The organism is Acidovorax sp. FHTAMBA, from assembly GCF_038958875.1.
GTDB lineage: Bacteria > Pseudomonadota > Gammaproteobacteria > Burkholderiales > Burkholderiaceae_C > Acidovorax.
Map to the genome: position 1 here is coordinate 2,260,368 of NZ_CP152407.1, position 112,804 is coordinate 2,373,171.

Consider the following 112,804-nt stretch of genomic DNA (forward strand, 5'->3'; position numbering starts at 1 on the left):
TGCACCACCTGCAGCTTCATCAGCGCGGCCATGCGCACCGCGTTGCGGCTGTAGTCGCTGAACGCGAGGAAGGTGCCGCCGTAGGGAATGAAACCACCGTGCAGTGCCATGCCGTTCATGATGGCGGCCATGCCGAACTCGCGCACGCCGTAGCTCAGGTGGTTGCCACCACTGAAGCGGCCAGCCTTGTTTGGCCCGGCGGTGACGCAGCCCTTGAAGTTGGTGAGGTTGGAGCTGGTGAGGTCGGCGCTGCCGCCGAAGATTTCAGACAGCTTCGGTGCCATGGCATCGAGCGCGAGCTGGCTGGCCTTGCGGGTGGCCACCGCATCGGTGCACTGGCCGAGCGCCGCCACCAGCGCGGGAATTTCGTTCACGAAGGCCTCGGGCAGGTCGCCGGCCATGCGGCGTTCGAACTCGGCGGCTTCGACCGGGAAGGCCTGGCGGTAGGCGGCGAGACGCGCCAGCCATTGCGTTTCCAGCGCACACCCGCGCTCGGTGGCGTTCCATGCGGCAGCGATGTCGGCCGGAATCTCGAAGGGCGCGGTGCTCCAGCCCAGCGCCTCGCGCGTGGCCTGAACCTCGGCGGCGCCCAGGGCGGCGCCGTGCACGTCGTGGCTGCCCTGCTTGTTGGGCGCGCCCTTGCCGATCACGGTCTTGCAGCAGATCAGCGTGGGCTTTCCCTCGGCCTGCGCGGCCGCGCTGCGTGCGCGCTGCAGCGCGGCGTGGATCAGGCTGGGGTCGTGACCGTCCACTGTGACCACGTGCCAGCCGTAGGCAGCGAAGCGGCGCGGTGTGTCGTCGGTGAACCAGCCCTGCACATGGCCATCGATGGAAATTCCGTTGTCGTCGTACAGCGCGATCAACTTGGACAGGCGGAGCGTTCCTGCGAGCGAACACACCTCGTGGCTAATGCCTTCCATGAGACAGCCGTCACCCAGGAACACGTAGGTGTGGTGGTCCACGATGTCGTGGCCGGGGCGGTTGAACTGGTGCGCGAGCAGCTTCTCGGCCAGCGCCATGCCGACCGCGTTGGCCAGGCCCTGGCCCAGCGGTCCGGTGGTCGTTTCCACACCCGGTGTCACGCCCACTTCAGGGTGGCCGGCGGTCTTGCTGTGCAGGCGGCGGAACTGGCGCAGGTCGTCCATCGACAGGTCGTAGCCCGTGAGGTGCAGCAGCGCGTACAGCAGCATGGAACCGTGGCCGTTGGAGAGCACGAAGCGGTCTCGGTCGTGCCAGGCGGGGTTGGCGGGGTTGTGGCGCAGGTGGCGGTTCCACAGCACCTCGGCGATGTCGGCCATGCCCATGGGTGCGCCCGGGTGGCCCGAGTTCGCGGCCTCTACCGCGTCCACCGCCAGCATGCGGATGGCGTTCGCCATGCGGCGCGCAAGATCGAGATTGGGTTGTTGGCGGGCGGTGCTCATGCGAAGGCCCTCTGCTTGCGCTCCATCATCCGCCAGATGAAGGGCGTAAAAATGAGCTGCATCGCCAGCTCCATCTTGCCGCCGGGCACCACGATGGTGTTGGCGCGCGACATGAACGAGTCGTGCACCATGCTCAGCAGGTACTGGAAATCGATGCCCTTGGGTTTGGCGAAGCGGATCACGACGAAGCTTTCGTCCGGCGCGGGAATCTCGCGCGCAATGAAGGGGTTGGACGTGTCCACGCACGGTACGCGCTGGAAGTTGACGTGCGTGTGCGCGAACTGCGGGCAGATGTAGTTCACGTAGTCGGGCATGCGGCGCAGGATGGTGTCGGTCACCGCCTCGGTGCTGTAGCCGCGCTTGGACTTGTCGCGCCAGAGCTTCTGGATCCACTCCAGGTTGATCACCGGCACGACGCCGATGAGCAGGTCGGGGTGTTGGGCGATGTTCACGTCGGGCGTGATCACTGCGCCGTGCAGACCTTCGTAGAACAGCAGGTCTGTGCCGGTAGGCAGTTCTTCCCATGGGGTGAAGGTGCCCGGCTCCTGCCGGTAGGGGGCGGCCTCGTCGGGATCGTGCAGGTACTTGCGCGACATGCCGGTGCCGCTGCGGCCATAGGCGGCGAACAGCGCTTCGAGTTCGGGGAAGAGGTTGTTCTCCGGGCCGAAGTGGCTGAAGTGGCCGTTGCCGGCGCGCTCGGCCTCTGCCTGGCGCTGCTTCATCTCCTTGCGGTCGTGGCGGTGGAAGCTGTCGCCTTCGATGATGGCGGCGCTGACGCCTTCGCGGCGGAAGATGTTCTCGAAGGTGCGGGTGACCGAAGTGGTTCCCGCGCCCGACGAGCCGGTGATGGCGATGATGGGGTGGCGCTCAGACATGGTGACGTCCCGTGAAGTTGAAGAATCGGTGCGAATGCAAGCGTGGAGGCCGACCGCTCAGACGCGGAACAGGCTGCGTTCGTGGAACAGGGGGTTGTCCAGGTCTTTGCGGACGGGTTCGGCGTGGTAGCGCTCGATGCGCTCCACCTCGTCCTTCGAACCGAACACCAGGCCGATGCGCTGGTGCAGGCCCTCGGGCTGCACACCGAGCATGGGAACGCGCCCGGTGCTGGCGCGCCCGCCGGCCTGTTCCATGATGAAACCGATGGGGTTGGCCTCGTACAACAGGCGCAGGCGGCCGGGCTTCGATGCGTCCTTCGTGTCGCGCGGGTAGAGGAACACGCCGCCGCGCATGAGAATGCGATGCGCCTCGGCCACCATGCTGGCGATCCAGCGCATGTTGAAGTCCTTGGCGCGCGGGCCGGTCTTGCCGGCCAGGCATTCGTCCACGTACCGCTTCACCGGCGCTTCCCAGAAGCGGCTGTTGGACGCGTTGATCGCGAATTCCTGCGTGTCGGCGGGTACGGTGAGATCGGGATGGGTGAGGATGAATTCGCCCAGGTTGGGGTCGAGCGTGAAGCCGGCCACGCCATTGCCCACCGTGATCACCAGCATGGTGGTGGGGCCGTAGAGTGCGTAGCCGGCGGCCACCTGCTGCGTGCCGGGTTGCAGGAAGTCGGACTCGGTCACCTCGCGGTCTTCGGCTGCCGGCGCGCGCAGCACCGAGAAGATGCTGCCCACCGACACATTCACGTCGATGTTGCTGGAGCCGTCGAGCGGGTCGAACACCAGGAGGTACTTGCCGCGCGGGTAGGTCCGGGGAATCTGGTACGGCGCGTCCATCTCTTCCGACGCCATACCCGCTAGGTGGCCGCCCCATTCGGTGATGCGCAAAAAGTACTCGTTGCTCAGCACGTCCAGCTTCTTCTGTGTTTCACCCTGCACGTTGACCGAGCCCCCGGTCTCGGCCGCGTGGTTGCCCAGCACGTCGCCCAGCGCGCCGAATGCCACCGCGCGCGCGATGGCCTTGCAGGCCATGGCCACGTCAAGAATGAGCGCGTTGAAGTCGCCGCTGGCTTGGGGGAAGCGGCGGCGTTCTTCGATCAGGTACTGGGTGAGGGTCTTGCGGCCGGTCAATGGCATGGTGTGCTCCGCGTGGGGTTGCTGGAATGACGATCGGTTGAATCTGCGGCTTTGCGCAGCGCGCCCATGACGCCGTAGTAGCCGCCGCCCGCGTCGGGCGCGCCGAAGACCGCGCTGCCGGCCACGCAGATGTCGGCGCCGGCCTGCACGATCTGGCCGATGTTGTCCAGCTTCACGCCACCGTCCACCTCCAGCCAGATGGGCTGGCCACCGGCGGTGGTGTGCGCGTCGATGCGGCGGCGCGCCTCGCGCAGCTTGTGCAGCGTGGCAGGTATGAACGCCTGGCCGCCGAAGCCCGGGTTCACGCTCATGAGCAGCACCATGTCCAGCTTGTCCATCACGTGGTCCATCCAGGCCAGCGGCGTGGCGGGATTGAACACCAGCCCTGCCTTGCAGCCGTGCGAGCGGATCAGTTGCAGCGTGCGGTCCACGTGGCGCGAGGCATCGGGGTGGAAGGTGATGCAGCTCGCACCCGCCTTGGCGAACAGCGGCACCAGCGCGTCCACGGGCTCCACCATCAGGTGCACGTCGATCGGAATCTGCACATGCGGGCGGATCGCCTCGCACACCAGCGGGCCGATGGTGAGGTTGGGCACGTAGTGGTTGTCCATCACGTCGAAGTGCACGAAGTCCGCGCCCGCCGCTTCGATGGCGCGCACTTCTTCGCCCAGGCGGGCGAAGTCGGCTGACAGGATGGAGGGTGCCAGCCGAACGGGGGAGGGTGGCAGGAGGGGCGGGTTCGCTCGGGACATCGTGGGGCGACTCTGTTGTGTGGGGGAAATGGACGCGACCGATCAGGCCGACTCGAACAGGGTGCTGCCGGCGTGCCAGCGGCGCAGGGCGTCCACCGTGACCCAGCGCTGGTCCATGCCAGCGACACCCTGGGGCAAGGGTTGTGCGAGATCGCCCAGGTGCGGCAACACCAGCAGGGCGTCGTCAAAACGCTGGCCGGTGGTGTGCACGGTGGGTGTGACCAGGGTCTGAATGCTGGCGGCGGTGGCCGCGCGCAGGCCGTTGGCCGAGTCCTCGAAGGCCAGGCAGGCCTGCGCCGGCAGGCCCAGGGTGGACAAGACCTGCTGGTACACCAGCGGGTCGGGCTTCTTGCGTGCGGCGGTGGCCGCATCACCGATGGCCGCGAAGTGGCGCCGCCAATCCGGCCCGAGCGGGGTGCGCAGCAAGGCATCGATGTTGGCTGGTGTGGTGGTGGTGGCGATGGCCAGGCGAAGGCCGGCAGCGAGCGCCTCGCGCATGAGGCGCAACACGCCTGGGCGCAGCGGCAGCTGGCCGCCGCTCACGCGGCTTTCGTAGAGGCGCGTCTTGATGGCATGCACGCGGTCGATGGTGGTTCGCGCCGCGGCGCCGCTGGCGATCTCGGGTTCGACCATGTGCCAGTGGTGTGCGATGCGTTCCTTGCCGCCAGAGACCTGCAACAGGCGGATGTAGGTGGTCTCGTCCCAATGCCAGTCCAGGCGCACTTCGGCAAAGGCGTCGTTGAAGGCGGTGCGGTGGGCTTCTTCGGTGTCGGCCAGGGTGCCGTCGACGTCGAAGATGAGGGCCTCAAGCATGGGTTGCTCCTTCGGCGCCGAAGAGGCGGCTGCCAAGGATGTCGCTCGCCTGCAGCGTGGTGAGTTCTTCCGCGCTGAGCTCGTGGTCAGGCTGCGAAAACAGACGGCTGGCCTGTCTCAGGCGTGCACGGTCGAGCGCGTTGCGCACGCTGCGCGCATTGGCGAAATGGGGTTGCTCCAGCCGCAGGCCGAGGTAACGTCCGAAGGCCTCGGCGGCTTCCGGGCTGAAGCGGTGATTCTGCTCGGCGAGCATCCTGCGCGAGATCTGCATCAGCTCGCCGGCGCTGTAGTCGGGAAAGGTGAGGTGGTGCGCAATGCGCGAGCGCATGCCGGGGTTGGACTGAAAGAAGGTGTTCATCCTGTCCTCGTAGCCGGCCAGGATCACCACGAGGTCGTCGCGGTGGTTCTCCATCACCTGCAGCAGGATCTCGATCGCCTCCTGCCCGTAGTCGCGTTCGTTCTCGGGGCGGTAGAGGTAGTACGCCTCGTCGATGAAGAGCACGCCGCCCATGGCCTTCTTCAAAACCTCGCGCGTCTTCGGCGCGGTGTGGCCGATGTACTGGCCCACCAGATCGTCGCGCGTCACGGCCACCATGTGGCCCTTGCGCACATAGCCCAGCCGGTGAAGGATCTGCGCCATGCGCAGTGCCACCGTGGTTTTGCCGGTGCCGGGGTTGCCCGAGAAGCACATGTGCAGGCTGGGCGGCTGCGAAGGCAGACCCAGGCCGGTGCGGAGTTTGTCAATGACCAGCAGCGCCGCGATGTCGCGCACCCGGGCCTTTACTGGCGCCAGGCCCACAAGCTCATCGTCCAGTTCCTGCAGCACGGCCTCCACCTGCGTGCTGGCCAGCACCGCGCCCACCGAGCGCGGTGCCTTTGCCGGGGTGTGGGCCGGTGCCGGGCCCTCCACCGATGCGGCCGCGGTGGTCACGGCGGCATCGAGTGGTGGCGGCGTGCTGCCAGGAATGAGGTACGACATGGCGGCCCGTGCTTTCAGGTTGCGTCTTGGTAACGCTCGCCTTCAGGGCGCACCGCGCCGTAGCCGCGCGTGGTGTAGCGCAGGCTGCGGCCGTTCACTTCCTGTCGCTCCAGCATGAAGCCGGGTTCGGTGGGGGGTCGGTTGACGATGAAACTCATCACGATGGTCTCGACGTTGCGCGTCGAGTCGAAGGCCATCATGCGGATGTAGTGGCGCGGGAATGCTTTGCGGCAAGCCTGCACTTCCTGCAGCACGCCGGCAGCGTCCTGCAGGTCGAACATCGGGTGGCCGTACATGGCCCAGTAGGTGTTGCGCGGATGCGGGTCGTCGGTGTATTCCACGCTCCAGGCGTAGCCACGCTTGAGGCCGTACTCGATCTGCGCGGTGATCTCCGCGTCGGTGAGCTCGGGCAGGAAACTGAACTGGCCTTGTGTGAGGCGGCCGGTGGGGTTGGTCATCATGGTGTGCGGTCCTCTGTGTTGGAGCGGGTCAGGCCATCGCGGGCGTAGCCACGTAGTCACTGGAATCGGTGCTCTGGTAGTTGAAGCTGATCTCGCCCCAGGTATCGAGCGCGGCCTTGAGCGGGCTGCAGTGCTGCGCGGCCTGCTTCAGGATGGTCGGGCCTTCCTCCAGCAGGTTGCGGCCCTCGTTGCGCGCTTTCACCATGCATTCCAGCGCGACGCGGTTGGCCACCGCGCCGGCCTGGATGCCCATGGGGTGGCCGATGGTGCCGCCGCCAAACTGCAGCACCACGTCGTCGCCGAAGAGGTCGATCAGCTGGTGCATCTGGCCGGCGTGGATGCCGCCCGAAGCCACGGGCATGACCTTCTTCAGGTCGGCCCAGTCCTGGTCGAAATAGAGGCCACGTGGCAGATCGGTCTTGGTGTAGCTGTCGCGACAGACGTTGTAGTAGCCCTGCACCGTGAGCGGGTCGCCTTCGAGCTTGCCGACCGCGGTGCCGGTGTGCAGGTGGTCGCAGCCCGCCAGGCGCAGCCACTTGGCGATCACGCGGAAACTCACGCCGTGGTTCTTCTGCCGCGTGTAGGTGCCATGGCCCGCACGGTGCATGTGCATAATCATGTCGTGCTTGCGGCACCAGTTCGCCATGCTCTGGATGGCGGTGTAGCCAATGACCAGATCCACCATCACGATGACCGAGCCCAGTTCTTTCGCGAACTCGGCGCGCTCGTACATGTCTTCCATCGTGGCGGCGGTTACGTTCAGGTAGCTGCCTTTCACTTCACCGGTCTCGGCGCTGGCCTTGTTCACCGCGTCCATCACGAAGAGGAAGCGGTCGCGCCAATGCATGAAAGGCTGCGAGTTGATGTTCTCGTCGTCCTTCATGAAATCGAGCCCGCCCTTGAGGCCTTCGTACACCACGCGGCCGTAGTTGCGGCCCGAGAGGCCCAGCTTGGGCTTGGTGGTGGCGCCCAGCAGCGGGCGGCCGAACTTGTCCAGCCGTTCGCGCTCGACCACCAGGCCGGTCGGCGGGCCTTTGAAGGTTTTCACGTAAGCCACCGGGATGCGGATGTCTTCCAGGCGGGCGGCCTTCAGCGGCTTGAAGCTGAACACGTTGCCAATCAGGCTCGCCGTCATGTTGGCGATGGAGCCTTCTTCGAACAGGATCAGGTCGTAGGCCACCCAGGCAAAGTACTCGCCCGGGCGGTTGGGCACCGGCTGCACCTTGTAGGCCTTGGCGCGGTAGCTGTCGCAGGCGGTCAGTCGGTCGGTCCACACCACCGTCCAGGTGGCGGTGCTCGATTCGCCGGCCACAGCGGCGGCGGCTTCTTCGGGGTCCACCCCGTCCTGCGGGGTGATGCGGAACAGGCACAACGTGTCCGTGTCCTTGGGCACGTAATCGGGCATCCAGTAGCCCATTTGCTTGTACTTGAGCACGCCTGCGCTGTAGCGCTTTTTGGCGTCCTTGATCTCGGTGGAACCTACGGGGGCGTTGCTCATGTGTTGCTCCAAAAAGTGAGGTTTGTCTGGGGTGGAGCGGACTTTAAATTTGGGTGTAAATAAAGTAAATTCACGATTTCTTGAATTTCGATTAAGGTTTTACTTAATGAAGAACGCCACCTTCCGGCAATTGCGCGTGTTCAGCGAGGTGGCGCGCCACCTCAGCTTTGCGCGGGCGGCGCAGGTGCTGCACCTCACCCCGCCGGCGGTGACGATGCAGATCAAGGAGCTGGAAGGGCACGTGGGCATGCCCCTGTTCGAGCGCAACGGCCGCAAGGTGGCGCTGACCACCGTGGGCGAGTACATGCTGGTTTATGCGCGCAAGATGCTGGCCACGCTCAAGGATGCAGAAGACGCCGCGGCCCGACTACAGAAACTGGAGACCGGCACTCTGGTGATCGGCATGGTGAGCACGGCGAAATACTTTCTGCCGCATCTCTTGGCTGAGTTCCGGCGCGAGCACGGCAACATCGACCTGCGTCTGGCAGTGAGCAACCGCGAACAACTGGTGAAGATGCTGCACGCCAACGAGGTGGACATCGCCATCATGGGCCGCCCGCCCAAGGAACTGGCCACGCGCGCCGAGCCGTTTGCTGCGCACCCGCACGTGTTCGTGGCACCGGTCGATCACCCGCTGGCGCTGGCGGCCCAGATGCCCGCAGCTCTGCTCAAGGAATACGACTTCATCGTGCGTGAGCAGGGTTCCGGCACACGCGCCGCGCTGGAGAAGTTTTTGCTCAGCGAGCACGTCGAGTTGCGCGTGATCATGGAAATGGCCAGCAACGAGACCATCAAACAGGCCGTGATGGCCGGCATGGGTCTGAGCTTCTTGTCGCTGCATACCGTGGGGCTGGAGCTGAACAGCCGGCTGCTGACGGTGCTGGACGTGGAAGGTGCTCCGGTGGTGCGCGCCTGGAACGTAGTGCACACCTTGTCCAAGCTGCTGTCTCCAGCTGCCGAGGCCTTTCGCTACTTCGTGTTGGAGCGGGGTGAGAGCTACCTGGCAGAGAACTTCCCTGCATCGTTCTCTGGGATGAATGCGGGCTGAAACGTCGTCGACCGCACTGCAGAACAGATAGAGCTCCCAAGCCGTGATCAGGTCATCGGTGATTCGCCGAACGCTGCAGTCGCGTCATCACCGAGTTCCAGATCCCGGCCGGCAAGGTGTACCTGTCGCCCATCATCGACTGCTTCGATGGCTTGGTCGTCAGGCGCACAACGTGGTGCTGGTGGGTGGCCCCGGCACGGGCAAGACGCATCTGGCCACGGCCATCGGCGTGGCGGGCATCACGCGCCATGGCTCACGCGTGCGGTTTTACTCCACGGTGGACCTGGTCAACGCACTGGAGCAGGAGAAGGCCCAAGGCAAGGCAGGCCGCATCGCAGCGAGCTTGCAGCGCATGGACCTGGTCATCCTTGATGAGCTGGGCTACCTGCCCTTCAGCCAGGCAGGCGGCGCCTTGCTGTTCCACCTGCTGAGCAAGCTCTACGAGCAGACCAGCGTGATGATCACCACCAACCTGGACTTCAAGGAATGGTCCAGCGTGTTCGGCGATGCCAAGATGACCACGGCACTGCTGGATCGACTCACGCACCACTGCCACATCGTCGAGACGGGCAACGAGTCCCACAGGTTCATGCACAGCACAGCCGTGGCCAAGAAACGCATCAAGGCACGCGAACAGGCCAAGAAGGCTGAGCCGTTCTGAGCGGTTCAAGGGCAAGCCGCTACGGGCTTCGCCCTGCGCGGCTTACCCTCAACGGACGACCACCGAGCTCGATCACCAAGGAGACCAAAACCGACCCAAGGCACTACACTTATCCACAGCCGACCTTCACAGGTTGGCCATTAGCCCTGGCTCAAAATTCAATCGGCACGGTGGCTCAATTTTGAATCGGCGCCAACATGTAAAGTTTCCCAGTGACCAAGCTCGCGTGGAGGCGTCTGCTTGAGCTCAGCGCGCTTCTTCTTCGCCCAACGCTCCTCGGATTCCTGCGCAATGGCGTGCAACTGATTCAGACCTTCTGGGGACTTGGCTACTTCGAACAGTTTCGCAATGGCCTCCTCGTCACCCCGGGCAGCGGCAGCGCGCAACTGAGAGAGCTTTTTCGTATTCATAAGTGCCGCTCAAAAAAGTATCGCTACGCGCGTTTTCCCTCGATTCGAACCACATTGCCCGCGATACATGCGTCGAGGTAGTTGCTCCAAGCCTGCATCATTTTGACGCGAGGCTGAAGATAAAGGGCATGGTTGTACGCTGCCGAGACAGCACTCCGCTCTTGGTGCGCCAGCTGCAATTCGATATGCTGATGTGGCCAACCTTGTTCATGCAAGATCGTCGAGGCTACGCCTCGGAAACCATGGCCTGTCATTCGCCCTTTGTATCCCATGCGATCCAGAGCGCCCAAGATGGTGTTATTGCTCATCGGCTTCTCATGGTCGCGCTCGCCAGGAAAAAGCAAGGCGCTGTGCCCAGTGAGGGTGTGGAGACTCCGGAGCAGCGTCACCGCCTGGCTTGAGAGCGGAACGATGTGTGGAGTCTTCATCTTCATGCGCTCAGCCGGAATGTCCCAGCGAGCGGCGTCCCAATCAATCTCTTGCCAGCGAGCGCCAATCAGCTCAGAGGTACGCACGAAGGTCATCGCCATGAGCTTGATGGCCATTCGAGTGGTGGCTGAGCCTTGGTAGACCTCAATTTTTCGCAACAACTCTGCCAACTCCTTGGGCTCAACCCGGGCATAGTTCTCCTTTTTTCGAGATGCTAGAACGTCCGCAGGTCGAATCTCTGCGGCCGGATTTCGGGTTGCAAGGCCGTGAGCAATGGCGTACCGGAAGATCTGGCCGCAGGTTTGAAGCGCGCGTTTTGCTATGTCTAAGGCGCCCCGCTTCTCGATCTTCTTCATCATGAAAACCAACTCAGGCGTCTCGATCTCCGCCACGGGGCGAGGCCCGATGGCTGGAAACACATCCGCTTCCAGTCTGCGCCATACGTAAGCTGTGTGGCTGTCACTGCGCGCGGCTTTCCATCCCTCGTACCAGAGCTTTGCGATTACAGCAAAAGAGTTGTCAGCGGAGAGTCGGCGAGCGATCTTCTCCGCCTTGCGCTCGGCCATCGGATCGGTGCCTGTCGCGAGAAGCTTTCGGGCTTGATCAGCCCAGTCTCGGGCTTGGGCTAGAGACACGTCCGGGTAACCCCCGAGTGCCATGAGTTTCTGCTTGCCATCAAAGCGATAGGCCCAGCGCCAGAGCTTCGAACCCTGTGGCGTGATATGGAGTTGAAGGCCGCGCCCATCCGACACCTTGTAGAGTGTCTCGCGGGGTTTACTGGTTCGTACGGCGGTATCGGTAAGCACCGGGCTCTCTCCTGCTGGTAGCGGCGATACCAACACGGTTCAGCCTGAATACCCACAACGATACCAACAAGGAAGACCGGCTGTCAACGGACGTATCTGAACGTCAACAAACAAAAAGCCCCGTAAATCATAGACTTACGGGGCTTTTGAAGGGGTTTCTAGGACGTCAGTGAACGTCAAAGAACTGATCCATGGCGGAGAGGGCGGGATTCGAACCCGCGGTGGGGATTAGCCCACACACGCTTTCCAGGCGTGCGACTTAAACCGCTCATCCACCTCTCCGAAGCCCTCGATTATAGCCACAGGATTGGGTGCCTACCGGTCACTGCCGGCCACGGTCTGAAAATATCGTCCGCTGTGCTATCTCAACCCGCTCTCTGCGATGTCTGCACCATTTTCATCGCCGAACCGATCAGTGCCGACACTTCGGTCATGTTGCTCGGGACGATGAGGGTGGTGGTCGCATCCGAGGCGACCTGGCTGTAGGCGTCCACGGCCTTTTCGGCCACCTTGAGCTGCACCGCCTGTTCGCCACCTGGCTGGCGGATGGCTGCGGCGACGCGTTCAATGGCCTGTGCGTTGGCTTCGGCCACGGCCTTGATGGATTCGGCTTCGCCCTGGGCCTTGTTGATCACAGCCTGTTTTTCGCCCTCGGAGCGGGCGATGAAGGCCTCGCGCTCGCCGGTGGCGATGTTGATCTGCTCCTGTCTGCGGCCTTCTGAGGCGGCAATCAGCGCGCGCTTCTCGCGCTCAGCGGTGATCTGCGCCTGCATTGCGTGCAGGATTTCCTTGGGCGGCGTCAGATCCTTGATTTCGTAGCGCAGCACCTTCACGCCCCAGTTCAGCGCGGCTTCGTCAATGGCCTGCACGACCTGGGCATTGATGATGTCGCGCTCTTCAAACGTCTTGTCGAGTTCCAGCTTGCCGATGACCGAACGCAGCGAGGTCTGGGCGAGTTGCGTGACGGCCATGATGTAGTTGCTGGAGCCGTAGCTGGCGCGCATGGGGTCGGTCACCTGGAAGTACAGGATGCCGTCCACCTGCAGCTGCGTGTTGTCGCGTGTGATGCACACCTGGCTCGGCACGTCGAGCGGGATTTCCTTGAGGCTGTGTTTGTAGGCAACCTTGTCAATGAACGGAATCAGGAAGTTCAGGCCGGGTGTCAGGGTGCCTGCGTACTTTCCCAGACGTTCCTTGACCCAGGCGTTTTGCTGGGGCACGACCTTGACCGACCGGATCACGAAGACCAGGAAGATCACGAAGACGACGGCGGCAATGGCGGTTTTTTCCATGGAAGACCTTTTTAGTAAATAAGGAGATTGAAGGGGCCGGCCGAGGCAGGCTTACACGGGGTCTACCAGCAGGCGGTTGCCCACCAGCTCAGCGACGCGGTGCATGCCGGTGGAGGGCGTGACCCCGGGCCGATGGATGGCAGTCCACTGCGCCCCCCGGTATTTCACGGTGGTGGTGCCATCGGGGTTCCAGCTCTCGATCAGAATGGTCTCGCCCACATCCATGTTCACGCTGCGGTCTGCGCGTGCCGAGGGGTCTCCGGGGCGTTTCTTTTTCTGGAAGTACAGGGCCAGCACGGCGCCACCTCCCAGGGCAGCTGCAGCCACCATCTGCAGCGACAAAGGCACGCCGAGATGTGCCGCAAGGGCCCCCGCCACCAGCCCGACCGCCACCATGAGCAAATAGAACGTCCCGGTGACGAGCTCCGCGACGACCACGGCCCCTGCTGCCAGCCACCAGATGGTGGATTCCTCCATAGCCAACTCCTTGTTGTGATTGTGTTTAGTGCACCACATTCTGGGACAAAAGGGTTGCAGTTCAAAGGCGTGACTACGTTATTCCTTACACTTCGCGCCTATTTCGTTTTTTGGCCGGGCAGGGCACGGTTGCACGGAGGCTGCGCATGAAGTTTCGCTTTCCCATCATCATCATCGATGAAGACTATCGTTCCGAGAACACGTCGGGCCTCGGTATCCGCGCGCTGGCGCAGGCCATCGAGTCCGAGGGGTTCGAGGTGGTTGGCGTCACCAGCTATGGAGACCTGTCGCAGTTTGCCCAGCAGCAAAGCCGGGCCAGCGCGTTCATCCTGTCGATTGATGATGAGGAGTTCTCCGGGGGCGACGGGCTCGATCCCATCGTTCTGAGCCTGCGCAATTTCATCGGCGAAGTGCGGCGCAAGAACACCGAGGTGCCCATCTATGTGCACGGCGAGACCAAGACCAGCCGCCATTTGCCCAACGACATCCTGCGCGAGTTGCACGGCTTCATCCACATGTTCGAGGACACGCCCGAGTTCGTGGCGCGCCACATCATCCGAGAGGCCAAGAGCTATCTTGAAAGCGTGCAGCCGCCGTTCTTCAAGGCACTGCTCGACTATGCGGAAGACGGCTCGTACAGCTGGCATTGCCCCGGCCACTCCGGCGGCGTGGCGTTTTTGAAGAGCCCCGTGGGCCAGATGTACCACCAGTTCTACGGGGAGAACATGCTGCGCGCCGATGTGTGCAATGCCGTGGAAGAGCTGGGCCAGCTGCTCGACCACAACGGCGCCATTGGCGAGAGCGAACGCAACGCAGCGCGCATCTTCAATGCTGACCACTGCTTCTTCGTGACCAACGGCACGAGCACCTCGAACAAGATGGTGTGGCACCACACCGTGGCACCCGGCGACGTGGTGGTGGTGGACCGCAACTGCCACAAGTCCATCCTGCACAGCATCATCATGACCGGGGCCATCCCGGTGTTCATGAAGCCCACGCGCAACCACTTCGGCATCATCGGCCCCATCCCGCAAAGCGAGTTCGAGCCCAAGGCCATCGAGGCCAAGATCAAGGCCAACCCGTTGCTCAAGGGAGTCGATGCGAAAAAGGTCAAACCGCGCGTGCTCACGCTCACACAGTCCACCTACGACGGCGTGCTCTACAACACCGAAACCATCAAGAGCATGCTCGATGGCTACGTGGACAACCTGCACTTTGACGAGGCCTGGCTGCCACACGCGGCGTTCCATCCGTTCTACGGCAGTTACCACGCCATGGGCAAGAAGCGTGCGCGCCCCAAGTATTCGGTGACATACGCCACGCAGTCCATCCACAAGCTGCTCGCGGGCATCAGCCAGGCCAGCCATGTGCTGGTGCAGGATTCGCAGACCACCAAGCTCGACAGGCACCTCTTCAACGAGGCCTATCTGATGCACACCAGCACGAGCCCGCAGTACAGCATCATCGCCAGCTGCGACGTGGCCGCCGCCATGATGGAGCCGCCCGGCGGCACTGCGCTGGTGGAAGAGAGCCTGCTCGAAGCACTGGACTTCCGCCGCGCCATGCGCCAGGTGGAGCACGACTTCGGCAAGAGCGACTGGTGGTTCAAGGTCTGGGGGCCTGAAAAGCTCGTGGACGAAGGCCTGGGCCGTGCCGAGGACTGGATCATCCGCAGCGACGGCAAGGGCAAGAAGAATGGCAGCAAGTGGCACGGCTTTGGTCAGCTGGCCGACGGCTTCAACATGCTGGACCCGATCAAGTCCACCATCGTCACGCCCGGCCTGAACCTGGACGGCAAGTTCGACAAGACCGGCATTCCCGCGTCCATCGTCACCAAGTACCTGGCCGAACACGGCGTGGTGGTGGAAAAGACCGGTCTGTACAGCTTCTTCATCATGTTCACCATCGGCATCACCAAGGGCCGGTGGAACACGCTGCTGACTGCGCTGCAGCAGTTCAAGGACGACTACGAGAAGAACCAGCCCATGTGGCGCATCCTTCCGGAGTTCTGCCAGCAGCACAAGCGCTATGAGCGCATGGGTCTCAAGGACCTTTGCCAGCACGTGCATGAGATGTACGCCAAGTACGACATTGCGCGCCTGACGACCGAGATGTACCTGTCGGACCTGACGCCCGCCATGAAGCCCTCGGACGCCTACGCGCACATCGCCCACCGCCAGACCGAGCGCGTGGAGATCGACGACCTGGAAGGCCGTATCACCGTGGGCCTGGTCACGCCCTACCCACCAGGCATTCCACTCTTGATCCCCGGCGAGGTGTTCAACAAGAAGATCGTGGACTACCTCAAGTTCGCGCGTGAGTTTGCCAAGCTGTGCCCCGGCTTCGAGACCGACATCCACGGCTTGGTGGAAGTGGAAGACGAAAACGGGCAGGTGCGCTACTACGCCGACTGCGTGGCCGACGGCAAACCCTCCCGCAAGAACCCCAAGCCCCTGGCCACGGCCGAGAACCTGGTGCAGGTAGGGGATGACGGACCTTACGGCCGCAACGTATAACTACCGTCTTGGTGCGGGTGTCTGCACCTGCACACCAAAAATCGCTCCCCGGCTTGACTGGCGGAGCGATTTTTTCATGGGCTTGAATCCGCTGCAGTGGTGCTGCCGTATTGACTGTCAGCCGCGTGATTGTCATGCGGTGACTGTCTTCACACCACCCTCAGGAGATCTTCATGACCCTTCGATTCAACGCCCGCCTTGCCACCATCGCTCTTGCAGCTGCCCTGGGGGCTGCCGCAATGCCTGCCATGGCCCAGGTCATGGTGGGCGGTGCGCCCATGCTGGCCAGCAAGGACATCATCGACAACGCTGTGAACTCCAAAGACCACACCACCCTGGTGGCGGCGGTCAAGGCGGCCGGCCTGGTCGAGACGCTCAAGGGCGCAGGCCCGTTCACCGTTTTTGCGCCCACCAATGCCGCATTTGCCGCATTGCCTGCAGGCACGGTAGACACGCTGCTCAAGCCCGAGAGCAAGCCCACGCTGACCAAGGTGCTCACCTACCACGTGGTGGCAGGCAAGTATGACGCCTCTGCGCTGTCCAAGATGATTGCCGACGGCAAAGGCATGGCCAGCATCAAGACCGTCGCGGGCGGAACGCTCACGGCCGAGGCCAACGGCAACGCCATCATGGTGACGGATGAAAAGGGTGGTACAGCCACGGTGACGATTGCCGATGTGTACCAGTCCAACGGCGTGATCCACGTGGTGGACAAGGTCCTGTTGCCCAACTGATGAGCGGTGCAGCCTGCCTGCCGCAAAGCCGCCGGGCCACCGCGTTCGGCGTCGGGCAGGCGCCAGCGCTGCAGCCGTCACCGGGCAGGCGGAATGTCCTCGCGCACCCGCACAAAACTCGCAAAGCGCGGCAGGCCGCCGTCGTGCGTGCCGCGAAAGCGGTAGGTCACCCAGCTGCCCACGGGCGGTGGGTCCACCCGCTGCGCATCGCTGAAACCCGCGCCCAGCCTGAATTGCTGGCCCGAAGGCATCTCCACCAGCAGGGCGCCCATGCGCCCCGCGTGCCTGCCTTTGCCGGGCAGGTGCGCCACCACGCGGGCCTCGGTGTCTTGGTGGGTCTTGACCTTGATGAGGTCGTCGCTGCGGCCGGACCGGTAGAGCGATGTGCCACGGTGCAGCATCAGCCCCTCGCCACCTGCGCGCACCGTCTTGTGCAGCAGGGCCTGCAGGGCTGCGTCGTTGGCAATGCGCTGTTGGGGCACGGCCTGCACCCAGGGCTGGCCAATTCGCCGCACCAGCGCCTGCAGCGCGGGCAGTCGTTCGTCAAACACGCCGCCGTGCTGCGGCAAGTCAAACACCATGAACCGGATGCCACGCCACGCTGCGTCATCGGGTTGCTGCTGGCGCGTGGTGGACTGCGCAGCGCTGAAGCGGCCGCGCCCGGCCCACAGTTCGCCATCCATGGGCGTGGTGGGCCAACCCGCGGTAAACCAGGCCGGGGCCTGCACGGTTTCGCCGCCACGGGTGCGCAAGGTGTGGCCGTCCCAGTACCCGCGTACACCGTCGTACTTTTCGCTCACCCAGTAGTCCGCCAGCGGCATGCCGGGCCGGTACACGTTGGCCAGCAACAGGGCGGGCGCGTCTGCGGCGTGCACCCAGGCCGATGCGGGCAACAGGGCGGCGAGGGGCAGGGCCCTTGCCAGAACACTGAGAAAGCGTCGGCGGGCTGGAGATGAAATGCTATTAAATAAATAGCTGTCAGCGCTTGATGGGTAAGCGCTGGAGGCCATTTTGCTTGAACTAAAGGGCGTCAGACCTGGTCGGCCGAGAGGCCGGCCGTCTGGCTGAAGCCGCCATCCACATAGGTGATTTCAGCCGTCATGCCGCTGGCCAGGTCGGACAGCAGGAAGGCCGCCACATTGCCCACGTCTTCAATGGTCACGTTGCGGCGCAGGGGCGATGCGTCGGCCACGCGGCTGAGCAGCTTGCCAAAGTCCTTGATGCCGCTGGCGGCCAGGGTCTTGATGGGGCCGGCGCTGATGCCGTTGGCGCGGATGCTGCGGCCGTCTTCGGTGCGGCCCACGGCTTCGGCCAGGTAGCGCACGCTGGCTTCCAGGCTGGCCTTGGCCAGTCCCATGGTGTTGTAGTTGGGGATGGAGCGCAGCGCGCCCAGGTAAGACAGGGTCAGCAACGACGACTTGTCGTTCAAGTAAGGCAGGGCCGCCTTGGCCATGGCCGGAAAGCTGTAGGCGCTGATGTCGTGCGCAATGCGGAAGTTTTCGCGCGACAGGCCGTCAAGGAAGTTGCCGGCAATCGCCTCGCGCGGGGCAAAGCCGATGCTGTGCACAAAGCCGTCAAACCGGGGCCAGGTGGCGGACAGCTCGGCAAACATGCGCTCGATCTGCTCGTCGCTCGCCACATCGCAGTCAAAGATCAGCTTGGAGTTGAACTCGGCGGCAAAGTCGGTGATGCGGTCCTTGAAGCGGTCGCCCACGTAGCTGAAAGCCAGCTCGGCACCCTGGTCGTGGCAGGCCTTGGCGATGCCGTAGGCGATGGAACGGTTGGACAGAACGCCCGTGATGAGCAGCTTTTTGCCGGTCAGAAAACCCATTGTTGTTCTCCTGTGGAATGCGGGGGATATGGCGTTGGCCGAAGCACCGCAGCCGCTTGCGGGGAAATCCCTTAGCCCCTGCGGTGGTGCCTTTGGCGTAGTGCAGAATTGTCGCATGCGGTTTTGGCTGACTTTTTTGCTGATGGGATGTGCGGCGCCGGCCTGGGCCGCCCACGCGTATGCCCTGTGGGGCGAGCCGCGCTACCCCGCCGGGTTTGCGCATTTCGAATACGTGAACCCCAACGCGCCCAAGGGCGGCGAGCTGCGGCTGGTGAGCAACCTGCGCGTTTCCACCTTCGACAAGTACAACCCGTTCACCATCAAGGGCAACGCACCGGCGTACCTGTCGTCGTTGATGTTCGATTCGCTGCTGGTGGGCTCCATGGACGAAACGGCCACCGGCTACGGCCTGCTGGCCGAAGATGTGGAGGTGGCTGCCGATGGCCTGTCCGCCACGTTCCGCCTGCGGCCCGAGGCTCGGTTTCACAACGGCAAGCCCGTGCTGGCGCAGGACGTGAAGCACAGCTACGACACGCTGGTGGGGCCCTTCACCTCGCCCGCCTACAAGACATTGCTGATCGAGGTGGCAGGTGTCGATGTGATCAACGACCGCACCGTGCGCTACCGCTTCAAGCTGCCCAACCGCGAGCTGCCGCTGACCGTGGGCGGCCTGCCGGTTTTCAGCCGCGACTGGGGCGTCGAGAATGGAAAGGCCAAACCCTTCGACCAGGTGGTGATGGACATTCCCATCGGCAGCGGCCCCTATCGTGTTGGCCCGGTGCGTTTTGGCAAGGACATCACCTATGTGCGCGACCCGCAATACTGGGCACGTGACCTGAACGTGCGCAAGGGCACCGCCAATTTCGACTCCATCCTCGTCAAGATCTACAAGGACAACACCGCGCGGCTGGAGGCCCTCAAGGCGGGCGAGTTCGACCTGATGCGTTTCTTCAGCGCGGGCGACTGGGCACGCCGTGTGACGGGCAAGAAGTTCGATACCGGCGAGCTCGTGAAGGGCGAGTTTGCGCACAAGCTGCCCTCGGGCTTTCAGAGCTATGTGCTCAACACCCGCCGGCCGCTGTTGCAGGACACCCGCGTGCGTGAGGCCCTGGGCCTGGCTATGGACTACGAGTGGATGAACCGCCAGATGTTTTACGGCGCCTACCAGCGGGTGAACGGCCTTTTTGGCAACACCGCGTGCGAGACCAGGGGCTCCCCATCGCCCGAAGAACTGGCCTTGATGGAGCCTTGGCGCAAGCACATTCCGGCTGCCGCCTTCGGCCCCATGACGGTGCCGCCGCGTACCGATGGTGACTCCTCATTGCGCGCCAACCTGCGACGCGCGCAGGCGCTGCTGAAAGAGGCAGGCTGGGAGGTGCAGGGTGGCGCGCTGCGCAACGCCCAGGGGCAGGCCATGGTGCTCGAATACATGGACAGCAACGAAGGCGGCGTGCGTGTGGTCACGCCCTGGATGCGCAGCCTTCAAAAGCTGGGCATCAGCTTGCGCTTCCGTGCGGTGGACTTCGCGCTGTACCAGCAGCGCCTGCAAAAGTTCGACTTCGACATCACCTCCATGGCCTTCCAGGGCACGCACAACCCTGGCCAGGAGTTCGCCGACCTGTTTGGCAGCCAGGCGGCAGACACCGAGGATTCGGGCAACTTCGCTGGCGTGAAGAACCCTGCCGTGGACGCGCTGATCATGGCCATGACCTCCGCCAAGACCGAGGCGCAACTGCTGCCCGCCTGCCACGCGCTGGAGCGCGTCATCGCGCACAGCCACTACCTGATTCCGCAGTGGACGGCGGGCACGCACCGCATGGCGTACAACGCCTGGCGCCTGTCCCGGCCCGCCACGGTGCCGCCGTACTCCAGCGGCGAGGGCTGGGTCATCGATACCTGGTGGTCGAAGCAATGAAGCCCCCACGCTCCACCGTTGCACGGGTCGCTGCCCCCCCAGGGGGCTGGCCTTGTCTGGGGCGGCCCGGCGAGGCGGCCGCTCGCCCTGCAACAAGTTCTTGACAAGCCATGTTCGCCTACATCCTCAAACGCGTGCTGCTCATGCTGCCCACCCTGCTGGGCGTGCTGCTGCTGACCTTCGTGGTGATCCAGTTCGTGCCCGGCGGCCCGGTGGAGCAGTACATGGCCGAGGCCAAGGCCGGCGCGGGCGGGGGGGGCGCGGAGGGCGGCGGGCTCAGCTACCGGGGCGCGCAGGGGGTGGACCCGCAGCGGCTGGAGCAGATCAAGGCGCTTTACGGCTTCGACAAACCCGCGCACGAGCGCTTCCTGCAGATGCTGGGGCAGTTTGCGCGCTTTGACCTGGGCAAGAGCTTCTTCCAGAACAAGGATGTGTGGCAGCTGGTGAAAGAGAAGCTCCCCGTTTCCATCAGCCTTGGGATGTGGACGTTTTTCATCAGCTATCTCGTGGCCGTGCCGCTGGGCGTGGCCAAGGCGGTGCGGGCGGGGTCGCGGTTTGACCTCGTCACCACGCTCATCATCCTGGTGGGCTACGCGATCCCGGGGTTTGTGCTGGGCGTGGCGCTGCTGGTGATTTTTGGCGGGCAACTGCAGTGGTTCCCGCTGCGGGGGCTCACCTCGGCCAACTGGGACGAGCTCAGCTGGGGCGCGCGCATTGTGGACTACCTCTGGCACATCACGCTGCCCGTCACGGCCATGGTGCTGGGCAGCTTTGCGGTGACGGCCATGCTCACCAAGAACGCTTTCCTGGAAGAGATCCGCAAGCAATACGTGCTCACGGCGCGCGCCAAGGGCCTATCGGAGCGCCAGGTGCTCTGGAAGCATGTGTTCCGCAACGCGCTGATTCCCATCATCACCGGCTTTCCGGCGGCGTTCATCGGCGCGTTCTTTGCGGGCTCGCTGCTGATCGAGACGCTGTTCTCGCTCGACGGCCTGGGCCTGCTGAGCTACGAGAGCGTCATCCGGCGCGACTACCCCGTGGTGCTGGGCACGCTGTATCTGTTCACGCTGATCGGGCTGGTGACCAAGCTCGTCAGCGACCTGTGCTACGTGTGGGTGGACCCGCGCGTGAAGTTTGATTGAAGGATACGCATGCGTGTGACCTCCGAAGTAATCGAGCGCACCGTGCGCATGCTGCAGGCGCGACTGCCGGGCCTGCTGGCGGTGTACGGCTTTGGCAGCCGCGTGCAAGGCACGGCGGGGCCGGACAGCGACCTGGACCTGGCCGTGCTGGTGGCTGGCTACGCTGATGTGCTGCTGTTGTGGCAGCTATCCAGTGAACTGGCCGACATCGCGGGCTGCGCCGTGGATCTGCTGGACTTGCGTGCTGCATCCACGGTGATGCAGTACCAGGTCGTCACCCAGGGTGAGCGTTGGTGGACACGGGATGCACAGGCCGCGATGTTCGAGAGCGCCATCCTGAGCGAGAAAACCGCCCTGGACACGGCGCGCGCTGGCCTGCTGGCCGATATTCGAGAGCGAGGGACTGTGTATGGTGGATGACGTGCTGCTGAACAAGGCCGCCACAATAGAGCGCTGCGTATTGCGTGCGCGCGAGGAATATTTCAGCGATCCGACCACTTTCGCCACCAATTTCAGCCGCCAGGATGCCGCCATCCTGAACATCCAGCGCGCCTGCGAGGCCGCGCTGGACATGGGCCAGCACCTGATTCGGCGCGACCGGCTGGGTGTTCCACAAAGTGCGCGCGACGTTTTTGCCCTGCTGGCCCAGGCTGGCCGGATTGAACCACCCCTGGCCGAAGGCTTGCAGCGCATGGTGGGGTTTCGCAACATCGCCGTGCATGACTACCAGAGCCTACAGCTTCCCATTACCATCGCCATCATCGAGAAGCACCTGGATGAGTTTTTGCAGTACAGCAAAGCCCTCCTGCTGCGTGATGCCAGATAAGCAGCAGGCCATGGGCTCCCCTACATCTCGCGGTCCAACGGGTGCTGCTCCCGCTTCGCTGTCCCCCTCCCGCCGCGCATGGCTGCGCTTCAAGCGCAACCGCCTGGGGTACTGGAGTCTGCTCGTCTTCTGCGCGCTGGTGCTCGTCAGCCTGTGCGCCGAGCTGGTCAGCAACGACCGGCCGCTCGTCGTGCGCTACGAGGGTCAAACGTATTTCCCCATGCTCAAGGACTACCCCGAGAAAACCTTTGGCGGAGACTTCGAGACACCCACCGACTACCTCGACCCCTTCATCAAGGAGCGCATCACCGCAGGCAGCAACTGGGCGCTGTACACCCTGAACCCCTACGGCCCCAACACGCTGAACTACTTTGCCAAGGCGCCCAACCCCTCAGCACCAACGGCCGACAACTGGCTGGGTACCGACGACCGGGGGCGCGACCTGCTCGCGCAGCTGCTCTACGGATTTCGCGTGAGCGTGCTGTTTGGCCTGGCGCTCACCGTCACCGGTGTGCTGCTGGGCATGATCACCGGCGCCATCCAGGGCTTCTTCGGCGGCAAGACCGACCTGGCGTTTCAGCGCTTCATCGAAATCTGGGGCTCCATGCCCGAGCTGTACCTGCTCATCATCTTCAGCGCCGTGTTTGCGCCCAGCATTGCACTTCTGCTGGTGCTGCTGAGCCTGTTTGGCTGGATGGGCCTGTCGGACTACGTGCGCGCCGAATTTTTGCGCAACCGCCAGCTTGATTACGTGAAGGCGGCACGCGCGCTCGGGGTGAGCAATACCCAGATCATCTGGCGCCACATCCTGCCCAACAGCCTGACGCCCGTGGTCACCTTTTTGCCGTTCCGCATGAGCGGCGCGATTCTGGCGCTCACCTCGCTCGACTTTCTGGGCCTGGGTGTACCGCCCGGTACGCCCAGCCTGGGCGAGCTTTTGAGCCAGGGCAAGAACAGCATTGATGCGTGGTGGATCTCGCTGTCCACCTTTGCGGTGCTGGTCACCACCTTGTTGCTGCTGACCTTCATGGGCGACGCCCTGCGCGACGCGCTCGATCCGCGAAAGGCCGACCAGTGAACCCTTCATCGGCCATGACGACCCCTTTGTTGCAGGTTCTGGACCTTCACGTTCGCTTTGGCGCCAAAGAGGTGGTGCGGGGCGTGAGCTTTGACATCGCCGCCGGTGAAAAGCTTGCGCTGGTGGGGGAATCCGGCTCGGGCAAGACCATCACGGCCCTGAGCCTGCTGCGCCTGGCGGGCAATGCCGTCATCACCGGGCAGGCCACGCTGCAGGGCCGCGGCGACCTGCTGGCGCTGACCGAGCGCGAGATGCGCGGCGTGCGCGGTGGCGACATTGCCATGGTGTTCCAGGAGCCCATGACCGCGCTCAACCCGCTGATGACCATTGGCATGCAGATCGCCGAGATCCTGCAGCTTAAAAAAGGCCTGACAGGCGCCCAGTGTGCGCAGGCCGCCATCGAGCTGCTGGCGCAGACCGGTATCCCCGAGCCCGCGCGGCGAGCCAACAGCTTTCCGCACCAGCTCAGCGGCGGGCAGCGCCAGCGCGCCATGATTGCCATGGCCCTGGCCAGTGCGCCCCGGCTGCTGCTGGCCGACGAGCCCACCACGGCGCTGGATGTCACCCTGCGCGGGCAGATCCTGGACCTGCTGACCGACCTGCAGCGCCAGAACGGCATGGCCGTGCTGCTCATCACGCACGATCTGAACCTGGTGCGCCGCTTTGCCGACCGCGTGGCCGTGATGGAGCAGGGCGTGCTGGTAGAGCAGGGCCCCGTGGCTGACGTGTTTGGCAACCCGCAGCACGACTACACCCGCCGCCTGATCGCCAGCCTGCCGCGCCGCGACGTGCTGGAGGCCGACCCGCCCGCGGGCGCGGCGCCCGTGGTTCACACCCAGGACCTGCGCGTGGTGTACCCCACGCCGTTGCCGGGCATCAAGGGCTGGTTCAAGAAGGGCGAGTTTGTGGCCGTGCAGGGCGCGGCGCTGCAGCTGCTGCCCGGCCGCACGCTGGGGGTGGTGGGCGAATCGGGCTCGGGCAAGTCCACACTGGCGCAGGCCATTCTGGGCTTGCTGCCGTACGCGGGGCAGTTGCAGGTGGGCGGGCAGGCCTGGCAGCAGCCAGCCACGCGCAACACCCCGGCCAACCAGCAGCTGCGCCGCAGGGTGCAGGTGGTGTTTCAAGACCCGTTTTCGTCGCTGTCCCCGCGCCTCACGGTGGAAGAGATTGTGGGCGAGGGCCTGAAGGTGCACGAGCCCACTTTGGGTATAGCCGAGCGGCGTGTACGGGTGGAAGCCGCCCTGCAGGAGGTGGGACTGGCCGAGGCGCAATACCCGCGCCTGCTGGAGCGCTACCCGCACGAATTCTCGGGTGGCCAGCGCCAGCGCCTGGCCATTGCACGTGCCCTCATCGTGCAGCCCCAGGTGCTGGTGCTGGACGAGCCCACCAGCGCCCTGGACGTGACCATCCAGCAGCAGGTGCTGGGCCTGCTGCAGCGCCTGCAAAAAGAAAAGGGCCTGAGCTACCTGCTCATCACGCATGACGTGGATGTAATCCGCGCCATGGCGCACGACGTACTGGTGATGAAAGACGGCAATGTGCTGGAGGCGGGCAGCGTGCAGCAGGTGCTGGACGCGCCGCAACACCCCTACACCCAGCGCCTGGTGGCTGCGGCCACGGTGCCGTCCGACGACTGAGTTTTGTGTAAAACGGGCTCTTTCGCTTGATGGTAAAGCGCGAACAGCTATTAAAAATGTAGCGAAAGCACAGACGCGTGTGTTGCCCCGGTGCCCACACGGCGGCGGTGGCAGGGTAGCGGCTTTACGTCAACACGGCGCGCCGTGCGTGCTGCTCACCCGCAGCAGGCGCCCAGCGGATCTTGCTCACATCCACGCCCATTGCCTGGGCGCGTTCCATCAGGTGTTCGCGCACATGGTGCGGCACGGTGGGGGTGCGCGACAGAATCCACAGGTAGTCCTTGCTGGAGCCCACCACCATCGCCCACTGGTAGTTCTCGTCCAGCGCCACCACGTTGTAGCCGCCGTAGAACGGGCCGAAGAAAGACACCTTCAGCGCGGCGCGGGTCGGGTCATCCACAAAGCGTGCGGTGCCCTCAGCCTCCTTCCAGGCCTTGCGCACCGGGTCGTAGCCGCGGTTGACCACCTTGATGGTGTCGTCGGCGTTGCGGGTATAGGTGGCGCTGGTCTGCGTCAGGCCACGCTCGAACGAATTCTCGATGCGGGCCACCTCGTGCCAGTAGCCTGCGTAGCGGTCCACGTCAAAGCCGCGCACCGGCTGGATGCCTTCGGGCGTGCGTGGCGTTGAGCAGGCCGACAGCGCCAGCACCGCCATCAGCGCGACCGCGCCCATCAGCAGCGGCCAGGGCGAATGGCGAAGGGGTGGGCTGTAAGTGCGCATGGGGTCTTCTCCAATGGTCTGGCGCGCTCAGTGCGGGGGTAAAAGCGCGGCGTGTTGTGGTTGGGGGGCTGCACGGTGTGCTGCCTTGCTCTCTGCCGGTGACTGTAGGCAGCGCGCCTGCCGCCCGGTGTAGGAGCACGCTGGCAGCGCCTGTCGGCCGCGCAGGTCAGATGCCAAACACCTTCAGCACCGAATCGCCCACGCCCCGCAGCCACCGCGCTGCGCCGCTACCGTGCGGGGCGGCGTGTGGCATTTCGCCATACACATAAAACCCCGCATCGCCCTGAAAGCTGTCGTGCAGCAACGCCTGCTTGCCCCGCACATAGGCCACAAAGGTTTCAGACCGGCGGGTGGAATACGCCAGATTGGCGTTGAACCCGATGGTGGCGGCCTGGCTGATGCTGCGCCCGCTGTGGGCAGGCTCCACCCGTACCCCCCGGCTGCCCTGCACGATGAGCTGCGCGGGCCCATGAAACGCCAGGTAGCGCAGCTGCAGCGTCAGCCATGCGTGCAGCGTGCCCAGCCGCCAGTGCGAGGTGATGCGCACCGGCTGGCCCCGCTGCTGCAGCACGCCCACCAGGTTGTGCGGCTGCATCACCAGCGCGGCGCCCGCAGGCAGCACCAGCAGGCCGATTTCGCTGTGCGCATCCTGCGTGGAAGACACCACAAAACTCGCTGGCGCCGTGGTGCGGATGCGCGTGAGTGCCACCATGCCCGATGCCAGGCTGGTCAGCGGGTACTGCGGGTTCAGCAGCCAGCAGGTGTCGGTATGGCCTGCCACCGATGCGCTTTGCAGGAAGTCGGGGTGCAGCAGCAGCTCATGCCTGGCATCCACCGTCACCTCCAGCGACACGGCCGACTGGTGGGGCTGCAGCGCCAGCGCACCCAGGCTGTCTGGCAGCAGCCGGATGGGTGGGCACCGCGCCGCACGCGGTGCCAGCACAAAGTAGAACAGCGCCTTGATAGCCAGCGGCGCCACCATGGCCCCCAGCAGGATGAGCAGCGCCGTGGGCATCACGGCCATCAGCGGCAGCGACAGCCGGTAAAACCAGTTGCCCTGCCGCAGCGCCTGCAGCGCCGCCTGCCGCTCGCGCAGCGGTGCCAGCAGCGCGCCGGTATCGGCCAGCGGCGGGGCAAATGCCGCCAGCGGCGGCAGCGGCTCATCGGCCTGGGCAATCGCCTGCTGGCGCTCGTAGTCCTGCGCCGCGCGACGGTTCTCGGCCAGCAGCTGATCCTGCAGCGCCCGCAGCTGCGCGCACTGCCGGTATTCGGCCGCACCCACACCGCCGACCCCGCCCACCCCCAAACGGCATGCCACGGGGTGGCGCTGCTCCAGGGCCTCGCGCTCGCGTCTGGCCGCCTGCCACTGCGTGTACAGGCCCTCGTGCACCAGGCGCAGCCGCTCCAGCTCGGCGCGGCGCGCCTGGGCCGATTGCGTGGCTTGCAGCCGCAGCCGCAGATCCTGCAGGTGCTTGCGCTCGGCATTCAGCAGAAAAATCTCGGCATCCAGCCGCATGCCGTCGAACTGGTGCGCCACAATGGGCTGGCCGTGCAGCACCGGGCCCAGGGCGCTGGCCTGCTGGCGCTGCAGCTGCTTGCGCCGCGTTTCCTCGTCCAGTGCGTCGATGCGGTTGGCCAACACATCCAGCGACGCCGAGGCCAGCCCCGCCACGCGGCCCTGACTGGCGGTGGCCAGGCGGGAGAGGTCATTCGCAATGCGCTCGTCGGCCGCCGCCAGCTCCGCCAGCTCGGCCTGCGACGCCCGGTAGCCCTGCCACTGCGCCCACCCCCAATGGCCCGCCAGCAGCACCGCACAGATGACCACAAAGGCCATCAGATGGCGCAGCAGGAAGCGGACTAGCGTGGCAACAAGCGTGATCAAGAGCAAGCCTTTCAGAGCGCGGCGGGATGGCGCCAACCGCCAGCACACCCGCACCGGTGCCCAGCCTATCACCCACCACGCTGCGGGTGCAGAGGCTGAATACGGAGTGGAAATATGTATAAAAAGTGCCGCAAGCGCTTATTGGTAAAGCGCGAGTAGCTATCCAAATAATAGCGTTTCGTGTAACCCGGCGCAGCAGGTGCCACGGCCCGTCAGCCTGCACCATTGCCCCCGGGCTGCGCAGCGTCGCCATGTCACCGCCTGTTCCACGATGCACCCTGGGCTCTCCGCCCGGTTGCCCACCGCCAGCAGCGTGGGCGCGCCCAGCGCCTCGTGGATGTCGCGCAACGTGATGTGTGCCAGAGCAGCGCGTGGAGGACGTGGAAAGGCGCACTGGCATATCCAAGACTAGCTTCGTGGCATCGCCTCGAAATCGCTCAGAGCGGCGGCGCGGAAGGCTGGCAGCGCTTCGCAGTGTTCGGCCAGTGTGATCAGGGCGGCGTGGGCGGACGGTGACAGCACTTCATTCATCCGATCCCGCATGTACCAGACCAGCGTCGTGATCATGACATCAGCGTGGGTGAGTGCCACCCCGCAGGCATAAGGTTTGGCAAGGCGGTTGGTCAGTTCGTCGAGACCGGCGCGTGCCTGGCCAAGGCAGCGATCAACCCAGACGGAGCTGCGGTGTTCGGGGGGATGGAAGTGCCTCTCGTACACCACAGCCGCGACCTTTTCGAGGGTACCTTGAGCCAGTGCCGTCATCTGCAGAACGCGCCGGCGTTGGGTGCCGGAGCCGGGAATCAGCGCCGCGTCGCCCACCTGCTCATCGAGATGATCCAGGATCGATGCGCTGTCGATCAGCACTTCGCCATCGTCGAGGATGAGGGCCGGGATGCGGGTCAGCGGGCTGATCCGCCCGATCGCCTCCGCATCGCCAAAGATGGACCGCGTGTCGCGAGTGAAGGGTATGCCGTAGTGGTGCAGCGCGATGGCGACGCGGCGAGTGACGGGGCTGTCATATTGGCCGACGAGGATCATGGGCAGTCTCAGGTGTGGAAATCTCGAACAACGATCTTCAGGGATCCCGAATGTATACGGGGACAGCCTTCCCATCGGCTGCCGCGGTGGCGATAGCTGTTGGCCGATACCAGCCCTCCCCGTTGACCGCCACAAGCTGGCACTAACGAGGGGATCTCACCGGAAGTCAGTTTTCCGGCGCCGCACCCAACCCACATCACTGGCCAGGAGCTGACATTGTCGAATGTGAACTTCTGGGTGCTGAACCCTGCGCCGGCACGCGCACCTGCGGCAGGCAATCGGGGTACTCGCGTTGAATGAACGTCACCAGCGCTTCACGCACTCGGCAGCGCAGGTCGAACGCGAGGCCCGACGACCGTGCGGAGACCAGCACGCGGATCTGGATGGTGCGCTCGGTCACATCGGTCAGCTGCAGCACGCTCACGCGCTTGTCCCACTCGGGCGCGGTTTCCAGCACACGCTGCAGCTCGGCCCGCAGCGGGTCGAGCGGCAGGCGGTAGTCGGCAAACAGGAACACGGTGCCCAGGATTTCGGAGCTGGTGCGTGTCCAGTTTTGAAACGGGTTCTCAATAAACCACTGCAGCGGGATGATCAGGCGCCGCTCGTCCCAGATGCGCAGCACCACGTAGGTGCTGGTGATTTCTTCAACCCGCCCCCACTCGCCTTCGATGATGAGCACGTCGTCAATGCGGATGGGCTGGGCCAGTGCTATCTGCAGGCCTGCAATCATGTTGCTGAACACGGGGCGCGCAGCAATGCCTGCCACGATCCCCACCACCCCGGCGGATGCGAGCAGGCTGGCACCCACCTGCCGGGCCCCCGGAAACGTCATGAGCATGAGCGCGATGCCGGCCATGACCACGCCCGTCATGGCGGTGCGCGAGAGCACGCGGGCCTGGGTGGCGATGCGCCGGGCGGCAAGGTTGTCTTCCACATCGGCCGGGTGCTGGGCGATGACGCCGTTGGCCAGGCCGCCGATGGCCGCAATCAGCAGCCAGCAGGCGCCCGCAATGACCGCCAGGCCGTTGAGGTGGCGCACGCCGCCAATGGCGGGCAGGTCATCGCTGGCGGCCTGCCACACCAGTTGCAGCGCAATCAGCGGCAGCAAGACCCGCATGACAGGTATGCACGCCAGCACCACCCCATGCACCACGGGCAAGGGCGCCGTGGCGCGGCGCAGGATGATGGCCACAATGCGGTGGGCAATGGCCGCCAACGTGATGGCGAACAATGCCACCACGGCCGTGGCGAGCCAGGGGGAGAGCTGCAGGCTTTCAAGCATGGGTGTGAAACGGGGGCAAACGCACACTATCGCATCGCAAAATGCCTGCATCTGTCAGACATCGCGCCGCGCGGCACGCCCGGCGTGGGCAGGGCGGGGCTGGTTTTGCCCATCAGGGTATTCCTTTGCTGGTGGCGGGCCACCCGTTACCTAGAATGTGCTGCACTGCAATACATGGGCTTCCAGCCCGAGGAGTTCGTCGTGTCTGAACAGAAAAGTGCCGCGCCCAAGTCGGCGCAGCGCGTCATCAAGAAGTATCCCAACCGCCGTCTGTACGACACAGACACCTCCACCTACATCACGCTGGCGGAGGTGCGCCAACTGGTGATGGATCATCAGCATGTGGTGGTGCGGGATGCGAAGACGGGCGAAGACCTCACGCGCAGCATCCTGCTGCAGATCATTCTGGAAGAAGAGGCGGGCGGCGCGCCCATGTTCACTGAGGCGGTGCTGGCCAACATCATCCGTTTCTACGGCCACGCCATGCAGGGCTTCATGGGCGCGTATCTGGAGAAAAACGTGCAGGCGTTCACTGATGTGCAGGCCAAGCTGGCCGAGCAGTCGCAAAGCGTGACGCCCGAAATGTGGGCCCAGTTCATGAACCTGCAGTCGCCCATGCTCAAGGGCATGATGGGCAACTATGTGGAGCAGTCGCAGTCGATGCTCACGCAGATGCAGGAGCAGATGCAAAAGCAGACGGAGCAGATGCTGGGCGCGTTCGGACTCAAGAGGTGACCCCCATGAGCAGACAGCGGCGCCGGTCCCCAGGGGGACGCCGCCAGCGCGGCGGGGCGGCCCTTGCGCGGCGGCCGCTCTCCTTTGCAGTGCCAGATTCTTGCGCCTTGGGAAATCGCTGAGTCGGCCCTGATTACCCCTGCTTTGCCGGAACTGGGACAATACGGGGCTATGAGCGAAGCAATTGCCCCCACAAAAACACCCAAAGTCGGATTCGTCAGCCTGGGCTGCCCCAAGGCGCTGACCGATTCCGAGCTGATCCTCACGCAGCTGAGCGCCGAGGGTTACGAGACCTCCAAGACCTTCCAGGGCGCGGATCTGGTCATCGTCAACACCTGCGGCTTCATTGACGATGCGGTTAAGGAGAGTCTCGACACCATTGGCGAAGCCCTGGCCGAGAACGGCAAGGTCATCGTCACCGGCTGCCTGGGCGCCCGCACGGGCGACGATGGCGGCAACATGGTGCGCCAGATGCACCCCAGCGTGCTGGCCGTGACCGGCCCCCACGCCACACAGGAGGTGATGGACGCCGTCCACCTGAACCTGCCCAAGCCGCACGACCCGTTCATCGACCTTGTGCCGGGCAGCTTTGGCATTGCGGGCATCAAGCTCACGCCCAAGCACTATGCTTACCTCAAGATCAGCGAGGGCTGCAACCACCGCTGCACCTTCTGCATCATCCCCTCGATGCGCGGCGATCTGGTCTCGCGCCCGATTGGCGATGTGCTCAGCGAGGCCAAGGCACTGTTTGAAGGCGGCGTGAAGGAACTGCTGGTGATCAGCCAGGACACCTCGGCCTATGGCGTGGACGTGAAATACCGCACCGGTTTCTGGGATGGCAAGCCCGTCAAGACCCGCATGCTGGAGCTGGTGCAGGCCCTGGGCGAGATTGCCGAGCCTTACGGCGCCTGGGTGCGGCTGCATTACGTGTACCCGTACCCCAGCGTGGATGAAGTCATCCCTCTCATGGCCACCGGCAAGGTGCTGCCATATCTGGACGTGCCCTTCCAGCACAGCCACCCCGATGTCTTGAAGCGCATGAAGCGCCCCGCCAGCGGCGAGCGCAACCTGGAGCGCATCCAGCGCTGGCGCGAGGCCTGCCCCGAGATCGTGATCCGCAGCACCTTTATTGCCGGGTTTCCCGGTGAGACCGAAGAAGAATTCCAGCACCTGCTCGACTTCGTGCGCGAGGCGCAGATCGACCGCGCGGGTTGCTTTGCCTACAGCGATGTGACGGGCGCCGCCGCCAACGAGCTGCCCGGCATGCTGCCGATGGAACTGCGCGAGGAGCGCCGTGCCCGTTTCATGGCCGTGGCCGAAGAGGTGTCCATTGCCCGCCTGCAGCGCCGCGTGGGCGCCACCATGCAGGTGCTGGTGGACCACGCCCCGGCCCTGGGCCGCAAGGGCGGCGTGGGTCGCACCTATGCCGACGCGCCCGAGATCGACGGCACCGTGCAGCTGCTGCCGCCCGAAAAGATCAGCAAGACCCTGAAGGTGGGCGAGTTCACCAAGGCCCGCATCGTGGGCGTGCGCGGGCACGACCTGGTGGCCCAGCCGATCTGATGCGCTGAGGTACGTTCCCGGGAAACCCGGTCGTTGCGACAACGCCGGGGCCGTGCGTTCCGGGGCGGGATAGTGTGGTGCGGGCGAAAAGCCGTGCCCCGCATCGAGGGCGGCGACCGGTTCGGGGCGCTGGGGGACTGGCCTGCCCGGAGGGACTCGAACCCCCGACCTATAGCTTAGAAGGCTATTGCTCTATCCAGTTGAGCTACGGGCAGTAGACAAGGCTTGCGGTGTGTTTCCACTCACCTGGTGTGCGGCGCATTCGCCGTCGCGCTGTAGCGCAGAGCGCGCATCATAACCTGCGCAAGCGGGCCTGCTGTGATGGGTGCACAACGCAGGAGTGGCTGCAGAATGTGGGATGCGGTTATAACGAGGTGACCTGCCCGACACCGCCGTTTTTTCTTCCCCTCACACCATGCCGCACAGCGTCGCGCTCATTCACACCATCGCTGCCGCGCTGGGGCTGGCGTTGGCATTGGGCTTTGTGGCGGCGCGCCTGCGGCTTCCAGCGCTGATCGGCTATCTGCTCGCCGGGGTGGTGCTAGGGCCGTACACGCCGGGGTTTGTGGCAGACGCCGCCATGGCCAGCCAGCTTGCAGAAATCGGGGTGATGCTGCTGATGTTTGGCGTGGGCCTGCACTTTTCATGGGGAGACCTGCTGGCCGTGCGCAAGATTGCGGTGCCGGGGGCGGTGGTGCAGATGATGGTGGCCACCGCCCTCGGGGTGGCGCTGGCCACCTGGTGGGGGTGGGGGTTGGGTGGGGCGCTGGTGTTTGGCCTGTCGCTGTCGGTGGCAAGCACCGTGGTGCTTTTGCGTGCTCTGGAGACACTGGGCATTTTGGACAGCCATACCGGCAGGATTGCGGTGGGCTGGCTGGTGGTGGAAGACCTGGCCATGGTGCTGGTGTTGGTGTTGCTGCCGCCGCTGGCGGGCTGGCTGGAGGGCGGGCAGCAAGATGCGCGCGGGGCGGCTGCAAGCGCCACTGCGTTGTGGCAAACCCTGGGGTGGACGCTGCTGCAGGTGGGCGGCTTCATTACGCTGATGCTGCTGGTGGGGCGCCGACTGTTTCCGTGGGTGCTCTGGCAGGTGGCGCGCACCGGGTCGCGGGAGCTGTTCACGCTGTGCGTGGTGGCTGCGGCGGTGGGCATTGCGTTCGGGTCTGCCGCACTGTTTGGCGTGTCGTTTGCGCTGGGTGCATTTTTTGCGGGCATGGTGATGCGGGAGTCGGAGTTCAGCCACCGGGCGGCCCAGGAGTCCTTGCCGCTGCGCGACGCTTTTGCGGTGCTGTTCTTTGTGTCGGTGGGAATGCTGTTCAACCCCGCGGTGCTGTGGGACCGGCCGCTGCAGGTCCTGGCGGTCGTGGCCATCATCATGGTGGGCAAGACGGTGGCTGCGGCTGCGCTGGTGCTGGCGTTTCGCTATCCGCTGCACACGGCGCTCACGGTGTCAGCCAGCCTGGCGCAGATCGGAGAGTTTTCGTTCATCCTGGTGGCGCTGGGTGCATCGCTGGGCATGCTGCCGCCCGAGGGGGCGAGCCTGGTGCTGGCCGGGGCGCTGATTTCCATGGCCCTCAACCCCATGCTCTTTCACGCCATCGCCCCGCTGCAGGAGTGGCTGCGCAAGCGTTCGGCGCTGGCGCGGCGGCTGGAGCAGCGCGACGACCCGCTGGCCGAGCTGCCCATGAGCACGGATGCACGGTACCTGGCGCGTCAGGTGGTGCTGGTGGGGTATGGCCGGGTGGGGCGGCGTGTGGCCGCTGCGCTGGCGGCCAACGACATCCCGTTTGTGGTAGCCGAGCAGAACCGCGAGCTGGTGGAGGCTCTGCGGGAATCCGGCATTGCGGCGGTGTTCGGGGATGCCGTGGATCCGGTGGTGTTGATCCAGGCGCACATTGCGCGCGCTGCCATGCTGGTCATCGCCACACCCGACACGCTGAACGTGCAGCAGATCATCACCACGGCACGCACGCTCAACCCCAGCATCGAAGCGGTTGTGCGCAGCCACAGCGCCGACGAGGCCCGCCGGATCGCACAGGAGTGCGACAGCACGGTGTTTCTGGCCGACGAGGCGCTGGCACAGTCCATGGCCCGCCACGTACTGGAGCGGACCGAGGCGCGCCACCAAAGGCATACCGGTCCCGCATCCCTGCACAGCAGGGTTTGATTTTGAATGTTTTGGGCTCTGGCGCTTGATGGATAAGCGCCAGTAGCTATAAATTAAATAGCAAATGACGGCTGCGCTTGCTGCCTGTGTTCAACGGTGCAACGGTGCAACGGTGCAACGGTGCATGGGTGCATGGGTGCTGGCACCGCACCCGCTGGCGGGCCAGCGGGGCCTTGCCCATCAATCCTCGAAAACCAGTGCCGGTGGCGCCATGACGCGGGCCGAGTGCGCCAGGTCCGCGATCAGGTGGTTGGCGAAGTAGCTGTTTTGGGTATCGGGCTCCAGTGCCGCCACGGCCAGGTTGGCGCGGGGCTGGTTCAGGGGCACGTAGAAGCTGCCTGCGGGTATGTCAATGGCGCTGCGCGTCGGCGCCACCTGCACGCGCACAATGCCCTGGCCACCCGCAATTGTGCCGATCACGTCCTGGCGGTCGGCTGTCTCCCGGGCGGTTTCGCGGTAGGTGTCGGCCAGGGCCGAGCCGGGCTCGGCCACGCGCAGTACCTGCAGCCCCAGCAGCTTCAGGCGCTCCACGGCTTCACTGGAACTTGCCGACAGCCAGTAGCCGCAGGGGCGGGCCCGCGTCTTGATGGCACGCAAGGTGAGGGAGGAATTCCAGTCCACACGGATGGAGCGGTCTGCACCGGTGTCGGGATCCAGAAAATCGAGCTGGCGCTGCGTGGGGGTTGCAGCAGCTTCCACCACCACCTGGTCGCGGCAAGCCTTCGCGCTCACGTCGCGCTCCACAAACGAGCGCACCTGCTCCAGGTTGGTGGCACGCTCGGCCGTGCTGCGCAGCGCACTGGTGATGGCGGTGACCTGTGAGTGCACCCGGCGCTGGATGTGCATGCGCCCAAGGCCCACGCCGCGCGTTTCCACCAGCAGGCTCACGGTGTTTTTAAGGCCATTCACGTTGCGCCCGGTGTCGGGCTGGGTGCCCCCCATCGAGATGCGCTTGTCATCCGGATTGGTGGAGGTTGTGTAGTACCAGTCGCTCGTGAGGTTCTGGGCCCGGAGCGCCGCCACCATGGGCTGGTGGTACCACTCTTCAGACGCCTTGGTCAGAAACTCGGGGTAGTTGGCCGTGGTGGCGTACTGCAGCAGCGCGTCGTAGCGCTGGATGGCGTTGAACTTCTGCAGATAGCGGCCGACGGCGGTGTATTCATGGGCGTCCAGCACCAGGATCGGCCGGTAGGTGCTGATCGCTTGGGCCAGTGCGCGGGCTTCGGGCGTATTCAGGAGCAGGTGGTCGCGGTTCATGTCCACGCCACTGGCGGTGACACGGGTTCCGGCCGCGGCGCCGTCGGGGTTGGCACGGGGCACGACCACGACGTTGATGCGGTCCAGCAGCGGCTCGAGCAGCCCCTGCACCAGCTCCCGGCTGATGACCAGCAGGGCCTCGCTGCCAGCGGGCTCGTCGCCGTGCTGCTGGCCAATGAGCACCACCGTGGGCCGGCCGCTGGTGTCCAGGTCAGCGGGCTCGGTGCCCGCCGCGCGCGTGGCCAGCAGGCCCAGGATGGGTTCGCCCCGCTGCGACATGCCCAGGTTGAGCAGCCTGGTGCGTGTGCCCCCGCGGGGCGCGGGCTCGGCCAGCGACTGCAGCCACTGGCTGATTTCGGCATTGGTGGTGAAGGCCCTGCGGTCCGGGCCCAGGCCAGGGGTGCTGTAGGCAGTGGGTGGATCAGGGAACCGGGCTGCCACTGCAGCGCCGTAGGGTGGCGCCATGGGGCCCTGGTCTTGCACCACCAGCGGCGCTGGCGGGGGCAGGGGGCTGGTAACTACAGCTGGGCGTGGGGGCGGGGCCAAAGGTGCCTGGCCCAGGGGCGCAGGAACCACCGTGCCGGGCTGGGCGCGGGGCAGGGGGGCGGGTGCGCCTGTTCTCGCGCCAGGTGTGGAGGGCCACGGGGGCAGGGGTGTGGTGCTGCACGCCGTCAACAGCGCTGTGGCCAGCAGTGCAGAGACCTTCCACGGCAGATTCCGCAGGCGGCCGGGTTTCGGCGCGGCCAGGGATGCGGGTGGGGTTTCGCGGTGAAGATTGGAATGCATGTTCATGGTGGTTGCTGCCATTGGCCAAGGCTGGACTTTGTTACGGCGATGTTACCTGCGCATGCGCGGAGGGCTGTGTCAGCGTACATCCCGTTGCAAACACTTTGCCCCGCTTTGCAGCACCTGTACCGAGGACGTGACCGGAAGCCTGCTTGCTCAGGCTAAAGGGGGTTTGCCGAGGGAGGCTGCGGCTGTAGCGGTGCAGGCGGTGGCGGGGGGTCCTGCGGTGGCATCCTGAGGCGTAGAAGCGCGCGTACAAAGCCGTGGTCGGAGCGGGTGCGGTCACGCCCTTCGTGCAGGTGGTCATTGAAATAGTCCACACGCTTCACGTCGCCCACGCTGTTCCTGCCGTTTTGCACGAACTCCTCGCTCACCAGGATCTGGTCGAGCACGCTGGGGGAACCCTGGTGGATGTGTGAGTACGCCACGTCCTTTTTCAGCGCCGCATCGCCTTGCAGGTCGTAGGCATTGAACAGGGCCACATCGCGCGCCGAGCGGTCGTACGCGATCTCGTTGGTGGCGCAGATGAGTTGCGTGGTGACGCTGTCGGGGGTGTCGTTGAGGTCACCCAGGACCACCAGCGGCGTGCTGGTGCGGTGCAGCAGGTCAATCACCAGGCAACGCAGCGCCATGGCCTCCGCACCGCGCATGATCAGCGAGCGCAGCGACGCCAGTGCCATCACTTTGCGGTCATCCCGGTCCTCGGTGGGGTTCCCCTGTGCATCCTGCAGGAACTTGGGCCGCTTGGATTTGAGGTGGGCTGTCAGCACCGTCAGGCTCTGCCCATGTTTCATGCGCAGTGTGACCACCAGCGGGGGGCGTTCGAAATGCGTGTGCAAACCCAGACCGGGCACGTCCACCTGAAAACCCGGCGGGAATTCTGCAAACGACTGCATGGCCTCGACCTTGAGCCTTGTGGCGATGCCCACCCGGGGCGTGCCCTTGGCACCGCCGTGGGTGGCGTCGTTCTCTGCACCAGGTACCGCCACAAAGTCGTAGCGCAGGCCGCTGCGGCCGAGTGCGCCCTTGAGCGCTGCATCGTCCCACACCTCCTGGACCGCCAGCACGTCGGCATTGAGCATGCGAAACCGGTCGCCCAGCCAGGTGAGCTTGCGCTCGAATTCGGTCTGGCTATAGGGATCCTGGTTGTCGTAGAAAACGCGGCCCGGATTAGCCAGGTTGAGCACGTTGCAGGTGGCCACCATCAGGGTGGCCAGGGGCTGGGGTGGATCGATGGGGCGCATGGGCCACAGCATCGCACAAGACCATGGCCCGGAACCGGGCCGGGTCGCCGTGTCAGAAAGGCTGGAGGTCGCTGCCCGTCAGAACATGCAGCCCGTCGGGGCGCGTCTGTACGGCGTGCACCAGCGCACGTGCCACGTCGGCGCCGGGGCGGGCGCGGTAGCTGGCGGGAATCACCGGGTTCAGCCATGTAAAGAGCTTGAGGGACAGCGTTTCCGCTGGGCGCGCAGCCTGGTGCAAGCTGCGCCGCTCGCCCATGAGCAGGGAAGGGCGGGCGATCACGAGTGTGGAAAATCCCAGGCCTGCCAGGTCCCGCTCCACCTCTCCCTTCACGCGGTTGTAGAAGATGCGCGAATTCGGATCGGCCCCCATCGCGGTGACCACACCGCAGCGGGTGGCACCGGCTGCGCGGGCAGCGCGCGCGGTTGCCATCACGGCGTCGTAATCCACTGCACGAAAGGCTGCCTGGCTGCCCGCAACCGCCATGGTGGTGCCAAGCGTGATGTAGACATCGTCTACTGGCGGCAGCAGGGGCAGGGTCGCGAAGTCCACCGCGTGCAGATGCAGCCTGGGGTGGTTCAGCGCAGGCGCCCTTCGCCCCCTGCCATGCAGTACGTGGACGGCCGCGCCCGTTGCCGCAGAAGCGGGCGACTTGCGGGTATCAGCGGTTAAAAGAGCCGCGAGGACCGCCTGGCCCACGAGACCCGTTGCCCCGGCCACCACCGCCACCCGCGCCTGATCCACCACCATAACCGCCACCTCCTGAGTTGCGATAACCACCACCGCCGCCACCACCACCACGGCGGCCGCGTTCAGCCATGCTGTCCACGCTGGTGCGCATCGGGTCTGGTTGCCCGCCAGCGCCGTGGCTGGAGCTGCGGTGGCTCGGGTTGCTGTGGCCCAGGTGTGTACCCAGGTGTGCATTCGCGCGGGGAGGCTGCGCATCGTCGTAGCGATGTCCACCGCCGCCGCCTTCGGGGCGCGGACCCCGGCTGCGTGCAGGGGCCTGGGGCGCGCCATCACGCGCGCCGCCCCGGCCACCGCCTTGGCCACCACGGCCACCGCCGGCAGGGCCTTGCGCGCTGCGTGGTGCACCACCGCCCGAGCGGCCACCGCCACCGCTGCCCGAACGGGGGGCGCGATCACCACCCTGGCCGCCGCCCTGGCCTGCCTTGTTGGTGCGGATGCGGTCCATCATTTCGCTGCGCGCTGCCTTGGCGGCAGCCTGCATCACTTCACGGCTGGGTGGCTTGCCCGCGCCACCCCAGATCGTCTGGCGGCCCATGGCGATGGGCTCGGCCTTCTCGCCAGGTTCTGGGCCAAAACCTTCGATCACCTGGACAGGAATCTGCTGCTTGGTGAAGCGCTCGATGTCCATCATGAAGCCTTCTTCGTCCATGCAGACCAGGCTCACGGCTTCGCCCGTGGCGCCTGCGCGGCCGGTGCGCCCAATGCGGTGCACGTAGTCTTCGGAGACGTTGGGGATTTCGTAGTTGACGACGTGGGGCAGGTCATCGATGTCGATGCCGCGTGCGGCGATGTCGGTGGCCACCAGCGCGCGGATCTCGCCGCTCTTGAATCCTGCCAGTGCCTGCGTGCGGGCGCTCTGGCTCTTGTTGCCGTGCAATGCCATGGCCTGCACGCCGTTCTTGGTCAGGAACTCGGCCACGTTGTTGGCGCCGAACTTGGTGCGCGTGAACACCAGCACCTGGCTCCAGTTGTGCTGCTGGATGATGTGCAGCAGCACCTGTTTTTTCTTGCCGCGGCCCACGGGGTGGATCACCTGCGAGATACGCTGCACGGTGGTGTTGCGCGGGGTGACCTGGATGCTCTGGGGGTTCTTGAGCAGGGTGTTGGCCAGGTCGCGGATTTCGTCGCTGAAAGTGGCCGAGAACAGCAGGCTTTGCTTGTCCTTGGGCACCAGGGCCAGCACCTTTTTCACGTCGTGGATGAAGCCCATGTCCAGCATGCGGTCGGCTTCATCCAGCACCAGCACCTGCACGGTGGACAGGTCCAGAAAGCCCTGTTGCTGCAGGTCGAGCAGGCGGCCGGGGGTGGCCACCAAGATGTCCACGCCGCGCTTGATGCGGTCGATCTGCGGGTTCATGCCCACGCCGCCGAAAACGACGGTGGAGTTGATATCCAGGTATTTGCCGTATTCGCGGACCGACTCTTCCACCTGGGCGGCGAGTTCACGGGTGGGGGTGAGCACCAGGGCACGGATGCCCTTGCCACCAAACTTGTTCTTGGGCGCAGCGCTTTGCGAGAGGCGGTGCAGCATGGGCAGGGTGAACGCAGCGGTCTTGCCGGTCCCGGTCTGTGCGCCGGCCAGAAGGTCATGGCCTTCCATCACGGCGGGAATGGCCTGGGCCTGAATGGGCGTCGGGGTTTCGTAGCCCGTTTCGTGCACGGCCTTCAGGATGGCAGGAGCCAGGTTCAGTTCGTCAAATGTCATGTCTTAGGATGCGCCCGTCCGGGGCGCCGGGTATCTGCCTGTCGTGCAACCGGGCGGTTGCTGAGCCAGTCTCAGGCGGATGAGTTCAGGATTGGGAGCCCGGAAGCGTGGCTTCCTTCGTCCCCAGCAGTGTGCTGATGTGGCGGGCAACTGGAGCCCGCAACGAGGGGTATTGTCGCATGGACCGATAATCCAAGGTTTGAGAGCTTGTTCGGCGTTTTCCGGAGACCCGGAAATGACCTCCTGGACAGGCTCGGATGCAGACATCCTGCCCACTTTCGCAAGTCAGAACCCCCATGGCCCAATACGTTTACTCGATGAATCGCGTCTCCAAGACCGTGCCACCCAAGCGGCAGATCTTGAAAGACATTTCCCTGAGCTTCTTCCCCGGCGCCAAGATCGGCGTGCTGGGTCTGAACGGTTCCGGCAAGTCCACACTGCTCAAGATCATGGCCGGCGTCGACAAGGAGATCGAAGGCGAAGCCATCCCCATGCCGGGAATCAAGATCGGCTATCTGCCCCAGGAACCCCAGCTCAACAACGAGCACACGGTGCGCGAAAGCGTAGAAGAGGCCATGGGCGAGGTGTTTGCCGCCAAGGCCAAGCTCGAAGAGGTGTATGCCGCTTATGCAGAGCCAGATGCGGATTTCGATGCCCTGGCGGCCGAGCAGGCGCGCCTTGAAGCCATCATCGCCACCGCGGGCACGGACTCCGAGCACCAGCTTGAAATCGCAGCCGATGCGCTGCGCCTGCCGCCCTGGGATGCCAAGATCGGCCTGCTGTCGGGTGGTGAAAAGCGCCGTGTGGCGCTGTGCCGCCTCCTGCTGTCCAAGCCCGACATGTTGCTGCTCGACGAGCCCACCAACCACCTGGACGCCGAATCGGTGGACTGGCTGGAGCAGTTCCTGCACCGCTTCCCTGGCACCGTGGTGGCCATCACCCACGATCGATACTTCCTTGACAACGCGGCCGAGTGGATCCTGGAGCTGGACCGGGGCTATGGCCACCCCTACAAGGGCAACTACAGCACCTGGCTGGACCAGAAGCAGGCCCGCCTGGAATCCGAAAACAAGGGTGAGGAAGCCCGCGCCAAGGCCCTGAAGAAGGAACTGGAATGGGTGCGCCAGAACGCCAAGGGCCGCCAGGCCAAGAGCAAGGCGCGTATCGCCCGCTTCGAGGAACTGAGCGACTACGAATACCAAAAGCGCAACGAAACGCAGGAAATCTTCATTCCTGTGGCCGAGCGCCTGGGTACACAGGTGATCGAATTCCACAACGTCACCAAGTCGTTTGGCGACCGCGTGCTCATTGACAACCTGTCCATGACGATCCCGGCAGGCGCCATCGTCGGCATCATCGGCCCGAACGGTGCCGGTAAATCGACCCTGTTCAAGCTCATCGCTGGCCGCGAGAAGCCCGATAGCGGTGAGGTGGTGATCGGTGCCACGGTGAAGATGGCCTTTGTGGACCAGCACCGCGATGCCCTGTCGGACGACAAGACCGTGTGGGAAGACATCTCCGGTGGCCTGGACATGATCAACATCGGCAAGTTCACCATGGCCAGCCGTGCCTACGCCGGGCGCTTCAACTTCAACGGCGGCGACCAGCAAAAGAAGGTCGGCTTGCTTTCCGGTGGTGAACGCGGTCGCCTGCATCTGGCCAAGACACTGATCGCGGGCGGCAACGTGCTGCTGCTGGACGAACCCTCCAACGACCTGGACGTGGAAACCCTGCGTGCACTGGAAGACGCCCTGCTCGAATATGCGGGCACAGTGTTGGTAATCAGCCACGATCGCTGGTTCCTCGACCGGATTGCCACGCACATCCTGGCCGCTGAAGGCGACAGCCAGTGGACGTTCTTCGACGGCAACTACCAGGAGTACGAGGCCGACAAGAAGAAGCGTCTGGGCGAAGAAGGCGCAAAACCCAAGCGTATGCGGTTCAAGGCCCTCAAATAGGGCGTCTGGTCAAGTAGCATTGCACCCGGAGCCCCGTCGGGCAATTGATTCCTCCCCACCATGTCCCAGCCTGCTTCTCGTTCGAGAACCGTTTTTCGCGCTTGTGTCGTCAACGCCGTGCGCGGGGGCGAGGCCTTGATGCAGGAACTGGTCAAGGTCACGCAGGGGGCCCTGACGGCGGAAGAGTCTGTGGTGCGCAACATCCAGCAGCGCAATCTGGTCAGTGACAGCCTGCGCCTGCTGACCCAGCACGAAGCAGCGCTGGTCAAGGGCTATCCAATGGCGCTGCTGGAGATTTTTGCGGAGGGCCCTTCTGCCGCCAAAGGCCGCAGCTCCGCGGAAGACACCGGAATGGACTTTGGCGAGCTCTCGCTCATGGACGAGAGCGAAATGCAGGCGCAGGTCGAGCTCTCCAAGGCGCAGCAATCCGCGCTGCATGCCACCGATGCCGTGCTGGCAGAGCTCAACACGCTGGTCAGTTCTGCGCAGGGGCTTCGCAGCGTGCAGCCCGAGCGCAACCCGCTGCGGCCCGAGAGCTACATCCGTGCCCTTCAGCGGGTGGTGGGTGACACCGGTGTTTCTGCCGAGGTGCGCCAGCTGTGGATGCAGCACATGCGTGACCTGCTGGGCAAGCTGCTGGTGGAGGAATACAAGAAGACAGCCGCCAGCCTGCGCGAACACGGCGTGCAACCCGTGGGGTATGCCGTGGTGGGCACGCCGGGCGGGCAGGGCGGGCGCGGCGGCGGTTACGGTGGCCCCGGCATGAACACCGGGATGGGCACCGGATACGGCAGCGGATATTCCGGCTACGGTCATTCGACCAGCGCACCCATGAGCGAATACGGCACCACCGGGTACGGCCGTGGTGGCGGTCCGTCGACGGGCTGGAGCGGGGATTCCACGCAGTCCGCCATGGCGCCGGCTGCGGAAGAAGCGTTGCTCACCGTGGGCATCCTGCGCCAGATGCTGGCGGGTGGAGACCCGTTCAGCGTCCCCGCGCATGGCGTGATGCCATCTCAGCCGGTGGCGCTGCAGCCGGGCTGGGGTGGGCCTGTGGTGGGGATGCCGGTGGGGGGCGCGCAGGGCGCGCCCATGGCGCACGCAGGCGGGTACTTCCCAGCCGGTGCGGCGGCAGAGGCCATTGAAGACATGGCCCAGCTCGAGCGTCTGGTGGGCCGGCTTGCCAACGGCAGCCCGGCGGCTTCCCTGTCGGCGCCCTTGTCTGGATGGCGCGCCTCGGGTGTGGCGCCGGTGGTTTACGCCGCGATGCCCATGGAGGCCGCAGCACAGTCGCCTGCGGTGGCCATGGAGGTGGTAGGCCGCATGATGCAGAACATTGCCCAGGACACCCGGCTGCTGCCGCCCGTGCAACAGGCGGTGAAAAGCCTGGAGCCGGCCCTCAAGCAGCTGGTGACGCACGACACGCGGTTCTTTACCGATGCGACGCACCCTGCGCGCATCCTGCTGGACGAGCTGACGCAGCGCAGCCTTGCGTTTGCCGAGGAGTCCACGCCCGGGTTCAGCCGTTTCATGCGCCTGGTGCAGGGTGCCGTGGGGCACCTCACCGCCAACGACATCCGGGACGCCGGGCCGTTTGACTCGGTGCTCAAGGCGCTGCAGTCTGCCTGGGATACGCAAGAGAAAAAGATCAAGGCCCAGCAGGAGGAGCAGCAGAACACCCTGTTGCAGGCCGAGCAGCGCGAGATGCTGGCAGAAAAAACGGCTGCCGACATCCGCAAGCTGCCTGGCCTGGGCAATGTGCCGGCCGACGTGCTGGACTTTGCGGCCGGCCCCTGGGCAGACGTGATTGCGCTGGCGCAGGTCCTCAAGGGCGGCGACGGCAAGGACGAAGACCCGGGCGGGTACCTGGCGCTGGTGCCGGTGCTGCTGTGGAGCGCGCAGCCCGACCTCACCCGCCTGGAGCCGGACCGTCTGAACGAGGCCATCCCCGGGCTGCTGGCCAAGCTGCGCAAGGGCCTCAAGACCATCAATTACCCCCCCACCCAGACCAGTGCGTTTTTGCAGCGGCTGGTGGGGTTGCACCAGTCAGCGTTTGAAAAACCGGCGCCCGCCGCGGCGTCATCGCCAGAACCCGAGCCAGCGCCCGAGTCCGCACCAGCCGCGGAACCTGCTTCGGCGGAGCCTTCTGCCCAAGCGCCTGTGGACACCGCCGAGGCGCCTGTTGCCGCGCCTGACCCCTATGCAGACTTTGTCATAGGCGCCTGGGTGGAGCTTGTCACCAACGGTCGGGTCGTGCGCACCCAGCTCACCTGGGCCAGCCCGCACGGCACGCTGTTCCTTTTCACGGCGCCGGATGCCAGCACGCAGTCGATGACCCGGCGCATGCGCGACAAGTTGTTCACGGATGGCTCCTTGCGCCTGCTGCCTCCCGTGACCACCACCCGCGCCCTGGACGCCGCGGCGTCAGGATCGCCCCGCAAACCGTCGGGCGTTGCATCCAGGGCGGCCCCCTTGGCGGGCAAGCCCCCCAAGACGCGCTGACGCGGGCCCCCGGTGGGCCGGGCGGATACACGCCTCAGGTACTTACCTCAAGTGCGCAGCAACTTCTTGCGCACCAGGTGGATGTGGTTGCGCAATGCGTACAACTCGTCGGCATACGACAGCGGCACGCTCACCTTTTCAGCTTGCGCCTCCAGCGCATCGAGCGCCTGCAGGAGTTCGGCTGGCGCTGCCTTGCCGGTCTCCATGTCGTTCTCGATTTCACGCAGCCGGCCATACCAGCGGAACACCCGTGAACGCACCCTGAACTGGTACAGCGGCGGCACGACGCGCGACAGCGGCAGCATGATGGCCAGCAGGATGCCCAGCACCAGCCACATGCGCTCGATCAGGTTCGCCAGCCAGAACGGCAGGTAGCGCTGCAGCATCGGTACCGGCTCGTTCATGGCGCGGTCGGCTTCCTTGGAAAGTGGCAGCTCGCTGTGGCGCGAGTTGGGGAACTCCCGGGCCCGGTTGAACCAGCCCGAGCCACCGTGCAGCTTCTGGGCGTTCTGGGCGAACAGCGTGAGCAGCGCAGGGTGCGTGGCTTCGCGCGCCAGCATCGAGGTGGTGGACGCCACCAGCCGCACATCCCCTGCCGGCACATTGGCCGCCAGGTCCACCACGCCGCGTGGCAGTGTCACCGGCGTGAGAAAGGGAAAGCGCCGCGCATAGGCTTCATGCTGCGGAAAGTCGAGCAGATGCACCCCGGGTGTCTGTAACAGCATCTGCACCATGAGCGACTCGGGGGCCGAGGCAAACACCAGCGCGTCCAGCTCGCCTGCCAGAAACTTCACCGTGGCGGGCGTCTGGTCCAGCCGGGACATCTGCACGTCGCCGGGCGCCAGCTTGTTGGCCTCCAGCAGCCGCTCCATGAGCCGGGGCACTCCGCTGCCCTCCGAGCCCACATTCACCCGCCAGCCGCGCAGTTGCCGCAGGTTGTCAATGCGGGGGGACCTGGCCCTGCGCTCTGCGCTGTCCGATCGGTAGAACAGCCACACCGGCTCCACAAAGAGGCTGCCCAGCGACACCAGTTCGTCGGTGTCGTCGGGTTGCAGTTCGGCCGTGCCGCCCTGCACGAAGGCCACATCGGCCTTGCCATCGCGCAGCAACTCCAGATTGTGCGAAGACCCGTCGCTGGCCAGGAGCAGAACGTCGATGCCTTCGGCCGCCAGTGCTTTCTGGTAGCGCTTGCCAAACTCTTCGTAGGCGCTTTGCGCCGGGCCGGTGGCCAGCGTGACGGTTTTGGGCGGATTGGGGTTGAGCCACCAGTACGCCAGCACCACCAGCGCCACGGCCAGGATGGCCAGCGGGCCAGCGGACACGATCAGATCGCGCAGTGAAAGCAGGGTGTTGCGAAAGGCCTGGGACATGGGATGGACGGTGCGTGAAGGGGGGGGCGCCAGCCGCGCCACCGCTGCCCAGGGGCTGCGATGCGCGCTCTGTGGAGGGCGCTGGCCGGGAGGGCGGGCCTGGGTGCGCGGCGTTGGCCGGACAGTGGCCGGGATTATCCCGCTGTTGCGGCTAAAGACTGGCGAGCTGGAACCGCTGGTCAAAATTCATCTTGCCCAGCACCCGCATCGCGGCGGCCAGTGTGCGGCCGTCGATCTTGCTGACGTCCAGGCGGTAGCGCCGCTCGGTAGACACCACATCCACGCTGGTGCTGCCCCACTGCACCGCCACCAGTTGCGCGCGGTGCGGGGGTGTTTCTGCTGCCACCGAGACGCCGCGCTGCTCGGGGTGCATCATGAATTCGAGCCGGGGCGCACGCATGAGCGTGAGGCGATTGCCGCCCTGCGGGCACAGCGCAAACGAGACGACCCAGTCGTCTTCGTCTTCCACGGTCAGAAACGGGACAGGCTGGGGCGTGGTGGCCATGGGTGGTGGGTAGGAAGGGGGCGAGCCCCCGGTGGCCGGGGCTCAGGCACGCGGGCTCAGCCGGGTGGGCGCCAGTATGCCCATGCAATCGTCGCGCCGATGTGGGGAGAACCCGAGGTTGGGTGCTTCCAACACACGGCGTGGCTGCCAGCATGTGCGGTGCCGGTGTGCACAGAAAAATATATGAAAAATATGGCTTCAGCGCTTATCTGTAAAGCGCAAGCAGCTATGAATTTAGGAGTGATTGAGGGTGTTCGCAGGCGTTTGATTCGCGGCCAGCGCCCCCACGGTCTGCAGTGCGGGCTCCAGGAGCCCCCGCGCCGGGTGCCCATAGTTGATGCGCACGCAGTTTGCAAAACGCTGGTCTGCCGAAAAGATCTGCCCCGGGGCCAGGCTGATGCCGTGCTGCAGTGCCCGGCAGTGCAGATCCAGGGCGTTGACCTGTGGCGGAAGCTCCACCCACAGAAAGTAGCCTCCCTCGGGCTGCGATACGCGCGTGCCGGGCGGAAAGTGCCGGGCCACCGCCGCCAGCGCGATGGCCTGCTGTTGTTCCAGGCTGCGGCGCAGTGCGCGCAAGTGGCGGTCGTAGCCGCCTTGGGCCAGGTATTCGGACAGCGCCTGCTGCGACGGCGTGGCGGCCGAAAGCGTGGTCATGAGCTTGAGCCGTTGCACCGCCGTGGCGAAGCGGCCCGCCGCCACCCAGCCCACGCGATAGCCGGGCGCCAGGCTTTTGCTGAACGAGCTGCAGTGCATCACCAGCCCCGCACCGTCAAACGCCTTGGTCGGTGGCGGGCGCTGGGGGCCGAAGTGCAGTTCGCCATACACGTCGTCTTCGATCAGCGGTACGCCGTGGTGCGCCAGCAGGGCCACCAGCTCGCGTTTTTTGTCCGCGGGCATCAGGCTGCCCAGCGGGTTCTGAAAGCTGGGCATGAGCCAGCAGGCCTTGACAGGCTGGTGGGGTGACTGGCGCTCCAGCGCCTCGGCCAGCGCGGTCAGGTCGATGCCGTCGCGCGGGTGGGTGGCCACCTGCAGCGCCTGCAGGTTCAGCCGCTCCAGCGCCTGCAGCGCGGCGTAGAAGGTGGGCGATTCGACCACCACCACATCGCCGGGCCGGGTGACGGCCTCCAGGCACAGGTTGAGCGCCTCCATCGCACCGTTGGTGATGATGATTTCTTCCACATCCACCGCCATGCCGTGCAGCCCGTAGCGCAGCGCAATCTGCTGGCGCAGGCGTTCGTCGCCGGGCGGCAGGCTTTGCACGATGGTCCACGGGTCGAGCTTGCGCATGCCGCTGGCCAGGCACCGCGCCAGGCGGTCCAGCGGAAACAGCTCCAGCCCCGGAAAGGCCGAGCCCAGCGGCACCAGGTCGCGGTCGCGCGCCAGGCCCAGTACCTCGAACACCAGATCGCTGATGGCCACGCCGGTGGAAGTGGCGGCCGTGCGCGAGGGCAGGGGCTCGGCTGACCGGGCCTCGGCGGCGGGCACCCGGGCGCTCACGTAATAGCCCGAGCGCGGGCGCGCGTGGATCAGGCCTTGGGCCTCCAGCAGGTAATACGCCTCGAACACGGTGGACGGGCTGATGCCCTGCGTGCGGCTGGCTTCGCGCACCGAGGGTACGCGGTCGCCGGGGCGCAGCGCGCCACTGTGGATGAGCTGCGCGATGGTGTCAGCGTGGCGTTCGTAGCGTTTCATGGGCAGGGCGGGGGGCAAACTGATCTGTATTTTTAACTTGAAACTGAATCTGTACTGTTTTTCAGCCAGCGCGTAAAGTGCCGTGGCGTGTCGGTGCAAGCCTTGGCGCATGCCCCTTGTGCGCCCACCGACAGGTTTCCCACGGACAATTCCCCATGATCGATTGCCTGCGCAGCCTGCTGCGCCCTGTTTCTTTCCTGTCTGCTGCCGCTGCGGTGGCCGCGATGGCCTTGAGCGCTGGCGCCCAGGCCCAGACCGCGCCGGCCAGCGCGGCGCCAGCAACCCCGGCGGCCACGGTGCCCGCGTCATCCATGGCCTCGCGCGTGCTGGCCTGCACCGCCTGCCACGGCAAGGAGGGGCGGGCTACGCCCGACGGCTACTTTCCGCGCATTGCGGGCAAGCCTGCGGGCTACCTGGCCAACCAGCTCATCAACTTTCGCGACGGGCGGCGCAGCTACCCGCAGATGACTTACCTGATAGAGCACCTGACGGACGACTACCTGCGCGAGATGGCCGACCACTTCGCCGCGCTGGATGTGCCCTATCCGCCACCGCCCGCGCCCCAGGCACCCCCCGCTGCGCTGGAGCAAGGCCGCAAGCTGGTGCAAGTGGGCGACGTGGCCCGCAACATCCCCGCCTGCGTGGCCTGCCATGGCGCAGCCATGACGGGGGTGGAGCCGTCCATACCCGGCCTGCTGGGCCTGCCGCGCGACTACCTCAACAGCCAGCTCGGCGCCTGGAAGACCGGCCAGCGCCGCGCACATGCGCCCGACTGCATGGCCGATATTGCCCGCCAGCTCACGCCCGACGATGTGAGCGCGGTCTCTGCCTGGCTGGCCGCCCAGCCCGTGGCAGCAGGCGGCAAGCCTGCCCGTACCTTGCCTGCCGCCATGCCCGCACGCTGCGGTGGCGTGGCCGAAGTGCCTGTGGTCGCCGCTGCGGCACGCTGAGAAAGGATGCCCCGATGAAACGCATCCTCTGGTCCCTCTCTTGCGTGCTGGCGGCCCTTGGCATTGCCGCAGCCGTGCTGATCACCCTGAACCTGCGTGGTGAAGAACCGCTGCCCCCCAACGAGACGCTGCAGAGCACGCCCGCGCTGGTGCAGCGCGGCGAATACCTGGCCCGCGTGGGCAACTGCATGGCCTGCCACACCACGCAGGGCGGTGCGCCGTTTTCCGGCGGGCGCGGCATCGAGACGCCGTTTGGCGTGGTGCACAGCTCCAACCTCACGCCCGACAAGGCCCATGGGATCGGCGCGTGGACCTCTGCCGAGTTCTGGCGCGCCATGCACCACGGCCGCAGCAAGGACGGGCGCCTGCTCTACCCGGCCTTCCCTTACCCCAACTACACGCAGGTGACGCGCGAGGACTCGGACGCCATCTTTGCCTACCTGCAAAGCCTGCCCGCCGTCGCGGAGGCCAACCGCGACCACGCCCTGCGCTTTCCGTACAACACGCAGGCGGCGCTGGCCGTGTGGCGTGCGCTGTTCTTCACGCCCGGCGCGCCCCAGCACGAGCCTTTGAAAACGGCCGAGTACAACCGGGGCGCGTACCTGGTCAACGGCCTGGGTCACTGCACCGCCTGCCACACGCCGCGCAATGCACTGGGCGCCACCACCGATGCCAAGGCCTTCACCGGCGGGCTGATCCCGGTGCAGAACTGGTATGCCCCTGCGCTCAATGCTGCGCAGGAAGCGGGCGTCAAAGAGTGGAAGACGGACGACGTGGTCGCACTGCTCAAAACCGGCGTGGCCCCCCAGGGCTCGGTGCTGGGCCCCATGGCCGAGGTGGTGTTCCGCAGCACGCAGTACCTGAGCGACGTCGATGCCCGCGCCATGGCCGTGTACCTGCAGGCCCTGCCGCAGCAGGGCAGCACACCGCCCGCCACCGTGGCCGCGCCCCCGGCCAGCGCCATGGCGCGTGGCGGCAAGGTGTACGAGCAGCAATGCGCCCAGTGCCACGGCGACCAGGGCCAGGGCGAGCCCGGTGCCTTCCCCGCGCTGGCGGGCAACCGCGCAGTGATGCTGGCCGACCCGACCAACCTGGTGCGCGTGGTGCTGCAGGGCGGTTACCTGCCCGCCACCGCAGGCAACCCGCGCCCGTACGGCATGCCACCGTTCCAGCAGTTGTTGTCCGACGAAGACATCGCGGCCGTGACCACCTTTGTGCGCAACAGCTGGGGCAACCAGGCCCCCGGTGTGGGTACCATCGAGGTTTATCGCGCCCGCGAACGGCGCGGCATGTAGCAGTTGCTGGGGCGGCGGTTCGCCTGCCCGCAGTCCGGCCGCGTGCTGACCGACCCCCAGGAGCCCCTTAGATGCAAAGCCCGGCCGCATTGCCAGAATCCCCACCGCCATCAAGCCCTGAACTCCCCACGCGCGGCGGCTGGTGGGCGGTGTGCCTGTGCGCAGCATGGTGCGGCACCTGCGGTGTGTACCGCCCCCTGTTTGACGAACTGGCCCGGGCGCATCCGGAGGTGCGGTTCGAATGGGTGGACATCGAGGACGACTCGGACATCGCCGGTGATCTGGATGTGGAGACCTTCCCCACTCTGCTGATCGCCGATGGCGAGCGCGCGCTGTTTCTGGGGCCCTTGCTGCCCCAGGCGCCCGTGCTGGCGCGGTTGTTGACCAGCTTGCAGGCCGCAGCACCGGGCAGTGCCGGCGCAGGCGGAGAGGCGCAGCAAGTGTTCGAGCGCGTGCGTACCGCCCGCGGCGCGTAGCGGCCCACCGCGCCTGCCGCGCAGCATGCGACTCCGCTCCGCGTACTCCTGTTTTTATAGCTGCTAGCGCTTGATGGTAAAGCGCTAGAGGCACTTTTTATTTGATTTTTTTTGTGGCTACACAACGATCCCCGTGGTTTCAGACCAGTTCGCTGCAGGCCCAGTGCGACAGGGGCGCATGGTCGCGCGGCATGGATCTGTACCGGCGCGCCGACGTGGTTCGCATGGACGTCACCCCCCAGGCCGAAGGCAGCTGGACCATCGAGGGCGAGGTGCAGGGCAGCCTGCCCGCGCCGTACCAGGTGCTGGTGCACCTCATTCTTGCACCCAACGGGCAGGTCAAGCACTGGTCCGGGGATTGCACTTGCCCTGTGGGTGGGGACTGCAAGCACGCCGTGGCCCTGACGCTTGCGGCCGCGCAACTGAACCCTGCGGACGGAACGAACTCATCACATGCGGCAGATGCTTTGGCGGCAATGCGGGAGCGCAAAGAGGCTTTGGCCCGCGCCGAGGCCGAGGCACGGCTGGTGCACTGGCTGCAGGACTGGGACCGCGCTGTGGGCGCCGCCACCTCGCAGGCGCCAAGTGCGCATCCAGGGCGGCCCGAGTGCTATCTGTACCTCGTCTCCACCGCGGGGCGGTCGCGCACCACGGTGCCGCAGATGCAGCTGGAAGCCGTGGTCTCGTACCCCAAGGTCACGGGCGGCTGGGCCAAGCCCAAGCAGATCCGCACCCAGCCCGGGCCTGGCCAGGCGGTGTACGACCGCGCCAGCGATGCAGACCGCCAGGTGCTGCAGCTGCTGCGCGCCATGCCGCGCAGCGTGGGCTACTACTCGGCGTACAGCGTAGCGCCCATCGGGGTGCTGGAAGGGGCTGTGGGCTTGCTGGCGCTGGAGCAGGCGGCCGCCACGGGCCGGCTGTTTGTGGACGCGGGCGGGTCCACCGTGGGCGCACCCTTGCGCTGGGGCGATGCGCTGCCCATCACGTGGGGCTGGAAGGAGTCGGTGCCCGCCCAGGGGGGCGAGGGTGTCTGGGCACTGCAGGCCACGCTGCCCAGCGCGTCAGCGACGCTGTGCGACAACCACCCGCCTTTGTATCTGGACGCAAGCGAGGGCGTTTGCGGCCCGGTGCAGGCCGAGGGCCTGAGCCCGGCGCAGGTCGCCATGCTGCTCAAGGCGCCCGCCCTCAGCGCCACGGCGCTGCAAAAACACCATGCCGACATGGCACGCCGCATCGGTGGGCTGTTGCCGCTGCCGCCGGTGCTCGGGCCACTCGCGCGGGTGCACGGGGTGAACCCGGTGGCCCGTCTGCATCTTGCGCTGTCGCCGCCGCACGAAGTGGCAGACATGGGCCTCATCACCGCGCAACTGCAGTTCGATTACGCAGGCCATGTTGGTTGGTGGGCCGGGCAGGAGCTCGCCGTGCTGGTGCAAGGCGCTGACGGCGGCCAGGTGCTGCTGCAGCGCGACGCGGGGGCCGAACTCAACGCCATCCAAAGCCTGATGGACCTCGGCCTGCTGGCCACCGACGAAGGCCTGTTTGGCATTCCGGGTGAACACTCGCAGAACGACTGGATGCACTGGGCGGACAACGGCTTTGAGGTGCTGCGAAACGCCGGTTTTGACATCACGCTGGATGCGGCGCTGGACGGCTGGATCCAGCATGCCGACGCGCTCGATGTAGCGCTGCAGCCCGAAGGCGGCGACGAGGCCACATCGCCGTGGTTTGCGCTGTCGCTGGGCATGGACATCGACGGCGTGCGGCACAACATCCTGCCCTGGCTGCCCCATCTGATTGCTGCTGCAGCCACCCAGCCGCTGGACCCTGCCACGGGCCTGCCCCAGCTGCCCTCGCATGTCTACCTGCCGTCGTTGAGCGGTCCTGGCTTTGTGCGCCTGCCCACCGACACCCTGCGGCCCTGGATGGCGGCGCTGATGGATCTGGTGGGCGACCGGGCGCGGGACTTCCAGGCCGGCAGCCTGAAGCTATCGCGCCTGGACGCGCTGCGCACCAGCGCCGCGCTGGGCGAAGGCGCGGTGTGGCAGGGCGCCGATGCCTTGCGTGCCATGGTGGCCCAGTTGCGGGGCGCCAGTGCCTTGCCCGATGTGCCGCTGCCCGCCAGCGTGTTGGCCACGCTGCGCCCCTACCAGCAGCAGGGCCTGAACTGGCTGCAGTTCTTGAGCGCCAATGGCCTGGCCGGGGTGCTGGCCGACGACATGGGCCTGGGCAAAACGCTGCAGACGCTGGCCCACATCCAGGTCGAAAAAGACGCCGGGCGCCTGACCCACCCCGCGCTGGTCATCGCGCCCGTGAGCCTGATGGGCAACTGGCAGCGCGAAGCCGCGCGCTTTTGCCCCGGCCTGCGCTGCCTGGTGCTGCACGGCGCAGGCCGCCACCAGGTGGCTGACGAAGTCACCGAGCACGACCTCGTCATCGCCCCGTATTCGCTGCTGCAGCGCGACCGCGAACGCTGGCTGGCGCACCAGTGGCACCTGGTGGTGCTCGACGAAGCCCAGAACATCAAGAACGCCAGCACGCATGCCGCCCAGGTGGTCAGCCAGCTGCAGGCGCGTCACCGGCTGTGCCTGTCGGGCACGCCCATGGAAAACCACCTGGGTGAGATCTGGAGCCTGTTCCACTTCCTGATGCCGGGCTTTCTGGGAAGCCAGCAGCGCTTCAAGGAAGTGTTTCGCACGCCCATCGAAAAGCAGGGCGACGGCGCGCGCATGGCGCAGCTGCGTGCGCGCATCACGCCCTTCATGCTGCGGCGAACCAAGGCGCTGGTGGCGGGCGAGCTGCCGCCCAAGGTCGAATCGGTGATGCCCGTGGAACTGACCGGCGCGCAGGCCGACCTGTACGAAACCATCCGCCTGGGGATGGAAAAAACCGTGCGCGAGGCTTTGCAGTCCAAGGGGCTGGCCAAATCGCAGATCACCATCCTCGATGCGCTGCTCAAGTTGCGCCAGGTCTGCTGCCATCCACAACTGGTGCCGCTGGATGCGGCCAAAAAGGTCAAGACATCGGCCAAACTGGACCAGCTGATGGCGCTGCTGCCCGAGATGCTCGCCGAAGGGCGGCGCATTTTGCTGTTCTCGCAGTTCACCAGCATGCTCACGCTGATCGAGGCCGAGTTGAAAAAGCGCGGCCTGCCCTGGGTCAAGCTCACGGGCCAGAGCCAAAAGCGCGACGCGATCATTGAACAGTTCACCAGCGGGCAGGTGCCGCTGTTCCTCATCAGCCTCAAGGCGGGCGGGGTGGGGTTGAACCTGCCACAGGCCGACACGGTGATCCACTACGACCCCTGGTGGAACCCGGCGGTGGAAAACCAGGCCACCGATCGCGCCCACCGCATTGGCCAGGTGCAGAGCGTCTGGGTGATCAAGCTGGTGGCGCAGGGCACGATCGAAGAACGCATCCTGGCGCTGCAGGAGCGCAAGGCCCAGTTGGCGGGCAGTCTGTACAGTGGCGCTGCGGCCCGCAAGGTGCCGATGTTCACCGAGGGCGATCTGGCCGAGCTGTTGCAGCCGCTATCACTGTCATAGCTGCTCGCGCTGGTGGGGTGCGCGTAAGGGGCTGTTTTTGTGCCTTATCGGCCTGCAAGCCGCATGAGCGCTGGCATTGGTGAGGAATCAAGGGCGCGAAAGGGCGTGTTGACAACAGTTTTCCCCTTGCGTGTCTTTGCAAAACAGCCCTTTGCGCGCTACAATACAACTCTCACGACCAAGCGGGCGGGTACCAACCGCCCGTTTTTTTTGGTCGAACGCTTTTGGAGCTCGAAGCTGTCGGAGAGGGTCTCCGGGGGTTATCGGGTTTTTTGTTTTGGACACACGCAAACAGGTGCACAAAAAAGTGCTTCCTTGGAGAGGGCGATTGGCCTGATTCTGATTTGCGTATGTCGGATTGTTTTTCCGGGATTGAACTGAGCACGTGGCATTGCAGCAAGTCGTTGAAGAAATCGTGACGGGTCTGGGCTATGACCTGGTGGAGATCGAACGCTCCGCCGGCGGCCTTCTGCGCGTCACCATCGATTTGCCCTGGGTGCAGCCGGCTGCCGACGCGCCGACACCCCCAGTGGAGCAGTTTGTCACTGTCGAGGATTGCGAGAAGGTTACCCGCCAGCTGCAGTTTGCGCTGGAGGTGGATGGCGCCGAATACAAGCGCCTGGAAGTCTCGTCGCCCGGTATCGACCGCCCCTTGCGTCACGAGCAGGATTTCGTGCGCTTCGAGGGCTTGGTCATTGACATCACCCTGAAGGCGCCCATCGGCGCCGCAGCAGCGGGAGGGCAGGTCAACGCCACCCGCAAGAAATTTCGCGGCACGCTGGAGCGGGCCGAGACCGGGGGCTGGCAGATCGTCTGGAGCGACGAGCCGCCGGTCAAGCCAGGTCAGAGAGTCAGCAAGAAACGCGTGCCCGCCCCGTTGCAGGCGATGGGCTTCACCCTGGACGAGTGCCGGGATGTACGCCTGGCGCCCATCGTGGACTTCAAGGGGCGCGCGGGCAAAGCCGGGGCTGCCCCTGGCTGATTTGCTGCTGAACAATGTGGGGTGGGTGGTTGCAGCGCGCAGCCCCGCCCTCGGGTGATTGAAACAGGAGAGTCGTCGCATGAATCGCGAATTGTTGATGTTGGTTGAGGCCATTTCGCGCGAAAAGAACGTGGAGCGTGATGTGGTCTTGGGCGCCGTGGAGTCGGCCCTGGCCCAAGCTACCAAAAAGCTGTACCAGGGCGAGGTGGACATTCGCGTGTCCGTAGATCGCGACAGCGGCAACTACGAGACTTTCCGTCGCTGGCTGGTGGTGCCCGATGATGCCGGCCTGCAAAACCCCGAGGCCGAAGAGCTGCTGATGGATGCGAAGGACCGCATTCCGGACATCGAAGTGGGCGAGTACATCGAAGAAGGTGTCGAGTCCGTGCCGATTGGCCGTATTGGCGCCATGGCTGCCAAGCAGGTCATCCTGCAGAAGATCCGCGACGCCGAGCGCGAAATGCTGCTCAACGACTTCATGTCGCGTGGCGAGAAGATTTTCACCGGCACCGTCAAGCGCATGGACAAGGGCGACATCATTGTCGAGTCTGGCCGCGTGGAAGGCCGTCTGCGTCGCGGCGAGATGATCCCCAAGGAAAACCTGCGCAGCGGCGACCGCGTGCGGGCCATGATCATGGAAGTGGACCTGACGCTGCGCGGCGCGCCCATCATCCTGTCGCGCTCGGCCCCCGAGTTCATGATCGAGCTCTTCCGCAACGAAGTGCCCGAGATCGAGCAGGGCCTGCTGGAGATCAAGTCCTGCGCACGTGACCCCGGCTCGCGCGCCAAGATCGCCGTGCTCTCGCACGACAAGCGCGTGGACCCCATCGGCACCTGCGTAGGTGTGCGCGGCACCCGCGTGAATGCGGTGACCAACGAACTCGCTGGCGAACGCGTGGACATCGTCCTGTGGTCTGAAGACCCGGCCCAGTTTGTGATTGGCGCCCTGGCACCGGCCAACGTGTCCTCCATCGTGGTCGATGAAGAAAAACACGCCATGGACGTGGTGGTAGACGAGGAAAACCTCGCCATCGCCATCGGCCGTGGTGGTCAGAACGTGCGCCTGGCGTCCGATCTGACCGGCTGGAAAATCAACATCATGGACGCCGCCGAAAGCGCGCAGAAGCAGGCCAACGAGACCGACACGGCCCGCAAGCTGTTCATGGAAAAGCTCGATGTGGACGAGGAAATCGCTGACATCCTGATCGCTGAAGGTTTCAACAGCCTGGAAGAAGTGGCCTACGTGCCGCTGCAGGAAATGCTGGAGATCGAAAGCTTCGACGAAGATACCGTGAACGAGCTGCGCGCCCGTGCCAAGGATGCCCTCCTGACCATGGAAATCGCCCGTGAGGAAAGCGTGGAAGAGGTCTCCCAGGACCTGCGCGACCTCGAAGGCCTCACCCCCGAGCTGATTGCAAAGTTGGCCGAAGGCGGTGTGCACACACGTGACGACCTGGCCGATCTGGCCATTGATGAACTGACCGACCTGACCGGACAGTCTGATGAAGATGCCAAAGCCTTGATCATGAAGGCGCGCGAACACTGGTTCGCAGGGCAAGAGTAAAGGTCAGGGAGGCACGAACCACATATGTCCAGTAATACTGTCGCCGAGTTTGCAACCGAACTCAAAAAATCGCCCGAAATCCTGCTCGATCAGCTCAAGGCTGCCGGTGTGGGCAAGGCTGCCCTGTCTGATCCGTTGACCGAGTCTGACAAGCAAAAACTGCTGGCTTACCTGCAGGCCAGCCACGGTACGGCCTCGGCCGACCGCAAGAAAATCACGCTCGTGAAGAAGTCCACCAGCGAGATCAAGCAGGCGGATGCCACGGGCAAGGCCCGCACGATCCAGGTAGAGGTGCGCAAGAAGCGCACTTTCATCCAGCGTGACGAAGGCGCAGAAGCCGTGGCTGAAGCGCGCGAGCCCATGGTCGAGCAGGTTGCCGTCTCGAGTGAGGATCAGGAACTGGCCCGCCGCGAGGAAGAAGCCCGTCGTCAGGCCGAACTGATCCGTCGACAGGAAGCTGAACTCGCCGAAAAGCGCGCAGAGCGCGAAGCCCGCGAGAAGCGCGAACGCGAAGCCGAAGAGCGCGCTGCCGCCTACGCCGCCCAGGAAGCCGAAAAGAAGGCGCAGGCCTCTGCCGTCAAGCAGGAAGCCACCCGTGAGCAGGCCGCCGAAGCCGCCGCGCGCACTGCTGCGCAGAACGAGGCGCGCGAAAAGGCTGCTGCCGAATCGAAGGCACGCTCGGACGAGGAGTCCGCCCGTGCTGCTGATCTGGATGCACGCCGCCGCAAGGCCGAGGCCGAAGCTGCCGCCATCCGTTCGATGATGGCCACACCCAAGAAGGCTGTCATGGTGGCCAAGAAGCCCGAGGAAGCCAAGCCTGTTGCCAAGCCCGCTGCCGTGGGCGATGCCAAAAAGGGCACCCTGCACAAGCCTGCCGTCGGCACGGGCGTGCCGCGTGCGGGCGCTCCTGCAGCGGCTGGTGCCGCGGCGCCGGGCGCTGGCAAGGAAGTGAAGTCGGCCAAGCTGTCCTCCAGCTGGGCCAATGACACCGCCAAGAAGAAAGAAATCAAGACCCGCGGCGACAGCAGTGGCGGCGTCGGTCGCAACAACTGGCGTGGTGGCCCCCGTGGCCGCCGTGGTGACAACCGCGACCACCGCGATGACCACCAGCAATCCGCGCCGGTCGAAGCGCGCACGATTGAAGTGCACGTGCCCGAGACCATCACGGTCGCCGAGCTGGCACACAAGATGTCCATCAAGGCCAACGAGGTCATCAAGGCGCTGATGAAGATGGGCCAGATGGTCACCATCAACCAGCCGCTGGACCAGGACACCGCCATGATCGTGGTGGAAGAACTGGGCCACAAGGCCGTGGTGGCGGCGTTGGACGATCCGGAAGCCTTTACCGATGAGGATTCGGGCCAGCAAAACGTCGAACTCCTGCCGCGCGCTCCCGTCGTGACCGTCATGGGCCACGTGGACCACGGCAAGACCTCGCTGCTGGACTACATCCGCCGCGCCAAGGTGGCTGCGGGCGAAGCCGGTGGCATTACCCAGCACATTGGTGCCTACCACGTGGAAACGCCACGCGGCATGGTGTCGTTCCTCGACACCCCGGGTCACGAGGCCTTCACGGCCATGCGTGCCCGTGGTGCGCAGGCCACCGACATCGTGATTCTGGTGGTGGCTGCCGATGACGGTGTGATGCCACAGACCAAGGAAGCCATCAAGCACGCCAAGGCGGCGGGTGTTCCTATCGTGGTCGCCATCACCAAGTCGGACAAGCCCGATGCCAACCCCGACCGCGTCAAGCAGGAGCTGGTGGTCGAAGAAGTGGTGCCTGAAGAATACGGCGGCGATTCGCCCTTTGTGCCCGTGTCCTCCAAGACCGGTATGGGTATCGACACCCTGCTGGAGCAGGTGCTGCTGCAGGCCGAAGTGCTGGAGCTCAAGGCGCCCGTCGATTCGCTGGCCAAGGGCCTCGTGATCGAAGCGCAGCTCGACAAGGGCCGCGGCCCGGTGGCCACGGTGTTGGTGCAGGCCGGTACGCTCAAGGTCGGCGATGTGGTGCTGGCGGGCCAGACCTATGGCCGCGTGCGCGCCATGCTGGACGAGAACGGCAAGGTCGCCAAGACGGCCGGTCCGTCGATCCCCGTGGAAATCCAGGGCCTGACCGAAGTTCCGCAGGCTGGTGACGAGTTTATGGTGCTCACGGACGAACGCCGTGCCCGTGAGATCGCCACCTACCGTGCAGGCAAGTTCCGCAACACCAAGCTGGCCAAGCAGCAGGCTGCCAAGCTGGAAAACATGTTCGCCGACATGACGGCGGGCGAGGTCAAGACCCTGCCCATCATCGTCAAGGCCGACGTGCAAGGCTCGCAGGAAGCGCTGGCCCAGTCGCTGCTCAAGCTCTCGACCGACGAGGTCAAGGTGCAACTGGTGTACGCCGCCGTGGGTGCCATTAGCGAGTCCGACATTAACCTGGCGATTGCATCCAAGGCCATCGTGATCGGCTTCAATGTGCGTGCCGATGCCGGTGCGCGCAAGCTGGCCGAAGGCAATGGTGTTGATCTGCACTACTACAGCATCATCTATGACGCTGTGGACGAGCTGCGTGTGGCAATGTCCGGCATGCTAGCCCCTGAGCAGCGCGAAGAAGTCATTGGCACGGCCGAAATCCGCACCGTGTTCGTGGCCTCCAAGATCGGTACTGTGGCCGGTTCGTACATCACGTCCGGCATGGTCCATCGCAACGCCAAATTCCGTCTGCTGCGCGACAACGTGGTGGTCTACACGGGCGAAGTCGATTCGATCAAGCGCCTCAAGGACGATGTCAAGGATGTCAAGGAAGGCTTTGAGTGCGGTATCAAGCTCAAGAACTACAACGACATCAAGGAAGGCGATCAACTCGAGTTCTTTGACATCAAGGAAATCGCAAGAACTCTATGAGTCACCCCCTGAGTCGCTTCACGCCTTCCCCCTCTCTCGACTCGCTGTGCGAGTCGGGAGGGGGACGCCCCCAGCGCGGCGGGGCGGCCCTTGCGCGGGGGCACTCGCATGAACCCCGCCAAGTGCATGGGTCGCAGGTGAATGAATCCGTGCTGGAAAGCTGCTGACAACATGGCTGCGAAGAAATCTTCTACACCGAACCGCGCCTTCAAGGTGGCCGATCAGATCCAGCGCGATCTGACGGAGCTGATTGCGCGCGAGTTGAAAGACCCGCGCGTGGGTATGGTCACGCTGCAGGGTGTGGAGGTGACTCCCGACTACGCACATGCCAAGGTGTTCTTCAGCCTGCTGACGGGCGACCCTGTGGAAACCCAGGCAGCGCTCAACCAGGCGGCCGGGTTCCTGCGCAACGGTCTGTTCAAGCGTCTGCACATCCACACCGTGCCTACGCTGCACTTTGTGTTCGACCGCACCTCCGAGCGTGCGGCTGACATGAACGCCTTGATCGCCAAGGCCGTTTCTTCGCGCGCGAAAGAGGACTAGCCTATGCACGCGCCACGCACCAGGGTGCAGCGGCGCCCTGTGCATGGGGTGTTGTTGCTGGATAAACCGCTCGGCCTGTCGAGCAATGACGCCTTGCAAAAGGCGAAATGGCTGCTGCGCGCCGAGAAAGCGGGCCACACGGGCACGCTGGACCCGCTCGCCACGGGCGTGTTGCCGCTGTGTTTCGGCGCCGCCACCAAATTCAGCCAGCTGCAGCTGGACGCTCCCAAGACCTATGAGGCAATCGCCCTGCTGGGCACCACCACCACCACTGGCGATGCCGAAGGTGATGTGGTGCAGCGCTGTGATGTGGACCCTGCGCAGCTCACGCCCGAGCGCCTCGCCGCAGTTCAGCAGCAGTTCACCGGCCCCATTCGCCAGGTGCCGCCCATGCACAGCGCGCTCAAGAAAGATGGCAAGGCGTTGTACGAATACGCAAGGGCCGGTGTCACCGTAGAGCGCGAGGCGCGCGACGTGGTCATTCATGCATTAAAACTGACCTTGACGCAGACGGATAAAGCGCAAACAGCTATCAAAATAATAGTGACCTGCAGCAAAGGCACCTACATCCGCACGCTGGGCGAAGACATCGGCGCGGCGCTCGGTTGCGGCGCGCACCTGACGTTCCTGCGCCGCATCGATACCGGTGGCATTGGCGTGGAGCGCTGCGTGACACTGGCCCAGCTGGAGGCCATGCCCGAGGCAGAGCGCCTGGCCAGCCTGGAGGCGCCCGAGTCCCTGCTGGCCCACCACGTGCGTGTCACGCTGGACAGTGAAAATGCAGCCCGATTCCTGTCGGGCGTGCGTCGCCGTGGCAACTGGCCCGATGCCAGTGCCGTGGCGGTGTTTGGCGAGAACCCACCGGCGTTGCTGGGGGTGGGCCACATCGTGGGCGGGGAGCTGGTGCCGGACAGGCTCCTGAGTCCGCTGGAAATTCAACAAATTTTGGAAGGCATGCCGCACCCTCAAGCCAGCGGCACATTGGAAAAACTATGACGACGAAACAAATCCGCAATATCGCGATCATTGCCCACGTTGACCACGGCAAAACCACCATGGTCGACCAGCTGCTGCGCCAGTCCGGCACCTTTGCCGACCACGAAAAGGTCGTCGATACCGTAATGGACAACAACGCGATCGAAAAAGAGCGTGGCATCACCATCCTGGCCAAGAACTGTGCCGTGAGCTGGAAGGGTACGCACATCAACATCGTGGACACCCCCGGCCACGCGGACTTCGGCGGCGAAGTGGAACGTGCGTTGTCCATGGTGGACAGCGTGGTGCTGCTGATCGATGCGCAGGAAGGCCCCATGCCCCAGACGCGTTTCGTGACCAAGAAGGCACTGGCCCTGGGCCTGCGCCCCATCCTGGTGGTGAACAAGGTGGATAAGCCCGGTGCCAACCCTGACAAGGTGGTGAACGCCGCGTTCGACCTGTTCGACAAGCTTGGTGCTACCGATGAACAGCTCGACTTTCCTGTGGTGTACGCCTCGGGCATCAACGGCTGGTCGTCGCTGGAAGAAGGCGCACCGGGTGAGCAGTGGGGCCCCGACATGTCGGCCCTGTTCGACACCATCCTCTCGCACGTTCCGCCCAACACGGGCGATGCCAATGCGCCGCTGCAGCTGCAGATCTCTGCGCTGGACTTCTCCAGCTTCGTGGGCCGCATCGGCGTGGGCCGCATCAGCCAGGGCACCCTGAAGCCCATGCAGGACGTGATCGTCATGGAAGGCCCTGATGGCAAGGCCGTGAAGGGCCGTGTGAACCAGGTGCTGACCTTCCAGGGCCTCGATCGCATGCAGACCCCCTTGGCGGGCCCTGGCGACATCGTGCTGATCAACGGCATTGAAGACATCGGTATCGGCGTGACCGTGACCGATCCTGCCAACCCCGCGCCGCTGCCCATGCTGAAGGTGGATGAGCCCACCCTGACCATGAACTTCTGCGTGAACACCAGCCCGCTGGCCGGCCGCGAAGGCAAGTTCGTGACCAGCCGCCAGATCTGGGACCGCCTGCAAAAGGAACTGCAGCACAACGTGGCCCTGCGTGTGAACGAGACCGACGAAGAAGGCATCTTCGAAGTGATGGGCCGTGGTGAACTGCACCTGACCATCCTCCTGGAAAACATGCGCCGCGAAGGTTACGAGCTGGCCGTGTCCAAGCCCCGCGTGGTGTTCAAGGACATCGACGGTGTCAAGCACGAGCCTATCGAGCTGGTGACGGCCGACATCGAAGAAGGCCACCAAGGCGGCGTGATGCAGGCCCTGGGCGAGCGCAAGGGCGAGTTGGTGAACATGGAGTCCGACGGCCGTGGCCGCGTTCGCCTGGAGTACCGCATCCCGGCCCGTGGCCTGATCGGTTTCACCAACGAATTCTTGAACCTGACGCGTGGGTCCGGCCTCATCAGCAACATCTTCGACAGCTACGAGCCGCACAAGGGCGAGATCGGTGGCCGCAAGAACGGCGTGCTGATCTCCATGGACGACGGTGAAATCTTCACCTATGCCCTGGGCAAGCTGGACGACCGTGGCCGCATGTTCGTGAAGGCCAACGACCCCGTGTACGAAGGCATGATTGTCGGCATCCACAGCCGCGACAACGACCTGGTGGTGAACGCCACGCGCACCAAGCAGCTGACCAACTTCCGCGTCTCGGGCAAGGAAGACGCGATCAAGATCACGCCCCCGATCGATTGCACGCTGGAATACGGCGTGGAATTCATCGAGGACGACGAACTGGTCGAAATCACGCCCAAGTCGATCCGCCTGCGCAAGCGCCATCTGACCGAAAACGAGCGCAAGCGCGCTTCGCGGTCCTGATGGGCTGAGCGTTTGCCAAAAGGGCCACTGCCGTGCAGTGGCCTTTTTTCCGCCCGTCGCAGCTATGCCAAAACTCACCCACTCCCGTGCTGTTTTTCTGATGGTGGCCGTGACCCTGATGTGGTCCATCGCCGGTGTGGTCACGCGCCATCTTGAACATGCGCGCAGCTTTGAAGTCACCTTCTGGCGCAGCTTCTTCACCCTGCTGGCGCTGCTCATCATCCTGCCGACCTTGCAGGGCAGGGCGGTGTTCACGTCGATGCGCCACAGCGGGCGCGCCTTGTGGATTTCTGGCGTGTGCTGGAGCGTCATGTTCACCGCCTTCATGGTGGCCATCATGCTCATGCCGGTCGCCAATGTGCTGGTGACCATGGCTGTGGGGCCGCTGCTGACCGCGCTGTTTGCCCGTGTGTTCATCGGCCACCACATTGCACCGCGCACGTGGGTGGCGATTGCGGTGGCTGGCCTCGGTATTGCGTGGATGTATGGCTCGCAGATGGCAGGCCTGCCCATCGTGGGCACGCTGGTTGCCTTGTGTGTTCCGGTGGCCGCGGCCATCAACTGGACGGTGGTGCAGCATTCGCAGCGCCATGGCCATGCGGTGGACCTGGTACCCGCCGTGCTGGTGGGGGCGGTGATCTCGGTTTTGGCCACGCTGCCGGTGGCTCTGCCTTTTCAGGCGTCATGGCACGACCTGGGCCTGCTGGCGCTGCTGGGCGTGGTGCAATTGGCCATACCGTGCGTGCTGGCCGTGCGCTGCGGGCGCGTGCTCAAGGCACCCGAGATGGCGCTGCTCGGGCTGCTCGAAGTAATCTTTGGCATCTTGCTGGCATGGCTGGGTGCGGGCGAACGACCCGCCGCTGCCGTGCTGACGGGGGGCGCACTGGTGATCGGTGCGCTGGTTTTCAATGAACTGTTGGGTTGGAAGGAACAGAAATGACGGAGACGGTGGTGTCGGAAGTACTGAGTGAAGTGCGTGGCCAGGTAGGCTTCATCACGTTGAATCGCCCGCGTGCGCTCAATGCGTTGTCGCTCGGCATGGTGCGGGACCTGATGGGCATCCTGCTGGCCTGGCAGGACGATGCGCGGGTGCTGGCCGTGGCCATCCGCGGCAGCAACAAGGAAGGTCCGTTTGGCGCCTTCTGCGCAGGCGGTGACATCCGCTTCCTGCACCAGGCAGGCAGCACGGGCAATCCGCAGCTCGAAGATTTCTTTACCGAGGAATACGCGCTCAACCACCTGATCCACAACTATCCCAAGCCCTACATTGCCTTCATGGACGGCATCGTCATGGGCGGCGGCATGGGTATCAGCCAGGGTGGCAGCCTGCGCATCGTGACCGAGCGCACCAAGATGGCCATGCCGGAGACGGCCATCGGCCTGTTCCCGGATGTGGGCGGCGGCTACTTTCTCTCGCGCTGCCCCGGCCGGGTGGGCGAGTGGCTGGCCTTGACGGGGGACACCATCGGCGCCGCAGACGCCATTGCCTTCAAGCTTGCCGACGGCTTCCTGGCCGCCGACCAGCAGGCCGCGGTGTGGGACGCCCTGGGCGCACAAACCTTTGCAGACGGCGCCGCGGCGCAGCAATGGGTTGCTTCAAAATTTGTAGCTGCGGGCGCTTTTTCTATAAGCGCTGGAGGCCAAATTGACCAATATTTTTCTCTCGATGATGTGCCGGCCATCGTGAAAGCGCTTGAAGGCGCGGACAGCGATTGGGCCCGTACCACCGCCGCCACGCTGCGCAAGCGCTCGCCGCTGATGCTGCATGTGGTGCTGGAGCAGATCCGCCGCGCACGCGGCATGGACCTGGCCGACGACCTGCGCATGGAGCGCGACATGGTGCGGCACTGCTTTTACCTGCGGCCCGGCCAGAGTGAGACGGTGGAAGGCATCCGTGCGTTGGCGGTGGACAAGGACCACCAGCCGAAGTGGAGCCCCGATCGCATCGAGGATGTGAACCCGGCGCTGGTGCAGGACTTCTTCAAGAGCCCTTGGCCGACGCATGCGCACCCGCTGGCCCACCTCAACTGACTGGGGCGTGCCCTGGTCGTGCCGCGTCCTCAGAGCGTGTTCACGATCCATTGCAAGATCGTGAGCCGGCTCAAAGCGGCGCGTCAGGGGCTCAGCTCCGGGTACACCACCGTATGACGCTGTAGTCGCCACTGGGTGCCTTGCTGGCCCTGAGCGGTGGCCCGTTGGTGGCACAGGGGCCGCGCTGCACACCAACTGCCGCTACCTGCAGCATCGCGGTTGCCTCAGCGGGCTAGCTGGGTTACCTGTTCCTGCTTTTCATGGCGCGCTCCACCTCGCGCTTGCCTTCCCGGTCCTTGATGGTGTCGCGCTTGTCATGCTCGGCCTTGCCCTTGGCCAGGGCGATCTCGCATTTCACAAAGCCGTTCTTCCAGTGCAGGTTCAGCGGCACCAGCGTGTAGCCCTTTTGCTCGACCTTGCCGATCAGGCGTTTGATGTCGTCCTTCTTGAGCAGCAGCTTCTTGGTGCGCGCCGATTCAGGATTGACGTGGGTGGAGGCCGTCTTGAGTGGATGGATGAGGCAGCCCAGCAGGTACAACTCGCCGTCGCGGATCAGCACGTAACCGTCCGTCAGTTGCACCTTGCCCTCGCGCAAGGCCTTGACCTCCCAGCCGTGCAGCACCATGCCCGCCTCGTGGCGTTCTTCAAAGAAATAATTGAAAGCCGCTTTCTTGTTGTCGGCGATGCGGGACGCTGAATCGGGTTTTTTGGCCATGGGGATGTAGATGCGGCACAAACCGGGAGTTAAAAGGCCTCCCTACAATGCGCAGTGCCGCTGGCTGTGATTCTAGTTTCCTCCTGCCAGCGCACATTGGCCCCAGCACTGCAACGTCTGCATGAAAACCGTTCACAAGTCCGTCCTCATCTGGTACAGCCCCGAAGAAATGTTTTCCCTGGTGACCGGGGTGGAGCAATACCCGCAGTTTCTGCCATGGTGCGACCACGCGGGCGTGCTGGAGCGCAGCGACGAGGGCATGACCGCCGAAGTGGGCATCGCATTCAGCGGCATCCGCCAGACCTTCGTAACACGCAACACGCACGAACCCGGAAGGCGCGTGCAGATGCACCTTGTCAAAGGCCCGTTTTCGCGCCTCGATGGGGACTGGCACTTCCACCCCGTGGGGGATGGCTCGCAGCGCGCCTGCAAGGTGGAGCTGCTGCTGAATTACGGTTTTGACAGCGCTGCGTTGGCGACGCTTGTGGGCCCCGTGTTTGACCGTATCGCGGGGAGCATGGTGGATGCATTTGTCAAGCGGGCAGAGCAGGTATATGGCTGACCGCGTGGCCGGCGCGTGCGTTCGGGTCACGGTGGTGGTGTGTGTGGCCCCGAGGCAGACGCAGGAATGGGAGCTGGAGCTCCCTGTGGGTGCCACGGCGGGTGACGCGCTGCGCGCATGTGGCGCAGATCGGCTGGCGGGGCTGCAGGGCGGCGGTGCACCGCTGCTGGGAATCTGGGGCCGGAGCGTGGGGGTGGATGCACCGCTTCAGGATCTGGACCGTGTAGAGATCTACCGGCCGCTGAAGGTAGACCCCAAAGTCGCCCGACGCGAGCGCTTTGCGCGCCAGGGTGCCCGTACCACCGGCTTGTTTGCGCGCCAGAGGCCCGGGGGCAAGTCCGGCTACTGACCTTGCCGACCGGGCGGGCAGCAACCTGTCAGCGTTTGCAGTCGGCCGCGATGATCCCGTCAATGCGGCGGGCTTCGGCGGCGCGTCCTGCTTCATCGAGAAACACGCGCTCACCCTGCGCATTGGACTGGGTGATGGGCCGGCCGGAGTCAAATGCTGCCTTTGCCTGCCGCGCACGGGCACAGTTGTCAGCCTTGGCTTTGGCCAGTTTTTCTTCCTCGGCCTTCTGCTTGGCAGCTTCGGCGGCTTCAGCCTGGGCTTTCTTCTCTTCCAGGGCCTTGTCTTTGCCACTGCCAGGAGCGCTTGCAGCCACCCTGGGCGCCGAAGCGGGCTGTGCGGTTGCGGCTGCCTGCGCACCGTCTGCGGGCTGCACAGCGGCGGGCGCCGGAGCCGCGCGCGGTACGCCGCCGCCGGGTTGTTTGAGGATGCTCTTGTCCGGGATTTCCTGTGGGGGAGGGCGGTCACTGAAGACCTTGCGGCCGTCCTTGTCGATCCACTGCCATTGCGCCGCCGCGCCCATGGCCCAGGTGCAGGCCACGGCCAGCAGGAGAAGCTTGTGCATTTTCATGCGGACAAGTTTATCCATGTGACTCCCCCCCCGCCAGTGCGTTACCGACGGGAGGGCGCGTTTTCGCCACATCTGGCGGATGTGGGACGTGGAATCGCCGGCGAAATAGACCACAGCGGCACCTTTCTGCCGGCTTTTTGCCCCGCAGCTGCGGCTACGGGGCTGCAACCCCGGCGAAAACCGCGATCGCTGAGATCGGTTGTCGCTTTCGGCACTCCAGACCCGGCAGGCTCCTTTGCCGCGGGTACAATCCGTTTTTTGGAGCTTTCTCATGCGCCTTCTTGGAAAAGCGCTCACCTTCGACGATGTGTTGCTGGTGCCAGCGTACTCCCAGGTCCTGCCCAAGGACACGTCCCTCGCGACGAAACTCTCCCGCAATATCCAACTGAACCTGCCGCTCGTGTCCGCCGCCATGGACACCGTGACCGAGGCGCGCCTGGCCATTGCCATTGCCCAGGAGGGCGGCATCGGCATCGTGCACAAGAACCTCACCCCGCAAGAGCAGGCCGCCCATGTGGCCAAGGTCAAGCGGTATGAGTCGGGCGTGCTGCGGGACCCGGTGGTCATCACCCCCGAGCACACGGTGCTGCAGGTGCTTCAACTGTCCGAGCAACTGGGCATTTCGGGCTTCCCGGTGTGCGATGGTGGCAAGGTGGTCGGTATCGTCACGGGCCGCGATCTGCGCTTCGAGACCCGCTATGACGTCAAGGTCCACCAGATCATGACGCCGCGAGAAAAGCTCATCACCGTCAACGAGAAGGACCACACCACGCCGGCCGAGGCCAAGGCGCTGCTCAACAAGCACAAGCTTGAGCGCATCATGGTGGTGAACGACGCCTTTGAGCTCAAGGGCCTGATCACGGTGAAGGACATCACCAAGCAGACCAGCTTCCCCAACGCTGCACGCGACCCTTCGGGCCGCCTGCGCGTGGGCGCGGCGGTGGGCGTGGGCGAGGGCACCGAAGAGCGTGTCGAGGCCCTGGTCAAGGCCGGCGTCGATGCCATCGTGGTGGACACCGCACACGGCCACAGCAAGGGTGTGATCGAGCGCGTGCGCTGGGTCAAGCAGAACTATCCGCAGGTCGATGTGATTGGCGGCAATATCGCCACCGGCGCAGCCGCTCTGGCGCTGGTCGAGGCCGGGGCCGATGCCGTCAAGGTCGGCATCGGCCCTGGCTCCATCTGCACCACCCGCATCGTGGCGGGCGTGGGCGTGCCGCAGATCATGGCCATCGACAACGTGGCCACAGCACTGCGCGGCACCGGCGTGCCGCTGATTGCCGACGGTGGCGTGCGCTATAGCGGCGACATCGCCAAGGCGCTGGCCGCAGGCGCCAGCTCCATCATGATGGGCGGCATGTTTGCGGGCACCGAAGAGGCTCCCGGCGAAGTCATTTTGTTCCAGGGCCGCAGCTACAAGAGCTACCGCGGCATGGGCTCCATCGGCGCCATGCAGCAGGGCAGTGCCGACCGCTACTTCCAGGAGTCGAGCACCGGAAACCCCAATGCCGACAAACTGGTGCCCGAAGGCATCGAAGGCCGTGTGCCGTACAAGGGCTCGATGGTTTCCATCGTGTACCAGATGGCGGGCGGCGTGCGTGCGGCCATGGGTTACTGCGGCTGCGCCAGCATCGAAGAGATGAACAACAAGGCCGAGTTCGTCGAGATCACCACCGCCGGCATCCGCGAAAGCCATGTGCACGACGTGCAGATCACCAAGGAAGCGCCCAACTACCGCGCTGACTGATTGTCCGATGCTATTGTTTTGATAGCCCCTGGCGCTTGCCCATCAAGCGCCAGGGGCTGATTTCATTCTAAATCGCCATGCAACACCAGAAAATCCTCATTCTCGACTTCGGTTCGCAAGTCACCCAGCTCATCGCCCGCCGCGTGCGCGAGGCCCATGTGTATTGCGAAGTGCACCCGTGCGACGTGAGCGACGAGTGGGTGCGTGACTACGCCAAGGATGGCTCGCTCAAGGGTGTGATCCTTTCGGGCAGCCACGCCAGCGTGTACGAGGTGGACGACAAAGCGCCGGACGCCGTGTTCTCGCTGGGTGTGCCCGTGCTGGGCATTTGCTACGGTATGCAGACCATGGCCCAGCAGCTGGGCGGGAAGGTCGAGGCGGGTCATACCCGCGAGTTTGGTTATGCCGAGGTTCGTGCACGCAGCCATACGGCGCTGCTCAAAGATATCGCCGACTTCACCACACCCGAAGGCCACGGCATGCTCAAAGTGTGGATGAGCCACGGTGACAAGGTCACAGAAATGCCGCCAGGCTTCAAGCTCATGGCCAGCACGGACAGCTGCCCCATCGCCGGCATGGCCGACGAGGCGCGCCGCTTCTACGCCGTGCAGTTCCACCCCGAAGTCACGCATACCGTGCAAGGCAAGGCACTGCTTGAGCGCTTCGTGCTCGGCATCTGCGGCACCACGCCCGACTGGGTGATGCGCGACCACATTGCCGAGGCGGTGGAGCAGATCCGCCAGCAGGTGGGCGATGAAGAAGTGATTCTGGGTCTTTCGGGCGGCGTGGATTCGTCCGTGGCCGCAGCGCTGATCCACCGTGCCATTGGCGACCAGCTCACCTGTGTGTTTGTGGACCATGGCCTGCTGCGCCTGAACGAGGGCGACATGGTCATGGACATGTTCGTCGGCAAGCTGCACGCCAAGGTCATCCGCGTGGATGCGAGCGACCTGTTCCTGGGCAAGCTCGCGGGTGTCAGCGAGCCCGAGCAAAAGCGCAAGATCATCGGTGGCCTGTTCGTCGATGTGTTCAAGCAGGAAGCCGCCAAGCTCAAGGGCGAGGGGGCCAAGGGCGAGGCGGGAGGTCGCACCGTCAAAGGCGCGACGTGGCTGGCCCAGGGCACCATCTACCCCGACGTGATCGAATCGGGCGGCGCCAAGAGCAAAAAGGCCGTCACCATCAAGAGCCACCACAACGTCGGCGGCCTGCCCGAGCAGCTGGGCCTCAAGCTTTTGGAGCCCCTGCGCGACCTCTTCAAGGACGAAGTGCGCGAACTCGGCGTGGCTCTGGGCCTGCCGCCCGAGATGGTCTACCGCCACCCGTTCCCAGGCCCCGGCCTGGGCGTGCGCATCCTGGGCGAAGTGAAGAAGGAATACGCAGACCTGCTGCGCCGCGCCGACGCGATCTTCATCGAAGAATTGCGCAACTTCGTGGATGAAGCCACCGGCAAGACCTGGTACGACCTCACCAGCCAGGCCTTCACCGTCTTCCTGCCCGTCAAGAGCGTGGGCGTGATGGGCGACGGCCGCACCTACGACTACGTGGTGGCCCTGCGCGCCGTGCAGACCAGCGATTTCATGACCGCCGACTGGGCCGAGCTGCCCTACGCCCTGCTCAAGAAGGTGTCGGGCCGCATCATCAACGAAGTGCGTGGCATCAACCGCGTGACCTACGACGTGAGCAGCAAGCCGCCTGCGACCATCGAGTGGGAGTGAAATCGGGTCCTTCAGGGACTATCGCCAACTATCGAAAAACCGACGTAACGTGTTGATTTATAAAGAAATACGTCACGACAGCTATCGGTAGCTATCGCCGGCCAGCAAACCAGGTTGGCGGTAAAACTGACGGTAAGAACTGGGGGTCGGATTAAGACCCTCTCGTTTACTATTGAGACCAAACAGGTCTTTGACGGTAAATGTCTCCTCTGGAAAGCTTGTTTCATGCGGCTTTCCAGGCATCAGCAGGTCTCCTGACCCTTGACGGTAAAAGCCGTCAAAAACAGGAGGAAAACCTCGATGCTTACTGACACAGCACTGCGCAATCTGAAGCCTAAGTCGTTGACTTATAAGGCTTCTGACCGGGATGGGATGTACGTGACGGTATCGACCGCCGGTACCGTCACCTTCCGCTACGATTACCGTCTCAATGGCCGGCGCGAAACGTTGACCATCGGCCGCTACGGGCCAGCTGGCATCTCGCTGGCCTTGGCCCGCGAAAAGCTACTCGACGCCAAGAAGGCCGTCGCTGAGGGCAAGTCCCCGGCGCACGAGAAGCAGCGCGAGAAGCGCCGACTGACCGCCGCCAAGAACTTCGGCGACATGACTGCCCGATGGCTTGCCGACGCCAAAATGGCCGACAGCACACGAGCGATGCGCAAGAGCATCGTCGACCGGGACATCCTGCCGGCGTTCAAGAATCGGCTCCTCAACGAAATCAGCGCCGACGACCTGCGCGCCTTGTGCGGCAAGGTGAAGGCGCGTGGCGCGCCCGCCACCGCAGTGCATGTCCGCGACATCGTGAAGCAGGTTTATGCCTTCGCCATCCTGCACGGCGAGAAGGTAGACAACCCTGCCGATGGCGTGGGCGCGGCTTCGATCGCGACCTTCGCGCCCAAGGATCGGGCGCTGTCACCAATGGAGATCCGCCTGATGAACCGGCAGATGGAATCGGTGGCCACGTATCCGACCATCCGCTTGGCGTTGCGCATGATTTTGCTGACGCTGGTACGAAAGAGTGAACTGATCGAGGCGACATGGGCCGAGATTGATTTCGAGAGTGCGACCTGGACGATTCCGAAGGCGCGGATGAAAGGTCGCAATCCGCACGTCGTTTATCTGTCGCGCCAAGCCGTGGACATCTTCGTTGCGCTCCACACCTGCGCGGCAGGATCGAAGTTCGTCCTGCCGTCGCGCTACGACGCCGACCGCTGCATGTCCAAGGCGACCCTCAACCGCGTGACCCAGATCGTCTCCGAGCGCGCCAAGGCCGCCGGTCTGCCGCTGGAGCCTTTCACGGTGCACGACCTGCGCCGTACCGGCTCGACGCTGCTCAACGAGGTCGGGTTCAACGGCGACTGGATCGAGAAGTGCCTTGCCCATGAAGACGGCCGTTCCTCGCGCTCGGTCTACAACAAGGCCGAGTACGCCGAGCCGAGGCGCCACATGCTGCAGGAGTGGGCCAACATGGTCGACGCCTGGGTGGAGGGAGGGAGCTACGCGCCCACGCTGCTGCCGAGCAACACGGTGGTGCCGGTCCTGAGTGCCGCGGCCTGAGTCATTTCGCGATAGGTTGTCAGTTGACAACCTATCGATTCATCCCCATACTGGAGACCATGAATGACTCGTCCCTCTCACCCGAAGAAGGAAGTCGAAGCGGCGCTCAAGCACGCGGAAGCGCAGGGCTGGCGCGTCACGGTTGGCGGCAGTCATGCCTGGGGCAGGATCTATTGCCCTTACAACGACGATGAGTGCCGCTGCGGCGAGTTCTGCATCACCAGTGTATGGAGCACGCCGAAGAACCCTGGCAACCATGCCCGAGCACTGCAGCGGGTGGTGGATAACTGCACGACCCATCAGCGACGAAGCGAAGCCGGCTCTTCATCCGAGGATTGACCCATGGAATACACCTTCACCTTGAAGTACCAGCTTGCCGAGCACGACAATGATCCGGATGTGCTGGTCGAGCGTCTGGGCGAGGCCAACTGCGATGATGCCTTGGTGGGTATAGGACAGCCGGGTCGTTTGGCGCTGGAGTTCACTCGCGAAGCCGAGAACGCGCATGCGGCAGTACGCAGTGCGCTGGCCGACGTGAAGCGGGCCGTTCCTTCTGCGAAGTTGGTGGAGGCGGTACCGGATTTCGTCGGTCTGACCGATGTGGCCGAAATGGTGGGCGTGTCACGTCAGGCGATGCGCAAACTGATGCTCTCCCATGCCGCTACTTTTCCCGCACCAGTGCATGAGGGCAGCGCCTCGATCTGGCACCTTGCCGAAGTGCTGGGTTGGTTGGAAGAGAAGGGCGGTTATGCCCTTGAGCGGAAGATGCTGGAAACCGCACGTGCGGCTCTGGAGGTCAATCTGGCCAGGGAAGTCGGCCGTTTGCCTGTTGCCGCTGCGCGCGAGCTGCGGGTGTTGGTTGCGTGACCGCGTCGCCTACCGAGCCGACGCATTGCGCACCGGCCGGCTTTTGCGCTGCCTAACATCCGGCCCTGTCGACTTGGCGGCGTCGCCGGAACGAGAGGCTTGTTTGCGCTCGTCAACCCAGGCTTCGACCTCCTCCAGATCCCACACGACGCAGCGCACGGTCAGAGCGAATCGACGCGGGAACTCGCCGCGTTGCTCCATCGCGTAGATCGTTGTCTCTGCCAGAGGAACGATCTGGTGGAGTTCCTGGCGGCGGATGGTTCGACGGAAAGGCAAAGGAAACCTTGCAGGGAACTGGGGCAGGTTGTCATAGCCATCCGTGCCGGGATGCGGTGCGTGCGCCTGCGACGGCGACTTCCCGTGTTCAGTGACGTGGTCCATGCGAGCGTGCATCGATGACTCCCAGTAGCTGTCTGTTCATGTGGAGTCATGGTGACTATTGGCAGCAATTGGCACAACTCGCTGGGGCGAAGTGGGGAGGGCATCAGCCAATTCGCACATTACGGTGGCGTGGTATCTCGTGCTGCCCGCTTGCGCGACATATGCGATTGAGATCGAAATGCTCGATCGCGCGCTATGAACGCTTCCAGCATGTGAGGGATCAGCGTGGCCGCATCGACGGCTTCGCCGTAGGTCTGCGCGTGCAGCGTGGCGTATCGATCAAGATCGGCCCTGAGGCCGGCCGGGCATGCGAAGCTCAGTTTGATGCTCTCGGTTTTTGGCAGCGGCCCCAGCCGCAGCCTCTTGGTTGGGGTGCTCATCGTGATGCGCCTCGATTGAAGAACAGCGGCTGGTAAGGCCGCAGCATGAGGTCGCGGTTAACGATAATCCGCACCGGCAACCCAGGCCGTGCCGTCAGCGTCGGTTGGATGTTCATGTTGCGCCGGGTCATCTCCTGTCCCACCTGGTTCACGCTGTCCTGAAGGCCATCACGCCCGGCGATGATGATGCGGTTGCCGTCCTGCCGGCTCTCCGGCGCGGCCAGTTCGGCACCCACGCCCAGCAGCGTGGTCAACGCCGCACCAGCCAGGACGCGGCCCCAGTGCCGGTCGATCTCATCTTCCACCCCGGCATAGCCCGCCGGGTCTGTGCCCAACAAGTTGTCCAGCGTCAGCGAGGACGTGTCCGGCAGGATGATCCGGTTCCACACCATCTGTACCCGGCTCTGGCCGTAGCTCACCTGGCTGTTATACCGGCCCAGGATGCGCGAGCCTTGGGGAATCAACAGGAACTTGCCGGTGGCCGTGTCATAGACCGGCTCCGTCACCGTGGCGATCACGTCGCCCGGCAAGTCCGACTTGATTCCCGTCACCAGCGCCGCCGCAATCACCGTCCCCGCCATGACTTGGTAAGGCGAGGCTGGAATCTGGAGATTCCCGGAATTGCGCGTTTCCGTAGAACCGGCTTTCCGGAACGCCTCCTTCTGGTCTTGCCGGTTCTGCGCGGCGGTCGGATCGGCAGGCTGGGCCACTATCGAGGCCGGGCCAGCCGCCAGCGGGTCGAAGGCCGCCAAAGCGTTCGCCATGCCGGGGGCACCGGGCGCCGTCTGCGCTGCTGTGCCAGCGGCTTGCCCCTGGTTGCCCGAGCGAAAGAACACCGACGAAGCCGCCGCGGCTTCGGCCTCCTTGCGCAGGGTATCGGCGGGGTTATGGCCGGGCGGCGCGTAGCTGGGCGTCACCGGCTGTCGCGAGGCGACGATGGCTGGCCCCAGATCGCCAGGCAGTGGTGGCCCCAGCTCCGGCACCTTCGCCGGCAGCTTGGAGTAGTCCGACGGCAGTCCATCCAGCCCTTCCGACTTCCAGACCCGATCCACGTTGTAAAGCTCGCTCTGATCGCCCGCACCGCGCCGCTGCGGTTGCAGCGACCAGATCGTGGCCCCGAGCACGGCGACCGACAGGCCGCCGATGAGGATGGCCAGCGTGCGCCGGTTCAGGCGCGTGACCGGGCGCGGCTGGGTGCGCAGCGCCACCGCCTCGGGCGCGACCTTGCCCGCCTGCGACGCGGCACGGTCGGGAGTGTCGTCCTGGCTCATGGTCAGTTCCTCCGTGCTGCGCCTACAGCGCCGTCATTGCGCTCGATCCGCACCGCGTCGCCCTTGTCGCCACCGAGGCGCAGTTCGGCTGCGCCGAACAGCCGGTCCACGATGTAGTACGGCGAGCGGAAGCGGTAGTTCACCAGTTGTCCGTCGCCTTGCGCGCCGATGACGAACAGCGGCGGCAGCTCGCCTTGCGCGATGCCCGGCGGAAACTGGATATAGACCTTCTCGCCATCATCGAAGGCGCGCAGCGGCTTCCACGGCGGTGTGCTGCCGCTGATCGCGTAGCGGAAGCGCAGGTTCTCCAGCGACAGTCCCGTATCGACCGGCGCGGCGGCGCTGGCCGCCTGCGCCTGACGCTGCAAGGCCAGCATCCGGTCGCGCGGGTACTCCCAGGACACCGACGCCATCCACGTCTTTTCCGTCGAGGTCAGCTCCAGCAGGTACGTCCGGCGGCTGGTTGTGATGACCAGATTCGTCTTGAGGCCCGAGCGAATCGGCTTGACCAGTACGTTCACGCGCAGGTCGGCGCCGTTGCCGCTAGAGGTGTCGCCCACGATCCAGCGCACGGTATCGCCAGCGGCCACCGTCACCAGTTCCTCGCCCGGCTGGAGTGCAATCACGGTCACGCGGCCCACGGCCGCATAGACCTGATACAGCGCGCCATCCGTGAAGGGCCACACCTGAATCGCGTTGACATAGCCCTCGCGCGTGGGTGCGACACGCGCCTCGGCGTTGGCGCGAGAGACGCGCACTTTCTCGTCGGCCGGTTCCGGCGTGGGTTTGGTGTCCTCTCCCTCGGGCACTGGCTTCAACTGCGCCGGCATCGGCAGGACCTCGGGCACGGCCACAACTTCCACAGGCGCGGGCGGCTCCGGCAGCGGCTGCGCCTGCACCGGCTCGTCGAGCGAGATCACCGGCGGCGACTTGCCCTGCGTGGCGCAGCCCGCAAACAAGATGCTTGATGCAAGCACGATCACCGGCAAAGCGGATCTACGGAAAAGTGCATTCATGGCTTGGCTCCTTCAGAAGAATCCAGTTCGCGGCTCCAAGACAGGCCGTTGACGTAGATGCCCAGGGGGTTCTTTCGCAGGCGTTCTTCGCTGCGCGGGGGCTGGTGGACGATGGACACCACGGCCGTCCACCGCTCCAGCCCGGCGGCCGTGCCGTTGACGTAGCGGCGTTCCGTCCAGCGCACGTTGAAAGACGAGTCACTGGCGCGCACGACGCTGGCGATCTGCACCGTCACCGACTCCTTGCCAATGCGCGAGAATGGGTCGTTCACCCGCGCGTAGTCGTTGAGCATGGCTGCGCCCTTGTCGGTGGTGTAGTCGTAGGCATCGAGCCAGTTCTGCCGCACCACGATGGGGTCGATAGACAGCGAGCGCACCAGCGAGACGAAGCGCGCAATGTGGTGCGCCGTCTGCGCATCGGTCGGCCGGTATGGCGTGCTCGCTTCGCCAACCGCGCGCACCTGGCCCGCGTTGTCCACTTCCACCACATAAGGCGTGACGATGGACTGCGCCGAGCGCCATACCAGGCCGCCAGCCATCAGCAGCGCGAGCGTCAGGCAGCCGAAGGCCATCAAGCGCCAGTTCTTGGCTTGCACACGGGGCGAGCCAATGCGCTCGTCCCACACCTGGCCCGCAGCTTGGTACGGAGTGGCAGGCTGCGGCGTGTCGGCATAGCGCACCTGCGGTCGTTTGAATCGCATGGTCAGTTCTCCTTATGAATCGCTTCAATCGTCGGAGCCGCGCAGGCTCGGCCCCTGGCCGGAGCCGCCGCCATCGCCACCGCGAAGCGCGTGGGCGGTGGTGGTCGCGGCATGGGTGAGTTGCTGGCGGCGATGCAGTCGCTTGGCCCAAGCGGGCTGTTCTTGCTTCGTCGCGTTGGCTGCGCCGGATGAGGCGCCGCCTGCGGCGGTCTGCCCGGATGCCGCGCCAGCTTCAGCCGCCGGGCCGTTCCATCCGGCACGGAAGGGAGCCGCCACGCGCTGCCCGACAGCAGAGGCACGGGATGCAGTGCCCCGCCCAACGGCCTGCGCGCCGGTCTTGGCGACGTTGCCAAGGCCAGCGGCAGCGCCTTTGAGGCCGCCGCCGGCCGAGGTGGAACCAGTCTGGAACGCTGACCGGGTGCTGCTGGCTGTCGAGGCGGCAGCACGCGCGCCGCTACCGGCCAGCTTGGCGGCGACGGGTGCCATGCGCGCCCCGGCCATGACCGCGCCACCCACACCAGTCGCAGCGACACCGACAGCCACGGCGGCCCCAGCAGCACCGACTGCGGCGCCGGCCATCGCACCCGCGCCAAGCTGTGGCGCACCGGACACCAGGCCGGTGGCAATGCCGGGGCCGAAGATGCCCAGCGCCAGCAAGGTGAGCGAGGCCAGCATGATGACCAGCGCGTGGTCGATGGATGGCTCGGCGGGGTGAACCTGAAACTCCGCGAACAGGCCTGAGCCGATGCCGACGATCACGGCCAGCACCAGCGCCTTGATCCCCGACGACACCACGTTGCCCAGCACCTTCTCGGCCAGGAACGCCGTCTTGTTCCAGAGCGCGAACGGCACCAGCACGAAGCCCGCGAGCGTGGTCAGCTTGAACTCGATCAGCGTGATGAAAAGCTGGATCGCCAGCACGAAGAAGCACAAGACCACCACCAGCCAGGCGAGGAACATCACCACGATGGGATCGAGGTTCACGAACACCTCTGGGAACCCGGCCATGTCGCCGATCTGCGCCAGAATCGGCGCCCCGGCGTCGATGCCGACTTTCGCCAGCCGTCCCGGCTGAAGAAAGTTCTCCATCGTCAGCGTCGATCCGGTCGCTGTCAGCCCCAGCCCGGCAAACGACCGGAACAAGATGCTGGCCAACGCATTGAAGTTGCCGATGATGTAGGCGAAGGCGCCGACGTAGAGCACCTTGCGCAGCAGCTTGGCGATCACGTCATCGCCCTGGCCGGTGGCGTGGCTCATGGCCCAATACAGCCCGGCGATCGTCATGTCGATGACGATCAGCGTGGCGGTGAGAAACGCCACTTCACCCTGCAACAGCCCGAAACCCGAGTCGATGTAAGTGGAGAAGGTGTTGAGGAAGCGGTCGATGATGGTCACGTCATTCATGGCGCGTCCTCTTGGGAAGGCAAGGCCGCCGCCGCGCTGCCTTTGCCATCGTCGGGTGCATCGAAGCTCGGCGGGATCGGCGGCAGCTCGGCCAGCGTCTGGTATTCATCCGGGCCGGTCTGGCCGGCGAAGAAGCGCCGCCGGAAGGCTTCGGCGGCGGCACGGCAGGCCTCCTCGCCCGTGGCCTGCCGGTCGGCCGCGCATTGCGCGCGCAATGCCTTGAGCCGCACGGGATCGGCGGCCAGGGCATCGGCAAGGTTGTCGGCCGGCGGCTCGCTGCACGCGGTCAGCAGCGCGGCAAGCACCGAAATCGACAGGGCGAGGACGCATCGCATGTCGGCCTCCCGTCAGTTGCCGTAGAAGTTCACGGACTGCGGCGTGTACGGCGTGCCTTCGCCCAGGAAGCGCCGGCGCACCTCGCGGGCACGCTCGGTGGCCGCCGCCTGCCGCGCCAGCTCCAGCGAGGCCGCCCGGTCTTGCGTGATCTGGAGCCGCTGCGACTGGATCGACTGCTTGGCCTGCAAGGCCAGCAACTGGTTCATGGCCTGCATCGCCTGCAGCGCGCCCTCGGCCGACTGGCTCTTGCCCACGAGGTCGGCCAACACGCTTTCGTCGTCGCTCAGGTTCTGCGATGCCTGTGCCTGCATCTGCATGGTGGTTTGCAGGCCGTTGAGCGTGTTCTTCCAACGCTCCTGCGCATCGAGGTACATCTGATTGCCGCTCACCGTGGCGGCGTACTTCTCGGGATACAGACGTGCGAACTCCCGGTCGATGCTCGTCACGTCGTAGGCCAAGCCTTTGGCCTGCGCGATGAGGCGCTGGGTGGTCGCCAGGTTGGCACGCAACTGGCCGACCACGCTGGACGGCAGGTTGGCGAGGTTGCGCGCCTGGTTCATCAGCATCTGCGCTTCGTTCTGAAGCTGCTGGATCTGGTTGTTGATCTGCTCCAGCGTGCGGATCGCGGTCAGCGTGTTCTGCACCAGATTGGTCGGATCGAGCACGATGTCGCCGACGCCGAACAAGGCATGGGCGGGTTGTGCGATGCCGAAGGCGAGCACGCAGGCCACGGTCAGCGCGGCAAGTTTGGGGGTATGCGGTTTCATAGCAGGTTCTCCTGTGGGTGGTCAGCGGTACGGTGGGAACCCGGCCCAAGGCCGGGGAACGAGGGCAGCAGGTCGGCTGCCCAATCGAGGCCGCGGTGGCGCAGCCATGCGGCTGCGAACGGCGTGGACGCGGATGAAGCGGCAGCGAGCGCCGCGTCGATGTCGCGCTGGTCTTGCGGCGTGGACGCACCCGCGAAGGCCAGCGTCGCGGCGCCCAGGTCGAGGTCGAACAGGCGATTGCCGAGGCGGGACTGGTAGTAGTAGTCGCGCTTGGGCTGCGCGGTCGCCACGATCTCGATCTGGCGCGAGTTCAACCCGAAGCCTTCGTAGATGGTGCGAATCTGCGGCTCGGTCGCCTGCGGGTTCGGCAGGAAGATGCGGCTTGCGCAGCTTTCGATGATTGCGGGCGCGATGCTCGAATCCTTGATGTCGGCCAGGCTCTGTGTGGCGAAGATGACGCTGACGTTCTTCTTGCGCAGCGTCTTGAGCCACTGGCGGATGCGCGCGGCAAACACCGGGTCATCAAGAAACAGCCACGCCTCATCGAGCATCAGCAGCGTGGGCGCACCGTCGAAGCGTTCGTCGAAGCGCGCGAACAGATAGCCCAGCACGGCCATGACGGCGGCCTTGCTGTGCATCAGTTCTTCCATCTCGAATCCCTGCACGTCGGCCATGCCCAGCCGCTCGTGGTCGGCGTCCAGCAGCTTGCCGTGGGCGCCACCGAGCACGTAGGGCGCGAGCGCCTGGCGCAGCGCGTTCGATTGCAGCAGCACGGAAAGCCCGGTCATCGTGCGCTGCTCCAGCGGCGCACCAGCGAGACTGCCGAGCGCCGACCAGATGGCCGCCTTCTCGTCGGGGCCGACCGCCACGCCTTCATGCAGCAGGCGGCCTTCGATCCATTCGGCCGCCCAGGTGCGGTAGCCCTCGCGGTCAATGCGTGCCAGCGGCTGGAAAGCAATCTCGCCATCCATCCCGAGGTCGTAGTGCTCGCCGCCCAGGCCCAGGATGGTGGCGCGCATGGAGCGTCCCATGTCGAAGGCGAAGATGCGCGAGCCGGGGTAGCGGCGAAACTGCATCGCCAGCGTGGCGAGCAAGACCGACTTGCCCATGCCGGTCGGGCCTGCGACCAACGTGTGGCCCACGTCGCCGATGTGCGTCACCAGCCGGAACGGCGTGGCGCCGTCGGTGCGCGTGACGATCAGCGGCGGGCCGTCCAGGTGGTCGTTCTTCTCCGGCCCGGCCCATACCGCCGACACCGGCATCATGTGCGCCAGGTTCAGCGTCGATACGATGGGCTGGCGCACGTTGGCGTATGCGTTGCCAGGGATCGAGGACAGCCACGCATCCACGGCGTTGAGCGTTTCGGGGATGGTGACGAAGCCCCGGCCTTGGATAACGCGCTCCACCATGCGCAGCTTCTCGTCTGCCACGGCGGCGTCCGTGTCCATGACGGTGACGGTCGCCGTCAGATAACCGAAGGAGACCTGATCGCTGCCCAGCTCCTGCAAGGCAGCGTCGGCGTCGGCTGCCTTGTTGTTGGCGTCGGTATCCACCAGCGGGCTTTCCTGCTGGAAGATTGTTTCGCGCAGCAGCGCGATGACGTTCTTGCGCTTGGCGAACCACTGGCGGCGCAGGCGCCCCAATTCCCGTTCCGCTTCGGCCTTGTCGAGGCACAAGAACCGGGTTGACCAGCGATACGCAAAGCCGAGGCGGTTGAGGTCGTCCAGAATCCCCGGCCAAGTCGAGGTCGGGAAACCCCGCACCGACGCCACGCGCAGGTGCTGGTCGCCCAGCATGGGCGCCAGGCCACCGACCAGTACGGAATCGGTCAGGAGCGCGTCGATGTGGAACGGAACCTCGGGCACGCCAACGCGGTAGCGCCGCGTCGAGATGGTCGCGTGCAGGTAGGTCAGCGTCTGGCCGTCATCGAGCCAGGCAATCTCCGGCATCACGCCATCGAGCAGATCGAAGACGCGATCCGTTTCCGCCACAAAGGCCGTCAGGCGCTCGCGCCAGTCCACGCCTTCGGTGGGACGGTTCTCGTACAGCATCCCCGTCGCGCGGGCGCGTGATTCCTCGGCCGGCAGGTACACCAGCGTCAGGTGATAACCGCTCTCGAAGTGGTTACCCGATTCCTCGAAGGTGGCCCGGCGTTCCTCGTCCACCAGCCACGACAGCGGCTCGGGGAACTCCGAGTGCGGGTAGTCGGCCGCCGACCGGCGCTCGGCTTCGATGAACAGCGCCCAGCCCGAACCCAGGCGGCGCAGCGCGTTGTTCAGGCGCGCCGACGTGGCGATCAGCTCGCCCTGCGTCGCGCTGTCGAGGTCGGGGCCACGAAAGCGCGCCGTGCGCTGGAAACTGCCGTCCTTGTTCAAGACGACGCCCGGCGCGACCAGTCCGGCCCACGGAAGCCAATCGGCGAGCAATGCGGGCCGCTGGCGGTATTCGGCAAGGTTCAGCATCTCGGCGTCCCCCTACACGTCCAGCAGCGGCTTGTGCTTGATGTGCCGCGCAAAGACCTGCATGAACTGCGGATCGACGCGCGCACCCCACACCGCCAGCGAATGGCCGACGATCCAGAGCACCACGCCGGGAATCCACAGTTGCAGGCCCAAGCCCACGGCGGTGGCCAGCGTGCCGTTGGCAATCGCCACGGTGCGCGGTGCCCCGCCCAACAGGATTGGCTCGGTCAGCGAGCGATGCAGCGGCACCTCGAAACCGGCCGCGAAAATGTCCGGGGCACTCATACGACGGCCCCGCCGGAGAAGCTGAAGAACGACAGGAAGAACGAGGACGCCGCGAACGCGATGGACAGGCCAAAAACGATCTGGATCAGCTTGCGAAAACCCCCCGACGTGTCGCCGAAGGCCAGCGCCAAGCCCGTGGCGATGATGATCATGACCGCGACGATCCGTGCCACCGGCCCCTGGATGGATTCAAGGATGGATTGCAAGGGCCCTTCCCAGGGCATCGAGGAACCGGCGGCCTGGGCGGTGCCGGCCAGGAACAGCAGCAGCGCGGCCAGCAGTAGCCCTTGCCCTGCAGGGCGAGCCAGGGTGCGCAGCCGCGTCAAGCGGGACAGGTGGAAAAGCGGATTTACGGAAATACGGAAAGCATCAACATGCGTCACGGCAGTTCTCCAGAAGGATTGAGGGAGGGGGACGGGGAAGTCGCCGCAGCGGGCGCGGCATCGGACGCCAGCGGAAGCTCGGGGAACGGCGCTTCCATCGCGTCCGTCAAACCGTCCACCAATCGGTATCCCACGCCGTCAAAGCCGACGACGCGGGCGATGCTCTCGATGCGGCGCCTGCGCCCGCGTCCGGCGATGTGGATCACCACGTTGACCGCCTCGGCGATCAGCGCACGCGGCGGGTTCACGGCCACTTCAAGAATCAGTTGCTCCATGCGCAGCAGCGCGCCCAAGGCGGAGCCGGCATGGATCGTGGCGATACCGCCGGGGTGACCCGTGCCCCAGACCTTGATGAGATCCAGCGCCTCGGGTCCGCGCACCTCGCCCACCACGACGCGATCCGGGCGCAGGCGCATCGAGGAACGCACCAGCTCGGTCATGGACACCACGCCCTGGCGCGTGCGCAGCGGCACGTGGTCGCGCGCCGCGCATTGCAGCTCCACCGTGTCTTCGAGCACCAGCACGCGGTCCCCCGAGGCGGCGATCTCGGCTAGCAGCGCATTGGCAAGCGTGGTCTTGCCGCTGCTCGTGGCTCCTGCGATCAGGATGTTTTGGCGCTCACGCACGGCCCGCACCAGAAAGCCCGCCTGAGCGCTGGTCATCATCCCGTCGATGACGTACCGCTCCAGCGGGATCACGCCGATGGCGCGCTTGCGCAGCGCGAAGGCCGGCCCCGGCGCTGCAGGTGGCAGGATGCCCTCGAAGCGTTCGCCCGTTTCGGGCAGCTCGGCCGACAGCAGCGGCTGGCCGCGATGCACTTCCGCACCGACGTGGGCCGCCACCAGCCGGATGATGCGTTCGCCGTCCGCTTCTGACAGCTCCACGCCCATCGGCGCGCGGCCCGAAGAAAGCCGATCCACCCATAGCGTCCGGTCAGGATTCAGCATCACTTCCACCACGTCCGGGTCTTCCAACGCGGCGGCGATCAGCGGCCCCATCGCCGTGCGCAGCATCTGGATGCGGCGATCCAGAGACGTGGCAGCGGATGAACGAGGTTCTGGCGGGATTTGGGGAGCGGCGCTCATGAGGCACGCTCCCGCGCTTCAGCGACTGCCGCCGCGTCATCCATCCGCATCGGGTCGGGATGCAGTTCTTCCACCACGTCACGCACGAGGCTGCGCCCGCGCAGCAAGTGGCGGCCAAGCTGTTCGACGAACTGCTCGAACCGCGCCTTGCCATGCGCGCGGGCGGCTTCCTGATGGGCTTCGGGAACCGGCGTGCTGACGGTCAGGAAGTAGCGGATGAACAGCGCCAGCGTTTCGATCTGGATGTTCTGGTCGCGCTCCAGGCGTTCGGCCTGACGCGACAGGTGATCCAGCCGCTTGGCGATGGCCGCCTCGCGCCGGTCGGCGGCATCGGGCGACAACCACGATGCGAGCGCCGCCGCGACGATGGATGACTTCGAGACGCCTTTCTTGGCGGCCAGTTCTTCCAGGCGCTTAGCGTGCCCGTGCTGGATGAACAGATTGAGGCGGTATTGGCTCATAGGTCGATTCCGTCGTTGGGGTCGAGGGAAGCCAACCGGGCCGTGCGCTGCATGGCCGGATCGAACTGGCGCGGGAGGGGAAGCGGCTCGTCGTCGTCATCGAGCAGCGCCAGGTCGGCCGCAGGCGCGACCAGCTCGGGGTCGTAGGCGACGGCTTTGGAGAGTTCAGGCTGATGGCGCGGGCCGCCGTCGTCGGCATTGCCAAAGTCATCGGCGGCATCGGCTGGGGGCACGGTCGGCACAGCAGGAATCGCCAGGCCGCTCCAGTCATCGGCACGGGCCGGCGGTACGTCGGCATAGTGCCCATCCGCAAGCGAAGGCGGCGGCAGCACGCGGCGCTTGAAATTGGCGTCGGCGTAGTAGCGCAGCTTCTTCGCCTTGATAGGTGGCAGGCTGGACACCATCACCACCGATTCATCCGGCGGAAGCTGCATCACTTCGCCAGGGGTGAGCAGCGGGCGTGCCGTTTCCTGCCGCGACACCATGAGGTGCCCGAGCCACGGCGCGAGCCGATGGCCGGCGTAGTTGCGCTGCGCGCGCAGCTCGGTGGCCGTGCCCAGGGTTTCGGAAATGCGCTTGGCCGTGCGTTCGTCGTTGGTGGCGAACGTCACCCGGACATGGCAGTTGTCGAGGATGGAATGGTTTTGGCCATACGCCTTGTCGATCTGGTTGAGCGACTGCGCGATGAGGAAGCTGCGGATGCCATAGCCGGCCATAAAAGCAAGCGCCGTCTCGAAGAAATCGAGCCGGCCCAGCGCAGGAAACTCATCGAGCATCAGCAACAGCTTGTGGCGGCGCTCGATGCCATCCGACCCGTCGAGCGATTCGGTCAGCCGTCGGCCGATCTGGTTGAGGATCAGGCGGATCAGCGGCTTGGTGCGGCTAATGTCCGAAGGCGGCACCACGAGGTACAGCGATACCGGATGCTCGGCGGCAATCAGGTCGGCGATGCGCCAGTCACAGCGTGAGGTGACTTCGGCCACCGTGGGGTCACGGTACAGGCCGAGGAACGACATGGCCGTGGACAGCACGCCTGAACGCTCGTTGTCGCTCTTGTTGAGGACTTCGCGCGCGGCAGACGCCACCACGGGATGCGGGCCATCACCCAGGTGCGGCGTGGTCATCATCCGGTGCAAGGTCAGCTCGAAGGGGCACGCCGGGTCGGACAGGAAGTTGGCAACACCCCGCAGCGTCTTGTCTTCGCTCGCATAGAGAACGTGCAGGATCGCGCCCACCAGCAGCGCGTGCGAAGTCTTCTCCCAATGGTTGCGTTTCTCCAGCGCCCCTTCGGGATCGACCAGAATGTCCGCGATGTTCTGCACGTCGCGCACCTCATTCGCACCGCGCCGGACTTCCAGCAGTGGGTTGTAGGCTGCTGACATGGCATCAGTCGGGTTGAACAGCAGGCAGTGCGAGAAGCGCGAGCGCCAGCCGGCGGTGATCTGCCAGTTTTCGCCCTTGATGTCGTGGATGACGGCCGACGTGGGCCACGAAAGCAGCGTGGGAACGACCAGACCGACGCCTTTGCCCGAGCGCGTAGGTGCGAAGGTCAGGACATGTTCCGGGCCTTCGTGGCGCAGGTACTGGCGATCATGCTGGCCGAGGAACACGCCGGTCGGCTGCGTGAGGCCGGCCTTGCTAATGTCCTGCGCATTCGCCCAGCGTGCCGAGCCGTAGGTCGTGACGAGGCGCGACTGACGCGAGCGCCAGATCGACATGCCGATGGCGACCACCACGGCCACGAGTCCGCTGCCGCCTGCGATGGCGCCGCCCGTGTCAAAGACGCGGGGCGCGTAGGCATCGAAGAAGAACCACCACTCGAACAACCGCCAAGGGTGATAGATCGGTGTGCCGAGAAGATCGAACCAGGGCGAGCCAAGGCGTACTTGATAGCCGAGGGCCGCTGCTGTCCATTGTGTGGCACTCCACACTCCGGCGATCACGATGCCGAATACCACGGCGATCTGACCGAATAGCACATTCGTACCTTGCATCTTCTGGGCTCCAATCACAGCACGGGGATGTGCCGCAGCCACGAGGATCAAGGCGGGGGTTAAGGCTGGTCAAAGGCCATTACGGCAGCGATTCAGACGAAAAGAGCCAGATTTATTGCAGTAGCGAAGAAAATAGAAATGCCGCAGGCGCGAGCGCATTGCGGGATAGCGAAGTAACAGTGGGAGGCTTGTCGCAGCGAAGCGACGAGAAAAGGGACTACTGAGCTCTCTGCTCCGGCCGGTCACCGAAGAAGCGTCGTTTAGCCGCTTCAGCGGCACGCAGGCAGATTTCGTCATTGACCTTCAGGCGCTTCTCCTTACATAGGCGTTGGATTTCCTTGATGCGCTCGGGATTGGTCACAAGCGCATCCACGGTTTCCGAAGGTTGAGTGGGGTCGCATGCGGTCAGTGCGGCGATGAGCATCAGGAACATCACTTTGTTCATGGGTCCAGTCCTTTATCAGTCGGAGGAGGAGTCTTCTGCGGTGCTGAGGTCATCCGCCGAATCCATGAAGGCCACTCGTTCAATGAATCGGGTCAGCATCCCAGAAGACTCCGAATCGCGGCGCAGCAGATAGGTTGTGAGCAAGGGCGGCTTGCCCGCCAAGCGCCGGGCCACGACGCCCGATTCGCGGCTGGAAGCGATGTGCGCCGCACCCGCTAAGCCCAAAGCAAGCCCGGCGGAAACCAGGGTCATCATCACGTCGAAGCTGGCAACGCGCTGCGCGATCAGCGGCTCCTGACCGCACGTGCGGAGGAAACGATCGACCTGGCGCACATGGCCCTCGAAAACGGCCGGGTCGCCCAGCGCCAATGGATAGCGGAGCACTTCCTTCAGTGGAATTTGCTTGAAGGCGAGCGCAGGATGTCGGGCTGGCACCGCCACCATCAATTCATCCTCCCACGCGGGAGTCATCACGATGCCGTCGCCCGCGTCTTCAGCCATCGAGAAGCCAGCGTCATACAGGTCGCTATGAAGCCCCTTGATCTGCTGATCCGACGATACCTCGAACAGTCGGATTTCCACCTCGGGATCTTCTTCGCGGCTACGCGCCAACAGCGACGGTAGGCGCAATGGCGTGATGCCGTCGGACAAGGCGATCCGTAACTGGCCGTGAAAACCGTTGGCGGCGGACTTGACGCTATCACGGGCTTGATCCAGCGCCGCGAAGACGCGCGGAACGTGCTCCACGAACAGCCGCCCCGCGCAGGTCAGTTGCGTGCTGCGAGTCGTGCGAACGAAAAGGCGGGCGTTAAGTTCTTCCTCCAACTCCTTGATGGTGGGGGACAGCGGCGACTGGTCGATGTGAAGCCGCTCTGCAGCCCGCGCAAAGTGCAGTTCTTCCGCGACAGCAAGGAAGCAGCGCAGATGCCGAAGCTCCATGGCCTCTTTTCCTTTGTTCGTTAGTGCGCCACCGACTGCTTGTAAACCTGCCGTCCTGACGCATTGCTTCCTTGAACTTCCTTGTGCCGTCTCTGCGCTCAGCGGCGCATTGCCGATCACTTGGTCGATTGTCCTGTAGCGCATATCAGATAGTCCTTGCCGATGCAGTCGGCAATGCCACCCCCGCAGCGCGACTGCGCCAATCAAGCATCGTCTGATGCTTCGTACACGGGATTCGAGCGCTGTGCCTCTGCGACCTCAGCTCGCGTTGCGGCATCACGCCCGCGTCGGCCCCCATCGAATGGCGACAGGTCCAAGCTCGGAATGCTCTACTAGGTGCAGTTTGTCAACTTTGACAAGCTGTGGTCTCGCTTTAAGTGTCGTATCACAGCAATGGCCCCGTTCTGCGGCCTCACAAGCAAGATGAAGCGCAGCCGGGACTTTCTGCGGAGAGATCCGTCTCTGATCTATGCCAAATACGCAATTCACAGTAATCTGCATATTAATGCATATTAATGCATATTAATCACACGATTTTGTGCATTATTTTGCAGAATTGTAAGAGGACGTATGAACGCCGCCTTTGTTATCCAACCATCAAGAGTTAAACGAATTGCGAGACATTGGAGAGCGTGCGCGCGGACAACTTCGTTGCGGTCAGCTTGGACGCGGGCATGCCGTTGCGGTCAGCTTGGACGCGGGCATGCCGAACAACGTGGACTTGTCATCCGACAAGCAATTGCTGCGTGCCCTGGAGACGTGGCACCCCAAGTACCTCTAATGGTGGAAGGAATGGGTTCTGCTTGGAGCGGCTCAGCTGCCAGCAGGACAACCATCGCATGCTGGGAGCTTTCAACGAGCTCACGCCGGACTGAGTCTCCTTCTTCATGTTCACCTGCTTCACCGACCGCGACGGCAAGATGCAGCTCGCCGCGCTGGCCGAAAGCGGCTTCGACCCCTTGTTGCGCTCCTGCCGTTTCATGTTGACCGAGGAGGCACATCACCTGTTAGTGGGTGAGACAGGCGTGCAGCGTACCATCGAGGCACCTGCTCGGCCATGGTGAAGGCGGGCATCACCGACCCTTACGACGTAGAGCGCGTGCGCGCGCTCGGTGTGGTCGACCTGCCGCTGCTGCAACGCAAGGCCAACTTCCACATGAGCTTGACGCGGGACCTGTTCGGCAGTGAGATTTCGCGCAATGGCGGCGAGGCGTTCAGCGCTGGACTGAAGGGCCGCCTCAACGAAGCCAAGCTCAGCGACGACCAAAAGCTGCAAGACGCCTTGTGCCGGTCACCCAGGTGGTCGATGGTGAGCTGGGGGGAACCAGGTGCCAGCGCTGCGCGCGATAAATTGCCGCCTGCTGGAGGACTACATCGCCGATTGCCGGGGGCATCGACCGCAAATGGGCGGTGCCAAAGGCCAAAAACGCCCAAAAACGGCGTCATCCGGTGCCGCGCGGCAAATCACGAAGGCTTGTTCAGCGTAGCCTAAGCGCATTGAGCGCATTGAAGCGCAGTTTAAGCCATGCTCTCCACTGGCACGGGCAGTGGCATGCGTACTCTGTCCCAGCGTTCTACGTGTTGGCCCAACTGGTAAGCCGTGATAGCCGACAGCGTCCAACCCAGATGGCCGTGACCGGTGTTGTAAAACACGTTGGCGTACCTTCCTGGACCTACGCGCGGCATCATGTTGGGCAGCATCGGGCGCAGGCCTGCCCAGGGTTCGACCCGACGCGTGCTCACGTCAGGAAAACACTGGTTCACCCAGCTAACCAGCGGCCGAATGCGATCAGCACGGATGTCGAGGTTGTAGCCGTTGAACTCTGCCGTACCGGCCACTCGGAAGCGGTTGAGGCCTAAGCGACTCGTGACCAGCTTGGTCTCGTCATCGAGCAGGCTGACCTGCGGCGCAGCGGCCTGGCTCTGTTCATCGTCGAGCATGACGGTGATGGAATACCCCTTGACCGGGTAGACGTTGAGCCGGTCGCCGAGCTGTGCACCCAGCGCGCGGCTGCGCACGCCGGCGCAGACTACAACCCCGTCTGCGTCGATCTCCGTCCCATTTGCCAGCATCACCTGGGCAGTTTTGCCCGTGCTCCGTACACGTTCCACGGTGTGGGCGGTCATGAATTTCACGCCCAAACGAGAACATGCCAAGCTCAGTCCGTGCGTGAACTTGTGGATGTCGCCTGTGCTGTCGCTCTCGGTGTACCAGCCCCCAAAAAATTCGCCGGTGAGCGTTGGTTCGATGGCGCGCATTTCATCGGGGGTGACGGCTCGGCGTGGAAGGCCACCTTCTGCCAAAAGCTTTGATACCTGGCCTGCATGCTCGAAACCAGCGCGGTCTCGATAGATGTGCAGGATGCCGCGCTCCTTCAAGTCGAAATCGATGCCCTCGTCCCGCGCCCAGCTGAACAGGTGCTCACGCGCGGCAACGGCCAGGCGCGTGGTAGCGACCGTGTTGTCGCGGTACTTCGGAATGGACGCAGCGAACTCTGCAAACCAGCTGAGCTTGTGCCAACTCGGGCGCGGATTGACCAGGAGGGGGGCGTCCGCCGTGAACATCCACTTCAAGCCCTTGACCAAGGTGGACGCATGGGTCCAGACCTCGGCATTGGAGGCAGACAGTTGCCCGCCGTTGGCATGGCTGGTTTCCATGCCCGCATAGCGGTGTTTTTCGATGAGGGTGACTTCGTGGCCAGCACGGGCCAATGCGTAGGCGCTGGTGACGCCGGTGATGCCGCCGCCGATAACGATGAGGTGTGCCATGGGAGTCTCGCGTTCAAAGCCGTCAAACAGGTAGGCATGGGCCGCACACTGCGTGCGGCCCATGACCCCCTCTGTTTGGGACCTGAGAGATTCACCAGCGCTCGCGCTGATTTGCTCCTGCGGCGGGCCGGGGGACGAGTCCCGGCCACTCTTCAGAGTTTGTTGCGTATTGACCGGTCCTTTTGCCTGAGAGTTTCCGGGGCGGTTGCTCCTTCGGCGCCAGCCCATTTCACAGGCCGGGCTCTCCCGATCGATACAGTGTTGATATTACTGTGGTTGTAGCTGTATCGATTTGGCGATGGCGCGAAATTGGTGGATTCCATCGAGATAGGCTTTGTCTACTGCGGCTAGCGGAAGCGGTTTCGCCAGCAATTGGCTGTTCGCTTCCAGTGCCTGGTGCACGCCCGGGTCGGCCAGCGTCTCCGTGATGGCTTTATGCAAAGCAACGACAACTGGCTCGGGCGTGTCCTTCTTCACGAAGTAGCCCGTCCAGATGTTGAAGGTGAAGTCCTTAAGTTGCTTGCTCTCGGTAATGGCGGGAAAGCCCTTCACGCCCTCAAGCCGTTCGCTGTTGAGCATGGCGAGCACCTGAAGACGATTTTGCTTGTGCATCTCGTCATACTTCTTGCCATACGGTGCCAGAAAGAAATCGACCTGGTTGGCCATTAAGTCCTGCTCGGCCGGCGCCGAGCCACGGTAGGGCACATGGACCATCGGAATTCCCGTCACCTTGGAGAGGTGCTCGCCCAACAAATGGTAGAACGAACCTGGGCCTACGCTGGCGTAGGTCACGGGGCGGCCCTGCTGCGCCGCCTTTCGGGCATGGTCGAGGAACTCGTCGACAGTGCTGACGGGCAGGCCCTTACGGGCCAGGAAAGCAATCTGTGCCGTTGCGATCATCTGCACGAGGCGGAAGTCCTCGCTCTTAAATTTGATGGACGCGATGGCCAGTGGGGCCAAAATGAGTTCATTGGGCGAGCCCTGGAAAAGCTGATAGCCGTCGCTCGGGGCGTTGAGCACCTTCTGCGCGGCGATAGAGCCGCTCGCGCCACCCAGGTTCTCGATCACTACGGGTTGTCCCAGCTGCTTGCCCAGTGTGTTGTTGACCGAGCGGGCGATGACGTCAGACAGGCCCCCGGCCGGGTAAGGCACCAGCATTGTCACCGGACGAGTCGGATAGTTCTGTGCCTGGGCCATGCCTGAAAGGGCGGCCAGGGCGATGGCCGCGCCGGCCATCAGGGTCTTGTAATGGATGATCATGGGGAGTCTCCTGTTTCTTTAGTGGTGGGGGAAGAAGAGTCAAGTAGCTCCTGTACGAGCGCTATCCAGTACGCGGCGCCAACGCCGATGTTGTGGTCGTTGAAGTCGTATGCGGGGTTGTGAACCATGCAGGCACCAGGCTCCTGCCCCACGCCGTTGCCGATGAAAAGATAGCTACCGGGCACCCGCTCCAGCATGAAGGCGAAGTCTTCGCTGCCCGTGAGCATGGCCCCCTGGGCGATGACCTGCTCAGGCGGAAAATGCGCCTGAGCGATCGCGAGAGCCCGGGCGGTCTGCGTCGCGTCGTTCACCAGGACGGCGTAGCCGGGGCGCCAGTCCACCTCGGCCCGAACCCCGTAACTTTCGGCCTGCAGACGTACCAGATTCTTGATGCGCACTTCCATGTCGCGGCGGACCTGCGGATCGAGCGCACGCACGCTCAGCTCCAGCCGGGCAGAGGAGGGGATGACGTTGTTGGCCGCCCCCGCGTGCAGGGCGCCCACGGTGACGACGGCAGGCTGCATCGGGTCGACGCTGCGCGAGACGATTGTCTGCAATGCCATGACTACGGAGGCTGCAGCCACCAGCGGGTCCACTGCGCGGTGGGGCATGGCGCCATGGCCGCCGGTGCCGTGCAATAAGACCGTCGCGTAATCCGATGAGGCCATGGTTGGCCCACTGCGAAACACCAGTTGACCCTGCGCGTACCCCGGCATGTTGTGCATTGCGAAGATCGCGTCGCAGGGAAAACGTTCGAACAGCCCGTCTTCCATCATCTTGAGGGCGCCGCCCCCGCCTTCTTCGGCTGGCTGAAAGATCAGGTTGAGCGTGCCGTCGAAGCTGCCGGATGATTCCGCCAAGTGGCGTGCCGCAGCCAGCAGCATCGCCGTGTGGCCGTCATGGCCGCAGGCATGCATCACCCCATGGTGGCGGCTGGACCACTCGGCACCCGTTGCCTCTTCGATCGGCAGCGCATCCATATCTGCGCGCAGGCCGATCGCGCGGCTCGAAGTGCCGCGTCGCAGTTGCCCCACCACGCCCGTTCCACCAAGCCCTGTGGTAACGGTGTAACCCCAGGACGCCAGCTTTTCCGCGACCAGAGCACTGGTACGGTGTTCAGAGAAGGCCAGCTCCGGGTGCCGGTGGATATCACGCCGCACCGCAATGAACTCCTGAAGCTGCTGATCACTGAGACGTTCCAAAACATGACCCCCAAGGTGGATGAACTATTACGCATGTTAAAAAGCGTTTGTTTTAAAGTCCAATGCATTAATGTGCATTGACCGATGAGTTTCACGAGAAAATCAAGATGACGTTGGTACAGCTTCGACATTTCGTGGTGGTTGCAGACATCGGCTCCTTCGCACAGGCTTCCGCGGCCCTGTTCCTGACCCAGCCAGCGCTCACGCGCAGCATCCAGAGCCTGGAGCTTGAGCTCGGCGGCACGCTGTTCGACCGCCTGGGCCGCCGCATCGCCTTGACACCCTTCGGGCGGGAAGTGCTCAACCGCGCTCGGCTGCTCGTCAGCGACGCCGAGACACTGCGGCACGCTGGCAAGGCCCTGCACGCAGGGTTGATCGGCACGCTTCGTGTTGGCTTGAGCTCGGCACCCGGCGCCTTGCTGAGCACGCCGCTCATGCGGCATATGGCTGAGCACCATCCCCGGCTGAAGGTCGAGATTTCCCGCGGCAACACCGCGGTGCTGATTCATGCACTGCGCGAGCAGCTCCTGGATGCGGCGATCGTCGATATCCGCGACATGCGTCCTTCTGCGGATTTGAGGGTGGACCTCGCCTTCGAACTCGGGGCTGGCTTTCTGGTGCGAAAAGACCACCCGTTGGCACGGCTCGGCAGGACCGTTACTCTGGCCGACATCACGGCATACCCGGTCGCCTCCACGCCGCTGAGCGACGAGGTGGCACGCATGCTGATTGCCCGCTACGGCCCCGAGGCCAATCCCGATGATATGGTTACGTTGCGTTGCGACGAAACCATGAGCCTGGCGGATGTTGCGCAGCACAGTGATGCGATCCTGCTCACCATTTCCGCCGTGGCGCCTGGGCTGGTACCGCTGCCGGTGGTGCCGCACCTTGATGCAACGGGGCGTTTCGGGCTGGTCGTTGCCGCGCAGCGCCAGGAGGCACCCGCATTGGGCATCGTGCGCGAGCACTTGCCAAACTGGCTCGGCAATGTGACAGCACACCAAGCCTTGCGTGAGTAGTTAGTGCAGTGATTGAGAGTGTGGAAGTGGGTCCGCCGAGGAGCACGGTGTTGTTGCGGCCGGCGCTGCTGGGGAATGCGCATGCAAACGCTGTTGGCCGTAGGCCCCCTGCCGGCAGCCACCAAGTAATGCGCTGATGGGCTGATGGGCTGGCCGGCTTGTCCCGAGAGGAAAGTAATTTCGTGCGATCCAGCGATGCCAGATCGCGCTACAGGCACTGTTTATATTAACTCCACTTTTTCGACCAAGGCACGTACGTCATGTGCAAGCTGGTTCCCGAGAACTTCTTGTTGACGCAGCGCCTCAACGACCTCCGACACGATGGCAACGCGCTTTTGCGCGCCGGTTTGGATACCTTGCATTGCCTCGCGGGACGCATGGATGCGTGTGCGGCCTATGTCCGTGGCTTTCGAGGCACTGCCTACCCGCTCGCTGGCCGACTTGCAGGAGGTCACTAGCGACGACGCCAGCGCCCTGACCTGGTCGCTCGCCTCGTTGGTGCGTGCAGCCAGAGCCTTCACTTCATGGGCCACAACCGCAAAACCGCGCCCCGCCGTGCCTGCGCGGCTGGCCTCGATAGCGGCGTTGACGGCGAGCAGGTCAGTCTGTCGTGCGATCAGGTGGATGGTGGCCACGATGTCGCCTATGCGGTTGGCCTTGGCCTGGAGTTCGGCAAACAATGCGCTCGAATGTTCGACGTGCTGCGCGAGCTCCTCAATGGCCGTTTCAATGCCGGTGACTGCGGCTGCGCCGTCCTTCACCTGATCTCCTGACGATCTGGCCAGCACTTTCGCGCGATCCATGGCGTCGAGGGCATGGGCGACCAGGCGGATGAGGAGGCTAGCGTGTTGCGCAAGGTTCTTCACTTCCTCGGCCAGCTCGGACACCTGGACCGGTCCGCGCGCGTCGGTCGCAAGGTCGTGGTCGGTCCATGCGTGTACCTCGGATGCCGACGGCCCCTGCGGATGTTGCAAGGGCGGAGTGTCTGCGCGCCGTTTGCCGAAGACAGCCATGGCAACAAACAGGACAAGGCAACAGCCACCCAGCAACAGCGTCAGGAAATCATGGGTTGTCAGGATGATTGCCACAGAAACAAGGGTGCCGATGACCGAGGCCACCAGTTGCCCGGAGGCGGGTTGCGTAATGCCGGGTGGGTGGCGATGTTCGATTCGTGTTTGCATCGGAATTCTCCTCGTTGCGAAGTCGTAGTGCTAATACTGCAGACGCCCGCCTCGCGTGACTACGCCGATATCGACGTAGCGCGATCCCACGTTGCCTCCCGCAAAGTCCACCGTGTATCCGCCCAAGTCGACGCGCAACTTTTGCAATGCCCTGCGCAGTCCCTCGGGCGTGGGTGCCCTGTCTGTCTGACGCAGTCCCTCAACAAGCACCCGGCAGTTCAGGTAGCCAATCAGGTGCAGTTGCGTGCGCGCGGTATCCTTAGGCGCATGGTGTTCCATGGCCGCGCGGAAACGCCGAATCAGGGCTGAAGAGGTGGAATCCGTGTTCGGCGTGACCTGGGCCAAACCGATGCCAGCAGCGGCTGCGTTGCCAGCCTTGTCGACAACGCCTTGGACTGGCACGTAGGACATGCCATAGACCGGTGTAGCGTCGCCTGCGTCCCGGATCTGCGCCGCGAAGGCAGCCCCGCTGTTGGGGACGAGGATCATCACGTAGGCCTGCGCGTTTGACTGGCGCAGGTCGCTGATGATGGCTATAAAATCCTCCCCCGCCGAAGGCACCGCCACGTTCTTGGTGATAGTGACGCTCGCCTTCTGAGCGACCCCTTGGATGAATTCCAGCCCGCCACGGCCAAAGGGAATGTCCTGATAGACGACGGCGATGCGCTTGATGCCGATCATCGAGAGGTGCTGGACGATGCGAGCCAGTTGAGCGTTGTCGCTTGCGTGGGTGTGGAACATCCAGGGGCTCCCTGGCGAGCGCAGAACGTCGGCCCCGGGGGTGACGCCAACCACTGGAACCTTCAGGCTTTCAAGGGTACTGTCCTTGATCAGTGCGGCGACGTTGGCCGAGCCCAGCAGGTTGAGGAACGCCACAGGCTTTTCGCTGGCGGCGACATCGCGCATGACGGCGATGGTTTTTTCAGGTTTGTATTCGTCGTCGCGCTGTACCAAGCGCAGCGTGTTCCCGTTGATCCCTCCATCTGCATTGGCTTCGGATATGCATGCCTTGGTGCCTTCCAGGTTGGCCAGGCCGTTGACGGCAAGCGGCCCGCTGAAAGGCCCCACATGAGCCACGACGACTTCTCCCGCAGTGGCGGTTTGGCCCGCCACGTAAAAACACAGTAGCACCAGCGTTGCATGAACGCGCAATTTGAAGGATCGCATGTGTCGCTCTCAAAACTTGATAGTTAGTCTGATACGCAAATGGACGGCCGAACTCGACGTATTCCCGGTGCGCCTTGACCCGTCAGCAAGGGCCGCATCACCTGGATCAAACGCCCAGGCGTTCGCCGAGTGCGTGCGGGTCTGCGAGCAGTGCCGTGGAATCGCCTGCCAGGACGATGCGGCCCTTCTCCATCACTATCGCTCTCTCGGTATGCCGCAGCACGCGGCGCCAGTCCCTGTCCACGATCAGGGTGGAGATGCCCGTTTGGCGGATAGCCTCGATCACGCGCCAGATCTCGACCACGATCAGCGGCGCAAGCCCCTCGGTGGCTTCGTCGAGGATGAGCAGGCGAGGGTTCGTCATCAGCGCGCGGCCGATGGAAAGCATCTGTTGCTCACCGCCAGACAACTGCTGTCCGCCGTTGTCCAGGCGCTCCGCCAGCCGCGGAAAGGTGGCGAGCACGCGATCGAACGTCCACTCGCGCCGGCCGTCGACGCCAGCGCGTGCGGCCATCACCAGGTTCTCGCGCACGGACAGGTTGGGGAAGATGCCGCGGCCCTCGGGCACGTACCCAATGCCCAGTCGGGCCATGCGTTCGGGCGCCCAGCCGACTACGGTGGCGCCATCACAAGTCACGCTGCCGCGTGCCGGGCGCACGTAGCCCATCAGGCTGCGGATCAAGGTCGTCTTGCCCATGCCGTTGCGACCCAGCAGGCCCACGGACGTCGCTGTGGGGATGCCCGCCTCGATGCCGCGCAGGATGTGGCTGTCGCCGTAGTAGGTGTGCAGATCCTGGATGCCAATCATTCAGTTTTCCTCGCCTAGATACGCCGTACGTACCTGCTCATCATTGCGGATCACCTCGGGTGAACCGGTAACAATGACTGCGCCATTGACCATCACGGTGATGCGCTCTGCAATGCGGAACACCGCATCCATGTCGTGTTCCACCAGCAAGATGGCGTGACCCGGTTTTAGCCGCTCAAGCAGGGCCAGCATCCGGTCGGTTTCTTCCGCTCCCATGCCGGCCAGGGGCTCGTCCAGCAGCAACACGCGCGGCTGTGTGGCCAGGCACATGGCCACCTCCAACTGCCGTTTGGCACCATGGCTCAAGGTTCCCGCAAGGCGAAAGGCTACGGGAGAGAGACCTGTTGCCTCCAGGGCGGCATCGGCCGCTGGCACGCTGGCATCGCAATCGTGCGCCGGCTCCCACAGTGCCCAGGGGCGCGGAGTTCGCGCCTGGGCCGCCAACCGGCAGTTCTCATGCACGGTGAACTCGGGAAAGATGGTCGTGCGCTGGTAGCTGCGGCCAATGCCCGAAAGCGCGCGGCGCGCCTGTGGCTGGTTAGTCACATCTGCGCCGAACAGCCGGATCTGGCCCTCTGAACTGTTGATCTCGCCGGACAGCATGTTGATGAGGGTGGACTTTCCCGCCCCGTTCGTGCCGATGACTGCGTGGACCTCGCCAATGTGGAGGTCGATGGAAACGGAGTTGACAGCCGTGAGTCCGCCGAAGCGCCGGGTCAGCCGTTCGACTTGCAAAATTGGGCTCATGTGCGTCGCTCCTTTCTGAAGCGTTGCACAGAGCCAATCAGGCCTTTGGGCAGCAGGGCGACGAACGCGATGATCGCCAAGCCGAGGGTGAGTTGCCAATGGTCAGCCAGTCCCCCGACCACGGCGTGCGTTGACAGCAACTCCTTCAACAGAACGAAGACGATGGTTCCCAGCACCGCCCCGCGCAGGTGCCCGATGCCGCCCAGGATCACCATCAGCAACACCTCCCCGGAAATGTGCCACGACAGCATTTCCGGGTTCACCACGCCGTCCCGCGCGGCCACCAGGAACCCCGCCAGACCAGCCAGTGCGCCGGCGATGACGAAGGCTCCCAGCTTGTACCAAAAGGTGGGAAAGCCGGTAGCGCGCATGCGCTGCTCGTTGACGCGGATGCCTGCGAGCGCGGCACCAAAACGGGATCGACGGATCACGGCCAGCAGTGTGTAAGTAAACACGAGTGCGGCGAGCGCCACATAGAACACCGTCAGGCGGTTTTCCATGTCGAGCGGCCCCACAGCAGGACGCGCATACAGGTATATACCATCGCTGCCGCCACCCACGGGCGTGTCGTGAAAGATGAAATAGGCCATCTGCGCGAAGGCCAGCGTGACCATGATGAAGTACACCCCACGTGTGCGTAGCGAGAGCGCTCCCACGACCAGCGCATATAGGCCTGCCGCCAGCATGGACAGTCCCACCAGCACGGCAAGGTTGCCGGCCCCGTCGCCCGAGGCGATGACGGTTACATAGGCGCCGACGCCGAAGTAGGCCGCATGTCCGAGGCTGACCAGACCGGTCATGCCGACCAGCAACTCCAGGCTGAGGGCGAAGATGGCAAGAACCATGACCTTCACCACAAGGTCGCCCAGATAGCCGGTCAGCATAGGGCCGGCTACGGCGAGCGCCACCGCGATCACCAGCGGTAACCAGATCCCGGTGTTACGCGGGGCAGCGATAAGCGTTGGAGCAGTTTTCATAGATAAGGTAGTGGTGTTCATGTGCGCCGCCCCATCAAGCCCTCGGGGCGCCAAATCAGCACGATGGCCATCAGCACGTAGATGCCAATGCCCGCGGCTTCCGAAAAGAAGACCTTGCCGAAGGTGTCCACGAAGCCCACAAGCAGCGAAGCCACCAGCGCTCCGGTGATGGAGCCGATGCCGCCGATGACGACCACCACGAAGCAGATGATCAGCACGCTCGCGCCCATGTTGGGATAAACCGACGAGATCGGCGCCGCAATCATTCCTGCCAGTGCGGCCAGCGCCACGCCGGCAGCGAACACGATGCGGTACAGACGCCGGATGTCGATGCCCAGCCCGCGCACCATGTCGCGGTCACTGGCCCCCGCGCGGATCATCATTCCCAGCCGGGTGTGGTTGACCACCAGGTACAGCGCCACGGCCAGAACGATGCAGGCGCCCGATGCGAACAAGCGGTACCAGGGGTACTGCATGAGGTCGCCCAGAGGCAGGCTCCCCGCCAACCAGGTGGGCACGGAAACGCCATGCACATCGTTGCCGACCAGGATGGAGCGCAGTTCCTCGAAAACCAGGATCAAGCCATAGGTCATCAGCACCTGCTGCAGATGCTCACGCTGATAAAGGTAGCTGAAGAACACCCACTCAAGCACATAGCCCAGCGCGGTGGCCAGGACGGTTCCAACCACCAGCGTGACCAAAAAGTTGCCGCCAAACAGCGGCGACAGGGCGAAGGCCATGTATGCGCCGATCATGTAGAAACTGCCATGCGCCAGGTTGATGACGCCCATGATCCCAAAGATAAGCGTGAGCCCGGAGGCGAGCAGGAAGAGCAGCAGTCCGTACTGGACAGCATTCAGGCACTGCACAAGAAATGTGGCGAAGTCCACGATGGTTCATCCTGGCTGGTTGGGAGGAGCAGGGCGCTGCCCGCCGCGCGCGGCGGGTTTGCCCTGGCTTGAAAGTGGCTCGGTGAAGGGCGCTTACAGCTTGCAGCCGCGCGCCGGGTCAGAGAGCGCCTTGGACGCGATGCCGACGACCTTGTTCTCCTTGCCCTCAACCCGGCGCAGGTAGATGTCCTGCACCGGGTTGTGCGACTTGGACATGGTGAAAACGCCGCGTGGACTGTCGAACTTCGCCTTCTCGACGGCCGCAGCGAACTCGGCCTTCTTCGAAACATCGCCCTTCACCGCATCCAGGCCGACGCGCAATATCTGCGCAGCGTCATAGCCCTGAACGGCGTAGACGTCCGGTTGCAGCTTGAATGCCTTGGCGTATGCGGTACGGAAGGATTTGTCGCGGGGCGTGTCCAAGTTGTCGGCGTAATGCAGCGTAGTCAACAGGCCTTGCGCCGCATCGCCCTGCGCATCCAGTGTTCCGTCGGTGAGGAAGCCAGAGCCATAGAGCGGGATGGTCTTGTTCAGGCCAGCAGCCGCATAGTCCTTGACGAACTTCACGGCGCCGCCACCGGCAAAGAACGCGAACACGGCGTCAGGTTTGCTGGCCGCAATTTCGGTGAGGAGTGCCTGGAACTCCACGTTCGGGAAAGGCACGGTCAGCTGCTTGAGAACCTTGCCCCCTTCCTTTTCGAAGCCTTCCTTGAAAGCATTAGTCATCTCTTCACCAGCCGCGTACTTCCAGGTGATGGTCATCGCGGTCTTCTTTTTCTCCTGCGTGGCGGCTACGGAACCCATGCCATAGGAAGATTGCCAATTCGAGAACGAACTGCGGAAGATATTAGGGGCGCACATCGGACCCGTGACAGCGTCGGAGCCCGCGTTCGGCACGATGAGCAAGGTATTGCTCTCCTTTGCCGCACGGGCCATGGCCATCGCCACGCCGGAATGCACGGTTCCAACGATCACGTCCACCTTGTCACGGCGGATCAGCTTGTTGACGTTTTCCGTGGCTTTGGCCGGGTCGGACTCGTCGTCGACCTTGATGAATTCAATCTCACGGCCGGCGAGTTTCCCACCTTGCTCGTCGACGTACATGCGAAAACCGTTTTCGATTGCCAAGCCCAGGGCCGTAAAGGTACCGCTGTAGGGCAGCATCAGACCGACCTTCAGCTTGTCCATGCCTTGGGCTTGCGCGCCCGCGGCGAGAATCAGTGCGCTGAGCGCGATGACGCTGCGACGGTTGAGTGTGTACTTCATGTTTGTCTCCTTTGGTGAATGAAATCGCGTGTCGCGGCAACGACCTGTTCGGGCTGGTCCCGGTGCGGCGAATGGCCGCAGTGAGGAACTTCCATTAGCTGAGTGGTTGCGACCCGCTCGGCAATGCCCCGGATCTGGGCTAGCGTGCCGTAGGCGTCGTCTAGACCCTGTATGGCCAATACTGGGCAGTGCACACCTGAGATTTCGTCGCTGATGTCCCAGGACCGGAAATCCGGGTTGAGCCAGATGCTGTTCCATCCCCAGAACGCAGAATCGGGGTGCGCGTGGTACTTCGCCAAGCCCGCACGCAGATTGCCGGTTTCGTATTCCATCTTGGCGCGTTGGATGTTCTGGATCGTGATGTCCTCGACGAAGATGTGAGGCGCGAGCAGCACCAAGCCGGCAGTCTTTTCTGGGTGCATGGCAGCGTGCAGCAGGGCGATGGAACCACCGTCGCTGTGCCCGAAAAGCCAGACGGACTGCTCTATGCCCAAGGCGTGAAGCAGCCGAGGCAGTATTTCGTACGCCTGCTGGTGCATGAAGTCCACGCCCCACTGTTCTTCGCTGGGACGGGGTGTGGACCGGCCATACCCTGGGCGCGAGAATACGAGACCCCTCGCACCCACGGCGGCACACAGCCGGGCAGGGAAGTCCTTCCACATTGCCAGCGAGCCAAGCCCTTCGTGCAGGAACACGATGAGCGGTCCTCGCGCGGATTCGGCATTGACCCAGCCGTATTCCACACTCACCTCACGGCCGCGCCAGCAAATTTCCGCGAACTGGCTCACTACTGGACCTCTCGCTCGCGCAGGCGAAAGCGCTGAATCTTGCCGGTGGCCGTCTTGGGTAACTCGGCAAGGAATTCGATCTGACGCGGGTACTTGTAGGGCGCAAGGCGCTCCTTGACGAAGTCCTTGAGCTGCCCTTCGTCAGTCAGGCACCCGTCCTTGAGCACCACAAACGCCTTGGTCTTGGTCAAACCTTCGGCGTCCGCCATGCCGATGACCGCTGCCTCCAGCACCGAAGGGTGCTCCATGAGGGTGGATTCAACTTCGAAGGGCGAGACGTAAATGCCGCTGACTTTCAGCATGTCGTCGCTGCGACCCGCATAGATGTAGTAGCCCTGCTCGTCGCGCACGTACTTGTCGCCGCTCTTCGTCCACGCACCCTGGAAGGTCTCTTGAGACTTTTCGCGGGTGGCCCAGTACATCAGGGCGGCGCTTGGACCGCGGATGTACAGGTCACCCACCTCTCCGTCAGCCGCTGGGCTGCCGTCTTCCGTGCGCAGCTGCACTTCGTATCCGTCCACCGGCTTGCCGGTGCTGCCGTACTTGATGTCGTCCGGGCGGTTCGAGAGGAACACATGAAGCATTTCGGTGGAGCCAATGCCGTCGACGATGTCCACACCGAAGTGACTTTTAAAACGATTGGCGATGTCGGCCGGCAGCGCCTCGCCCGCCGAGGAGCACATGCGCAGCGCGACAGACTCCCGGCCCGGCAGGCGCGGTGATGCCAGCATGCCGGCGAAGCCAGTGGGTGCACCGAAGAACACCGTGGGCTTGCACTGCAGTTCCGTGAGGCGCTTGAAGACTGCGTCGGGCGTGGGCCGCTCTGCCATCAGCACCGTGCAGGCGCCGACCGAAAGCGGGAACGTGAGTCCGTTCCCCAGGCCGTAGGCGAAGTACAGCTTTGCAGCGGAGAAGCAAACATCCTTTTCGGTCAAACCCAAAATGCCCTTGCCGTACAGTTCGCCTGTCCACCATAAATTGCGTTGCGTATGAACGGTGCCTTTCGGACGGCCAGTGGAGCCAGAGGAATAGAGCCAGAAGCCCGGTTCGTCGCCCGTCGTCGGCGCGGGGGCGTTGGCCGCTGTCACCGCATCGAGCGCAGCCTCAAATTCCAGCACGCCCTCGGGAAGGTCGCCCTCGGGCTGCGACACGATGACCGTGTGCAGTTCATGTGCCGATTTCCGCATGGCAGCCTGCAAGGTGGCATGCAGTGCACCCGAAACGATGCTGGCCTGTGCACGGCTGTGCTCTAGCATGTAAGCGTAGTCGTCCACGGTCAGCAAGGTGTTCACTGGTACCGGCACGATGCCGGCATAGAGACAGCCGAGGAAGCTCACAGGCCAGTCGTGCGAATCAAGCATGAGCAGCAAGACGCGCTCCTCACGCCGCAAGCCGGCCTTTTGCAGGGCCGTGGCCATGCGGCGCGCCCGCTGCTCTAGCTGCCCGTAGCTCAGCGGGCCGCGGTCGTCGATGTAGGCCAGGCGTTCGCCGCGCTGACGGTGCAACGCGAATACGTGTTCGGCGAAATTGAAAGGGCCGTCCGTTGGGGTGGGCATGGTGTCTCCGTATTCGTGTGTGCGTGGGTTAGAGGCCGAGCGCCTGCAGTACATGGGTGCTGGCCTGGATAGCGCTGCGCTGGTGGTAGAAATCGAGCGCCCGCAATCCGCCAAGTTCTTCCCCGCCGCCCGCGCGCCCTGGCCCGCCATGTAGGGACATGGGCATGACATTGCCGTGGCCAGTGTGTGCCTCGGCCACCTCAGGAGTGACGATATGGAGCCTGCCGTGAAATGGCGCGAGCGCCAGTGCGCTCTGCGCAAGTAGAACGGAATCATCGCTGTACAGCGATGCCGCCAGTGACCCCAGCCCTCGCTGCACCAACTGGTGGGCGTGGCCGATATCCCGATAGGCCACTAGCGTTGCGACGGGGCCAAAAACCTCTACGTCGTGCACCGTCTGGGCGCTGTCAGCATCGCGCGCGCCAAGCAGCACCGGCTGCTGACAGGCTGCAACGGAGGAATCAGCATCCACCAGGGGCTGACCGCGTCCGTCATACAGCGTGGTGGTTGCGCCCGCCAGTTGCTTCAGGCCCTGCTGCACGTTGTGCCACTGTTCACGACTAACAAGGGCACCCATGCGCACGCTATCGTTGCGCGGATTGCCTACGCTTACCTTGGCCAGCTTGGCCGATATGGCTTCGGCAGCCGCCTCGAACACAGGTGCCGGCACAAAGACCCTGCGAATTGCCGTGCACTTCTGACCTGATTTGACGGTCATCTCCTTGACCACCTCGCGCACCAGTAGGTCGAAGGCCGGCGTGCCAGGTGCTGCGTCATTCAGCAACACGGCACTGTTTAGGCTGTCGGCCTCGATGTTGGTGCGCACCGCGTGGCGTGTGACTGCGGTGTGGCTGCGAATGACAGCAGCCGTCTCTGCCGACCCTGTAAATGAGAGCACATCAAAGGGAAGCAGCGCGTCGAGCAGCCCTGCCGAGCCGCCGCAGACGACCGACAGGGCGCCCGGCGGCAAGATGCCTGCATCCACCACGTCCTGGACCATGCGCTGCGTCAGCCAGGCCGTCGACGTGGCTGGCTTCACCACTACTGCCATGCCGGACAGCAATGCGGGCGCAGCCTTTTCCCACAGACCCCAGGCAGGGAAATTGAAGGCATTGATGAACAAGGCCAAGCCGGGGCGCGGGGTGCGCAGGTGCTGCGACTGAAACACTGGTTCCTTGCCGAGCTTCACCGGCTCGCCGTCGCGCAATGCGCGCGCACCGCCCAAAGCTTCGCCCCAGCGGGCGTACTGGCCCAGCGTAAAGATCGCGCCGTCAATGTCCACCGCCGAATCGTTCTTCACGGTGCCACTGTTGGCCAAGGCGATCTCGTAGTAAGCGTCGCGGTGGGCCAGCAGCACTTTCTGGCACTGGGCCAGCAGCGCGGCCCGTTCGCCGTAAGTCAGTGCCTGCAAGGCGGCGCTGCCGCGCTCGCGTGCGAACTGAAAGCCGCTTGGCAAGTCGAGGCCTAAAGAATCGACGCGCACAAGGTCCGTGCCCAGAACGGGGTCGCGTAGCACTGTGCCCTCACCGCTGCCGGTCTGCCAGCGTCCGTTGAGGTAGTTAGGAATCAATGGAGCGTTCATGGGTCAGCTTTTCGAAAATTGAATCTGCCCTTCGGGCAGCAGGTAGAGAACCAATGCGCGGCCGTTCGCGACGGTAGGCTGGTGCGCGCTGCCGGGCGGAAAGACGCACCAGCCGGCTGGCCGCCCGTCGAAAGTTGCTGAGCCGTCATCCAAGGGCATGATCAGATCAATTTCGCCGCCCGGATGCACGTGGTGCGGTCCTGCGATGTCCCGCATGTCAACTACATCGACTGAAAAACGGTGCAGGCTGTCATCTGCTTTGAAAACGCGCCCATAACGGATCCCCCCTCCTTCGCGGTCGCACAGCCAGCCATCACGCACGCCTTCCACGCAGGCCGCTTTGAGCCCTCCATAGCTTTGGCTGTGTGGCCCGTGCTGGGTGTTGAGCCATTGATCCAGCGCCGCGTCGAGAGGGCGCCCCGAAATTTGAGCAGTCAGGACGACAAGTTGCTGGTGAAATGTTTGTTTGCTCATGTGGTTCCTCGTTGATGCAAGTGCTTGCGTACCGCATTGACATGCACTATTGTGCTCGGTGGGGAACGATAGAAGGGTGTAGGATGCTTGTCAAGCAATATAATGCATACGTGGTGTTTACCCTAGGCTGTTAACGTGCAAGATCTCGAAAGGTCCATTGAGATGAACAAAAGAGACGGGCTTCGGTTGGAGATTTCGTTGACCAATACGCTTGATGCCCAAATGCAGCGCGACGCACTTCTTGCTGCGTTGGGCGAGCGCGTGCGCAGCCTTCGGGCGCGCCGCGGCCTCACGCGCAAGGCACTTGCAGAGGCCGCCGACGTGTCTGAGCGGCATCTGGCCAATCTGGAATACGGTATTGGAAATGCTTCAATCGTGGTGCTGCACCATGTGGCGTGCGCGCTCCAATGCTCGCTGGCTGAGTTGGTAGGTGACGTCTCGACCAGTTCGCCCGAATGGCTGTTGATCCGCGAGCTACTGGAAAACCGCTCTGAGGCTGATCTGCGCAAGGTGCGCGCTGCCATCGGGGAGTTGCTGGGGAACGCAGTGGTGGACGCGGCGAGGGGGCAGCGCATTGCTCTCGTGGGTCTGCGGGGCGCTGGCAAATCGACGTTGGGGCGCATGTTGGCCGACCACCTGGAACTCCCGTTCATTGAACTCAGCCGTGAGATCGAGACCTTGGCCGGTTGCAGCGTGCGCGAGATCCATGACCTGTATGGCACGAATGCTTACCGTCGCTATGAACGGCGCGCGCTGGAGGAAGCCGTACAGATCTACAGCGAAGTCGTGATCGCCACGCCGGGCGGCATCGTCTCCGACCCCGCCACCTTCAACGAATTGCTGGCGCACTGCACCACGGTGTGGCTGCAGGCATCCCCCGAAGAGCACATGAGCCGGGTGGCTGCGCAGGGCGACCTGCGCCCCATGGCCGCCAGCCAAGAGGCCATGGAGGATCTGCGCCGCATCCTTGACGGACGTGCAGCCTTCTATTCCAAGGCGGATCTGCGCGTGGACACGGGCGGGAAGACGGAGCAAAAGGCGTTCGACGCACTCTGTGCGGCTGTAGTGCCCGTGCTGGCCGGATAAAGAGGGTGGCAGGAACTGCTGTATTGATAGCTAAAGTCCCTTGCCTAGCAAGCGCGGGAAGCCAAAACGATAAAAACTTTCTAGTTCTGCGACTCGATGCACGGTTCGTGCGTGGCTTCCAGACACTGCACTGAGGTGCACTTTTATGCCACTGCTAGTTGACCTATGCAATTTAATGCACGATACTTCATTCACATCTTTAGAAGATGCATTATTTTGCACAACCCCTGTTTCGGAGACAGCATGGCTGAAACCCCTTCATCCCCACGAGTTGATTACCGTACCGACCCCAGTCAGTACCTCCATTGGAAGTTGAGTGTTGATGGCCCCGTCGCCACTCTCGCGCTCGACATTACTGAGGAAGGCGGCCTGCGCCCCGGGTACAAACTTAAGCTCAACAGCTACGACCTCGGCGTGGACATCGAGCTGCACGATGCGCTTAATCGGATCCGGTTCGAACACCCTCAGGTGCAGTCTGTGGTGGTCACGAGCGGAAAAGACCGCATCTTCTGCTCGGGAGCCAACATCTTCATGCTCGGCTTGTCCAGCCACGCCTGGAAAGTGAACTTCTGCAAGTTCACCAATGAGACACGCAATGGCATCGAGGACAGCTCCAAATATGAGGGCATCAAGTTCCTTGCTGCTGTCAACGGCGCATGCGCTGGTGGCGGGTATGAACTGGCATTGGCCTGCGACGAGATTCTCCTGATCGATGACCGCTCCTCAAGTGTGTCGCTGCCCGAAGTGCCGCTGCTGGGCGTGCTGCCTGGCACGGGTGGCCTCACGCGTGTCACCGACAAGCGCAAGGTGCGCCACGACCTGGCAGACATCTTCTGCACCAGCGTGGAAGGCGTGCGGGGCCAGCGTGCTGTGGACTGGCGTCTGGTCGATGACATCGCCAAGCCGGCGGATTTCCCCGAGGCCGTGAAAAACTGCGCCGCCAAGCTCGGCGCATCGGGCGGCCGCACCACCGCCGCAAGTGGCATCGCACTGCCCCGGGTAGAACGGCAGGACGGCCCCGACAGCTTGGTATATGAACACGTCAGCGTGCAGATCGACCGAACACGCCGCACGGCCACGCTGATCATTAAGGCGCCCCAAGGCGTGCAGCCGACCGATATTGCGGCCATCGAAGCTGCCGGCGCCGACTGGTGGCCGCTGGCCATGGGCCGCCAGCTAGATGACGCCATCCTGAACCTGCGCACCAACGAACTAGACATCGGTACCTGGCTGCTGAAAACGGAAGGCGACGCAGGCGCGGTGCTGCGCGCTGACCAGTTGCTGCTGGAGCACCGCGCGCACTGGCTGGTGCGCTCGACCCTGGGTCTGCTGCGCCGCGCGTTTGCCCGGCTAGACGTTTCCTCACGCACCCTGTTCGCCCTGATCGAGCCCGACTCCTGCTTCGTGGGCATGCTCGCCGAGCTGGCTTTCGCCGCTGATCGAACCTATATGCTGGCGCTACCGGACGACGCAGCACGCGCGCCCCGCATCGTGCTGGACGAGTTCAATTTCGGTTTGCTGCCCATGGTCACTGACCAAAGTCGCCTGCAACGCCGCTTCTATGAAGAAGTCGCGCCGCTGGAGACCGTGCGCGCAGCCTCTCTTCGTCCGCTGGACGCCGACGAGGCGCTGCGCCTGGGCCTGGTCACAGCCGCGCCAGACGACATCGACTGGGACGACGAGATCCGCATCGCCATTGAGGAGCGCGCGGCCATGTCGCCCGACGCGCTCACAGGTCTGGAGGCCAACCTGCGCTTTGCCAGCAAGGAGAACATGGCTACCCGCGTTTTTGGTCGACTGTCGGCATGGCAGAACTGGATCTTTCAGCGCCCCAATGCCGTGGGCGACAAGGGCGCATTGAAGGTGTATGGCAAGGGCGAGAAGTCGCAATTCGATCTGAACCGGGTGTAAGGAGACCACGTCATGAGCAGCATCAACTACAGCGAAAAGATTCCGAACAACGTCAACCTGTCCGAGGACCGGACTCTGCAGCGCGCCCTGGAAGGCTGGCAGCCCAGCTTCATCAACTGGTGGGACGACGTGGGCCCCGAGGGCTCGACTAACTACGATGTGTACCTGCGCACCGCAGTCAGCGTCGATCCGGCGGGGTGGGCACAGTTCGGCCACGTGAAGATGCGCGACTACCGCTGGGGCATCTTTCTGAACCCTGGGGACGCCGAGCGCCAGATCCATTTTGGTGATCACAAGGGCGAAAAGGCTTGGACAGACGTGCCCGGCGAACACCGCGCCAACCTGCGCCGCATCATCGTGACCCAGGGCGACACAGAACCTGCCTCGGTCGAGCAGCAGCGCCACCTGGGCCTCACGGCCCCAAGCATGTATGACCTGCGCAACCTCTTTCAGGTGAACGTGGAGGAAGGCCGCCACTTGTGGGCCATGGTCTACCTGCTGCACAAGCACTTCGGCCGCGACGGCCGTGAGGAAGCCGACGCACTGCTGGAACGCCAAAGCGGCGATGCGAACAACCCGCGCATCCTGGGCGCTTTCAACGAGAAGACCCCCGACTGGCTCTCGTTCTTCATGTTCACCTACTTCACCGACCGCGATGGCAAGTTCCAGCTTGCAGCATTGGCCGAAAGCGCGTTCGACCCGCTGGCGCGCACCACCAAGTTCATGCTGACCGAGGAAGCGCACCACATGTTTGTGGGCGAAAGTGGCGTCTCGCGCGTGGTGCAACGCACTTGCCAGGTCATGAACGAGCTGAAAACAGACGATCCACAGAAGGTGCGCGCGGCAGGTGCCATCGACCTGGATACGGTCCAGCGTTACCTGAACTTCCACTACTCCGTGACCATCGACCTGTTTGGCGCCGACCAGTCAAGCAACGCCGCTACTTTCTACAGTTCTGGTCTCAAGGGCCGGTATGAAGAGGGAAAGCGCACCGACGACCACCAGCTCAAGGGCCAGACCTACAAGGTGCTGGAAGTGGTGAACGGCCAGCTCGTCGAGAAGGAAGTGCCCATGCTCAATGCGCTTAACGAGGTGCTACGCGACGATTACATCAAGGATTCCGTCGCGGGTGTAGGCCGCTGGAACAAGGTGATAGAAAAGGCGGGCGTTCCCTTTCGGCTTCAGGTGCCGCACAAGGCTTTCAACCGGGCCATTGGTGCGCTGGCAGGCATCCGCCTGGCGCCGGACGGTCGCGTGGTCAGCGAGAACGAATGGCACGCTCGCAAGAACGAGTGGTTGCCTTCGGACGACGACCGTGCGTTCGTCGCATCGCTGATGGGTCGCGTGGTCGAGCCCGGCAAGTTCGCCAACTGGATCGCGCCGCCTGTCATGGGTATCAACCGCCAGCCTGTCAACTACGAATACGTGCGCTTTGGCTGATAGCCTCACGGAGACTAACCGTTTGCGGCACCCTCTGCGCCATCCGCCGCAAGCGATCGACGTGGGAGCCGGGTGTGCCCCTAGGCAACGGTGCACCCGGTGAACGAGAAGAAGGAAGAAACCATGGAAACCGCCGAAGCTGTCGCGACACTAAAGCAGCACCTGATCGACCCGGAAATCTGCATCCGCTGCAACACCTGCGAAGCCACCTGCCCAGTCGGCGCGATCACTCACGATGACCGCAACTACGTGATCAAGGCAGACGTTTGCAATGGATGCTTGGACTGCATCTCCCCCTGCCCGACGGGCTCGATCGACAACTGGCGCATCGTGCCCACGGCGCGCGCGTACTCCATCGCGGAGCAGTTGACTTGGGACGAACTGCCGCTCGAGTTGACACCCGAGCAACTGGAGGAATGTGGTGTGACGCAGGAGGACGCCTCCCTAGCTACTGTTGCCGCATCGCCGTCGCCGCTTGCGGCGGTTTCGCCCGGCGGGGAGGTCTTCCGCTCCGCTCTGTATGGCGCGCACATTCCGCCCTGGTCGGCGGCACATGCCTACACCAACCTCTACTCGCCCAAGAGCCCGATGCTGGCAACGGTGGTGGGGAACTTCAACTGCACCGAGGAAGGCTTCGACAGTGAGACCCACCATGTCGTTCTGGATTTCGGGACGCTGCCGTTCCCGGTGCTGGAGGGCCAGTCCATCGGCATCATCCCGCCGGGTGAGGACGCATTGGGCCGTGCGCACCAGCCGCGCCAGTACTCAATCGCCAGCGCGCGCAGTGGTGAGCGTGTGGGTTACAACAACTTGTCCTTGACAGTGAAGCGGGTCACCGTCGATCACCAGGGGCAGCCGGTTCGCGGGATTGCGTCCAACTACATCTGCGACCTCAAGGTCGGTGAAAAGATCAAGGTGGTGGGCCCATTCGGTAGCAGCTTCCTGATGCCCAACCATCCCCGGTCACACATCGTGATGATCTGCACAGGCACCGGCAGTGCCCCGATGCGTGCGATGACCGAATGGCGCCGTCGCTTGCGCAGTAGCGGAAAGTTCGAGAGTGGCAAGCTGATGCTGTTCTTCGGTGCCCGCACACAGCAGGAACTGCCTTACTTCGGGCCGCTGCAAAAGCTGCCCAAGGATTTCATCGACATCAATTTGGCGTTCTCGCGAGTTCCCGGGAAACCCAAGCGCTACGTGCAAGACCTGATGCTCGAGCGATCCGCGGACCTGGCGGCGCTGCTCAGAGACGGACTGAGCCACTTCTACGTCTGCGGGCTCAAGAGCATGGAAGAAGGCGTCGTGCTGACGCTGCGCGATATCGCGGCGGAAGCGGGCCTCGATTGGGACGCAATCGGCAGCGCCATGAAGGCTGAAGGCCGCCTGCATCTTGAGACGTATTGACCAGCAACTCCCTGTGACGTAGGTGGCCCGGCAAAGCCGATTCCACGGCTTCCGCTGGCTTGCTTGCTGCGCAGCTTTTTTTGGCTGTGTGGTGCAACGGTGGATACACGGGCAGCGCACAACGCAACGGATGATTGACAAATGACTACATTGAACGTGGTAGTGGATGCCGACGGCATCGCCACTGTCGAGATGGCGCGGCCGGATGTGTTCAACGCATTCAACGAACGAATGATTCAGGAACTGGGGGAGACATTCACCACGCTTTCCGGCGATGCCCAGGTGCGTGTTGTCCTGCTCAAGGGGCAGGGCAAAGCTTTTTCGGCGGGGGCCGATCTACAGTGGATGCAGCGCGCGAGCGTCGCCTCGCGCGAGGAAAACCTGGGGGACGCGCGGCGTTTCGCGGACATGCTCGCGGCGGTCGCCCAATGTTCCAAGCCCACAGTGGCTTGTGTCCACGGTCTGGCTCTGGGCGGCGGCGTAGGGCTGGTGGCGGCCTGCGACTTCGCCGTCGTGTCCGAAGAGACGCGCTTTGCGGTCAGCGAGGTGAAGTTCGGGATTCTTCCGTCGGTCATCGGGCCCTACCTCATCAACGCCGTGGGCAAGCGAGCGGCCTTGCAACTGGCGTTGACAGCCACTCGCTTCGATGCGCACGAGGCAAAATCCCTTGGGCTGGTGCACCAGGTTTGCTCACGCGAAGCGGTGGATGCTGTCGCTCGCGGGATCATCAGCAGCCTGGTACAAAACGGTCCCACGGCGCTTGCCGAGGTGAAGGCACTGTATGCCCAACTCCACGTGGGGCCGGTGAGCGGGGACATGCGCGAGTTGACTGCGCAGACCATCGCGCGCGTGCGCATGACCGATGAGGCCAAGGAAGGATTCGACGCATTCCTGAACAAGCGTCCGCCTGCCTGGATCGGGAAGGCAGTGCCATGAATCCATTCGACATCTCCGTGGGTGCCGAGGTCTGCGTAATCGGCGCCGGCCTGATGGGAGCGGGCATCGCCCAGATTGCCGCGCAGGCGGGCGACACGGTGCTCCTGTTCGACAAGCGCGAAGGCGCGGCCGAAGACGCGCTACGCAAGCTGCGCCAGCAGTTGACGAAGCTGGTCGAGCGCGGGCGCATGGCCGATGTTCAGGTGCAGCAGACGCTGGACCGCATCCGGCCCGCGCAGGACCTGGCGCAGGCTCGCAGCTGCCGCATCGTGATCGAGGCCATCGTCGAGGACGCCGCCATCAAGCGCAACCTGCTGGCCAGCCTGGAGGCCCTCGTGCCTGGCGATTGCATTCTGGCGTCCAACACCTCATCGATCTCGATCACCACGCTGGCCAACGGCATGCAGCGGCCCGAACGGCTGGTGGGTATGCACTTCTTCAACCCGGTGCCTGCGATGCGGTTGGTGGAAATTGTTAGCGGGCTCAAGACCGATGCGCAGGTGGCCGCCGCAGTGGAACGGCTAGGTTCGCGCTGGGGCAAGACGCCGGTACATGCGCGCTCTACGCCGGGCTTCATCGTCAACCGCATCGCCCGGCCGTTTTATGCCGAGGCGCTGAACGTGCTCACCCAGCGCGCCTCCTGCCCGGCCGACATCGACCGCTGCCTGCGGGCGGCAGGTTTTCGCATGGGGCCATGCGAACTGATGGACCTCATCGGGCACGACACCAACCTCGCGGTGACGCGTAGTGTGTTCGCAGCAAACTACTCCGACCGGCGCTTCGGCCCGAGCCTGGTGCAGCAGGAGCTGGTAGATGGCGGCCTGCTGGGACGCAAGTCTGGCGAGGGCTTCTACCGGTATGACGCGGACCAGCGCATCGTCGCATCGCCTGTTCAGCACGATGGGGTGGCTGCCTGGGTTCCGCCTGAGGGAGGAATTGTCCTACATGGTCGGGGCGGCCTCGT

Annotated in this window: 100 protein-coding genes, 2 tRNA genes, 1 pseudogene and 1 riboswitch (2 of these 104 only partly in view); of the genes and pseudogenes, 43 read left to right on the top strand and 60 right to left on the bottom strand. The window is 64.3% G+C overall.

The window, feature by feature from the left end:
* The 8 genes in view from tkt to AAFF19_RS10705 are tightly spaced (at most 57 nt apart) and all read right to left on the bottom strand, a layout consistent with a single transcriptional unit that may run on beyond the window.
* Positions 1 to 1,421, bottom strand: the 5' portion of a protein-coding gene (gene tkt / locus AAFF19_RS10670; protein WP_081679690.1) for a transketolase. 658 nt of this gene lie to the left of the window's left edge; 1,421 of the gene's 2,079 nt are visible here — the first part of the coding sequence; its start codon is at positions 1,419 to 1,421; the stop codon falls past the left edge of the window.
* On the bottom strand, positions 1,418 to 2,296 hold the full coding sequence (locus AAFF19_RS10675; RefSeq protein WP_026436949.1) for a phosphoribulokinase: 879 nt from the start codon (positions 2,294 to 2,296) through the stop codon (positions 1,418 to 1,420). Before AAFF19_RS10675 ends, tkt begins: the two co-directional genes overlap by 4 nt.
* A gap of 57 nt (positions 2,297 to 2,353) precedes the next feature.
* Positions 2,354 to 3,439, bottom strand: coding sequence for a class 1 fructose-bisphosphatase (locus AAFF19_RS10680; protein ID WP_026436948.1), 1,086 nt, complete (start codon positions 3,437 to 3,439; stop codon positions 2,354 to 2,356).
* Positions 3,430 to 4,191 carry a ribulose-phosphate 3-epimerase gene (rpe, locus tag AAFF19_RS10685; protein ID WP_051248945.1) on the bottom strand — a complete coding sequence of 254 codons (762 nt, stop codon included), beginning with the start codon at positions 4,189 to 4,191 and terminating at the stop codon, positions 3,430 to 3,432. The genes AAFF19_RS10680 and rpe overlap by 10 nt, the downstream gene beginning before the upstream one ends.
* A 42-nt stretch (positions 4,192 to 4,233) precedes the next feature.
* On the bottom strand, positions 4,234 to 5,004 hold the full coding sequence (locus AAFF19_RS10690; RefSeq protein ID WP_026436947.1) for an HAD-IA family hydrolase: 771 nt from the start codon (positions 5,002 to 5,004) through the stop codon (positions 4,234 to 4,236).
* Positions 4,997 to 5,983, bottom strand: coding sequence for a CbbX protein (cbbX, locus tag AAFF19_RS10695; protein WP_081679689.1), 987 nt, complete (start codon positions 5,981 to 5,983; stop codon positions 4,997 to 4,999). Before cbbX ends, AAFF19_RS10690 begins: the two co-directional genes overlap by 8 nt.
* A 14-nt stretch (positions 5,984 to 5,997) precedes the next feature.
* The gene (locus AAFF19_RS10700; protein ID WP_026436945.1) at positions 5,998 to 6,444 is read right to left on the bottom strand and encodes a ribulose bisphosphate carboxylase small subunit; all 447 of its coding nucleotides are present in this window, start codon (positions 6,442 to 6,444) and stop codon (positions 5,998 to 6,000) included.
* A gap of 28 nt (positions 6,445 to 6,472) precedes the next feature.
* On the bottom strand, positions 6,473 to 7,942 hold the full coding sequence (locus AAFF19_RS10705) for a form I ribulose bisphosphate carboxylase large subunit (protein ID WP_026436944.1): 1,470 nt from the start codon (positions 7,940 to 7,942) through the stop codon (positions 6,473 to 6,475).
* 106 nt (positions 7,943 to 8,048) lie between these two features.
* On the opposite strand from AAFF19_RS10705, the gene AAFF19_RS10710 reads away from it, so the two are divergent.
* Together AAFF19_RS10710 and istB are read left to right on the top strand one after the other, a co-directional pair.
* Entirely contained in the window at positions 8,049 to 8,990 is a 942-nt protein-coding gene (locus AAFF19_RS10710; protein WP_026436943.1) for a LysR family transcriptional regulator, read from the top strand.
* Positions 8,991 to 9,129: 139 nt separating this feature from the next.
* Positions 9,130 to 9,651 carry an IS21-like element helper ATPase IstB gene (istB, locus tag AAFF19_RS10715; RefSeq protein WP_342721847.1) on the top strand — a complete coding sequence of 174 codons (522 nt, stop codon included), beginning with the start codon at positions 9,130 to 9,132 and terminating at the stop codon, positions 9,649 to 9,651.
* A gap of 158 nt (positions 9,652 to 9,809) precedes the next feature.
* Here istB and AAFF19_RS10720 read toward each other — a convergent pair whose 3' ends face one another.
* The 5 genes from AAFF19_RS10720 to AAFF19_RS10740 form a co-directional block, all read right to left on the bottom strand.
* Positions 9,810 to 10,061 carry a hypothetical protein gene (locus tag AAFF19_RS10720; protein ID WP_182120218.1) on the bottom strand — a complete coding sequence of 84 codons (252 nt, stop codon included), beginning with the start codon at positions 10,059 to 10,061 and terminating at the stop codon, positions 9,810 to 9,812.
* A 23-nt stretch (positions 10,062 to 10,084) separates the two neighbouring features.
* Complete coding sequence (locus AAFF19_RS10725; protein ID WP_182120219.1) at positions 10,085 to 11,296, bottom strand: integrase arm-type DNA-binding domain-containing protein; 1,212 nt, start codon at positions 11,294 to 11,296, stop codon at positions 10,085 to 10,087.
* Positions 11,297 to 11,488: 192 nt separating this feature from the next.
* Positions 11,489 to 11,578: transfer RNA gene (locus tag AAFF19_RS10730), tRNA-Ser, on the bottom strand.
* A gap of 83 nt (positions 11,579 to 11,661) precedes the next feature.
* Positions 11,662 to 12,588: a stomatin-like protein gene (locus tag AAFF19_RS10735; protein WP_008903596.1), complete on the bottom strand. Its 927-nt coding sequence runs from the start codon at positions 12,586 to 12,588 to the stop codon at positions 11,662 to 11,664.
* 51 nt (positions 12,589 to 12,639) lie between these two features.
* Positions 12,640 to 13,065 (bottom strand): NfeD family protein, encoded by a 426-nt coding sequence (locus AAFF19_RS10740; RefSeq protein ID WP_008903597.1) that lies wholly within the window; start codon positions 13,063 to 13,065, stop codon positions 12,640 to 12,642.
* Positions 13,066 to 13,211: 146 nt separating this feature from the next.
* On the opposite strand from AAFF19_RS10740, the gene AAFF19_RS10745 reads away from it, so the two are divergent.
* Positions 13,212 to 15,581, top strand: coding sequence for an arginine/lysine/ornithine decarboxylase (locus AAFF19_RS10745; RefSeq protein ID WP_182120220.1), 2,370 nt, complete (start codon positions 13,212 to 13,214; stop codon positions 15,579 to 15,581).
* Between the two features lie 173 nt (positions 15,582 to 15,754).
* Positions 15,755 to 16,315 carry a fasciclin domain-containing protein gene (locus AAFF19_RS10750; protein ID WP_342721782.1) on the top strand — a complete coding sequence of 187 codons (561 nt, stop codon included), beginning with the start codon at positions 15,755 to 15,757 and terminating at the stop codon, positions 16,313 to 16,315.
* 77 nt (positions 16,316 to 16,392) lie between these two features.
* Here the strand turns inward: AAFF19_RS10750 and AAFF19_RS10755 are convergent, their stop codons facing one another.
* Positions 16,393 to 17,325 (bottom strand): DNA ligase, encoded by a 933-nt coding sequence (locus AAFF19_RS10755; protein ID WP_342721783.1) that lies wholly within the window; start codon positions 17,323 to 17,325, stop codon positions 16,393 to 16,395.
* A 20-nt stretch (positions 17,326 to 17,345) separates the two neighbouring features.
* On the bottom strand, positions 17,346 to 18,146 hold the full coding sequence (gene fabI, locus AAFF19_RS10760) for an enoyl-ACP reductase FabI (protein WP_342721784.1): 801 nt from the start codon (positions 18,144 to 18,146) through the stop codon (positions 17,346 to 17,348).
* Positions 18,147 to 18,261: 115 nt separating this feature from the next.
* On the opposite strand from fabI, the gene AAFF19_RS10765 reads away from it, so the two are divergent.
* The 6 genes from AAFF19_RS10765 to AAFF19_RS10790 all read left to right on the top strand — a co-directional run bounded on the left by AAFF19_RS10765 (position 18,262) and on the right by AAFF19_RS10790 (position 24,744).
* The gene (locus tag AAFF19_RS10765) at positions 18,262 to 20,061 is read left to right on the top strand and encodes an extracellular solute-binding protein (protein ID WP_342721785.1); all 1,800 of its coding nucleotides are present in this window, start codon (positions 18,262 to 18,264) and stop codon (positions 20,059 to 20,061) included.
* Positions 20,062 to 20,171: 110 nt separating this feature from the next.
* Positions 20,172 to 21,203 carry an ABC transporter permease subunit gene (locus AAFF19_RS10770; protein ID WP_182120224.1) on the top strand — a complete coding sequence of 344 codons (1,032 nt, stop codon included), beginning with the start codon at positions 20,172 to 20,174 and terminating at the stop codon, positions 21,201 to 21,203.
* A gap of 9 nt (positions 21,204 to 21,212) precedes the next feature.
* Positions 21,213 to 21,623 carry a nucleotidyltransferase domain-containing protein gene (locus tag AAFF19_RS10775; RefSeq protein ID WP_008903604.1) on the top strand — a complete coding sequence of 137 codons (411 nt, stop codon included), beginning with the start codon at positions 21,213 to 21,215 and terminating at the stop codon, positions 21,621 to 21,623.
* On the top strand, positions 21,613 to 22,029 hold the full coding sequence (locus AAFF19_RS10780; protein ID WP_182120225.1) for a DUF86 domain-containing protein: 417 nt from the start codon (positions 21,613 to 21,615) through the stop codon (positions 22,027 to 22,029). The genes AAFF19_RS10775 and AAFF19_RS10780 overlap by 11 nt, the downstream gene beginning before the upstream one ends.
* Before the next feature lie 10 nt (positions 22,030 to 22,039).
* Positions 22,040 to 23,107 carry an ABC transporter permease gene (locus AAFF19_RS10785; protein WP_008903606.1) on the top strand — a complete coding sequence of 356 codons (1,068 nt, stop codon included), beginning with the start codon at positions 22,040 to 22,042 and terminating at the stop codon, positions 23,105 to 23,107.
* Positions 23,108 to 23,121: 14 nt separating this feature from the next.
* Positions 23,122 to 24,744 carry a dipeptide ABC transporter ATP-binding protein gene (locus AAFF19_RS10790; RefSeq protein WP_342721786.1) on the top strand — a complete coding sequence of 541 codons (1,623 nt, stop codon included), beginning with the start codon at positions 23,122 to 23,124 and terminating at the stop codon, positions 24,742 to 24,744.
* 124 nt (positions 24,745 to 24,868) lie between these two features.
* Here AAFF19_RS10790 and AAFF19_RS10795 read toward each other — a convergent pair whose 3' ends face one another.
* The 5 genes and pseudogenes from AAFF19_RS10795 to AAFF19_RS10815 all read right to left on the bottom strand — a co-directional run bounded on the left by AAFF19_RS10795 (position 24,869) and on the right by AAFF19_RS10815 (position 29,667).
* Entirely contained in the window at positions 24,869 to 25,465 is a 597-nt protein-coding gene (locus AAFF19_RS10795) for a lipocalin family protein (RefSeq protein WP_342721787.1), read from the bottom strand.
* A 166-nt stretch (positions 25,466 to 25,631) separates the two neighbouring features.
* Positions 25,632 to 27,347: a hypothetical protein gene (locus AAFF19_RS10800; protein WP_182120228.1), complete on the bottom strand. Its 1,716-nt coding sequence runs from the start codon at positions 27,345 to 27,347 to the stop codon at positions 25,632 to 25,634.
* Between the two features lie 255 nt (positions 27,348 to 27,602).
* A pseudogene (locus tag AAFF19_RS10805) lies at positions 27,603 to 27,710 on the bottom strand (transcriptional regulator); the annotation flags it as partial.
* 45 nt (positions 27,711 to 27,755) lie between these two features.
* Positions 27,756 to 28,385: a glutathione S-transferase family protein gene (locus AAFF19_RS10810; protein ID WP_182120229.1), complete on the bottom strand. Its 630-nt coding sequence runs from the start codon at positions 28,383 to 28,385 to the stop codon at positions 27,756 to 27,758.
* 196 nt (positions 28,386 to 28,581) lie between these two features.
* Positions 28,582 to 29,667: a mechanosensitive ion channel domain-containing protein gene (locus AAFF19_RS10815; RefSeq protein WP_182120230.1), complete on the bottom strand. Its 1,086-nt coding sequence runs from the start codon at positions 29,665 to 29,667 to the stop codon at positions 28,582 to 28,584.
* 174 nt (positions 29,668 to 29,841) lie between these two features.
* Here AAFF19_RS10815 and phaR point away from each other — a divergent pair, with 174 nt between their 5' ends.
* Both phaR and rimO read left to right on the top strand, forming a co-directional pair.
* A complete protein-coding gene (gene phaR / locus AAFF19_RS10820; RefSeq protein ID WP_008903612.1) occupies positions 29,842 to 30,402 on the top strand; it encodes a polyhydroxyalkanoate synthesis repressor PhaR in 561 nt (186 codons plus the stop codon).
* Between the two features lie 171 nt (positions 30,403 to 30,573).
* A complete protein-coding gene (rimO, locus tag AAFF19_RS10825) occupies positions 30,574 to 31,965 on the top strand; it encodes a 30S ribosomal protein S12 methylthiotransferase RimO (protein ID WP_008903613.1) in 1,392 nt (463 codons plus the stop codon).
* Between the two features lie 138 nt (positions 31,966 to 32,103).
* On the opposite strand, the gene AAFF19_RS10830 is transcribed toward rimO, so the two are convergent.
* Positions 32,104 to 32,180, bottom strand: a tRNA-Arg gene (locus tag AAFF19_RS10830).
* Between the two features lie 200 nt (positions 32,181 to 32,380).
* Here AAFF19_RS10830 and ybaL point away from each other — a divergent pair.
* Positions 32,381 to 34,129: a YbaL family putative K(+) efflux transporter gene (ybaL, locus tag AAFF19_RS10835; protein ID WP_182120231.1), complete on the top strand. Its 1,749-nt coding sequence runs from the start codon at positions 32,381 to 32,383 to the stop codon at positions 34,127 to 34,129.
* A gap of 180 nt (positions 34,130 to 34,309) precedes the next feature.
* Here the strand turns inward: ybaL and AAFF19_RS10840 are convergent, their stop codons facing one another.
* From AAFF19_RS10840 to AAFF19_RS10855, 4 genes are all read right to left on the bottom strand, one after another.
* Positions 34,310 to 36,178, bottom strand: a complete 1,869-nt coding sequence (locus AAFF19_RS10840; RefSeq protein WP_182120232.1) for a M14 family metallopeptidase — start codon at positions 36,176 to 36,178, stop codon at positions 34,310 to 34,312.
* A gap of 155 nt (positions 36,179 to 36,333) precedes the next feature.
* The gene (locus AAFF19_RS10845) at positions 36,334 to 37,416 is read right to left on the bottom strand and encodes an endonuclease/exonuclease/phosphatase family protein (RefSeq protein ID WP_342721788.1); all 1,083 of its coding nucleotides are present in this window, start codon (positions 37,414 to 37,416) and stop codon (positions 36,334 to 36,336) included.
* 52 nt (positions 37,417 to 37,468) lie between these two features.
* On the bottom strand, positions 37,469 to 37,966 hold the full coding sequence (locus AAFF19_RS10850) for a nucleoside-diphosphate sugar epimerase (protein WP_246331002.1): 498 nt from the start codon (positions 37,964 to 37,966) through the stop codon (positions 37,469 to 37,471).
* 109 nt (positions 37,967 to 38,075) lie between these two features.
* A complete protein-coding gene (locus AAFF19_RS10855; RefSeq protein ID WP_342721790.1) occupies positions 38,076 to 39,869 on the bottom strand; it encodes a DEAD/DEAH box helicase in 1,794 nt (597 codons plus the stop codon).
* 296 nt (positions 39,870 to 40,165) lie between these two features.
* Between AAFF19_RS10855 and ettA the strand changes: the two genes are divergently transcribed.
* Together ettA and AAFF19_RS10865 are read left to right on the top strand one after the other, a co-directional pair.
* The gene (gene ettA, locus AAFF19_RS10860) at positions 40,166 to 41,827 is read left to right on the top strand and encodes an energy-dependent translational throttle protein EttA (RefSeq protein ID WP_008903992.1); all 1,662 of its coding nucleotides are present in this window, start codon (positions 40,166 to 40,168) and stop codon (positions 41,825 to 41,827) included.
* Positions 41,828 to 41,887: 60 nt separating this feature from the next.
* The gene (locus tag AAFF19_RS10865; RefSeq protein WP_342721791.1) at positions 41,888 to 44,329 is read left to right on the top strand and encodes a DUF1631 family protein; all 2,442 of its coding nucleotides are present in this window, start codon (positions 41,888 to 41,890) and stop codon (positions 44,327 to 44,329) included.
* Between the two features lie 47 nt (positions 44,330 to 44,376).
* Here the strand turns inward: AAFF19_RS10865 and AAFF19_RS10870 are convergent, their stop codons facing one another.
* The 3 genes from AAFF19_RS10870 to AAFF19_RS10880 form a co-directional block, all read right to left on the bottom strand.
* Complete coding sequence (locus tag AAFF19_RS10870; protein WP_342721792.1) at positions 44,377 to 45,699, bottom strand: TAXI family TRAP transporter solute-binding subunit; 1,323 nt, start codon at positions 45,697 to 45,699, stop codon at positions 44,377 to 44,379.
* Between the two features lie 151 nt (positions 45,700 to 45,850).
* Positions 45,851 to 46,204 (bottom strand): hypothetical protein, encoded by a 354-nt coding sequence (locus tag AAFF19_RS10875; RefSeq protein WP_008903995.1) that lies wholly within the window; start codon positions 46,202 to 46,204, stop codon positions 45,851 to 45,853.
* Between the two features lie 234 nt (positions 46,205 to 46,438).
* Entirely contained in the window at positions 46,439 to 47,896 is a 1,458-nt protein-coding gene (locus tag AAFF19_RS10880) for a PLP-dependent aminotransferase family protein (protein WP_342721793.1), read from the bottom strand.
* A gap of 155 nt (positions 47,897 to 48,051) precedes the next feature.
* On the opposite strand from AAFF19_RS10880, the gene AAFF19_RS10885 reads away from it, so the two are divergent.
* From AAFF19_RS10885 to AAFF19_RS10940, 12 genes are all read left to right on the top strand, one after another.
* The gene (locus tag AAFF19_RS10885) at positions 48,052 to 48,846 is read left to right on the top strand and encodes a c-type cytochrome (RefSeq protein WP_008903997.1); all 795 of its coding nucleotides are present in this window, start codon (positions 48,052 to 48,054) and stop codon (positions 48,844 to 48,846) included.
* A 14-nt stretch (positions 48,847 to 48,860) separates the two neighbouring features.
* A complete protein-coding gene (locus AAFF19_RS10890; protein ID WP_342721794.1) occupies positions 48,861 to 50,141 on the top strand; it encodes a cytochrome c in 1,281 nt (426 codons plus the stop codon).
* A 71-nt stretch (positions 50,142 to 50,212) separates the two neighbouring features.
* Entirely contained in the window at positions 50,213 to 50,617 is a 405-nt protein-coding gene (locus tag AAFF19_RS10895) for a thioredoxin family protein (RefSeq protein WP_182120239.1), read from the top strand.
* Positions 50,618 to 50,808: 191 nt separating this feature from the next.
* Entirely contained in the window at positions 50,809 to 54,159 is a 3,351-nt protein-coding gene (locus AAFF19_RS10900; RefSeq protein WP_342721795.1) for a DEAD/DEAH box helicase, read from the top strand.
* A gap of 385 nt (positions 54,160 to 54,544) precedes the next feature.
* Positions 54,545 to 55,141: a ribosome maturation factor RimP gene (rimP, locus tag AAFF19_RS10905; protein WP_342721796.1), complete on the top strand. Its 597-nt coding sequence runs from the start codon at positions 54,545 to 54,547 to the stop codon at positions 55,139 to 55,141.
* A 79-nt stretch (positions 55,142 to 55,220) separates the two neighbouring features.
* Entirely contained in the window at positions 55,221 to 56,705 is a 1,485-nt protein-coding gene (gene nusA, locus AAFF19_RS10910) for a transcription termination factor NusA (RefSeq protein ID WP_008904002.1), read from the top strand.
* A gap of 24 nt (positions 56,706 to 56,729) precedes the next feature.
* On the top strand, positions 56,730 to 59,594 hold the full coding sequence (gene infB / locus AAFF19_RS10915) for a translation initiation factor IF-2 (protein ID WP_008904003.1): 2,865 nt from the start codon (positions 56,730 to 56,732) through the stop codon (positions 59,592 to 59,594).
* Between the two features lie 171 nt (positions 59,595 to 59,765).
* Positions 59,766 to 60,137, top strand: a complete 372-nt coding sequence (rbfA, locus tag AAFF19_RS10920) for a 30S ribosome-binding factor RbfA (RefSeq protein ID WP_008904004.1) — start codon at positions 59,766 to 59,768, stop codon at positions 60,135 to 60,137.
* 3 nt (positions 60,138 to 60,140) lie between these two features.
* Entirely contained in the window at positions 60,141 to 61,133 is a 993-nt protein-coding gene (truB, locus tag AAFF19_RS10925) for a tRNA pseudouridine(55) synthase TruB (protein WP_008904005.1), read from the top strand.
* Positions 61,130 to 62,956: a translational GTPase TypA gene (gene typA / locus AAFF19_RS10930; protein WP_182120243.1), complete on the top strand. Its 1,827-nt coding sequence runs from the start codon at positions 61,130 to 61,132 to the stop codon at positions 62,954 to 62,956. The genes truB and typA overlap by 4 nt, the downstream gene beginning before the upstream one ends.
* Before the next feature lie 64 nt (positions 62,957 to 63,020).
* Positions 63,021 to 63,896, top strand: a complete 876-nt coding sequence (locus AAFF19_RS10935) for a DMT family transporter (protein WP_342721797.1) — start codon at positions 63,021 to 63,023, stop codon at positions 63,894 to 63,896.
* Complete coding sequence (locus AAFF19_RS10940) at positions 63,893 to 64,987, top strand: enoyl-CoA hydratase/isomerase family protein (protein ID WP_342721798.1); 1,095 nt, start codon at positions 63,893 to 63,895, stop codon at positions 64,985 to 64,987. The genes AAFF19_RS10935 and AAFF19_RS10940 overlap by 4 nt, the downstream gene beginning before the upstream one ends.
* Before the next feature lie 241 nt (positions 64,988 to 65,228).
* Here the strand turns inward: AAFF19_RS10940 and smpB are convergent, their stop codons facing one another.
* Positions 65,229 to 65,702: an SsrA-binding protein SmpB gene (smpB, locus tag AAFF19_RS10945; RefSeq protein WP_008904009.1), complete on the bottom strand. Its 474-nt coding sequence runs from the start codon at positions 65,700 to 65,702 to the stop codon at positions 65,229 to 65,231.
* A gap of 121 nt (positions 65,703 to 65,823) precedes the next feature.
* Here smpB and AAFF19_RS10950 point away from each other — a divergent pair, with 121 nt between their 5' ends.
* Together AAFF19_RS10950 and AAFF19_RS10955 are read left to right on the top strand one after the other, a co-directional pair.
* Positions 65,824 to 66,264, top strand: a complete 441-nt coding sequence (locus AAFF19_RS10950; protein ID WP_008904010.1) for a type II toxin-antitoxin system RatA family toxin — start codon at positions 65,824 to 65,826, stop codon at positions 66,262 to 66,264.
* Positions 66,257 to 66,613, top strand: a complete 357-nt coding sequence (locus tag AAFF19_RS10955; RefSeq protein WP_008904011.1) for an RnfH family protein — start codon at positions 66,257 to 66,259, stop codon at positions 66,611 to 66,613. The genes AAFF19_RS10950 and AAFF19_RS10955 overlap by 8 nt, the downstream gene beginning before the upstream one ends.
* Positions 66,614 to 66,641: 28 nt before the next feature.
* Here AAFF19_RS10955 and AAFF19_RS10960 read toward each other — a convergent pair whose 3' ends face one another.
* Positions 66,642 to 67,181: a DUF4124 domain-containing protein gene (locus tag AAFF19_RS10960; protein WP_342721799.1), complete on the bottom strand. Its 540-nt coding sequence runs from the start codon at positions 67,179 to 67,181 to the stop codon at positions 66,642 to 66,644.
* A 271-nt stretch (positions 67,182 to 67,452) separates the two neighbouring features.
* Here AAFF19_RS10960 and guaB point away from each other — a divergent pair, with 271 nt between their 5' ends.
* The 5 genes from guaB to AAFF19_RS10985 all read left to right on the top strand — a co-directional run bounded on the left by guaB (position 67,453) and on the right by AAFF19_RS10985 (position 73,067).
* Complete coding sequence (gene guaB / locus AAFF19_RS10965; protein ID WP_008904013.1) at positions 67,453 to 68,928, top strand: IMP dehydrogenase; 1,476 nt, start codon at positions 67,453 to 67,455, stop codon at positions 68,926 to 68,928.
* Positions 68,929 to 69,005: 77 nt separating this feature from the next.
* Positions 69,006 to 70,643: a glutamine-hydrolyzing GMP synthase gene (gene guaA / locus AAFF19_RS10970; protein ID WP_008904014.1), complete on the top strand. Its 1,638-nt coding sequence runs from the start codon at positions 69,006 to 69,008 to the stop codon at positions 70,641 to 70,643.
* A gap of 300 nt (positions 70,644 to 70,943) precedes the next feature.
* Positions 70,944 to 72,200, top strand: coding sequence for a site-specific integrase (locus AAFF19_RS10975; RefSeq protein ID WP_182120302.1), 1,257 nt, complete (start codon positions 70,944 to 70,946; stop codon positions 72,198 to 72,200).
* A 63-nt stretch (positions 72,201 to 72,263) separates the two neighbouring features.
* Positions 72,264 to 72,539, top strand: a complete 276-nt coding sequence (locus AAFF19_RS10980; protein WP_182120249.1) for a hypothetical protein — start codon at positions 72,264 to 72,266, stop codon at positions 72,537 to 72,539.
* Positions 72,540 to 72,542: 3 nt separating this feature from the next.
* Positions 72,543 to 73,067 (top strand): DNA-binding protein, encoded by a 525-nt coding sequence (locus tag AAFF19_RS10985; protein ID WP_182120250.1) that lies wholly within the window; start codon positions 72,543 to 72,545, stop codon positions 73,065 to 73,067.
* Positions 73,068 to 73,076: 9 nt separating this feature from the next.
* Here AAFF19_RS10985 and AAFF19_RS10990 read toward each other — a convergent pair whose 3' ends face one another.
* From AAFF19_RS10990 to AAFF19_RS11065, 16 genes are all read right to left on the bottom strand, one after another.
* Positions 73,077 to 73,448 (bottom strand): AlpA family phage regulatory protein, encoded by a 372-nt coding sequence (locus AAFF19_RS10990; protein WP_220459080.1) that lies wholly within the window; start codon positions 73,446 to 73,448, stop codon positions 73,077 to 73,079.
* Between the two features lie 119 nt (positions 73,449 to 73,567).
* On the bottom strand, positions 73,568 to 73,828 hold the full coding sequence (locus AAFF19_RS10995) for a DUF2274 domain-containing protein (RefSeq protein ID WP_182120252.1): 261 nt from the start codon (positions 73,826 to 73,828) through the stop codon (positions 73,568 to 73,570).
* Positions 73,825 to 75,099, bottom strand: a complete 1,275-nt coding sequence (locus tag AAFF19_RS11000; protein ID WP_182120253.1) for a TrbI/VirB10 family protein — start codon at positions 75,097 to 75,099, stop codon at positions 73,825 to 73,827. The genes AAFF19_RS10995 and AAFF19_RS11000 overlap by 4 nt, the downstream gene beginning before the upstream one ends.
* Positions 75,100 to 75,101: 2 nt before the next feature.
* On the bottom strand, positions 75,102 to 76,115 hold the full coding sequence (gene trbG, locus AAFF19_RS11005) for a P-type conjugative transfer protein TrbG (RefSeq protein WP_182120254.1): 1,014 nt from the start codon (positions 76,113 to 76,115) through the stop codon (positions 75,102 to 75,104).
* Positions 76,112 to 76,816, bottom strand: coding sequence for a conjugal transfer protein TrbF (gene trbF / locus AAFF19_RS11010; protein ID WP_182120255.1), 705 nt, complete (start codon positions 76,814 to 76,816; stop codon positions 76,112 to 76,114). The genes trbG and trbF overlap by 4 nt, the downstream gene beginning before the upstream one ends.
* A gap of 24 nt (positions 76,817 to 76,840) precedes the next feature.
* Complete coding sequence (trbL, locus tag AAFF19_RS11015) at positions 76,841 to 78,220, bottom strand: P-type conjugative transfer protein TrbL (RefSeq protein WP_182120256.1); 1,380 nt, start codon at positions 78,218 to 78,220, stop codon at positions 76,841 to 76,843.
* Positions 78,217 to 78,555, bottom strand: coding sequence for a hypothetical protein (locus AAFF19_RS11020; protein ID WP_182120257.1), 339 nt, complete (start codon positions 78,553 to 78,555; stop codon positions 78,217 to 78,219). Before AAFF19_RS11020 ends, trbL begins: the two co-directional genes overlap by 4 nt.
* A gap of 12 nt (positions 78,556 to 78,567) precedes the next feature.
* Entirely contained in the window at positions 78,568 to 79,323 is a 756-nt protein-coding gene (gene trbJ / locus AAFF19_RS11025; RefSeq protein WP_182120258.1) for a P-type conjugative transfer protein TrbJ, read from the bottom strand.
* Positions 79,320 to 81,785, bottom strand: coding sequence for a conjugal transfer protein TrbE (gene trbE / locus AAFF19_RS11030; protein ID WP_182120259.1), 2,466 nt, complete (start codon positions 81,783 to 81,785; stop codon positions 79,320 to 79,322). Before trbE ends, trbJ begins: the two co-directional genes overlap by 4 nt.
* Positions 81,786 to 81,797: 12 nt before the next feature.
* Positions 81,798 to 82,070 carry a VirB3 family type IV secretion system protein gene (locus AAFF19_RS11035; RefSeq protein ID WP_182120260.1) on the bottom strand — a complete coding sequence of 91 codons (273 nt, stop codon included), beginning with the start codon at positions 82,068 to 82,070 and terminating at the stop codon, positions 81,798 to 81,800.
* A complete protein-coding gene (locus tag AAFF19_RS11040; protein WP_182120261.1) occupies positions 82,067 to 82,453 on the bottom strand; it encodes a TrbC/VirB2 family protein in 387 nt (128 codons plus the stop codon). The genes AAFF19_RS11035 and AAFF19_RS11040 overlap by 4 nt, the downstream gene beginning before the upstream one ends.
* On the bottom strand, positions 82,450 to 83,538 hold the full coding sequence (gene trbB / locus AAFF19_RS11045) for a P-type conjugative transfer ATPase TrbB (RefSeq protein ID WP_182120262.1): 1,089 nt from the start codon (positions 83,536 to 83,538) through the stop codon (positions 82,450 to 82,452). Before trbB ends, AAFF19_RS11040 begins: the two co-directional genes overlap by 4 nt.
* On the bottom strand, positions 83,535 to 83,999 hold the full coding sequence (locus AAFF19_RS11050) for a CopG family transcriptional regulator (protein WP_182120263.1): 465 nt from the start codon (positions 83,997 to 83,999) through the stop codon (positions 83,535 to 83,537). Before AAFF19_RS11050 ends, trbB begins: the two co-directional genes overlap by 4 nt.
* A complete protein-coding gene (locus AAFF19_RS11055; protein WP_182120264.1) occupies positions 83,996 to 85,993 on the bottom strand; it encodes a conjugal transfer protein TraG in 1,998 nt (665 codons plus the stop codon). Before AAFF19_RS11055 ends, AAFF19_RS11050 begins: the two co-directional genes overlap by 4 nt.
* Before the next feature lie 217 nt (positions 85,994 to 86,210).
* Positions 86,211 to 86,438, bottom strand: coding sequence for an EexN family lipoprotein (locus AAFF19_RS11060; RefSeq protein WP_182120265.1), 228 nt, complete (start codon positions 86,436 to 86,438; stop codon positions 86,211 to 86,213).
* Between the two features lie 15 nt (positions 86,439 to 86,453).
* A complete protein-coding gene (locus AAFF19_RS11065; protein WP_182120303.1) occupies positions 86,454 to 87,377 on the bottom strand; it encodes a LysR family transcriptional regulator in 924 nt (307 codons plus the stop codon).
* 887 nt (positions 87,378 to 88,264) lie between these two features.
* Between AAFF19_RS11065 and AAFF19_RS11070 the strand changes: the two genes are divergently transcribed.
* Together AAFF19_RS11070 and AAFF19_RS11075 are read left to right on the top strand one after the other, a co-directional pair.
* Complete coding sequence (locus tag AAFF19_RS11070) at positions 88,265 to 88,441, top strand: hypothetical protein (RefSeq protein WP_182120266.1); 177 nt, start codon at positions 88,265 to 88,267, stop codon at positions 88,439 to 88,441.
* Positions 88,435 to 88,869 carry a hypothetical protein gene (locus tag AAFF19_RS11075; RefSeq protein WP_182120267.1) on the top strand — a complete coding sequence of 145 codons (435 nt, stop codon included), beginning with the start codon at positions 88,435 to 88,437 and terminating at the stop codon, positions 88,867 to 88,869. Before AAFF19_RS11070 ends, AAFF19_RS11075 begins: the two co-directional genes overlap by 7 nt.
* 26 nt (positions 88,870 to 88,895) lie before the next feature.
* Here the strand turns inward: AAFF19_RS11075 and AAFF19_RS11080 are convergent, their stop codons facing one another.
* The 3 genes from AAFF19_RS11080 to AAFF19_RS11090 form a co-directional block, all read right to left on the bottom strand.
* On the bottom strand, positions 88,896 to 90,209 hold the full coding sequence (locus AAFF19_RS11080) for a D-amino acid dehydrogenase (RefSeq protein ID WP_342721800.1): 1,314 nt from the start codon (positions 90,207 to 90,209) through the stop codon (positions 88,896 to 88,898).
* 101 nt (positions 90,210 to 90,310) lie between these two features.
* Positions 90,311 to 90,405, bottom strand: a riboswitch (glycine riboswitch).
* An 8-nt stretch (positions 90,406 to 90,413) separates the two neighbouring features.
* Positions 90,414 to 91,406, bottom strand: a complete 993-nt coding sequence (locus AAFF19_RS11085; protein WP_182120268.1) for a tripartite tricarboxylate transporter substrate binding protein — start codon at positions 91,404 to 91,406, stop codon at positions 90,414 to 90,416.
* Positions 91,403 to 92,608: a M20 aminoacylase family protein gene (locus AAFF19_RS11090; protein WP_182120269.1), complete on the bottom strand. Its 1,206-nt coding sequence runs from the start codon at positions 92,606 to 92,608 to the stop codon at positions 91,403 to 91,405. Before AAFF19_RS11090 ends, AAFF19_RS11085 begins: the two co-directional genes overlap by 4 nt.
* Positions 92,609 to 92,685: 77 nt before the next feature.
* Here AAFF19_RS11090 and AAFF19_RS11095 point away from each other — a divergent pair, with 77 nt between their 5' ends.
* Positions 92,686 to 93,627, top strand: a complete 942-nt coding sequence (locus AAFF19_RS11095; protein WP_246331004.1) for a LysR family transcriptional regulator — start codon at positions 92,686 to 92,688, stop codon at positions 93,625 to 93,627.
* Between the two features lie 221 nt (positions 93,628 to 93,848).
* Here AAFF19_RS11095 and AAFF19_RS11100 read toward each other — a convergent pair whose 3' ends face one another.
* The 11 genes from AAFF19_RS11100 to AAFF19_RS11150 all read right to left on the bottom strand — a co-directional run bounded on the left by AAFF19_RS11100 (position 93,849) and on the right by AAFF19_RS11150 (position 105,063).
* Positions 93,849 to 94,808, bottom strand: a complete 960-nt coding sequence (locus AAFF19_RS11100) for a methyl-accepting chemotaxis protein (RefSeq protein ID WP_182120270.1) — start codon at positions 94,806 to 94,808, stop codon at positions 93,849 to 93,851.
* 30 nt (positions 94,809 to 94,838) lie between these two features.
* Complete coding sequence (locus tag AAFF19_RS11105) at positions 94,839 to 95,975, bottom strand: ABC transporter substrate-binding protein (RefSeq protein WP_182120271.1); 1,137 nt, start codon at positions 95,973 to 95,975, stop codon at positions 94,839 to 94,841.
* 106 nt (positions 95,976 to 96,081) lie between these two features.
* On the bottom strand, positions 96,082 to 96,783 hold the full coding sequence (locus AAFF19_RS11110; protein WP_182120272.1) for an ABC transporter ATP-binding protein: 702 nt from the start codon (positions 96,781 to 96,783) through the stop codon (positions 96,082 to 96,084).
* The gene (locus AAFF19_RS11115) at positions 96,784 to 97,530 is read right to left on the bottom strand and encodes an ABC transporter ATP-binding protein (RefSeq protein WP_182120273.1); all 747 of its coding nucleotides are present in this window, start codon (positions 97,528 to 97,530) and stop codon (positions 96,784 to 96,786) included.
* Complete coding sequence (locus AAFF19_RS11120) at positions 97,527 to 98,507, bottom strand: branched-chain amino acid ABC transporter permease (RefSeq protein WP_182120306.1); 981 nt, start codon at positions 98,505 to 98,507, stop codon at positions 97,527 to 97,529. The genes AAFF19_RS11115 and AAFF19_RS11120 overlap by 4 nt, the downstream gene beginning before the upstream one ends.
* Positions 98,508 to 98,524: 17 nt before the next feature.
* Complete coding sequence (locus AAFF19_RS11125; RefSeq protein WP_182120274.1) at positions 98,525 to 99,397, bottom strand: branched-chain amino acid ABC transporter permease; 873 nt, start codon at positions 99,395 to 99,397, stop codon at positions 98,525 to 98,527.
* A gap of 93 nt (positions 99,398 to 99,490) precedes the next feature.
* Positions 99,491 to 100,663, bottom strand: a complete 1,173-nt coding sequence (locus tag AAFF19_RS11130; RefSeq protein WP_182120275.1) for an ABC transporter substrate-binding protein — start codon at positions 100,661 to 100,663, stop codon at positions 99,491 to 99,493.
* Entirely contained in the window at positions 100,660 to 101,451 is a 792-nt protein-coding gene (locus AAFF19_RS11135) for an alpha/beta hydrolase (protein ID WP_182120276.1), read from the bottom strand. Before AAFF19_RS11135 ends, AAFF19_RS11130 begins: the two co-directional genes overlap by 4 nt.
* Positions 101,451 to 103,007 (bottom strand): benzoate-CoA ligase family protein, encoded by a 1,557-nt coding sequence (locus tag AAFF19_RS11140; protein WP_182120277.1) that lies wholly within the window; start codon positions 103,005 to 103,007, stop codon positions 101,451 to 101,453. Before AAFF19_RS11140 ends, AAFF19_RS11135 begins: the two co-directional genes overlap by 1 nt.
* Before the next feature lie 28 nt (positions 103,008 to 103,035).
* Positions 103,036 to 104,589 (bottom strand): 3,4-dehydroadipyl-CoA semialdehyde dehydrogenase, encoded by a 1,554-nt coding sequence (locus AAFF19_RS11145; RefSeq protein WP_182120278.1) that lies wholly within the window; start codon positions 104,587 to 104,589, stop codon positions 103,036 to 103,038.
* 3 nt (positions 104,590 to 104,592) lie between these two features.
* Entirely contained in the window at positions 104,593 to 105,063 is a 471-nt protein-coding gene (locus tag AAFF19_RS11150) for a DUF4863 family protein (protein ID WP_182120279.1), read from the bottom strand.
* A 222-nt stretch (positions 105,064 to 105,285) separates the two neighbouring features.
* Between AAFF19_RS11150 and AAFF19_RS11155 the strand changes: the two genes are divergently transcribed.
* The 6 genes from AAFF19_RS11155 to AAFF19_RS11180 form a co-directional block, all read left to right on the top strand.
* On the top strand, positions 105,286 to 106,149 hold the full coding sequence (locus tag AAFF19_RS11155; protein ID WP_246331006.1) for a helix-turn-helix transcriptional regulator: 864 nt from the start codon (positions 105,286 to 105,288) through the stop codon (positions 106,147 to 106,149).
* A gap of 243 nt (positions 106,150 to 106,392) precedes the next feature.
* Positions 106,393 to 108,060, top strand: coding sequence for a 2,3-epoxybenzoyl-CoA dihydrolase (boxC, locus tag AAFF19_RS11160; protein ID WP_182120281.1), 1,668 nt, complete (start codon positions 106,393 to 106,395; stop codon positions 108,058 to 108,060).
* 12 nt (positions 108,061 to 108,072) lie between these two features.
* Positions 108,073 to 109,500 carry a benzoyl-CoA 2,3-epoxidase subunit BoxB gene (gene boxB, locus AAFF19_RS11165; RefSeq protein WP_182120282.1) on the top strand — a complete coding sequence of 476 codons (1,428 nt, stop codon included), beginning with the start codon at positions 108,073 to 108,075 and terminating at the stop codon, positions 109,498 to 109,500.
* 123 nt (positions 109,501 to 109,623) lie between these two features.
* Positions 109,624 to 110,904: a benzoyl-CoA 2,3-epoxidase subunit BoxA gene (gene boxA / locus AAFF19_RS11170; protein WP_182120283.1), complete on the top strand. Its 1,281-nt coding sequence runs from the start codon at positions 109,624 to 109,626 to the stop codon at positions 110,902 to 110,904.
* A gap of 141 nt (positions 110,905 to 111,045) precedes the next feature.
* The gene (locus tag AAFF19_RS11175) at positions 111,046 to 111,840 is read left to right on the top strand and encodes an enoyl-CoA hydratase-related protein (RefSeq protein WP_182120284.1); all 795 of its coding nucleotides are present in this window, start codon (positions 111,046 to 111,048) and stop codon (positions 111,838 to 111,840) included.
* On the top strand, positions 111,837 to 112,804 hold the 5' portion of the coding sequence (locus tag AAFF19_RS11180; RefSeq protein ID WP_182120285.1) for a 3-hydroxyacyl-CoA dehydrogenase. Its footprint extends 574 nt past the window's final position; the window shows 968 of its 1,542 coding nt (coding positions 1-968); its start codon is at positions 111,837 to 111,839; the stop codon falls past the right edge of the window. Before AAFF19_RS11175 ends, AAFF19_RS11180 begins: the two co-directional genes overlap by 4 nt.

What these genes read in the sequence shown, in the direction of transcription:
- AAFF19_RS10705 (WP_026436944.1), bottom strand. Translation starts at nt 7,942, where the DNA reads ATGAGCAACGCCCCCGTAGGTTCCACCGAGATCAAGGACGCCAAAAAG.
- AAFF19_RS10810 (WP_182120229.1), bottom strand. Translation starts at nt 28,385, where the DNA reads ATGATCCTCGTCGGCCAATATGACAGCCCCGTCACTCGCCGCGTCGCC.
- AAFF19_RS11120 (WP_182120306.1), bottom strand. Translation starts at nt 98,507, where the DNA reads ATGAAAACTGCTCCAACGCTTATCGCTGCCCCGCGTAACACCGGGATC.
- typA (WP_182120243.1), top strand. Translation starts at nt 61,130, where the DNA reads ATGACGACGAAACAAATCCGCAATATCGCGATCATTGCCCACGTTGAC.
- AAFF19_RS10700 (WP_026436945.1), bottom strand. Translation starts at nt 6,444, where the DNA reads ATGATGACCAACCCCACCGGCCGCCTCACACAAGGCCAGTTCAGTTTC.
- rpe (WP_051248945.1), bottom strand. Translation starts at nt 4,191, where the DNA reads ATGTCCCGAGCGAACCCGCCCCTCCTGCCACCCTCCCCCGTTCGGCTG.
- AAFF19_RS10790 (WP_342721786.1), top strand. Translation starts at nt 23,122, where the DNA reads ATGACGACCCCTTTGTTGCAGGTTCTGGACCTTCACGTTCGCTTTGGC.
- AAFF19_RS11175 (WP_182120284.1), top strand. Translation starts at nt 111,046, where the DNA reads ATGACTACATTGAACGTGGTAGTGGATGCCGACGGCATCGCCACTGTC.
- trbJ (WP_182120258.1), bottom strand. Translation starts at nt 79,323, where the DNA reads ATGAAACCGCATACCCCCAAACTTGCCGCGCTGACCGTGGCCTGCGTG.
- AAFF19_RS11080 (WP_342721800.1), bottom strand. Translation starts at nt 90,209, where the DNA reads ATGGGCCGCACGCAGTGTGCGGCCCATGCCTACCTGTTTGACGGCTTT.
- AAFF19_RS10990 (WP_220459080.1), bottom strand. Translation starts at nt 73,448, where the DNA reads ATGGACCACGTCACTGAACACGGGAAGTCGCCGTCGCAGGCGCACGCA.
- AAFF19_RS10815 (WP_182120230.1), bottom strand. Translation starts at nt 29,667, where the DNA reads ATGCTTGAAAGCCTGCAGCTCTCCCCCTGGCTCGCCACGGCCGTGGTG.
- infB (WP_008904003.1), top strand. Translation starts at nt 56,730, where the DNA reads ATGTCCAGTAATACTGTCGCCGAGTTTGCAACCGAACTCAAAAAATCG.
- rimO (WP_008903613.1), top strand. Translation starts at nt 30,574, where the DNA reads ATGAGCGAAGCAATTGCCCCCACAAAAACACCCAAAGTCGGATTCGTC.
- AAFF19_RS10845 (WP_342721788.1), bottom strand. Translation starts at nt 37,416, where the DNA reads ATGCGCCCCATCGATCCACCCCAGCCCCTGGCCACCCTGATGGTGGCC.
- ybaL (WP_182120231.1), top strand. Translation starts at nt 32,381, where the DNA reads ATGCCGCACAGCGTCGCGCTCATTCACACCATCGCTGCCGCGCTGGGG.
- AAFF19_RS10895 (WP_182120239.1), top strand. Translation starts at nt 50,213, where the DNA reads ATGCAAAGCCCGGCCGCATTGCCAGAATCCCCACCGCCATCAAGCCCT.
- AAFF19_RS10960 (WP_342721799.1), bottom strand. Translation starts at nt 67,181, where the DNA reads ATGAAAATGCACAAGCTTCTCCTGCTGGCCGTGGCCTGCACCTGGGCC.
- trbB (WP_182120262.1), bottom strand. Translation starts at nt 83,538, where the DNA reads ATGAGCGCCGCTCCCCAAATCCCGCCAGAACCTCGTTCATCCGCTGCC.
- AAFF19_RS10865 (WP_342721791.1), top strand. Translation starts at nt 41,888, where the DNA reads ATGTCCCAGCCTGCTTCTCGTTCGAGAACCGTTTTTCGCGCTTGTGTC.
- AAFF19_RS10950 (WP_008904010.1), top strand. Translation starts at nt 65,824, where the DNA reads ATGAAAACCGTTCACAAGTCCGTCCTCATCTGGTACAGCCCCGAAGAA.
- truB (WP_008904005.1), top strand. Translation starts at nt 60,141, where the DNA reads ATGCACGCGCCACGCACCAGGGTGCAGCGGCGCCCTGTGCATGGGGTG.
- AAFF19_RS11060 (WP_182120265.1), bottom strand. Translation starts at nt 86,438, where the DNA reads ATGAACAAAGTGATGTTCCTGATGCTCATCGCCGCACTGACCGCATGC.
- AAFF19_RS10710 (WP_026436943.1), top strand. Translation starts at nt 8,049, where the DNA reads ATGAAGAACGCCACCTTCCGGCAATTGCGCGTGTTCAGCGAGGTGGCG.
- AAFF19_RS10745 (WP_182120220.1), top strand. Translation starts at nt 13,212, where the DNA reads ATGAAGTTTCGCTTTCCCATCATCATCATCGATGAAGACTATCGTTCC.
- nusA (WP_008904002.1), top strand. Translation starts at nt 55,221, where the DNA reads ATGAATCGCGAATTGTTGATGTTGGTTGAGGCCATTTCGCGCGAAAAG.
- AAFF19_RS10740 (WP_008903597.1), bottom strand. Translation starts at nt 13,065, where the DNA reads ATGGAGGAATCCACCATCTGGTGGCTGGCAGCAGGGGCCGTGGTCGTC.
- AAFF19_RS11065 (WP_182120303.1), bottom strand. Translation starts at nt 87,377, where the DNA reads ATGGAGCTTCGGCATCTGCGCTGCTTCCTTGCTGTCGCGGAAGAACTG.
- AAFF19_RS11035 (WP_182120260.1), bottom strand. Translation starts at nt 82,070, where the DNA reads ATGAGTGCCCCGGACATTTTCGCGGCCGGTTTCGAGGTGCCGCTGCAT.
- guaA (WP_008904014.1), top strand. Translation starts at nt 69,006, where the DNA reads ATGCAACACCAGAAAATCCTCATTCTCGACTTCGGTTCGCAAGTCACC.
- AAFF19_RS10675 (WP_026436949.1), bottom strand. Translation starts at nt 2,296, where the DNA reads ATGTCTGAGCGCCACCCCATCATCGCCATCACCGGCTCGTCGGGCGCG.
- AAFF19_RS10870 (WP_342721792.1), bottom strand. Translation starts at nt 45,699, where the DNA reads ATGTCCCAGGCCTTTCGCAACACCCTGCTTTCACTGCGCGATCTGATC.
- AAFF19_RS11000 (WP_182120253.1), bottom strand. Translation starts at nt 75,099, where the DNA reads ATGAGCCAGGACGACACTCCCGACCGTGCCGCGTCGCAGGCGGGCAAG.
- AAFF19_RS11150 (WP_182120279.1), bottom strand. Translation starts at nt 105,063, where the DNA reads ATGAGCAAACAAACATTTCACCAGCAACTTGTCGTCCTGACTGCTCAA.
- AAFF19_RS11145 (WP_182120278.1), bottom strand. Translation starts at nt 104,589, where the DNA reads ATGAACGCTCCATTGATTCCTAACTACCTCAACGGACGCTGGCAGACC.
- AAFF19_RS11050 (WP_182120263.1), bottom strand. Translation starts at nt 83,999, where the DNA reads ATGAGCCAATACCGCCTCAATCTGTTCATCCAGCACGGGCACGCTAAG.
- AAFF19_RS10720 (WP_182120218.1), bottom strand. Translation starts at nt 10,061, where the DNA reads ATGAATACGAAAAAGCTCTCTCAGTTGCGCGCTGCCGCTGCCCGGGGT.
- AAFF19_RS10855 (WP_342721790.1), bottom strand. Translation starts at nt 39,869, where the DNA reads ATGACATTTGACGAACTGAACCTGGCTCCTGCCATCCTGAAGGCCGTG.
- AAFF19_RS10735 (WP_008903596.1), bottom strand. Translation starts at nt 12,588, where the DNA reads ATGGAAAAAACCGCCATTGCCGCCGTCGTCTTCGTGATCTTCCTGGTC.
- AAFF19_RS10985 (WP_182120250.1), top strand. Translation starts at nt 72,543, where the DNA reads ATGGAATACACCTTCACCTTGAAGTACCAGCTTGCCGAGCACGACAAT.
- AAFF19_RS10935 (WP_342721797.1), top strand. Translation starts at nt 63,021, where the DNA reads ATGCCAAAACTCACCCACTCCCGTGCTGTTTTTCTGATGGTGGCCGTG.
- AAFF19_RS11155 (WP_246331006.1), top strand. Translation starts at nt 105,286, where the DNA reads ATGCAGCGCGACGCACTTCTTGCTGCGTTGGGCGAGCGCGTGCGCAGC.
- AAFF19_RS10765 (WP_342721785.1), top strand. Translation starts at nt 18,262, where the DNA reads ATGCGGTTTTGGCTGACTTTTTTGCTGATGGGATGTGCGGCGCCGGCC.
- AAFF19_RS10995 (WP_182120252.1), bottom strand. Translation starts at nt 73,828, where the DNA reads ATGAGCACCCCAACCAAGAGGCTGCGGCTGGGGCCGCTGCCAAAAACC.
- AAFF19_RS10780 (WP_182120225.1), top strand. Translation starts at nt 21,613, where the DNA reads ATGGTGGATGACGTGCTGCTGAACAAGGCCGCCACAATAGAGCGCTGC.
- AAFF19_RS10680 (WP_026436948.1), bottom strand. Translation starts at nt 3,439, where the DNA reads ATGCCATTGACCGGCCGCAAGACCCTCACCCAGTACCTGATCGAAGAA.
- AAFF19_RS10775 (WP_008903604.1), top strand. Translation starts at nt 21,213, where the DNA reads ATGCGTGTGACCTCCGAAGTAATCGAGCGCACCGTGCGCATGCTGCAG.
- boxA (WP_182120283.1), top strand. Translation starts at nt 109,624, where the DNA reads ATGGAAACCGCCGAAGCTGTCGCGACACTAAAGCAGCACCTGATCGAC.
- fabI (WP_342721784.1), bottom strand. Translation starts at nt 18,146, where the DNA reads ATGGGTTTTCTGACCGGCAAAAAGCTGCTCATCACGGGCGTTCTGTCC.
- AAFF19_RS11115 (WP_182120273.1), bottom strand. Translation starts at nt 97,530, where the DNA reads ATGAGCCCAATTTTGCAAGTCGAACGGCTGACCCGGCGCTTCGGCGGA.
- AAFF19_RS10770 (WP_182120224.1), top strand. Translation starts at nt 20,172, where the DNA reads ATGTTCGCCTACATCCTCAAACGCGTGCTGCTCATGCTGCCCACCCTG.
- AAFF19_RS10885 (WP_008903997.1), top strand. Translation starts at nt 48,052, where the DNA reads ATGATCGATTGCCTGCGCAGCCTGCTGCGCCCTGTTTCTTTCCTGTCT.
- trbE (WP_182120259.1), bottom strand. Translation starts at nt 81,785, where the DNA reads ATGCTGAACCTTGCCGAATACCGCCAGCGGCCCGCATTGCTCGCCGAT.
- AAFF19_RS11085 (WP_182120268.1), bottom strand. Translation starts at nt 91,406, where the DNA reads ATGATCATCCATTACAAGACCCTGATGGCCGGCGCGGCCATCGCCCTG.
- AAFF19_RS10880 (WP_342721793.1), bottom strand. Translation starts at nt 47,896, where the DNA reads ATGAAACGCTACGAACGCCACGCTGACACCATCGCGCAGCTCATCCAC.
- AAFF19_RS10890 (WP_342721794.1), top strand. Translation starts at nt 48,861, where the DNA reads ATGAAACGCATCCTCTGGTCCCTCTCTTGCGTGCTGGCGGCCCTTGGC.
- AAFF19_RS10940 (WP_342721798.1), top strand. Translation starts at nt 63,893, where the DNA reads ATGACGGAGACGGTGGTGTCGGAAGTACTGAGTGAAGTGCGTGGCCAG.
- AAFF19_RS11070 (WP_182120266.1), top strand. Translation starts at nt 88,265, where the DNA reads ATGTTCACCTGCTTCACCGACCGCGACGGCAAGATGCAGCTCGCCGCG.
- AAFF19_RS11100 (WP_182120270.1), bottom strand. Translation starts at nt 94,808, where the DNA reads ATGCAAACACGAATCGAACATCGCCACCCACCCGGCATTACGCAACCC.
- AAFF19_RS10975 (WP_182120302.1), top strand. Translation starts at nt 70,944, where the DNA reads ATGCTTACTGACACAGCACTGCGCAATCTGAAGCCTAAGTCGTTGACT.
- cbbX (WP_081679689.1), bottom strand. Translation starts at nt 5,983, where the DNA reads ATGTCGTACCTCATTCCTGGCAGCACGCCGCCACCACTCGATGCCGCC.
- trbG (WP_182120254.1), bottom strand. Translation starts at nt 76,115, where the DNA reads ATGAATGCACTTTTCCGTAGATCCGCTTTGCCGGTGATCGTGCTTGCA.
- AAFF19_RS10900 (WP_342721795.1), top strand. Translation starts at nt 50,809, where the DNA reads ATGGATCTGTACCGGCGCGCCGACGTGGTTCGCATGGACGTCACCCCC.
- AAFF19_RS10755 (WP_342721783.1), bottom strand. Translation starts at nt 17,325, where the DNA reads ATGGCCTCCAGCGCTTACCCATCAAGCGCTGACAGCTATTTATTTAAT.
- smpB (WP_008904009.1), bottom strand. Translation starts at nt 65,702, where the DNA reads ATGGCCAAAAAACCCGATTCAGCGTCCCGCATCGCCGACAACAAGAAA.
- AAFF19_RS11055 (WP_182120264.1), bottom strand. Translation starts at nt 85,993, where the DNA reads ATGCAAGGTACGAATGTGCTATTCGGTCAGATCGCCGTGGTATTCGGC.
- AAFF19_RS11075 (WP_182120267.1), top strand. Translation starts at nt 88,435, where the DNA reads ATGGTGAAGGCGGGCATCACCGACCCTTACGACGTAGAGCGCGTGCGC.
- AAFF19_RS10875 (WP_008903995.1), bottom strand. Translation starts at nt 46,204, where the DNA reads ATGGCCACCACGCCCCAGCCTGTCCCGTTTCTGACCGTGGAAGACGAA.
- AAFF19_RS11130 (WP_182120275.1), bottom strand. Translation starts at nt 100,663, where the DNA reads ATGAAGTACACACTCAACCGTCGCAGCGTCATCGCGCTCAGCGCACTG.
- boxC (WP_182120281.1), top strand. Translation starts at nt 106,393, where the DNA reads ATGGCTGAAACCCCTTCATCCCCACGAGTTGATTACCGTACCGACCCC.
- trbF (WP_182120255.1), bottom strand. Translation starts at nt 76,816, where the DNA reads ATGCGATTCAAACGACCGCAGGTGCGCTATGCCGACACGCCGCAGCCT.
- AAFF19_RS11105 (WP_182120271.1), bottom strand. Translation starts at nt 95,975, where the DNA reads ATGCGATCCTTCAAATTGCGCGTTCATGCAACGCTGGTGCTACTGTGT.
- phaR (WP_008903612.1), top strand. Translation starts at nt 29,842, where the DNA reads ATGGGCTTCCAGCCCGAGGAGTTCGTCGTGTCTGAACAGAAAAGTGCC.
- AAFF19_RS10840 (WP_182120232.1), bottom strand. Translation starts at nt 36,178, where the DNA reads ATGAACATGCATTCCAATCTTCACCGCGAAACCCCACCCGCATCCCTG.
- AAFF19_RS10980 (WP_182120249.1), top strand. Translation starts at nt 72,264, where the DNA reads ATGACTCGTCCCTCTCACCCGAAGAAGGAAGTCGAAGCGGCGCTCAAG.
- AAFF19_RS11110 (WP_182120272.1), bottom strand. Translation starts at nt 96,783, where the DNA reads ATGATTGGCATCCAGGATCTGCACACCTACTACGGCGACAGCCACATC.
- AAFF19_RS11140 (WP_182120277.1), bottom strand. Translation starts at nt 103,007, where the DNA reads ATGCCCACCCCAACGGACGGCCCTTTCAATTTCGCCGAACACGTATTC.
- trbL (WP_182120256.1), bottom strand. Translation starts at nt 78,220, where the DNA reads ATGAATGACGTGACCATCATCGACCGCTTCCTCAACACCTTCTCCACT.
- AAFF19_RS10750 (WP_342721782.1), top strand. Translation starts at nt 15,755, where the DNA reads ATGACCCTTCGATTCAACGCCCGCCTTGCCACCATCGCTCTTGCAGCT.
- rbfA (WP_008904004.1), top strand. Translation starts at nt 59,766, where the DNA reads ATGGCTGCGAAGAAATCTTCTACACCGAACCGCGCCTTCAAGGTGGCC.
- AAFF19_RS11020 (WP_182120257.1), bottom strand. Translation starts at nt 78,555, where the DNA reads ATGCGATGCGTCCTCGCCCTGTCGATTTCGGTGCTTGCCGCGCTGCTG.
- ettA (WP_008903992.1), top strand. Translation starts at nt 40,166, where the DNA reads ATGGCCCAATACGTTTACTCGATGAATCGCGTCTCCAAGACCGTGCCA.
- AAFF19_RS10795 (WP_342721787.1), bottom strand. Translation starts at nt 25,465, where the DNA reads ATGCGCACTTACAGCCCACCCCTTCGCCATTCGCCCTGGCCGCTGCTG.
- AAFF19_RS10785 (WP_008903606.1), top strand. Translation starts at nt 22,040, where the DNA reads ATGGGCTCCCCTACATCTCGCGGTCCAACGGGTGCTGCTCCCGCTTCG.
- guaB (WP_008904013.1), top strand. Translation starts at nt 67,453, where the DNA reads ATGCGCCTTCTTGGAAAAGCGCTCACCTTCGACGATGTGTTGCTGGTG.
- AAFF19_RS10955 (WP_008904011.1), top strand. Translation starts at nt 66,257, where the DNA reads ATGGCTGACCGCGTGGCCGGCGCGTGCGTTCGGGTCACGGTGGTGGTG.
- AAFF19_RS10690 (WP_026436947.1), bottom strand. Translation starts at nt 5,004, where the DNA reads ATGCTTGAGGCCCTCATCTTCGACGTCGACGGCACCCTGGCCGACACC.
- boxB (WP_182120282.1), top strand. Translation starts at nt 108,073, where the DNA reads ATGAGCAGCATCAACTACAGCGAAAAGATTCCGAACAACGTCAACCTG.